Annotated in this window: 67 protein-coding genes, 1 tRNA gene and 1 pseudogene; 39 read left to right on the forward strand and 30 right to left on the reverse strand. The window is 63.1% G+C overall.

What is annotated here, in order from left to right:
• The 6 genes and pseudogenes from AC1DZ8_RS30840 to AC1DZ8_RS30865 form a co-directional block, all read left to right on the forward strand.
• A pseudogene (locus AC1DZ8_RS30840) lies at nt 1-272 on the forward strand (ISAs1 family transposase); the annotation flags it as partial.
• A 461-nt stretch (nt 273-733) separates the two neighbouring features.
• The gene (locus AC1DZ8_RS30845; protein WP_477311085.1) at nt 734-1,966 is read left to right on the forward strand and encodes a thiamine pyrophosphate-dependent enzyme; all 1,233 of its coding nucleotides are present in this window, start codon (nt 734-736) and stop codon (nt 1,964-1,966) included.
• A gap of 2 nt (nt 1,967-1,968) precedes the next feature.
• Entirely contained in the window at nt 1,969-2,982 is a 1,014-nt protein-coding gene (locus tag AC1DZ8_RS30850) for an alpha-ketoacid dehydrogenase subunit beta (protein ID WP_477311083.1), read from the forward strand.
• 1 nt (nt 2,983) lies between these two features.
• Nucleotides 2,984-4,291: a dihydrolipoamide acetyltransferase family protein gene (locus AC1DZ8_RS30855; protein WP_477311081.1), complete on the forward strand. Its 1,308-nt coding sequence runs from the start codon at nt 2,984-2,986 to the stop codon at nt 4,289-4,291.
• 232 nt (nt 4,292-4,523) lie between these two features.
• Nucleotides 4,524-5,912: a dihydrolipoyl dehydrogenase gene (gene lpdA / locus AC1DZ8_RS30860; RefSeq protein ID WP_477402183.1), complete on the forward strand. Its 1,389-nt coding sequence runs from the start codon at nt 4,524-4,526 to the stop codon at nt 5,910-5,912.
• A gap of 332 nt (nt 5,913-6,244) precedes the next feature.
• A complete protein-coding gene (locus tag AC1DZ8_RS30865; RefSeq protein ID WP_477402185.1) occupies nt 6,245-7,111 on the forward strand; it encodes a glycosyltransferase in 867 nt (288 codons plus the stop codon).
• Nucleotides 7,112-7,316: 205 nt separating this feature from the next.
• Here AC1DZ8_RS30865 and AC1DZ8_RS30870 read toward each other — a convergent pair whose 3' ends face one another.
• Nucleotides 7,317-8,420, reverse strand: coding sequence for a saccharopine dehydrogenase family protein (locus AC1DZ8_RS30870; RefSeq protein WP_477402186.1), 1,104 nt, complete (start codon nt 8,418-8,420; stop codon nt 7,317-7,319).
• Between the two features lie 149 nt (nt 8,421-8,569).
• Between AC1DZ8_RS30870 and AC1DZ8_RS30875 the strand changes: the two genes are divergently transcribed.
• Nucleotides 8,570-8,998 (forward strand): Lrp/AsnC family transcriptional regulator, encoded by a 429-nt coding sequence (locus AC1DZ8_RS30875; RefSeq protein ID WP_112560245.1) that lies wholly within the window; start codon nt 8,570-8,572, stop codon nt 8,996-8,998.
• Nucleotides 8,999-9,209: 211 nt separating this feature from the next.
• On the opposite strand, the gene AC1DZ8_RS30880 is transcribed toward AC1DZ8_RS30875, so the two are convergent.
• The 5 genes from AC1DZ8_RS30880 to AC1DZ8_RS30900 all read right to left on the reverse strand — a co-directional run bounded on the left by AC1DZ8_RS30880 (nt 9,210) and on the right by AC1DZ8_RS30900 (nt 15,617).
• Nucleotides 9,210-11,240 carry an aldo/keto reductase gene (locus AC1DZ8_RS30880; RefSeq protein ID WP_477311145.1) on the reverse strand — a complete coding sequence of 677 codons (2,031 nt, stop codon included), beginning with the start codon at nt 11,238-11,240 and terminating at the stop codon, nt 9,210-9,212.
• 29 nt (nt 11,241-11,269) lie between these two features.
• A complete protein-coding gene (locus AC1DZ8_RS30885) occupies nt 11,270-12,349 on the reverse strand; it encodes an ABC transporter ATP-binding protein (RefSeq protein ID WP_477402188.1) in 1,080 nt (359 codons plus the stop codon).
• A 13-nt stretch (nt 12,350-12,362) separates the two neighbouring features.
• A complete protein-coding gene (locus tag AC1DZ8_RS30890) occupies nt 12,363-13,199 on the reverse strand; it encodes a carbohydrate ABC transporter permease (RefSeq protein ID WP_477310589.1) in 837 nt (278 codons plus the stop codon).
• A gap of 13 nt (nt 13,200-13,212) precedes the next feature.
• On the reverse strand, nt 13,213-14,073 hold the full coding sequence (locus tag AC1DZ8_RS30895; protein WP_477310587.1) for a carbohydrate ABC transporter permease: 861 nt from the start codon (nt 14,071-14,073) through the stop codon (nt 13,213-13,215).
• A 275-nt stretch (nt 14,074-14,348) separates the two neighbouring features.
• Entirely contained in the window at nt 14,349-15,617 is a 1,269-nt protein-coding gene (locus tag AC1DZ8_RS30900; protein ID WP_477310585.1) for an ABC transporter substrate-binding protein, read from the reverse strand.
• Between the two features lie 106 nt (nt 15,618-15,723).
• On the opposite strand from AC1DZ8_RS30900, the gene AC1DZ8_RS30905 reads away from it, so the two are divergent.
• The gene (locus tag AC1DZ8_RS30905; protein ID WP_477310583.1) at nt 15,724-16,593 is read left to right on the forward strand and encodes a helix-turn-helix domain-containing protein; all 870 of its coding nucleotides are present in this window, start codon (nt 15,724-15,726) and stop codon (nt 16,591-16,593) included.
• A gap of 189 nt (nt 16,594-16,782) precedes the next feature.
• Here the strand turns inward: AC1DZ8_RS30905 and AC1DZ8_RS30910 are convergent, their stop codons facing one another.
• From AC1DZ8_RS30910 to AC1DZ8_RS30925, 4 genes are all read right to left on the reverse strand, one after another.
• Nucleotides 16,783-17,091: a DUF1236 domain-containing protein gene (locus tag AC1DZ8_RS30910; protein WP_477287866.1), complete on the reverse strand. Its 309-nt coding sequence runs from the start codon at nt 17,089-17,091 to the stop codon at nt 16,783-16,785.
• Nucleotides 17,092-17,817: 726 nt separating this feature from the next.
• On the reverse strand, nt 17,818-19,197 hold the full coding sequence (locus tag AC1DZ8_RS30915) for a HAMP domain-containing sensor histidine kinase (RefSeq protein WP_477310581.1): 1,380 nt from the start codon (nt 19,195-19,197) through the stop codon (nt 17,818-17,820).
• Between the two features lie 4 nt (nt 19,198-19,201).
• A complete protein-coding gene (locus tag AC1DZ8_RS30920) occupies nt 19,202-19,582 on the reverse strand; it encodes a YkvA family protein (RefSeq protein ID WP_477310579.1) in 381 nt (126 codons plus the stop codon).
• A 57-nt stretch (nt 19,583-19,639) separates the two neighbouring features.
• Entirely contained in the window at nt 19,640-20,317 is a 678-nt protein-coding gene (locus tag AC1DZ8_RS30925; protein ID WP_477310577.1) for a winged helix-turn-helix domain-containing protein, read from the reverse strand.
• 309 nt (nt 20,318-20,626) lie between these two features.
• Here AC1DZ8_RS30925 and AC1DZ8_RS30930 point away from each other — a divergent pair, with 309 nt between their 5' ends.
• Entirely contained in the window at nt 20,627-21,259 is a 633-nt protein-coding gene (locus AC1DZ8_RS30930; RefSeq protein ID WP_477310575.1) for a methyltransferase family protein, read from the forward strand.
• On the opposite strand, the gene AC1DZ8_RS30935 is transcribed toward AC1DZ8_RS30930, so the two are convergent.
• The 4 genes from AC1DZ8_RS30935 to AC1DZ8_RS30950 all read right to left on the reverse strand — a co-directional run bounded on the left by AC1DZ8_RS30935 (nt 21,253) and on the right by AC1DZ8_RS30950 (nt 23,446).
• Nucleotides 21,253-21,468 carry a hypothetical protein gene (locus AC1DZ8_RS30935; RefSeq protein WP_477310573.1) on the reverse strand — a complete coding sequence of 72 codons (216 nt, stop codon included), beginning with the start codon at nt 21,466-21,468 and terminating at the stop codon, nt 21,253-21,255. The two genes, AC1DZ8_RS30930 and AC1DZ8_RS30935, sit on opposite strands and share 7 nt — an antisense overlap.
• Nucleotides 21,465-22,214, reverse strand: coding sequence for a COG4280 domain-containing protein (locus AC1DZ8_RS30940; protein ID WP_477310571.1), 750 nt, complete (start codon nt 22,212-22,214; stop codon nt 21,465-21,467). Before AC1DZ8_RS30940 ends, AC1DZ8_RS30935 begins: the two co-directional genes overlap by 4 nt.
• A 177-nt stretch (nt 22,215-22,391) precedes the next feature.
• Entirely contained in the window at nt 22,392-23,018 is a 627-nt protein-coding gene (locus AC1DZ8_RS30945) for a class I SAM-dependent methyltransferase (protein ID WP_477310569.1), read from the reverse strand.
• 2 nt (nt 23,019-23,020) lie between these two features.
• Nucleotides 23,021-23,446, reverse strand: coding sequence for a MerR family transcriptional regulator (locus tag AC1DZ8_RS30950; RefSeq protein ID WP_477310567.1), 426 nt, complete (start codon nt 23,444-23,446; stop codon nt 23,021-23,023).
• Nucleotides 23,447-23,509: 63 nt separating this feature from the next.
• Between AC1DZ8_RS30950 and AC1DZ8_RS30955 the strand changes: the two genes are divergently transcribed.
• The 5 genes from AC1DZ8_RS30955 to AC1DZ8_RS30975 all read left to right on the forward strand — a co-directional run bounded on the left by AC1DZ8_RS30955 (nt 23,510) and on the right by AC1DZ8_RS30975 (nt 29,111).
• Nucleotides 23,510-24,250: a cation efflux transmembrane domain-containing protein gene (locus AC1DZ8_RS30955; protein ID WP_477310565.1), complete on the forward strand. Its 741-nt coding sequence runs from the start codon at nt 23,510-23,512 to the stop codon at nt 24,248-24,250.
• A 226-nt stretch (nt 24,251-24,476) separates the two neighbouring features.
• Nucleotides 24,477-25,385 (forward strand): substrate-binding domain-containing protein, encoded by a 909-nt coding sequence (locus AC1DZ8_RS30960; RefSeq protein ID WP_477287975.1) that lies wholly within the window; start codon nt 24,477-24,479, stop codon nt 25,383-25,385.
• A gap of 200 nt (nt 25,386-25,585) precedes the next feature.
• Nucleotides 25,586-27,085, forward strand: coding sequence for a sugar ABC transporter ATP-binding protein (locus AC1DZ8_RS30965; RefSeq protein WP_477402193.1), 1,500 nt, complete (start codon nt 25,586-25,588; stop codon nt 27,083-27,085).
• Nucleotides 27,082-28,098: an ABC transporter permease gene (locus AC1DZ8_RS30970; RefSeq protein ID WP_477287882.1), complete on the forward strand. Its 1,017-nt coding sequence runs from the start codon at nt 27,082-27,084 to the stop codon at nt 28,096-28,098. Before AC1DZ8_RS30965 ends, AC1DZ8_RS30970 begins: the two co-directional genes overlap by 4 nt.
• Nucleotides 28,099-28,109: 11 nt before the next feature.
• Nucleotides 28,110-29,111: a LacI family DNA-binding transcriptional regulator gene (locus AC1DZ8_RS30975; RefSeq protein ID WP_477402195.1), complete on the forward strand. Its 1,002-nt coding sequence runs from the start codon at nt 28,110-28,112 to the stop codon at nt 29,109-29,111.
• Nucleotides 29,112-29,411: 300 nt separating this feature from the next.
• On the opposite strand, the gene AC1DZ8_RS30980 is transcribed toward AC1DZ8_RS30975, so the two are convergent.
• Nucleotides 29,412-30,470 carry an ornithine cyclodeaminase gene (locus AC1DZ8_RS30980; protein WP_477309331.1) on the reverse strand — a complete coding sequence of 353 codons (1,059 nt, stop codon included), beginning with the start codon at nt 30,468-30,470 and terminating at the stop codon, nt 29,412-29,414.
• Entirely contained in the window at nt 30,467-31,402 is a 936-nt protein-coding gene (gene rocF, locus AC1DZ8_RS30985; RefSeq protein WP_477309330.1) for an arginase, read from the reverse strand. The genes AC1DZ8_RS30980 and rocF overlap by 4 nt, the downstream gene beginning before the upstream one ends.
• A gap of 133 nt (nt 31,403-31,535) precedes the next feature.
• On the opposite strand from rocF, the gene AC1DZ8_RS30990 reads away from it, so the two are divergent.
• Entirely contained in the window at nt 31,536-31,976 is a 441-nt protein-coding gene (locus AC1DZ8_RS30990) for an Lrp/AsnC family transcriptional regulator (RefSeq protein ID WP_477309329.1), read from the forward strand.
• 37 nt (nt 31,977-32,013) lie between these two features.
• Here the strand turns inward: AC1DZ8_RS30990 and AC1DZ8_RS30995 are convergent, their stop codons facing one another.
• Both AC1DZ8_RS30995 and AC1DZ8_RS31000 read right to left on the reverse strand, forming a co-directional pair.
• A complete protein-coding gene (locus tag AC1DZ8_RS30995; protein WP_477309328.1) occupies nt 32,014-33,294 on the reverse strand; it encodes a M15 family metallopeptidase in 1,281 nt (426 codons plus the stop codon).
• Nucleotides 33,295-33,575: 281 nt separating this feature from the next.
• Entirely contained in the window at nt 33,576-34,376 is an 801-nt protein-coding gene (locus tag AC1DZ8_RS31000; protein WP_477309327.1) for an NYN domain-containing protein, read from the reverse strand.
• 538 nt (nt 34,377-34,914) lie between these two features.
• Here AC1DZ8_RS31000 and AC1DZ8_RS31005 point away from each other — a divergent pair.
• The 3 genes from AC1DZ8_RS31005 to AC1DZ8_RS31015 are packed head-to-tail and all read left to right on the forward strand — an operon-like array spanning nt 34,915 to nt 38,523.
• Nucleotides 34,915-36,129, forward strand: coding sequence for a glycosyltransferase family protein (locus AC1DZ8_RS31005; RefSeq protein WP_477402198.1), 1,215 nt, complete (start codon nt 34,915-34,917; stop codon nt 36,127-36,129).
• Between the two features lies 1 nt (nt 36,130).
• A complete protein-coding gene (locus AC1DZ8_RS31010) occupies nt 36,131-37,375 on the forward strand; it encodes a glycosyltransferase family 4 protein (protein WP_477309325.1) in 1,245 nt (414 codons plus the stop codon).
• Nucleotides 37,372-38,523 carry a glycosyltransferase family protein gene (locus AC1DZ8_RS31015; RefSeq protein WP_477309324.1) on the forward strand — a complete coding sequence of 384 codons (1,152 nt, stop codon included), beginning with the start codon at nt 37,372-37,374 and terminating at the stop codon, nt 38,521-38,523. The genes AC1DZ8_RS31010 and AC1DZ8_RS31015 overlap by 4 nt, the downstream gene beginning before the upstream one ends.
• 36 nt (nt 38,524-38,559) lie before the next feature.
• On the opposite strand, the gene AC1DZ8_RS31020 is transcribed toward AC1DZ8_RS31015, so the two are convergent.
• Nucleotides 38,560-39,246, reverse strand: a complete 687-nt coding sequence (locus AC1DZ8_RS31020) for a class I SAM-dependent methyltransferase (protein WP_477309323.1) — start codon at nt 39,244-39,246, stop codon at nt 38,560-38,562.
• Nucleotides 39,247-39,518: 272 nt separating this feature from the next.
• On the opposite strand from AC1DZ8_RS31020, the gene AC1DZ8_RS31025 reads away from it, so the two are divergent.
• Genes AC1DZ8_RS31025 through AC1DZ8_RS31035 form a run of 3 tightly spaced genes read left to right on the forward strand, consistent with a single transcriptional unit; the run spans nt 39,519 to nt 43,583 of the window.
• The gene (locus AC1DZ8_RS31025) at nt 39,519-42,233 is read left to right on the forward strand and encodes an ABC transporter transmembrane domain-containing protein (RefSeq protein ID WP_477309322.1); all 2,715 of its coding nucleotides are present in this window, start codon (nt 39,519-39,521) and stop codon (nt 42,231-42,233) included.
• A 34-nt stretch (nt 42,234-42,267) separates the two neighbouring features.
• Complete coding sequence (locus AC1DZ8_RS31030) at nt 42,268-42,714, forward strand: cyclic nucleotide-binding domain-containing protein (protein WP_477309321.1); 447 nt, start codon at nt 42,268-42,270, stop codon at nt 42,712-42,714.
• Between the two features lie 23 nt (nt 42,715-42,737).
• Nucleotides 42,738-43,583, forward strand: a complete 846-nt coding sequence (locus AC1DZ8_RS31035; protein ID WP_477309320.1) for an MBL fold metallo-hydrolase — start codon at nt 42,738-42,740, stop codon at nt 43,581-43,583.
• 1 nt (nt 43,584) lies between these two features.
• On the opposite strand, the gene AC1DZ8_RS31040 is transcribed toward AC1DZ8_RS31035, so the two are convergent.
• Complete coding sequence (locus AC1DZ8_RS31040; RefSeq protein WP_477309319.1) at nt 43,585-44,364, reverse strand: polysaccharide deacetylase family protein; 780 nt, start codon at nt 44,362-44,364, stop codon at nt 43,585-43,587.
• Nucleotides 44,361-45,449 carry a glycosyltransferase family 4 protein gene (locus AC1DZ8_RS31045; RefSeq protein ID WP_477309318.1) on the reverse strand — a complete coding sequence of 363 codons (1,089 nt, stop codon included), beginning with the start codon at nt 45,447-45,449 and terminating at the stop codon, nt 44,361-44,363. The genes AC1DZ8_RS31040 and AC1DZ8_RS31045 overlap by 4 nt, the downstream gene beginning before the upstream one ends.
• Before the next feature lie 74 nt (nt 45,450-45,523).
• On the opposite strand from AC1DZ8_RS31045, the gene AC1DZ8_RS31050 reads away from it, so the two are divergent.
• The 8 genes from AC1DZ8_RS31050 to AC1DZ8_RS31085 all read left to right on the forward strand — a co-directional run bounded on the left by AC1DZ8_RS31050 (nt 45,524) and on the right by AC1DZ8_RS31085 (nt 56,498).
• The gene (locus AC1DZ8_RS31050) at nt 45,524-46,702 is read left to right on the forward strand and encodes a DUF3095 domain-containing protein (RefSeq protein WP_477309317.1); all 1,179 of its coding nucleotides are present in this window, start codon (nt 45,524-45,526) and stop codon (nt 46,700-46,702) included.
• 113 nt (nt 46,703-46,815) lie between these two features.
• Nucleotides 46,816-48,159 (forward strand): nucleotide sugar dehydrogenase, encoded by a 1,344-nt coding sequence (locus tag AC1DZ8_RS31055; protein ID WP_477402203.1) that lies wholly within the window; start codon nt 46,816-46,818, stop codon nt 48,157-48,159.
• Nucleotides 48,160-48,391: 232 nt separating this feature from the next.
• Nucleotides 48,392-49,732: an adenylate/guanylate cyclase domain-containing protein gene (locus tag AC1DZ8_RS31060; RefSeq protein WP_477309315.1), complete on the forward strand. Its 1,341-nt coding sequence runs from the start codon at nt 48,392-48,394 to the stop codon at nt 49,730-49,732.
• Nucleotides 49,733-49,889: 157 nt separating this feature from the next.
• Complete coding sequence (locus AC1DZ8_RS31065; RefSeq protein WP_477402205.1) at nt 49,890-51,785, forward strand: ABC transporter ATP-binding protein; 1,896 nt, start codon at nt 49,890-49,892, stop codon at nt 51,783-51,785.
• Nucleotides 51,782-53,680: an ABC transporter substrate-binding protein gene (locus AC1DZ8_RS31070; protein ID WP_477402207.1), complete on the forward strand. Its 1,899-nt coding sequence runs from the start codon at nt 51,782-51,784 to the stop codon at nt 53,678-53,680. Before AC1DZ8_RS31065 ends, AC1DZ8_RS31070 begins: the two co-directional genes overlap by 4 nt.
• Before the next feature lie 2 nt (nt 53,681-53,682).
• Nucleotides 53,683-54,681 (forward strand): ABC transporter permease, encoded by a 999-nt coding sequence (locus AC1DZ8_RS31075; RefSeq protein WP_477287922.1) that lies wholly within the window; start codon nt 53,683-53,685, stop codon nt 54,679-54,681.
• An 8-nt stretch (nt 54,682-54,689) separates the two neighbouring features.
• Entirely contained in the window at nt 54,690-55,871 is a 1,182-nt protein-coding gene (locus tag AC1DZ8_RS31080) for an ABC transporter permease (RefSeq protein ID WP_477309334.1), read from the forward strand.
• Between the two features lie 147 nt (nt 55,872-56,018).
• Nucleotides 56,019-56,498: a class I SAM-dependent methyltransferase gene (locus tag AC1DZ8_RS31085; protein WP_477309312.1), complete on the forward strand. Its 480-nt coding sequence runs from the start codon at nt 56,019-56,021 to the stop codon at nt 56,496-56,498.
• A gap of 115 nt (nt 56,499-56,613) precedes the next feature.
• On the opposite strand, the gene AC1DZ8_RS31090 is transcribed toward AC1DZ8_RS31085, so the two are convergent.
• Complete coding sequence (locus AC1DZ8_RS31090; RefSeq protein ID WP_477309311.1) at nt 56,614-58,029, reverse strand: DUF5939 domain-containing protein; 1,416 nt, start codon at nt 58,027-58,029, stop codon at nt 56,614-56,616.
• 205 nt (nt 58,030-58,234) lie between these two features.
• Between AC1DZ8_RS31090 and AC1DZ8_RS31095 the strand changes: the two genes are divergently transcribed.
• The 3 genes from AC1DZ8_RS31095 to AC1DZ8_RS31105 all read left to right on the forward strand — a co-directional run bounded on the left by AC1DZ8_RS31095 (nt 58,235) and on the right by AC1DZ8_RS31105 (nt 61,031).
• Nucleotides 58,235-59,059, forward strand: a complete 825-nt coding sequence (locus tag AC1DZ8_RS31095) for a hypothetical protein (RefSeq protein ID WP_477309310.1) — start codon at nt 58,235-58,237, stop codon at nt 59,057-59,059.
• A gap of 74 nt (nt 59,060-59,133) precedes the next feature.
• Nucleotides 59,134-59,652 carry a GNAT family N-acetyltransferase gene (locus AC1DZ8_RS31100; protein ID WP_477402209.1) on the forward strand — a complete coding sequence of 173 codons (519 nt, stop codon included), beginning with the start codon at nt 59,134-59,136 and terminating at the stop codon, nt 59,650-59,652.
• A complete protein-coding gene (locus AC1DZ8_RS31105; RefSeq protein WP_477402211.1) occupies nt 59,652-61,031 on the forward strand; it encodes a hypothetical protein in 1,380 nt (459 codons plus the stop codon). The genes AC1DZ8_RS31100 and AC1DZ8_RS31105 overlap by 1 nt, the downstream gene beginning before the upstream one ends.
• Before the next feature lie 16 nt (nt 61,032-61,047).
• Here the strand turns inward: AC1DZ8_RS31105 and AC1DZ8_RS31110 are convergent, their stop codons facing one another.
• On the reverse strand, nt 61,048-62,820 hold the full coding sequence (locus AC1DZ8_RS31110) for an adenylate/guanylate cyclase domain-containing protein (RefSeq protein WP_477402213.1): 1,773 nt from the start codon (nt 62,818-62,820) through the stop codon (nt 61,048-61,050).
• A 309-nt stretch (nt 62,821-63,129) separates the two neighbouring features.
• Between AC1DZ8_RS31110 and AC1DZ8_RS31115 the strand changes: the two genes are divergently transcribed.
• Together AC1DZ8_RS31115 and AC1DZ8_RS31120 are read left to right on the forward strand one after the other, a co-directional pair.
• Nucleotides 63,130-66,408, forward strand: a complete 3,279-nt coding sequence (locus AC1DZ8_RS31115) for an adenylate/guanylate cyclase domain-containing protein (RefSeq protein WP_477310361.1) — start codon at nt 63,130-63,132, stop codon at nt 66,406-66,408.
• Nucleotides 66,409-66,427: 19 nt separating this feature from the next.
• The gene (locus tag AC1DZ8_RS31120) at nt 66,428-67,108 is read left to right on the forward strand and encodes a peroxiredoxin-like family protein (protein WP_477310359.1); all 681 of its coding nucleotides are present in this window, start codon (nt 66,428-66,430) and stop codon (nt 67,106-67,108) included.
• A gap of 13 nt (nt 67,109-67,121) precedes the next feature.
• Here AC1DZ8_RS31120 and AC1DZ8_RS31125 read toward each other — a convergent pair whose 3' ends face one another.
• On the reverse strand, nt 67,122-69,290 hold the full coding sequence (locus tag AC1DZ8_RS31125; RefSeq protein ID WP_477310357.1) for an SAM-dependent methyltransferase: 2,169 nt from the start codon (nt 69,288-69,290) through the stop codon (nt 67,122-67,124).
• Between the two features lie 549 nt (nt 69,291-69,839).
• Nucleotides 69,840-69,914: transfer RNA gene (locus AC1DZ8_RS31130), tRNA-Gly, on the reverse strand.
• A 211-nt stretch (nt 69,915-70,125) separates the two neighbouring features.
• Here AC1DZ8_RS31130 and AC1DZ8_RS31135 point away from each other — a divergent pair.
• The 4 genes from AC1DZ8_RS31135 to AC1DZ8_RS31150 all read left to right on the forward strand — a co-directional run bounded on the left by AC1DZ8_RS31135 (nt 70,126) and on the right by AC1DZ8_RS31150 (nt 72,899).
• Entirely contained in the window at nt 70,126-70,623 is a 498-nt protein-coding gene (locus tag AC1DZ8_RS31135) for a prolyl-tRNA synthetase associated domain-containing protein (protein ID WP_477402216.1), read from the forward strand.
• 86 nt (nt 70,624-70,709) lie between these two features.
• The gene (trxA, locus tag AC1DZ8_RS31140) at nt 70,710-71,705 is read left to right on the forward strand and encodes a thioredoxin (protein WP_477310353.1); all 996 of its coding nucleotides are present in this window, start codon (nt 70,710-70,712) and stop codon (nt 71,703-71,705) included.
• 237 nt (nt 71,706-71,942) lie between these two features.
• On the forward strand, nt 71,943-72,614 hold the full coding sequence (locus AC1DZ8_RS31145; RefSeq protein WP_477310351.1) for an LON peptidase substrate-binding domain-containing protein: 672 nt from the start codon (nt 71,943-71,945) through the stop codon (nt 72,612-72,614).
• 30 nt (nt 72,615-72,644) lie between these two features.
• Entirely contained in the window at nt 72,645-72,899 is a 255-nt protein-coding gene (locus AC1DZ8_RS31150; protein ID WP_477310349.1) for a Trm112 family protein, read from the forward strand.
• Nucleotides 72,900-73,203: 304 nt separating this feature from the next.
• On the opposite strand, the gene AC1DZ8_RS31155 is transcribed toward AC1DZ8_RS31150, so the two are convergent.
• From AC1DZ8_RS31155 to AC1DZ8_RS31165, 3 genes are read right to left on the reverse strand one after another with little or no spacing between them, the layout of a single operon-like run.
• Nucleotides 73,204-76,482, reverse strand: coding sequence for an error-prone DNA polymerase (locus AC1DZ8_RS31155; protein WP_477402218.1), 3,279 nt, complete (start codon nt 76,480-76,482; stop codon nt 73,204-73,206).
• Nucleotides 76,479-77,957, reverse strand: a complete 1,479-nt coding sequence (locus AC1DZ8_RS31160; protein ID WP_477310345.1) for a DUF6504 family protein — start codon at nt 77,955-77,957, stop codon at nt 76,479-76,481. Before AC1DZ8_RS31160 ends, AC1DZ8_RS31155 begins: the two co-directional genes overlap by 4 nt.
• Nucleotides 77,899-78,939 carry an ImuA family protein gene (locus AC1DZ8_RS31165; protein WP_477402220.1) on the reverse strand — a complete coding sequence of 347 codons (1,041 nt, stop codon included), beginning with the start codon at nt 78,937-78,939 and terminating at the stop codon, nt 77,899-77,901. The genes AC1DZ8_RS31160 and AC1DZ8_RS31165 overlap by 59 nt, the downstream gene beginning before the upstream one ends.
• A gap of 178 nt (nt 78,940-79,117) precedes the next feature.
• Between AC1DZ8_RS31165 and AC1DZ8_RS31170 the strand changes: the two genes are divergently transcribed.
• On the forward strand, nt 79,118-79,540 hold the full coding sequence (locus AC1DZ8_RS31170) for a metallopeptidase family protein (RefSeq protein WP_112560156.1): 423 nt from the start codon (nt 79,118-79,120) through the stop codon (nt 79,538-79,540).
• A gap of 163 nt (nt 79,541-79,703) precedes the next feature.
• Here AC1DZ8_RS31170 and AC1DZ8_RS31175 read toward each other — a convergent pair whose 3' ends face one another.
• Together AC1DZ8_RS31175 and AC1DZ8_RS31180 are read right to left on the reverse strand one after the other, a co-directional pair.
• Nucleotides 79,704-79,910, reverse strand: a complete 207-nt coding sequence (locus tag AC1DZ8_RS31175; RefSeq protein WP_023699283.1) for a DUF1737 domain-containing protein — start codon at nt 79,908-79,910, stop codon at nt 79,704-79,706.
• Nucleotides 79,911-79,974: 64 nt separating this feature from the next.
• Nucleotides 79,975-80,871 (reverse strand): HpcH/HpaI aldolase/citrate lyase family protein, encoded by an 897-nt coding sequence (locus AC1DZ8_RS31180; RefSeq protein WP_477311213.1) that lies wholly within the window; start codon nt 80,869-80,871, stop codon nt 79,975-79,977.
• Between the last annotated feature and the right edge of the window lie 163 nt (nt 80,872-81,034).

Consider the following 81,034-nt stretch of genomic DNA (forward strand, 5'->3'; position numbering starts at 1 on the left):
TGACCTCACCAGAGCCCATTGGCAGATCTGACCTCACCAGAGCCCATTGGCAGATCGAGAACGGCCTGCATTGGATGCTCGATGTTCATCTGGATGAGGACCTCAGCCGCGCCCGCAAAGACAACGCCCCTGCCAACACCGCGCTCCTAAACCGTCTCGCCAGGAACATCCTCCAACTCGCCGATGCAGACAAAGTCCCCATCAGCCATCGCATCAAGAAATGCGCTTGGAATGACGACTATCTCATCAACGCTCTAAGCCATATGCGATAGCCCTGGGAGGGGGGGAGAGGTGGCGCTGCGAAGCAGCGACGGAGTGGGAAACCACCTGGCAATCGCCGCGAACGGACGTAGGAAGGGCACTGGGCGCAAGCATCGCCTCGCCTTGCCAAGGGTCGACCCCCAACTCCGTCGACCTTCGCTCGACACCTCTCCCCCGATCGACGGGCGAGGAAGGGCGCGAGTTCGCCGACTTCCCTCCCTCACGGAGGGCGGCAAAGTGCGTTATGTACCGGAAACCCTGCAAAACCTTCCGCCTAATTGCGCGCCACTGCAAAACATCGACAAGAAATTTCGTCGTCATATCTGCATCTTGGCGCCGCGTGCCGCGTCGGTGCTGAACAGGCCGATGACCGGGAGGATGGGTGCGCGTTCTGGCCCTCACGAAATCGCACTGGTCTGGCGGCGCAGATGTGTTGATATACGCGACCGGGCAACATTGGAGGATGAAGGTCATGGCCGATGCTGGGATGTTGCGGTTTCATGTGCCGGAGCCGGAGGTGCGGCCGGGCGGGACGCCTGACTTTTCCAACGTACCCATCCCTAAGGCCGGTTCGGCGCCGCGACCGGAGATCGATGTCGATCCGCGCACCATCCGCGACATGGCGTTCTCGATTATTCGCGTGCTGAACCGCGACGGCGAGGCGGTCGGACCGTGGGCCGGGCTGCTCTCCGACGAGGAACTGCTCGAAGGCCTCCGTCACATGATGACGCTGCGGAGTTTCGACGCGCGCATGCAAATGGCGCAGCGCCAGGGCAAGACCTCGTTCTACATGCAGCACCTCGGCGAAGAGGCGGTGAGCTGCGCCTTCCGCAAGGCGCTGGCGCCAGGCGACATGAATTTCCCGACCTATCGGCAAGCCGGCCTGCTCATCGCCGACGGCTATCCGATGGTGACGATGATGAATCAGATCTATTCCAACGAAGCCGACCCGCTGAAGGGGCGGCAGCTGCCGATCATGTATTCATCGAAGGAGCACGGCTTCTTTTCGATCTCCGGCAATCTGGCGACGCAGTACATCCAGGCGGTCGGCTGGGCGATGGCCTCGGCGATCTCCAACGATTCGAAAATCGCCGCGGCGTGGATCGGCGACGGCTCGACCGCCGAATCCGATTTTCATTCCGCCCTTGTCTTCGCCTCGACCTACAAGGCGCCAGTCATCCTCAACGTCGTCAACAATCAGTGGGCGATCTCGACGTTCCAGGGCATTGCCCGCGGCGGCTCCGGCACGTTTGCCGCGCGCGGCCTTGGCTTCGGCATTCCGGCGCTGCGCGTCGACGGCAACGACTATCTCGCTGTCCATGCGGTGGCCAAATGGGCGGCGGAGCGGGCGCGGCAGAATCTCGGGCCGACGCTGATCGAATATGTCACCTACCGCGCCGGCGCGCATTCGAGCTCGGACGATCCGTCGGCCTATCGGCCGAAGACGGAATCTGACGCCTGGCCGCTCGGCGACCCGGTCGTGCGGCTGAAGAACCATCTGATCCAACGCGGCGTCTGGTCGGACGAGCGTCACGCCCAGGCTGAGGCCGAAATTCTGGAGACGGTGATCGCAGCGCAGAAGGAGGCCGAAAGCAACGGCACGCTGCATGCCGGCGGCAAGCCGTCGACGCGCGAAATGTTCGAAGGCGTGTTTGCCGAGATGCCGCCGCATCTGCGGCGCCAGCGCCAGCAGGCGGGAGTCTGACCATGCCGAGACGAACCATGATCGAGGCCATCCGCGACGCCATGGATGTGGCGATGGCGCGCGACGAACGCGTCATCGTCTATGGCGAGGATGTCGGCTTTTTCGGCGGCGTTTTTCGTGTCACCCACGGCCTGCAGGCCAAATACGGCAAGAGCCGCTGCTTCGATGCGCCGATCAACGAATCCGGCATTGTCGGCTCGGCCATCGGCATGGCCGCCTATGGGTTGAAGCCCTGTGTCGAAATTCAGTTTGCCGACTACATGTACCCGGCCTACGATCAGCTGACCCAGGAAGCGGCACGGCTGCGATACCGCTCGAACGGCGATTTCACTTGTCCGATCGTGGTGCGCATGCCGACCGGCGGCGGCATCTTTGGCGGCCAGACGCACAGCCAGAGCCCGGAGGCTTTGTTCACGCATGTCTCCGGGCTGAAGACGGTGGTGCCGTCCAACCCGCATGACGCCAAGGGGCTTTTGATCGCGGCGATCGAGGATCCCGATCCGGTGATCTTTCTCGAGCCGAAGCGGCTTTATAACGGCCCGTTCGACGGCCATCACGACCGGCCGGTGACGCCATGGTCGAAGCATGAGCTGGGCGAAGTCGCCGACGGGCACTACACCGTGCCGCTCGGCAAGGCGGCAATCCGCCGTGCGGGCTCCGCCGTCACCGTGCTCGCCTACGGCACCATGGTCTATGTCGCGCAGGCGGCCGTGGAAGAAACCGGCATCGATGCCGAGATCATCGATTTGCGCACGCTGCTGCCGCTCGACCTCGACACCATCGTTGCCTCGGTGAAGAAGACCGGGCGCTGCGTCGTCGTGCACGAGGCGACGCTGACCTCCGGCTTCGGCGCCGAGCTTTCGGCGCTGGTGCAGGAGAATTGTTTCTATCACCTCGAAGCGCCGGTCGCCCGCGTCACCGGCTGGGACACGCCCTATCCGCATGCGCAGGAATGGGAGTACTTCCCCGGACCGGCCCGTGTCGGCCGCGCGCTTCTCGAAACCATGGGAGCTTAAGATGGGCGAACACATCATCAAGCTGCCCGATGTCGGCGAAGGCGTCGCCGAGGCCGAGCTGGTGGAATGGCATGTCAAGGTCGGTGATCTCGTGCGCGAGGATTCGGTGCTTGCCGCCGTGATGACCGACAAGGCGACGGTCGAGATTCCCTCGCCGGTCGATGGCGAGATCCTGTGGCTGGGTGCGGAGATCGGCGACACGGTGGCGATCGGCTCGCCGATCGTGCGGCTGAAAGTGGCCGGTGAAGGCAATGTGAAGCCGGATGCGGCCGGGCCCTCGGCGAAAGCCGAAGCGCCGGCGAAGCCGGCCGAGGCCAAGCCCGAAGCTCCGCCTGCGGCCAAACCCAAGCCGGCAGAGCCGGCGGCGAAAGCCGCGCCTGTTGCGGTCGCGCCAAAAGCCGCCGAGCGGGTCTCCGGCGCGCCGCGTCCGGAGGGGGAAAAGCCGCTGGCATCGCCTGCCATCCGGCTCAGGGCGAAAGAGGCCGGCATCGATCTGCGCCAGGTGTCGGGTTCCGGTCCGGCCGGCCGCATCAGCCACGAAGACATCGAGGCGTTCCTGGCACGCGGGCAGCAGGTGGCGAAGGCGTCGGGTCTTGCCCGCAACGACCGCGTCGAGGACATCAAGGTCATTGGTCTGCGGCGCAAGATCGCCGAAAAAATGTCGCTGGCAAAATCGCGCATTCCGCACATCACCTATGTCGAGGAGATCGACGTTACAGCGCTCGAGGAGTTGCGCACCGCGCTCAACAAGGAGAAGCGCAAAGGCGTTGAGCGGCCGAAGCTGACGCTGCTGCCGTTCCTGATGCGGGCGATGGTCAAGGCGATCGCCGACCAGCCCAACATCAATGCGCTCTTCGACGACGAGGCCGGCATCGTCCACCAGCATGGCGGCGTCCATATCGGCATTGCCGCGCAGACGCCGTCGGGGCTGGTGGTGCCGGTGGTCAAGCATGCCGAGGCGCGCGACCTCTGGGATTGCGCGGCCGAACTCAACCGGCTCGCCGAAGCGGCGAAGTCGGGCACGGCGAGCCGCGATGAGCTGTCGGGGTCGACCATCACCATCACCTCGCTCGGTGCCATGGGCGGCGTGGCGACGACGCCGGTCATCAATCACCCGGAAGTGGCGATCGTCGGCGTCAACAAGATGATGGTGCGGCCGGTGTGGGACGGCACCCAGTTCATCCCGCGCAAGATGATGAACCTGTCGTCGAGCTTCGACCACCGGGTGGTCGATGGCTGGGACGCGGCGGTGTTCATCCAGCGCATCAAGGCGCTGCTGGAAACGCCGGCGCTGATATTTGTGGATTGAGGGTGATGGAGTTGATCGTAAGGCGCGAGCCGCAGGGTTCCAGGCTCCCCCTTCTCCCCTTGTGGGAGAAGGTGTCGCCGAAGGCGACGGATGAGGGGTGTTCCAGCGCAGTGAGGCGTTGGCGTTCTATGGAACACCCCTCATCCGTCTCGGCGCTGTCGCGCCGATCCACCTTCTCCCACAAGGGGAGAAGGAGAACGCGCGTTGCGGCCTTCGCCGAAAGGAAGCAGTCATGAAAGAAATCTCCTGCAAACTTCTGGTCATCGGTGCCGGGCCTGGCGGTTATGTCTGCGCCATCCGCGCCGGCCAGCTCGGTGTCGATACGGTGATCGTCGAAGCCGGCAAACCGGGCGGCACGTGCCTCAATGTCGGCTGCATCCCGTCCAAGGCGCTGATCCATGCGGCGGAAGAGTTCGAGAAGGTCGCGGATATTGCCGGCGGCAGCAGCCCGCTTGGCATTTCGGTCGCAGCACCGGTGCTCGATCTCGGCAAGACCGTCACGTGGAAAGACGGCATCGTGAGCCGGCTGACCAGTGGCGTCGCCGGGCTGCTGAAGAAGGCCAAGGTGAAGACCGTCTATGGCTGGGCGACGTTTCGCGATGGCAAGACCGTCGCGGTCGAGACCGAGACCGGCACGCAGATCATCCGCGCCGAGACAGTGGTGATCGCCACCGGTTCGGCGTCGGTCGAGTTGCCGTTCCTGCCGTTTGGCGGGCCAGTGATTTCATCGACGGAAGCGCTCGCTCTCAGCGAGGTGCCGAAGAAGCTCGCCGTGGTCGGCGGCGGCTATATCGGGCTGGAGCTCGGTATGGCCTTTGCCAAAATGGGTGCCGCGGTGACCGTGGTCGAAGCCCTGCCGCGCGTTCTGTCGCAGTATGACGCGGAATTGACCCGGCCGGTGGTCAAGCGACTCACCCAGCTCGGCGTCGAAGTCATGGTCGGCGCCAAGGCCAAGGGCGTGAAGGGCGACGCGCTGCTGGTCGAGACTTCGGACGGCAAAAGCGCCAAAATCGCCGCCGACAAGATCCTGGTGACGGTCGGCCGCAAGCCGGTGACCGAAGGCTGGGGCCTCGACCAGATCGACCTCGACATGGCAGGAAAATTCATCAAGATCGACGACCAGTGCCGCACCTCGATGCGCGGCATCTATGCCATTGGCGACGTCACCGGCGAGCCGATGCTGGCGCATCGGGCGATGGCGCAAGGCGAAATGGTGGCCGAGATCGTCGCCGGCCACAAGCGCAGCTGGGACAAGCGCTCGATCCCCGCCGTCTGCTTCACCGATCCGGAGCTGGTCACCGCCGGGCTGACGCCGGAAGAGGCGAAAGCGCTGGGCGAAATCAAGATCGGCCAGTTCCCCTTCGCCGCCAATGGCCGGGCGATGACCAAGCTCGGCGAAGACGGGTTCGTGCGGGTTGTCGCCCGCGCGGACAATCATCTGGTGCTGGGCATCCAGGCGGTCGGGCAAGGCGTGTCGGAACTGGCGGCGGCGTTCGGCCTGGCGCTGGAGATGGGCGCGCGGCTGGAGGATATCGCCGGGACGATACACGCCCATCCGACGCAAGGCGAAGGCTTCCAGGAAGCCGCGCTCAAGGCGCTGGGGCACGCGCTGCATATTTGAGGGCGATGTAATCTCCCCCTTGAGGGCAGGGCAATCGCATATGGACTCTTTCGAGGAATCGAACGGCGAACAAATCGGAATCGCGTCGAGAACAAACGTCGCGAGATTCCATCTTTGTTCCGCATATGCGATTCCCCTGCCCAAGTGGGGGAGATGGCCGGCAGGCCAGAGGGGGTCGGTTCGACGGGATGCGACCTTCTTGCGACAGATGGAGGTGGGCGCTTCATGCGCTGCGACCCCCTCTGTCGCCTTTCGGCGACATCTCCCCCTCAAGGGGGGAGATCATCCCGCTCGGTTGTCGCAAATCGGCAGAATGTATTAAGTGTCAGCCCATGGGAACCGGGCTGAAGAAATACATCGCCATACGCTACAACATCACCGCGCGCTTCAAGCCGAGCCAGTGGGATGGGAAGGGCCGCGCCAATCTCGACCCGGTGTGGCTGGTCGAACGGCTGGCCTTGTTCGACACCTATTGCGCGCCATCCCTTGAAGCGCAATCGCTGAAGGATTTTACCGTCCTGCTCGCGTTCGACGCCGATACGCACGAGAACTATATCAGGACCGTGTGCGATTGCGTGGCCGGTGTCGATGTCAGGCCGATCCTCGTCGAGGCCGGCGCGGATCACAATGATCGCTTCAATGCGTTCGTCCAGGCCGATAGCGATGCCGAGTATGTTTCGCTGACGCGGCTCGACAGCGATGACGCGCTGGCGCCGACCTTCATGGAGCGGGCCGACCACTACGCCCGCACGGAGATCGCCAAAGGCACGGTGGATACGCAACCTCTGTATATCGCCTTTCCGCATGGCCACAATTTCCACGTGGCGACCAATTGGTACACGGACCACGACTACGTGACGTCGGCTTTCGGCACGCTGGTCGAAAAGAGATCGCCGTCGATGAGCGGCATCTACAGTGCGCACCACGCGAAGATGGCGACAATCCACAACACCGTCGTGGCGGCGTCGAAGGGTGCGCAATGGTGCATCGTCATCCACGACAACAACGCCGCCAATGTGTTGAAGGGCAAGCCGGTCGCAAAGCCGTCGTTCACCGTGGGACGGCCGGGTGCCGGAGCCAAGGCGCCAGTGCGAAGGGAAAGTGCGGCGCGACAGGGGGCGCAGGCGACCATGGCGCCACGAACCGCGGACAATTTCATCCGGTTCCTGCTCGGGCGACCGATGCTGCTGCGGAAGTAGGGAGGCAAGGCTAAAGGCGCTGGGAGGCGCCGCCCTTGGAGCGCGTGATCTCCCCCCTTGAGGGGGAGATGGCCGGCAGGCCAGAAGGGGTCGGTTCGACTGGACGCGATCTTCTTGCGACCGATGGAGGTTGGCGCTTCACGCGCGGCGACCCCCCTCTGTCGCCTTCGGCGACATCTCCCCCTCAAGGGGGGAGATTAGCAGCTCAGCTCGCGAGCCGGCTCACCATCTCGTGCTGGGCATAGGCACGCCCGAAGCGGTTGGCCAGGAATGCGTCCAGCGCGATGTCTTCCTGCTTGACGAAACCCGTGGCCGGCAGGCTGCCGTCGGCCAGCATGTCGAGCACGGCGCAGATGCCGGACGCGGTGGTGATCTGGATGGCGCTGCGGACCTGGTCGCCGACGCGCTGCGAATAGATCTTGTTGGCGTAGGTTTCCTGCAGCAGGCGGCCGTTGCGGCGGCCCGACACCGTGACGAAGACGATGACCACGTCCTGCAGCGTTGCCGGCAAGGCGCTCTCAAAAATGTCCTTCAGCACGTCGCGGCGGTGGCGGAGCCCAAGGTCGTTAAGCAGCGCCTTCATGATCGCGGCATGGCCGGGGTAGCGGATGGTGCGGTAGTTCAGCGTGCGCACCTTGCCCTTCAGCGTCTCGGCCAAGGTGCCGAGACCGCCGGAGGTGTTGAAGGCCTCGTAAGTGACGCCGTCGAGCGAAAACTCCTCCCGCTCCTCCAGCGGCGGCACTTCGATCAGCTCGCCCTCGACGATCGCCTCGCACGGCTCGCAATATTCGTTGATGACGCCGTCGGTGCTCCAGGTCAGATTGTAGTTCAGCGCATTCGACGGATATTGCGGCAGCGCGCCGACGCGCATGCGCACGCTTTCCAGGGAGTCGAAACGGCTGGCGAGGTCGTTGGCGACGATCGAGATGAAGCCCGGCGCCAGGCCGCATTGCGGAATGAAGGCGCTCTTGCCAGATTTGGCCAGCTCCTTGACGCGACGGGTCGAGACGACATCCTCGGTCAGATCGAGATAATGGACGCCAGTGGCGGCGGCCGCTTCGGCGATGCGGGTGGTCAGATGGAAGGGCGCGGCGCTCAGCACAGCGAAGGCGCCGGCAAGGGCTGCTTCCAATGCGCCGGGAGCGGTGATGTCGAGTTCCAGCGCCTCGACGCCGGCGGGAAGTTCGGCCGCGGCAAGCTGTGAGGCCGCGCGGTCGACGACGGTGACATGATAGTCGCCGGTGTCGGCGAGCATGCCTGCAATGGTGGAGCCGATCTTGCCGGCGCCGACGACGATGATTTTCTTCATGATTCGATCCCTCACAAAAGCCTTTGGCCCGAACCGCTGCGCGGTGGGCGACATGGGCTTGAGAATCGCAGCTTGCCTGGCGAAAGGAAGCGTGGAATTGTTCGAAACGAACCCTCTCTTTGTGCGATAAGACGACAAGGATCGTCGAAATGCTCAGCGACGCCGAACAAAAACTGCTTTCCCTGCTGCGCGCCAATGCGCGGGCGTCGACCGCCGAACTGGCGCGCCAGCTCGGGGTGTCGCGCACCACGGTGCAGAGCCGGATCGAGCGGCTGGAGCAGCGCGGCATCATCACCGGCTATGGCGTGCGGCTAGCGCCAGACTATGAGCAGGGGCTGGTGCGGGCGCATGTGCTGCTCACCGTCACGCCCAAACTCGCCGACAAGGTGGTGCGCGCTTTGCAGGCGCTGCCGCCGGTCAGGACGCTGCATTCGGTGAGCGGCAATTTCGACATGATCGTCATCGTCGACGCGCCCTCGATCCGGGATCTCGACGCGCTGCTGGATGAGATCGGGGCGATGGACGGGGTCGAGCGGACGTCGTCGTCGATTATTTTGTCGACAAGGATTGATCGCTAGCAACGAAGCGTCGGCGGGGCAGCACCCCCCTCTGGCCTGCCGGCCATCTCCCCCTCAAGGGGGGAGATTAGCAGTTTCGGCGCTCCACCTCATCTTGCAGCGTTCGAGATTGGCGAAAGCCTGCGTGAGTTCTGATCTCCCCCCTTGAGGGGGAGATGCCTGGCAAGGCAGAGGGGGGCGTGAAGGAACGCGACCTCTATAGATTGTCGGTCTAAGCCCTGCGCCGCTCCGGCCCATTATCCAGCCACGCCACATCCTCCTGCGACAGCGCAATATCCAGCGCCTTCAAACTGTCCTCCAACTCGTCCAGCGTGCGCGGGCCGATCAGCGGGACGGACGGAAAAGGCTGCGCCAGCACGTAAGCCAGCGCGACATGGATCGGGCTTTTACCGAGCCGCTGCGCCAGCTCGATGGCACGATCGCGGCGCCCAAAATTCTTCTCGGAATACCAGACCCGCACCAGCTCCTCATTGTCCTTTCTGTCGCGGCCGGCGCGATCGGTGAAGAAGCCGCGGCCCTGGCTCGACCAGGCGAAGTTCGGCATCTGACGCCTCGTCAGCCAGGCTTTCCAGTCGTCGGTGGAGGAGGTGATGCAGCCGGCCCAGATCGGCTCCAGCATTTCGGCCAGCGAGAAATTGTTGGAGAGCGCGCCCGGCTTCTGCTTGCCGTTCTTTTCGGCGTAGGCGATCGCTTCGTCCATGCGCGCCATCGTCCAGTTCGAGCCGCCGAACGGACCGCGGATGCGGCCGGCCTTCGCCTCGGCGTCCATCGCATCGACGAACTCGCCGACCGGCACATCGGGGTTGTCGCGGTGCATGAAATAGATGTCGACATGGTCGGTCTGCAGACGGTCCAGCGACTGGGCGAGCTGCTTGCCGATGACATCGGGGTAGCAGAGCGGCGAGTGCGCGCCCTTGGCGATGATCACCGACTGCTCGCGCACGCCGCGGGTTTTCAGCCACTGGCCGAGCAGCGTCTCGGTATAGCCGGCGCCGTAGACATAGCCGGTGTCGAACAGATTGCCGCCGGCCTCGAAGAAGGCGTCGAGCAGGATCGAACCCGAGGAGAAGGTGCGGAAATCCTCAAAGCCGAGCGCCACCACGGAGGCGGGTTTGGCCAGGCCCGGTATCCTCCGCTTGGCGATGGCGGTGCCATCGGTGCGCAGCGGCCGGCCGGAGATGGTGTTGATGCGCTTAGCCGGCTTTTCTATATCGTATTCGAGCCCGACGGCAGCGCGCCATTTGTCGAGCACGCGCAGCGTGCCGAGGCTGTCGGCCCAGGACATGCCCGGCCAGGCGAATTCCTGACGCCCGGCGAGGATCGCCTCGCCGGCGGCGTCGACCTCGAAGGAATAGAGATGGCGGCTCTCGTTGACGCTGATGGTTTCGCGTTTGCCATCCGACCCGATCACGTCGATCTTGCCGAGGCCGACATCGCGATTTCCGCCGGCGAACCAGAAATCCGGCACTTCGATGCGGCCCTTGGTGCCGAGAATGCGGAGCACGTTGTCCTGGTTGAGCGAGATGCTGCAAGACACCTCGGCGACGACGCCTCCGGCGAAATGCAGCAGCGCCGAGGCCCATTCGTCGACGCCGGACTGGCCGAGATGGGCGGCACCGACGACCTTGTCCGGATCGGCAAAGGGTTTTCCCACTGCCGCCCCGGCGATCAGCCGCGCCATCGAGACAGGATAGCCGCCGACATCGAGAATGCCGCCGCCGGCGAGATCATTGGCGTAGAGCCGATGCTGCGGCATGAAGCCGGGCATTGCGAAGCCGAAGCTCGACTTGATCATCCTGATCTCACCGATGATGCCGGACTTGATCAGCTCGACCAGCTTCAGCGTCTGCGGATGCAGCCGGTACATGAAGGCTTCGCCGAGGAAGGTGCCGGCCTTGCGCGCCGCATGGATCATGGCGTCGGCGTCGAAAGCGGTCAGCGCCAGCGGCTTTTCGCACAGCACATGTTTTCCCGCTTCGGCTGCCTTGATCGCCCATTCGGCATGGCCGGGATGCGGGATGGCGATGTAGACGGCGTCGACATCGGGCTCGTCGAGCAGCGCCTGATAGCCGTCGAGAATGCGGGCGCCGGGAAACGTCTGGGCTAAGCCTGCCTTGCCGGGGTTGCGGGCGCCGAGCGCGACGATCGTGCCGGTGCGCGATCCTGCCACGCCGCCGGCAAAGGCCTTGGCGATATCGCCCGGCCCGAGGATCCCCCAGCGGATGGGCGCGGTTGAAGTCATGGTCATTCTCCTTGGAAAGGTTGGAAGGCTCAGCGCAGCCGCTGGCCGTTTTCGTCGAACAGATAGGATTTGCGGATGGATACGGTGATCTCTGAGGTGTCAGGCACCTTTGCCGCGTCGCGCTGGATCACCAGGTCCTCGCCGTGGGCGGTCCGGGCATAGATGAAGCTGGTGCCGCCGAGATGCTCGACCACGTCGATGCCAACGGTCACGTCGGCATCGCCCTCGCCTGCATTGCCGAAATGTTCGGGCCGCACGCCGACAATCACCTTGGCTCCGGTTTCCGGAACGGCGCCGCCCAGCGGCTGCATGATGCGGGCCTTTTCCTCGCCCACCAGCTCGACGGTGACGCTGCGCGTGTTGCGCCCGACGACGCGGCCCTTGATAAAATTCATCTTCGGCGAGCCGACGAAACCGGCGACGAACTGGTTGTCGGGATTGTCGTAGAGATCGAGCGGACGGCCGATCTGCTCGACATGGCCGCCGCGCAGCACGACGATCCGGTCGGCCAGCGTCATCGCTTCGGTCTGATCGTGGGTGACGTAGATCATCGTCGTGCCGAGCTCCTTGTGCAGGCGCGAGATTTCGACCCGCATCTGGACGCGCAACTCGGCGTCGAGATTGGAGAGTGGCTCGTCGAACAGGAACACTTGCGGTTCGCGCACGATGGCGCGGCCGATGGCGACGCGCTGGCGCTGGCCGCCGGAGAGTTGCTTGGGCCGCCGCGCCATCAACTCGCTGATGCGCAGGATCTCGGAGGCACGCTTCACCCGCCGTTCGGTGTCCTCCTTCGGGTTGCCGGTCATTCTGAGACCAAAACTCAGATTCTGCTCCACCGTCATGTGCGGGTAGAGCGCGTAGGACTGGAACACCATGGCGATGCCGCGCTCGGCCGGCTCGACATCGTTCATCACCTTGCCGCCAATGGCGATCTCGCCGCCGCTGATGTCCTCCAGCCCGGCGATCATCCGCAGCAACGTCGACTTGCCGCAGCCGGACGGGCCGACAAAGACGACGAACTCGCCATCGGCGATGTCGATGTTGGCGCCATGGATGATCTCATAGACGCCGAAGCGCTTGATGACATTGGTAAGGGTGACTGCCGCCATGTCGCTGTTGTCCCTACTTGACGGCGCCGGCGGCGATGCCGGCGATGAAATGACGCTGCAGCAGCACGAAAACGACGAGCATCGGCACGGTCAGCATGACGGCGCCGGCCATGATGCCGCCCCAGGAGACCTTGGTGAGACCGATCAGCGTGCCAAGCGCCACCGGTGCGGTCATCGCGCCGGGCTGGCTGTTGATCAGAAGCGGCCAGAGGTAATTGTTCCACGAGGCGAGGAACAGGATGATGGCCAGCGCTGCCAGCATCGGCCGCGCCAAAGGCAGGGCGACGAACAGGAAGATGCGCCATTCCTTGACGCCCTCGACGCGGGCCGCGTCGAACAGATCGTGCGGCATCATCGAGAAGGCCTGGCGCATGAACAGCACGCCGAGCGAATTGAACAAAGGCGGCACGATCAGCGCCACCCAGGTGTTGGCGAGCTGGAAGTCGCGCGCCACCATGATGAATTGCGGGATCAGCACCACCGCGTAGGGCAGCGTGATGGTGCCGAGGATGATCGCCACCACCGCGCCCTTGCCGAAGAACTGGTAGCGAGCGAGCGCCCAGCCGGCCATCGAAGTCAGCAGCACCGAGAAGAAGGTGTAGGTCACCGCTACCGCCACCGAAATGCCGATGGCGCCGACGAAATTGGTGTCGCGCTGCAGATTGTTGAAATTGTCGACGAAATTGCCGTGCGGCAGCAGCTCGATGCCGGGGCTGAAGATGCCGTTGTCGGGCATGGTCGAGAAGACGATCATCATCCACAGCGGGAACAGCCAGACCAGCGCCAGCGGCGTCAGGGCCAGATGCAGCAGGACGCTGCGGCCGAGCCGGCGTTGCGAGAGCGAACTCATGTCGGCTGCCCTCTCATTTCGGCTCTCTCGTTAGCCACAGCTGCACCAAAGTGATGGCGATGGCCAGGCCCGCCATGGTGTAGGCAACGGCCGAGGCGTAGCCGAAATTGAGGGAGCGGAACCCCTGGCGATAGAGCAAAAGGCCGAGCGTCTCAGTGCCGCCGCCCGGGCCGCCGCGTTCGGTGATCAGGAACGGTTCGGTGAACAATTGCATGGTGCCGATGATCGACAGCACGGCGCAAAAGACGATGACGGGTTTGAGCAGTGGCAAGGTGATGTAGAAGAACTGTTTGACCTTGCTGACACGGTCGAGCGTCGCCGCCTCATAAACGTCCTCGGGGATCGACTGCAGCCCGGCGAGCAGGATGATGGCGTTGTAGCCGGCCCAGCGCCAGGTCACCGCGATCATGATCAGCGCCATCGCCGGGGTGACGTTGGAGAACCAGTCGATCTTGGCCAGGCCAACGCCGGCGAGCAGCTTGTTGATGATGCCGAAATCGAGATTGAACATCAGCCGGAACACCGCGGAATAGGCGACTTCGCCGACCACCACCGGCGCGAAGAAGGCAAAGCGATAGAGGCCGCGCGCTTTCAGCAGCGGCGAGTTAAGCAACACCGCCATGACGATCGCCAGCGAGATCATCACCGGCACCTGGATGACGAGGATGAGCAGCGTGTTCTTCAGCGCGCTAAAGAAGGCGGGGTCGCCGATCAGCCGACCCCAGTTGAAGGTGGGGGCAAAGCGCCACGGCACGGTGCGCGTCGCCTGGAAGGAGATCATGAACGAGGAAATGATCGGCCACACCCAGAAGATGGCGAAGATCAGCAGGTAAGGCGTGAGGAAGCGATACGCGGTGGCGTTCTGGGTGCGCATGGGTTCCTCCTTCCTTTTCTTTTTGCCTTCTCCCCTTGTGGGGTGAGAAGCGGTTCGCGTTAGCGAACGAAAAGCCAATTGCTTGGCTTTTCGAGTTTCGAACGCCCTGAGCCTGCGAAGGGCCGGGCGTGGTGGCCGATCCACCCTGCCGGGTCCCCGCTGCTCCGCAGCGTCCCGGCGTTCGCTGGCCTTTCATCGTGCCACTGGCACGATGAATTCGCCTTCGGCGAACCGGCCGCTCACCCCACAAGGGGAGAAGGTAAAGCGCGCTCTTTCTACTTCACCGGCAGTCCAGTCGCCGACGCGATCTGGTTGGCGGCGTCGTCAAGCGCTGCCTTGGCATCCGGATAACCGCCGCCGAGATATTTGGTCTGCACCGCGCGCATGATGATCTCGGCGTCGCTCTGGAACTGGGTGCCGCGGCTCGGCACCACCTTGGGCAAGGTAGCCAGAATATCCTTCCACACCGCCTGGCCGCCCCAATAGGGCAGGCCTTGCGAGACATAGGGATCGTCGAGCGCCGAGATCAGCGACGGCACCAGGCCGAAATCCTTCAGCATGGTGATCTGGCCTTCGTTCGTCTCCAGCGTGTATTTCAGATAGGCGTAGGCCGCTTCCTTGTTCTTGGAGGCCGAAGTGATGGCCAGCGAGGAACCGCCGAGATTGGCGGCGCGCGGGCCGTCGGCGGTCAGGCTCGGCATCAGATAGACGCCCCATTTGCCGTTTTCGCCGGCCGATTCGGTGCGGATGGTGCCCTCATACCAGCCGCCATAGATCTGGGTGGCGACGGTGCCGGCGGTGTTGTTGGTGATCTTGGTGCCCCAGTCGGCCGACGACATGATGCCGGCGTCCTTCATCTCCTTGATCTTGGTCAGCGTATCGACGCATTTCGGCTGGTTGACGGTAATCGACTGCCCGTCCTCGGCGAAATAGCCGCAGCCCTGTTCGTTGGAGATCATGCGGAAGAATTCGGTGTCGCCGTTGAAATCGGCGTTGGTCATGGTGACGCCGGGATTGGCGGCCTGGATCTTCTTGCCGGCGGCGATGAAATCGTCCCAGGTCTTGATCGAGGCCGGATCGACGCCCGCTTTCTCGTAGAAATCGCGACGGTAGAAGGCGGCGACCGGGCCGGAATCCCACGGCATGGCATAGGCCTTGTCGCCCACTTCCAGTTCGGTGCGCTTGAAATCGGGGAATTTCTTCTGGTCTTCCGCGGTGTAGCCCAGCGTGTGCAAATCGACGAAGCAGTCGGGGAACTGGCTCCAGTAATTCTCGGCCTCGCCGTTTTCGATCGAGACGATGTCGGGCAGGCCGACGCCGCCGGCGGCACAGCCGGCAATCGATTTGTCGTAGGTCGGCTGGTTGCCGAGATCTTGAACGGTGACCTTGACGTCGGGGAACTGCTTGTTGAAGCCGGCGATCGTCGACTTCAGCGACGAGGCGGCGATGTTCCAGCTCCAGATCGTGATTTCGCCAGACTGCGCCAAAGCCGGGCCTGAGCCCAAGCCAAGCGCCAGCGCGGCACAGATCAGTGTCGTGCGCATTGAAATCCTCCCATTTCATTTGCTCTCTCTTCGCGAGCATGGCTAAACTAAGCAGCGCGGAAGGCTTGTCCCTGATAACGGGAATAAAGAATGGGCGGAAAGTAAGATGCCGGAACGGCCGTTTTACCAGCCTGGCGCCAGCAGCGTCGAAGGCCTGCCGATGGCCTTGCAGATGTTTCACAACCATCCGCTGGTGATGCTCAAACCGCACTGGCATGCCCAGGTCGAGGTCAATTTCATCGTCCGCGGCAATGTGCATTACCGCATGGCCGAGCATGAGATTTCGCTGTCGGCGGGCGAGATGTGCCTGTTCTGGGGCGGGCTGCCGCACCAGATGGACGATCTCTCGGACGACGCGGTCTACTCCGGCGCGCATCTGCCGCTGGTGCATTTCTTCCGCCTGCATCTGCCGACCGATGTCCGCCACCGGTTGATGACCGGCGCCACACTGGTGACATCGGCGACCGATGAGGCCGACCATCATAATTTCGAGCGCTGGAACCGCTATTTCCGCTCCGGCGATCCGGCCACGACCGAGCATGCGGTGAACGAGTTGCTGCTGCGACTGGAGCGGATACGCTTCGACCCCTACCGGCTGGTGCCCGAAACGGCCGCCGGTGCGGAGACGGGCGGCCCGTTCGACCAGCAATGGCTGCGCAATGTCGGGCGCATGTGTGATTTCATCGCCGAGAACTTCCTTTACGACATAGACTGCGTCGACATTGCCGCGGCCGCCGACATCCATCCGAAATACGCGATGAACATCTTCAAGAAGTCGACCGGCATGACGCTCAACGAATATATGAACCTGCTGCGGCTGAGCTACGCGCAGGCGCTGCTGATGCATGAAGACGCCAATGTGCTGCGCGTCGCCATGGATTCGGGCTTCGGGTCGCTCAGCGCCTTCAACAAATCGTTCCGCAAGCTGGCCGGCATGTCGCCTTCGGATTTTCGCCGGGGCGCTGTGGGCCGATAAAAGCGCGTTGAACGGCGGCGATCATCGATTTGGAAAAAAGTTGTCAGCTGCGGCGTATTTGAGGACCGGGTCGACCTGTCGCGCCGGCGTCGGCAAGGGCTATCAAACGCGAAAAAACCCGCTTCCAAAGAACAACTCTGGAAGCGGGCCGTCAGCGGCCGGACGTTGAGGGACATCCGGCCGAAGTTGCTACTCGATGATCTGAACGATCTTGCGCGTATCCGGGTCAACGAGGACTGCATGGTCTCCGACGACCGTGTACTTGTACTTGACGTCGGGCACGTCGATTGCATGAAGCTCGACCGTATCCGGCAGAGCAGTGCCGACGTTGAGCTCCACACCGAGCAGGCTGACGGATGCGAGCTTCTGCTTGTGGATGTATTCGCGGACCACCGTCTGCTGCTCAGGCTTGAGAACGACGACAGTGTCCGCCACGGCTGCGCCAATTCCGGCAACCAGTACAAGACCTGCGGCGATAGTGACAAGGTACTTTTTCATGACGAGCCTTTCTATGTTAAGGGCTGATTTCAAACCTATGTATTGAATGCCCAAACATCAAACTCCGTCAGGTATCTATCGTTCCGTAAGTTTGCTGATTATTGACGCTGTTCTCTCGTGGCTAACCGGATCGGTTGATACATCTGCGCGCCTGATGGCTCGCCGAGCATCTTTACACAGTCGATCGGGCGGCGGAGCCTCGCCGGCTGGCCAGTCACGTAAGCCAGAAACCGGCGAAAAGGACCGTCAATATAAGCGAGGCGGGCACGGCAAGAAGCCACCGAGCTTCCATAATGCTGGTGTTTCGATCGTCCATTGCCTTCGCTCCTTGTTAGCCGGATTCACTGCAGGCAGAACGGCGCCCCGGTGCGATCGTTCCGCCCGTGGACCACGGTCGCAGGAGACATCGGACTGAAGTCCTAACATCGGAGGCAGAGGGCCGGGCGCGGCAACAAAGTCCCTGCCAAGACATTGGTGGTCAGCCGCCGGGCAAGTCCCTTCATCGGCGGTTACCGGGTGCTCGCTGTTGTCCCCCATCAGCGGCACCCGTTTTGGCGTCCGCAGCAGCGGCAAGCGGCGATGACAAGGATTGCGCCGCCGTCGCCCCGAAGGACCAACGCTTCGTTCAGCCGCCCTTCACGCCGAAGTGGGACGCCGGGTGTGACGTTCAGGATCTGGGCGGTCGACGACACTCTGCTCTGCCAACCCCGGTAGCCAAATCGGCTCTCAGCCCGGCGATACGTTTGCTGCAGGGAAACCGACCACCACCGCCAGCCCAGGCTGGCGATCCTCCAGGGTGATCGTTGCGCCATGCAGATCGGCGATCGCCCGCACCAGGCTGAGGCCAAGGCCGCTGCCGGGCGTGGTGCGGCTGGAGTCCAGCCGGTAGAGCCGCTGGAACACCTTTTCGCGCTCCTGCGCCGGAATGCCCGGTCCGTTGTCGGCAATCTCGGCGACGATGCGGTCGCCTTGCCTAGACACCGACAGCTTGATGATTGTGCCGCGCGGGCAATGGCGCAGCGCGTTCTCGACCAGATTGGCGAACAGCTGGGTCAGCAAATCGCGATCGCCGTGGACCAGGCAGTGCGTGCTTTGGACAATCTCCGCCGACAGCGACTTGCTGTCATCCTCGGCGACGCCGGCATAGATCTCGGCGATGGCTTCGACGACGCCGTTGAGGTCGAGATCGACAAAGCGCGCCTTGCGGGCGCCGGCCTCGATCTGGGCAATGCGCAACAGCGCATCGAAGGTCTCATTGATCTGCAGGCTCTCGCCGCGCGCCTCCGCCAGCTCGTCGGCAACGGCCTCGCCCCGCGCGGTCTTGTCGGCGGCCGCCTCCAAAATCATCTGCAGCCGGTTGAGCGGCGTCTTCAAATCATGCGCGATGTCGGCGCTGACCTGGCGCATGCCGTCGACAAGGGATGCCAGCCGTTCCAGCGCGGCGTTGACTTGGCGCGACACGCCGTCAATGTCGTCGCCATTGCCAAGCAGCGGAATGCGGGCGTCGAGCCGGCCGTTGGAGACATCGTCCATGGTGGCGGCGATGCCATCGAGGCGGCGTTGCACGCGCGAAGCCAGAAGCGCGCCGCCGGCCACACCAAGGCCCGAAATGATCAGGGTTGCCCAGCCGAAGCTCATCAGCACGATGCTCTCCAGCTCCTTGATCTCCGACAGCGAGAAAGCGACGGTCAGGCTGTCGGGGCCGACCGAACCGGACCAGGCGCGATACATAGTGTCGGGCGGCACGCCCGGCAGGGACGCGGCAAAATCCGAAAAGCCGTCGGGCAGGTCGGCGGCGGTGAAATTCCCGGCCAGATGGTTGCCGGCGGCATCGGTCAGTGAGAACAGCTGTTCCTTGCTCGGGCTGAGCGCGGCGTGGCTGTCGACCGCCGAGACCAGATCCTCCTGGTCGTTGCCGGCATAGGTCACCGCCACGACCGAATAGGTTTCCTTGACCGACTGGTCGAGCTGCTCGGCAAGATCGGCGCTCATCAGCTGGTAGACGATGGCGCCGGACAGGATGAAGGCGAGCACGAACAGCAAGGCGAAGGTCAAAGCCAGCCGGAACGGCGTGCTGCGCAGCAGGCTGGCGCTCGTTTCCTTCATCGCGTTAGGCGGACTTCGGCCAGAACAGCCATAGCAGCGCCAGCGCCCCCAATATCCAGACAGCAATCATGAAGACCAGTCCGGCCTTGCCGACCGGCCTGGCGCGGCGCTCGGCCGCATCACGGAATTCCTGCATGAGAGCTGGTGGCACCAGCTTGACCGCAAGCATGATGCCGAGAGGGACGATCAGCAGATCATCCAGATAGCCGATGACCGGGATAAAGTCAGGAATGAGGTCGACAGGGCTAAGAGCATAAGCCGCAACCGCTCCGGCAGCGGCCTTTGCGTACCAAGGCACACGAGGATCGCGGGCGGCAAGCCACAATGCCACCGTGTCGCGCGTGATGCCGCGCGCCCATCGCCTTGCAGAGTCCAGCATCGACATATCGCTTATATACGTACAGCCAGTTGGACGTGTGAGATGCGATCGAGCATGGCCCATTCAGCTCGGCGCGTGCAAGCTGTAGCCGGTATTGCGCACGGTGTGGATCAACGCGGTTTCGAACGGCCGGTCGATCTTGGCCCGCAGCCGGCTGATATGGGTTTCGACGACGCTGGTCTTGGGGTCGAAATGAAAATCCCAGACGCGCTCCAGAAGCATGGTGCGGGTGATGACGCGGCCTTCGCCGCGCATCAGCACTTCGAGCAGGCTGAATTCGCGCGGTTGCAGGTCGATCGCCTGGCCCTGCCTGGTGACCCGGCGCTGGATCAGGTCCATTTCGAGGTCGGCGATTCGCAGCGTCGTCTTCTGCTCCTGCGCCGCCGGGCGGCGGCCGAGCGCGTTTATGCGGGCGAGCAGTTCGGAGAAGGCGAAAGGTTTTACCAGATAGTCGTCGCCGCCGGCCTCGAGCCCCTCGACGCGGTCGTCGACGCCGCCGACCGAGGTCAGAAAGATCGCCGGCGTGCGCACGCCGGCCGCGCGCACCGCCTTGATCATCGACAGGCCGTCGAGGCCGGGCAGCATGCGGTCGGCGACGATCACGTCATAGGCATCGCGTGTCGCGGCAAACAGCCCGTCACGGCCATCGCGCAGCAGGTCGCAAACGTGGCCCGCCTCGCTCAGGCCCTTGACGACATAGTCGGCGGTCCGGGGGTCATCTTCGACAAGCAGAAGTCGCATCGTTGTTCCGATCGCTGGTTGACCGCCCCTGGCGCTCCTGTAGTGCCCTGCTTTGGCGCAATTCCGGCCGAAAAGCGGCTTCAAACTTTTTCCTGGAATAGTCGGTTCCGCGCAGCCATGCCGGACCATCAGGTTTTACGAGCCGAAAAAGCCCAGCAGCGGTTCCATGGCCTCGCCGCCTGTCCGCCAGCTTACAAATTCGTAAGAATGGCCAAAATCCCTGCCGGTTGCCTCGCCATCGCCGCACGGAAGCGCTAGTGGGTGGCAGGACACCGGCGCGATGGGCCCTGCCGGAGAGCAGGAACGACGATGAGCTACGCTCCCCCCAAGCCGGCGGCGACGGCGTTCGACCAGCACAAGCGGCTGATCGTCGTCCAGGTGGGCGCAATCCTCGCCATTGCGCCGCTGCTGTTCGCCAAGCCTTTTTTCGTCGAAGGCTCGGACGGGCACGAATACATCGAAACGCTGGGCATCGCCTTCGTACTGGTCTGCTTCCTCGGCCGTCTGTGGAGCATTCTCTATGTCGGCGGCAGGAAGAACGACGAGCTGGTCACCATCGGGCCGTTCTCGATGAGCCGGAACCCGCTCTATTTCTTTTCCACGGTCGGCGCCGCGGGCATCGGGTTGATGTATGGCTCGGTGCTGGTGGCGGCGGCGCTCGCTCTGGCGAGCTACCTGGTGTTCCGGGTGACGGCGCGCAAGGAAGCCGAGTTCCTGTTTGGAAAGTTCGGCCCCGCCTACATCGCCTATGCCGAGCGCACGCCGCCATTCTGGCCAAACCTGCTGCTGTTTCACGACCAGGCCGAACGCCAATTCTCGACCAAGGCGTTGCGGCGGACTTTTCTCGACGGGCTCTATTTCCTGGCGCTGTTCCCGGCCATCGAGACGGTCGAGCTGTTGCGGAACAGCGGCGTGCTGCCGGTGTTTTTCACCCTCTACTGACCGAAGCGCCGCGCCGCGCGGCGCACGCTGTAGAGCAGAATGACGAGGCAGCCGAGCAGAAGCAGGACGCCGCCGGCTAGGGGCGGCAGCGCCAGCAGCTTCACCGCCGCGGTGATCGCCACGATCAGCAGCAGCGCCAGCGTCGCCAGACTGCCGTCGTCGATGAACATGCCGACGAGCTCCTTCAGGATGAGGCGGATGATGGTCATCGGGCAGCTCCGTGTGCAGCCTTGGGGTCGCGCAACCAGCGCACGATGGCGAAGGACGCGACGGCAATGATGACGAAGATGGCCAGCAGCGCCAGATCGGCGCCCGGCCAGTCGGCGCCAAGGCCTTCGCCGGTCCAAAAAATGCCGAAGCTGGTCAACATCAGGCCGACGGCGAATTTGAGCGCATTTTCCGGCACCCGCGCCAGCGGCCTGTGCACAGCCAGGCCGATGATCGTTACCAGGATGAAGGCGGCCAGCGCGCCAAGGCTGGCATAGAAGGTCTGCGCATGCGCAGCGCCCACGGCAATGACGATGAACACCACTTCGACACCTTCGAGCAGCACCGCCTTGAAAGCCGCGAGCCCGGCGAGGTAATCGGCGCGACGGTCATTGGCCTGCTGCTGCAAGGCGGCGGTTTCCTTGGAAAAGGCGGCGTCCTCGTCATGCAGGGCGATGACGCTGACACTGCGCAAAATGGCTTTGCGCAGCCAGCGCATGCCAAACAGGATCAGCAGCACGCCGACAACGAACTGCAGCACGGTGATGGGAACCAGCGCCAGCAGCGGTCCGAAGGCCAGCACCAAAGCCGCCAGCAGCGCCAGCGCCAGCGCCGTGCCCGTCAGCGCCGGCCGCCAGCCGCGGGTGACGCCGACCGCCAGCACGATGGTGAAGGCCTCGACCACTTCGACGAAGGAGGCGAGGAACGAGGCGGTCACTGTGGAAAGTATGGGTGTCAGGTTGTGCATGAACGCATTGGCCCGGTGCGGAATAGCTTGCCGTCAATAGACGCGTGATCGACGACCGAAACAATGCGCGGTCATGGTTTCGTGCAGAAAAGTGAATGCCCGTGGCCGTGGCAAAACCTCACGCGGTTGCGGCGCTGCCGCCAGCGCAATCGCGAAGGCCCGTCGGCTATTGACCGGTTACGGCGAGATACGCTCAAGCACGCTGAACTGGAATGCCTGCGTCGATCCCCACGGCGTCGTGTGCGTGTGGTGCCGGTGGTCGACGAGCCGAAAAGCCGGCCCGACGGCCTTGGCCAGCGTTGCCGGGTCGTATCGGATGACCGGCAGGCCGCTGCAGCGCTCGGGCCCGTCCGGCGCGAAGGTGGCGATGATGGCGTGACCTCGCGGCCTCACCGCGACATGAAGGCACTCGATATATGCCGCGCGATCATCTGGTTCGGTCAGGAAATGGAAGGCTGCGCGGTCGTGCCAGAAGTCGTAGGTGCGCGCCGGATGCCACGCTGTCATGTCCGCAGCGATCCATTCGATGTCATCGGCAGCCGCGCCAAGCCTTGCCTTGGCGGCTTCGAGGGCAGAGACCGATAGATCGAGCACGGCAATGTCGCGCATCCCCTTGTCCAGCAACGCATCGACCAGACGCGATGCGCCACCGCCAATGTCGATGAGGCTGGATTGGGCGATCTCGGCCCTTTGCCCGATAAGATCGAGCGACAACGCCGGTGAATCCTCGAACCAGCTTACGCCCGTTTCGCCCTTGGTCGTGTAGGCACTGTCCCAATGGGTCCGCCGGCTGTCGTTGGGCATGGTCAACCTGCGCTTAAAGTTCCGTGTATATGACTGCGATCGGCGAGCGTTTCGATGACGCGACATTGGCCCACTCGTCCGCAGGCACATTGCTCGATCATCTCGCGCAATTCCGTGCGCAGCGCGTTGAGGCTGGCGATACGCTTCTCCACCTCCAAGAGCCGCGCCTGCGCGATCTCGTCTGCGCGCGCGCATGACTGGTCCGGATCGTCCTGCAGCGAAAGCAGTGCGCGGATAGCATCGACCTCAAAGCCAAGCTCGCGCGCGTGGCGAATGAAGGCAAGCCGCATCACGGCCTCGCCGCCATAACGCCGCTGCATGCCTTGGGTGCGGTCCGTCTCCGGCATCAGGCCGATCTGCTCGTAGTAGCGGATCGTCGGCACCTTCACCTCGGCGCGGCGCGCCAGCTCGCCAATCGATAGGGGCATGAAAAAAGACCTTGAACCTCTAGTCGCTAGAGCGATTACCCTGTTTCCATCAAGGAGTCACCGATGTCTGAAGCCTGTTGCAATCACGAAACCGAAAGGTGCGCCGGACCGCCGCCATTGGTCCTGCCGGCATCGCCCCACAACCATGCAAAGGAAGTGAAGGCCGCATGCTGTTCGGGCGGCGTGCCGGTCTTCGACGGCATGGACCCGCGCTACAAGCGCGTGCTGTGGACGGTCATCGCCGTCAATGGCGCCTTGTTCCTGACGGAAATGGTCGCCGGCTCGCTTGCCGGCTCTCAGGCATTGAAGGCCGATGCGCTGGATTTCCTTGCCGACACCGTCACCTACGGGCTGAGCCTTGCCGTCATCGGCGCCAGTCTCAAGGCCCGCGCGGCGGCCGCGCTGTTCAAGGGCCTGTCGCTCTGCCTGATGGCCGTCTGGGTCTTCGGCTCGACGCTTTACCACACGCTCGTCCTCGGCCTGCCCAGCGCCCAGGTCATGGGCATCATCGGGTTTTTGGCGCTCGTCGCCAATCTCGCTTCCGTCGGTCTCTTGATGCCCTACAGGGATGGCGACGCAAATGTCCGTTCGGTCTGGCTTTGCTCGCGCAACGATGCCATCGGCAATCTGGTGGTGATGGCTGCTGCTTTTGGGGTCTGGGGGACGTCGAGCGCGTGGCCCGACCTGGCCGTTGCCGCGCTGATGGCGGGTCTCTTCCTGACGTCGTCGGTACAAATCCTGCGGCGGGCCTGGGCCGACTATCGCGAAGGCGCATCCGGCCGGGAGGCAGTGCCTGCCGAATAGCTATCCGCAATGTGGCGGAAGCAAATGCTCCCGCTTGCAGATCACATTCGCCCTGCCGAGCTATGGCCGGCACGCGCTCGTGGGATATTGACACTTGGCAAAGCCAAGCACTAACCTGTGACGTAATCGGTTACGTAACCGATTACCAGGGATCACAGAGGAGGAAATCATGAGCAAGAAAACAAATACGGACGGGCTCGGCCCGTTCTCGCGCCGCCAGTTCCTGATGACCGGCGCCATGGCCGCGGGCGCACTCGCGCTGCCGCTTGGGCCGGTCTTTGCCGCCGACAAGCCGAAGGTCGGGCTGGTCATGAAGTCGCTCGCCAACGAGTTCTTCAAGCAGATGCAGGCCGGCGCCGAGGAGTATGCGGCCAAGAACAAGGACAAGTTCGACTTCGCCGCCGTCGGCATGAAGGACGAGCGCGACTTCGCCGCGCAGGTCGACGCCATCGAGAACTTCATCACCCAGAACTACAACATCATCGTCGTCGCGCCGGCCGATTCGAAAGCCATGGTGACGCCGATCTCCAAGGCGCTGCAGGCCGGCATCAAGGTCATCAATATCGACGTCGCGCTCGACACCGAAGCCAAGAAGAAGGCCGGCATCGACCTTGCCTTCTTCGGCCCGGACAATCGCGGCGGCGCCAAGCTTGCCGGCGATGCGCTGGGCAAGGCGCTCGGCAAGGGCGGCAAGGTGGTCATCCTGGAAGGCAATCCGGAAGCCGACAACGCCAAGGAGCGCAAGCTCGGCTTCGACGATGCGGTCAAGGAGAACGGCCTCGAGCTGCTCGATTCCAAGACGGCGCATTGGGAGACCGAGGAAGCCAACACGCTGATGACCAACTTCCTCACCCAGTACCAGGACATACAGGGTGTGATGGCGGCCAATGATTCGATGGCGCTCGGTGTCGTCAAGGCGCTCGACGCGGCCGGCAAGTCGGGCCAGATCAAGGTCGTCGGCTTCGACAACATCCCGGCCGTCGGCCCGTTGCTCAAGGCAGGCAAGATGCTCGCCACCGTCGAGCAGTATGGCGCGCAGATGGCCGCCATGGGCATCGACTACGGCCTGCGCGAAATGGCCGGCGAGAAATTCTCCGGCTGGGTCAAGACCGACATCAAGCTGATCACCGGCTGAGGCGAGCGGTAGCGCCGGTACTCCCTCCGGCGTTTCCGCTTGTCTCATCACCGCCGCCGGCAAACTGTCGGCGGCGGTGACGACGCGCCCGCGCCGCTATCGCGGGCTCTAACTATTTGTTTTTACGCAATTCCAGACCGAAAACCGCTGCGCACTTTTCCTGGAATTGCTTGAGAGCGCAGTTTAGGATTCCGCCGCCCATGGATGCGATTCTCTCCCTTGAAGGGGTCGGAAAGATTTTTCCCGGCGCCGTCGCGCTCAGCGACGTGTCGCTGTCGATCGCGCGCGGCGAAACCCACATCATCCTGGGCGAGAACGGCGCCGGCAAATCGACGCTGATCAAGCTCTTGGCCAGCATCTACCAGCCGGACACCGGTTCGATCGCCTTCAACGGCCAGCCCTACCGGCCGAAGACGCCGCACGATGCGCAGCTCAGCGGTATCCGCATCGTGCATCAGGAACTCAACCTTCTGCCCTATCTCAGCATCGCCGAGAATCTGATGCTGGAGAAGCTGCCGCGCCGCGCCTTCGGCATCGTCGACGGCAAGGCGCTCAACAGCCGCGCCGTGGCGCTGCTGAAAGAGGTCGGCCTCGACATCGACCCGCGCACCCGCGTCGAGGCGCTCGGCGTGGCGCAGATGCAGCTGGTCGAGATCGCCAAGGCGCTGAGCAATGATTCAAAACTGCTTGTCCTCGACGAACCGACGGCGACGCTGACGCCGCCGGAGATCGAGCGGCTGTTTGCCATCATCAAAAAGCTGAAGGCCAAGGGCGTCACCATCATCTACATCTCGCACCGGCTGCACGAGGTGTTCGAGATCGGCGACCGGGTGACGGTGCTGCGCAATGGCAGGCTGGTTGAGACCCGCGACCTCAAAGGCCTCGCCGTGCCAGACCTGGTGCGCATGATGATCGGCCGCGACATTGCCGACGAGTACGGTTTCGACGCTTCCATCGTGCCGGGCACGGTTGCGCTCAGCGTCGCCAATCTCAAACGCAGCACCGAGACGCCGCCGATTTCCTTCGCCGTCCGCCATGGCGAAATCCTCGGCGTCGCCGGGCTGGTCGGCAGCGGCCGCACCGAAGCCATGCGGGCGCTGTTCGGCGCCGATCCGAAACTCGACGGCGTGGTCGAGATCGACGGCAAGCCGGTGGCGATCGCGGCGCCCAAGGATGCCGTGCGGCACGGCTTGAGCCTGCTCACCGAAGACCGCAAGGGCCAGGGCCTGCTGCTCGACATGGCGGTCGACAAGAACATCACCATCACCGATCTGGGCAAAGTCTCGCGCAACGGGCTCATCAACCGTCGGGCCGAGGCTGCCGCCGCCAACGATCTCGTCGGCCAGCTGCGCGTCAAGGCAAGCTCGATCGAGCAGGCGGTGCGCAATCTCTCGGGCGGCAACCAGCAAAAGGTGGTGCTGGCGAAGTGGCTGTTCCGGGGCACCTCGACGCTGATCCTCGACGAGCCGACGCGTGGAGTCGACATCGGCGCGCGGCGGGAGATCTACCAGCTGCTGTGGATGCTCGCGGCGGCGAAAAAGGGCATCATCATGGTGTCGTCCGACCTGCCCGAGCTGATGGGCATGTGCCACCGCATCATCGTCTTTTCCAAAAACAAGATTGTCGGCGACGTGCCGCGCGCCGCGTTCGACCAGGAGCACATCCTGTCGCTCGCCTATCAGGAGTATGTGCGACCATGAGCGAGACGTCGCAAGTGACTATTTCGGCGCCCGTTTCGCCGGGCCGGGCGAAATTCATCCGCTTTCTGGTGCGCGATGCCGGCGTGCTTCTGGCGCTGGTGCTGATCACGGTGTTCTTCTCGGCGACGGCGCCGTATTTCGCCACATCAGGCAACGCGCTGAAGATCTTCGTGCAGATCGCCATCAACACGGTGCTGGCCGCCGGCATGACCTTCGTCATCCTCACCGGCGGCATCGACCTTTCTGTGGGATCGGTGCTGGCGCTGTGCACGGTGGTCGGCGCCACCGTCATGATCGATGAAAGCCTGTCGCCGGGGGTGGCGATCCTGCTGGCGCTGCTGGCCTGCATGGCCACGGGTGCGGTCTGCGGCTTCCTCAATGGCTGGATTTCGACACGCTGGAAGATACCGTCCTTCATTGTCACGCTCGGCATGCTCAACATGGCGGCGGGCGCGGCCCGCGTGGTCAGCGACAATTCGACCATCACCGGCCTGCCGCAGAGCTTCGTCGATTTCGGCAACCTCATCATCGGCGGCTTCCTGCCATCGATCTTCCTGATCGCCGTGCTGGTGATCGCCGCCGGCTGGTTCGTGCTGCGCTTCACCGTCTTCGGCCGCATGATCTTCGCCGTCGGCACCAATGACGAGGCGGTGCGGCTCTCCGGCCACAATCCGGATTTCTACAAGGTCGCCGCCTTCACCATCAGCGGCCTGACCGCCGGCATCGCCGCGATGGTCTATCTGTTGCGCCTCAACATCGGCAGCCCGATCGCCGGCGTCGGCTACGAGCTCAACGCGATTGCCGCCGTCATCATCGGCGGCACCAGCCTCAGCGGCGGCAAGGGCTCGATCATCGGCACGCTGGTCGGCGCCTGCATTTTGCAGGTGCTGTCGACCGGGCTGCAGCTGCTCGGCGTCGGCGACAATTTCAAGCCGATCGTGATAGGCCTTGTCATTGTGCTCGCTGTCATCCTAGACGCCTACAGGGAGCGGTTGCTGAGGGTCATCCGTTAAGGGGACAGACGATGACGACGATTGCCGATGTCGCGCGCCATGCCGGAGTGTCGGTCGCAACCGTCTCGCATGTGATGAACCGGACGCGCCATGTCGAGCCGGAGACGGCCGAGCGCGTGCGTTCGGCCATCGCCGCCCTGCGCTACAGCCCCAACACGCTGGCGCGCAGCCTGAGGCGCGGCGAGACCAAGACCATCGGCCTGCTCCTGCCGGACAATTCCAACCCGTTCTTCGCCAGCGTGGCGCGCCAGATCGAGGATGCCGGCTTCCTCGCCGGCTATACGGTGATCCTGTGCAACTCCGACGGCAGCGCCGAGAAGGAGGAGCGCTACCTCCAGGTGCTGATGGCCAAGCAGATCGACGGGCTGATCTTCGCCGGCTCATCCGACCATGCGCGGGTGTTCGCCAGTGTGCTGCCCGGCGTGCCGGCGGTGCTGCTCGACCGCGAGATCCATTCGGTCAATGTCGATTCCGTGCTGGTCGATCACGATCATGGCGGCTATCTCGCCGGCCGCTATCTGGTCGGGCTCGGCCACGAGAAGATCGGCGTCATCGGCGGCCCGCGCGATTCCGGCTCAAGCCCGGCCCGCCTGCGCGGCTTCGCCAGGGCGCTGCAGGAAGCCGGCCTCGACCTGCCGGCGAATGCCGTCGTCGATTCCGACTATCACTTCGCCGGCGGCCGCACGGCGATGGAACGGCTGATGGCGCAGGCGCCCGGTATCACGGCGCTGTTTGCCTGCAACGATCTGATGGCCATGGGTGCGCTGACGGTGCTGCKGGCACGCGGATTGCGGGTTCCCGACGACATGTCGATGATYGGCTTCGACGACATACCCTATGCCGTCACCACCTGGCCGCCGCTGACGACGATCGCGCAGCCGGTCGAGAAGATCGGCACAAGGGCCGTGAGCCTGCTGCTCGCCCGCGTCGCCGAGCCGGCGGCGCATTCGCGCCGGGAAGTGCTCACGCCGGTGCTGGTCGAACGAGAAAGCTGCGCACCATTGCGCGGGTAGGTGCTGACAATCACCGACGCCGGCGCCGCCCCTTTAATGTAGCGCTGGTCGACCCCCACTCCGTCTCGGCTTCGCCGAGACACCTCTCCCCCGATCGACGGGGTAGAGGAAAGGCGCCAAGCTTTTTGCCGTCAACGCTCGTCCAGCAAGGCTCCCTTCCTTTCCCTCCGGAGGGGGGAAAGGTGGCGCTGCAAAGCAGCGACGGATTGGGGGAACCACCTAGCAATCAAGCCTTCGGCCGATCAGTCACACCAATCACAGAAGATGTGTGCATGGCGTTTCAGGGGGAGAAGGAAAAGCTCAAGCCGCCGTTTCCAAACCTGCCCTCAGCAGCATGCCGAACAGGTCGCGCGGCTCGTCGGGATCGGCGAGCAGGTCGAGCTCTTCATAGAGGCCGGTGGCCTGGAGCTGGTCGCGGACATAGCGCAGTGCTGAGAAATCTTCCGTGGCGAAGCCGACGGAATCGAACAGCGTGATCTGCTTGGCTGACGTACGACCCTCGGCCTGGCCGGTCATCACCTGCCACAGCTCGGTCACCGGATGGTCGGCGTCGAGCTGCTGGATCTCGCCTTCGATGCGCGTCTGCGGCGGAAACTCGACGAAGATGTCGGAGCGCAAAAGGATATCGCGATGCAGCTCGGTCTTGCCGGGGCAGTCGCCGCCGACCGCGTTGATATGAACGCCGGAGCCGACCATGTTGTCGGTGAGGATGGTGGCGTACTGCTTGTCGGCGGTCACCGTGGTGATGATGTCGGCGCCCTCCACCGCATCCTGACCGGTCGTGCAAATGGTGATGTCAAAACCCTTGCCGGCGAGGTTGCGGGCGCATTTTTCCGAAGCGGAGCGGTCGATGTCGTAGAGCCGCAGCCGGTCGACGCCGAGCAGCGCCTTGAAGGCGACGGCCTGGAATTCGGACTGGGCGCCGTTGCCGATGATGGCCATCGAGCGCGAACCCTTGGGCGCCAGGTATTTGGCGGCGACGGCCGAGGTCGCCGCGGTGCGCAGCGCCGTCAGGATCGTCATTTCGGTGAGCAGCATCGGATAGCCGGAGCCGACATCGGCGAGCACGCCGAAGGCTGTGACGGTCTGGCGGCCCTCGCGCATGTTTTTCGGATGGCCGTTGACATATTTGAAGCCGTACATCTTGCCGTCGCTGGTCGGCATCAGCTCGATCACGCCGTCATGGCTGTGCGAGGCGATGCGCGGCGTCTTGTCGAACAGCTCCCAGCGGCGAAAATCCTCCTCGATATAGGCGGCGAGCTCGGTGAGAAACCGCTCGACGCCGATGGTCAGCACCAGCTTCATCATGCGGTCGACGCTGACGAAGGGAACGATGGCAAGGCGGGAAGGCTGGGTCATGCAATGCTCCCGGAATGGCTGCGCGTCGGGCGGTCCATGATGCGGCGGCCCATCAGGCTGGCGGCGAGGTCGACCATCAGCGTGGCGGTGCGGCCGCGCTCGTCGAGGAACGGGTTGAGCTCGACCAGGTCGAGGCTGGAGACAAGGCCGCTGTCGGACAGCATCTCCATCACCAGATGCGCCTCGCGGAAGGTGGCGCCGCCGGGCACGGTGGTGCCGACGGCGGGCGCGATCGAGGGGTCGAGGAAGTCGACGTCGAGGCTGACATGCAGCAGGCCGTTCTCCTTCTCCACGTTAGCCAAAAAGGCGCGCAGCAGCGAGGCTATGCCATGCTCGTCGATGGAGCGCATGTCGTGCACGGTCACTCCTGCTTCGTTCAGCGCGCGGCGCTCGGCCGGATCGACGCTGCGCAGGCCCATGGCACATATGCGGCGGGGATCGACCGCGACGTCCAAATCGGGGAAATAGCCTTCGAAGCCCGACCGGCCGCTGGCATAGGCGAGCGGCACGCCATGCAGATTGCCGCTTGCGGTGGTGTCGAGCGTGTGGAAATCCGGATGCGCGTCGAGCCACAGCACAAAGAGCGGCCGACCGCGTTCAGCCGCGCGGCGCGCAACGCCGGACACGGTGCCGGCGGAGATCGAATGGTCGCCGCCGAGAAAGACCGGCATGGCGTCCTTCGACGCCGCATAGGCGGTCTCGGCGATCGCTGCCGTCCAGGCGGAAATCTCCGGCAGCGCCTTCAGCGCCAAATTGCCGTGGACGATGGCGCGCACCGCAGCCGGCTGCACCGCACCCCAGTCCTCGACCTCATGGCCGAGTTCCGACAGCACCGAGACAAGCCCTGCCGTGCGCAGCGCGCTCGGCCCCATCTCGCATCCCATTCTGCCCGCGCCGTCCTGCACCGGCGCGCCAACGATCCTGCAGCGCATGATTCTTTAAGTCCTCACGATTGATGCGCGGAATGAACCACTCCGGCCCGGCAGTTTGAACAGACGAAATTGGCATTTCGAGAAGATTGATTTATCATTGCGATAACTCACTTTGATCAAAGTGGATAAAATCATGGACGCGCTCGACGAAAGGCTGGTCACACTGCTCAGGCACGATGCCCGGCGCAGCATCTCCGATCTCGCGGTCGATCTCGGGGTGTCGCGCGCCACGGTCAGGGCGCGCATGGAGCGGCTGGAAAAGACGGGTGAGATCATCGGCTACACCGTGGTGCTGCGCGCCGACGCAGTCGACCAGCGGATACGCGGCGTGATGATGATCGAGATCGAGGGCCATGCCGCCGATCGTGTGGTGCGGGCGCTCGGCGGTCTCGCCGAGGTCTCGACCATTCACACCACCAATGGCCGCTGGGACCTGGTGGTCGAGCTCGGCACGGCCTCGCTCACCGATTTCGACGCCGTGCTGCGCCGCATCCGGCTCATCTCCGGCATAACCGGCAGCGAGACCAGCCTGCTGCTGGCGACGCCGAGGACGACAAGGGCGCGGCTGGCGTAGTCAGGCCGGCGTATTCCCGCGAAGCGGGTCCAGCCTATCAGAACAGCTTCGGCTGATCGGCGGCGGCAAGCTCGAAGTGCATGTAGTCCTTGGTGCCAGTAGACGCGCCCAGCCAGCGCAGGCTGCCGCCGTCGCTGGCGGCGAGGCCGGCGGCGACTTCCGGCGCCAGGTTGAAGAAGCCGAAGCGTGTCACCGAGGCGTCGGTGCCGATGATCTTGGGCGCTCCGACCTTGGCGGCCCGGCGGGAGAGGTCGGCGGCATCGGCCAGCAGCTTCGCGGTCGACTTGGCCTTGGCCGGCGTGGCGCCGGCACCTTGCAGGAGCGTGGCGAGATCGGTTTGCTTGGCTGGCACGGCGGTTGCCAGCGCATGGGCATTGGCGAGCTTCGCCGCCGGCAATGTCACGCCGGCCAGCCGTGTTATGGCGTTGCCCATGGCGGCCTTGAGGCCATCGGCATTGGCGAATGCGGCAACGACAGCGGCGTTGGCCTTCGACAGCACAATAGCGGCCGGCAGCAGCGTGTCATAAGGCCCGCCGGCGCGCAGCGTGGCGCTCTCGGCACCGTAGAGGTCGACGCCGGTGAAGGCGGCGATGATGGTCAGCGGCAAGACTGTCTTCTTGACGTTGGGGTTGATCGCCGGATCGATGTCCACCGCCCAGCCGAAGGAATGATTGCTGAGCTGGGTGGGCGAGTTGACATTGGGCCTTATGTTGAAGCCGCCGACACTCTTGATCGGGTCCAGTGCTGCCAGCGCGTTCTTGGCGGTAAGCAGCGTGACGGTTTTGGCCAACCTGGTCTTGAGTGCGGGGTGCACCGGCGACTTGAAGCTCGCCTTGGGGAAGCCGGCGCCCGAGAGCTGGCTGTAATAGGCGTTGACGCGGTCGATCGCCTTGGCCGGATTGCTGGGCGCGCCGAACTGGGTATAGAGCCGGGTACGAATGTTCTGAAATCCGGAAAAGCCATCGCTGATGTTGTTTCTGACGAAGGCCGAAAGCTTGTTCCATTCCGCCAGTATGTCGGCAGCACTTGTGGACCCGGCGGCCTCGAGCGGGTTGATCCGGTCCAGCGCCGTCAGCAGCGCCAGCCTCAGCGTGGCGGAGAGTTCGCGCCGGTTGAGCGCCTGCGGCAGCGCCGTCACGGCCGGCGCCTCAAATCCGGGAAACAATGTCGTCTGCAGATGGCCGTCATAGGACGTCAGCTGCTCTTCGAGCCGCGGCCACAGCCAGATCAGCGCCTCACGGTCCGTGACCCGCGCCGTGATCGCCGCAACGATCGCCTCGACGCCGTCTTTGGAAATCCGATCGACATTGGCGGTCACGGCAAATCCTCCCCCTTGAAGACATGGCGCGAGGCAGACTGAAAGGCCGCGGGATCGCGGGCTTCCAGTCTTATCATCCAGCGCTTGAAAGAAGACGTATCCACTGCACCCCCCGGTCAAGCAGTCGCAAACATCTGATGGGATAGTATCGTATCCGCCCGCTAGCGTCGACCTGGCGGAATTCGGGGAACAGTGAGTTCCTATGTGGCTTGCCAGGCCCCGGAATCGGTCGGGATGGCGCGCAATCAGCCGCGAAACGTCCGATCCCTGTCCCCGCTGGGTCAGCTTGGCTTCAGTCGGACTACGAAGACCTTCTGGTCACCGACACGCTCTACGTCGAGAATACCAGAAGCGAGCGCTAGATCGCCTAATCGCGCAAAGCCGTAGTTTCTGGCGTCGAAGTCTGGAGACTGTTTTGACAGATGAGCGCCCACGCGGGCGAGGTTTGCGCGGCCGTCCTCACCCGCCGACGCCTCCACTGCCTTTTGGAGCATGCCGAGAGCGGCCTCGTCCAGCTTGCCGCTCGCTGCTCCACCGCGCGCTGGACGACTTTGTTCCGATTCGATTTTGACGGGTACGGTGGCAGCCTTCGCTGGCTTTGCTACGGCCTTCTTTGGGGTGACTAGGGTTGCCTGCGGCTCTGCTGCCGCGCCGCCGAGCACATCGAAATATATGAACTTGTCGCAGGCAGTGATGAACGGTCGAGGCGTCTTGCGTTCGCCGAACCCGTAAACGGTAATGCCCTGTTCGCGGATGCGTGACGCGAGCCTTGCGAAATCGCTGTCGCTCGAGACGATGCAGAAGCCGGAAAACCGCCCGGTGTAGAGCAGGTCCATCGCGTCGATGATCATCGCACCGTCGGTCGCATTCTTGCCCGTCGTGTAGGCGAACTGCTGTACAGGTTGAATGGAATGCTTAAGCAGGCACTCCTTCCAGCCATTGAGGTTTGGCTTCGTCCAGTCACCGTAGATTCGCTTGACGCTTGCTGTGCCATAGTTGGCGATCTCCGCGAGAAGCCCCGAAATGATCTTCGGGGAGGCGTTGTCGCCGTCGATCAAAAGCGCAAGTGGATCGCTCGTCATTCCGCAAACTACCGTATCCACCCGCCGGCGTCGACCTGACGGAATTGCGGGAAAAGCACGCGCTTCCCCTAAGGGAATTGCCTCAAACTCAGCCATAGACAGGCGCAGGGACCGGGCGCTTGCCACCGGCCTAAGCTGATGGCAGGATAAAAGGCCGCAACGTGCGGCCTCTGGCGGTCGTTGCGTTCCAATGGATTATGAAGCATTTTCCCAAGGTGCGGGGTTCTCCTCACAATGTGCGGCAACCTCGTTTCCCCTTGTCGCCCTCAACTTTTCGCAATATGCGCTCTGCCTGCCTCAGGCCGCAGGCCGGTAATTCCACGGGGTCAAGCCTCATGACAGAGATTTGTGCTCGAGCCGTATGTCGTCGACGAAGACAAGGCATGGCGTCACATCAGCGCCCCTTGGCATTCGTTTCCAGGTGAAGAACGCCGTTGCGTACCCCCTCATGCCTCAAAACAGGCCGGCAGATCCGCGGATGATTTTGAAGCTTGCGGGGTTGCCGACGGTCCGGCGAGAATTCTAAAAGACGCTCAACATGACACAGCACGCAAAAGACGCCCGAATTCTTATGTACAGCCACGACACGTTCGGGCTCGGCCACCTGCAGCGGTGCCGAACGATCGCGCATTCGCTGGTGGGGGATTTCCGCGGACTGCAGGTGCTTATCATTTCGGGTGCTACCATCGCCGGCGCCTTCGACTACCGCGCCCGTGTCGACTTCGTGAAGATCCCCAGCGTCATCAAGCTGCGCAACGGCGAATACACCTCGCTGGAAAAGGATATCGATCTGCACGAGACGCTCAGGATGCGGCAGTCGATCATCCGCCACACCGCCGAGAGCTTCCGGCCGGATATCTTCATCGTCGACAAGGAACCGCTCGGCCTGCGCGGTGAGATCGAGGACACGCTGTCCTACCTCAAGACGCGGGGAACCACGCTCGTGCTTGGCCTGCGCGAGGTGATGGATGCGCCGCATCTGCTCGAAGCGGAATGGGCGCGCAGGGATGTGATGCGCAAGATCGGCCTGTTCTACGACAAGGTCTGGGTCTATGGCCCGCCGGATTTCTACGACCCGTTGACAGGCCTGGATGTGCCGCCTGCGGTCAGGGCAAAGATGAAGTTCGTCGGCTTCCTGCAACGGAGCCTGCAGCAGAACGAGTTGCCCGGCCATCGGCCCGAGGGCGACTATATTCTGGTCACCACCGGTGGCGGCGGTGACGGCGCCGACCTGATCCACAACGTCATCGAAGCCTATCAGCAGGACCCGCGATTGCAGCACAGGGCGCTGATTGTGCTTGGGCCCTACATGCCGGCGCGCAAGCGCAACAAGCTGGTCAGGAAGGGGGCCAGGATCCCCTATATCAAGATCATCGAGTTCGACAACCGCATGGAAGAGCTGATTGCCGGCGCCAAGGCGGTGGTGGCGATGGGCGGCTACAACACCTATTGCGAGATATTGTCCTTCGACAAGCCGGCGCTGATCGTGCCGCGCGTCACGCCGCGCGAGGAACAGCTGATCCGCGCCCGGCGCGCAGCCGAACTCGGCCTTATCGAGATGCTTTTGCCGGAAGAAGCCGAGGATTCCCAACGGTTTGCCGACGCACTGAAGGTGCTGTCGGACCGGCCTCGCCCCTCGCAGAGCAATCCGCATCTGACGCTGGAAGGACTGCCTCATATTTCCGAAATCGTCGCGGAACTGCTCGACCGGCGGGCCGGCCATTACCTTTCGGTCATCGAAGGCATGAACTGAGTTGCAAAACCGCAAGATCGTCGTGGTTCTGAAGGGCTATCCGCGGCTGTCGGAAACTTTTATCGCGCAGGAACTGCTCGGTTTGGAGCGCGCGGGGTTCGACCTCATACTTTTCGCGCTCAGGCGGCCGACCGACGCAAAACGCCACCCCGTTCATGACGAGATCAAAGCGCCAGTCCACTATCTGCCGGAATATCTGCATAGGGAGCCGCTGCGGGTGGTTCGCTCGCTGTTTGCCTGTCTGCCGCGGCCGGGCTTCTGGCGCGCGCTCAAATCGCTGGCTGCCGATATCCCCCGCGACTTTACGCGCAACCGCGTGCGCCGCTTCGGGCAAGCGCTCGTGCTGGCTGCCGAATGGCCGCAGGACGCGGGCTGGCTGCACGCCCATTTCGCGCACACACCGGCATCGGTGACGCGCTACGCCAGCCAGATTCGTGGCCTGCCCTGGAGCTGCTCGGCCCATGCCAAGGACATCTGGACGTCTGCGGACTGGGATCTGGCCGGCAAGCTTTCCTCGGCCCGCTGGACGGTCACCTGCACCAGAACCGGCTTCGACCACCTGAAAAAACTCGCCAACGGCAACTCGTCCGTGCATCTGAGCTATCATGGGCTCGACCTCGATCGCTTCGGCAGTTTCGACGCGGCGCGAAAGCAGCACGACGGCTCGGCGCCGGACGAACCGGTCATCGTTCTGAGTGTCGGGCGCGCCGTTGCAAAGAAGGGCTACGACACTTTGCTGGAGGCCCTTGCCCTCCTGCCTGGCGATCTGGCGTGGCGTTTCGAGCATATTGGCGGCGGCGAGGAACTGGAGCGGCTCAAGGCGCTGGCGCGAAAGCTCGGACTGGAGGGTCGCATCTCCTGGAAAGGCGCGCTGGCGCAGAAAGAAGTGCTTGAGCACTACCGCAGCGCCGACATCTTCGCTTTGGCCTGCAGAATCACCGCGGATGGCGACCGGGACGGCCTGCCGAATGTCCTGGTGGAGGCGGCCAGCCAGCGGCTTGCCTGCGTGTCGACCGATATTTCCGGCGTGCCGGAGCTTTTGTCGTCGGGTGAAACCGGGCTGCTGGTGCCGACGGAAAATCCCATTGCCCTGGCACAGGCGCTGGAGTGTCTGATCCGCGATCCAGCGCTGCGCGCTCGCCTCGGCGACGCCGCGGAGCGGCGCGTGCGCGGCAATTTCGATCACATGGCAAGCATTGGGCAGCTCAAGGACCTGTTCGAGCGGGAGTGGCGGGCCGCCGAATGAAACGGCTCAGCGTTTTCTTCTATGTCCAGCACCTGCTCGGCATCGGCCATCTGGCGCGCGCCAGCCGCATTGCGGCGGCTCTGGCCGAAGACGGGTTTGATGTCACCGTCGTGACCGGCGGAGCGCCGATCGCGGGCTTTCCGGGTCCGGGCGTAAACTCCGTCACCCTGCCACCCGTCACCTCCGGCGATGAAGGATTTTCCGGACTTGTCGACCTGCAGGGCAAACCGATCGACGATGATTTCAAGAAATTGCGTTCCGAGATGCTGCTGCAGGCGTTCCGGGACTGCCGGCCTGATATCGTTATAATCGAGGCGTTTCCGTTTGGACGCCGGCAGATGCGTTTCGAACTCCTGCCGCTGCTCGAGGCCATCGAAGCGACGTCGCCCAGACCGCTTTTGGCGACGTCCGTGCGCGATATCCTTCAGGAGCGCGTCAAGCCGGGCAGAAACGAGGAGACGGTCGATCTCGTCAACAGGCATTTCGACCTTGTCATGGTCCATGGCGATCCGGCTTTCGCAACCATCGACAAGACATTTCCACTGGCCGCGGCGATCAGGGCCGAGGTCGCCTACACAGGGCTCGTTGCCGCGCCGCCGGCGCCCGCGGCTTCCGAGCGCTTCGACGTTCTGGTGTCGGTTGGCGGCGGTGCCGCCGGAAAGAGCCTCGTCCGATCCACCATCGCGGCCGCGCGCAATGCCAACAACGCCTGGAAATGGTGTTTGATCACCGGCCCAAACCTGCCGAAGGACGAGTTCGACGCGATTTCAGGCGATGCCACGCCGGGCCTGTCCATCTTCCGGTTTCGCGAGGATTTCGCCAGCCTGCTGACCGGCGCCCGGCTGTCAGTCTCGCAGGCCGGCTACAACACGGTCTGCGATGTTTTGCGCGCGGGGTGTCGCTCGTTGCTTGTTCCCTTTGCCGCCGGCGGCGAAACCGAACAGACGCTTCGCGCCCTGATGCTCGAAGAGCTCGGCCTGGCAACGGTGCTGACGGAAAACGAGCTGACGCCTGAAGGCCTGGGGCAAGCGATCGAGCAGGCGCTTGCGGGACCGGCGCCGGCCGCACATCGTCTCGATCTGGAAGGCGCGCGCCGCTCGGCGCATATCCTGCGCGAGCAGTATCGAAGCTGGTCCCTGAAAACGTAGAGCGGGTCGTGTCTGGGTGGATTGGCGCAACGCGCTTCAAACAGTCCCGATCAGCATGAAGCGCGTATATTTTTTTGTCGGCAGTTCGCCGGAGAACCTGATCTCCCGTAGCGCCGCCATGGCTTCGAAGGCTGCCAGCGAAGCCACGCAGTTGATGTGCGTCGGCTCGCTGAAATAATCGTTCGATTGCAGCAGCACAGTCGTGCCCCGCGGAAGCAGGGAAAGCCAGGCGGGCAGATCGGCTATGTGTTCGCAGCTCGTATTGACGATCAGGTCGGCCCCTCCGGCCGCATAGTCGAGTGCATACATGTCGTCCGTCAGCGCCTGGAACCGGTCGCCGGCTTCCCGGTTGAGGGTCCGGGCGACCGCTCCGACGTCGGGATCGATGTCGATGCTGTCGACCGCCGCGATGTCGAAACGGGCGTCGTTGAAAAGCATAGCCGGCAACACGCCGTACCATCCGCCCAGAACCCATATGCGCTCGAACCGGCCGCCGCAGCTTTCGAACAGCCTGTCGAGCGCCCACATCTTGCAGGCGACCTGCTTGTGGTTGAAGGCGTTGGCGATATCGGCCTGCGGATGCTTGGCGATGACGCGCGCCAGCCCGGTCACGAGAGGATTGTTGATATAGGCCGCAATTCCCCGCGTGAGGTCCAGGGCTTGCTCGTGCCCCTCCAGGCTGGCATTGGCCAAACCGGCATTGCGTGGTTGCGTGACATCCATCATATTCTTCTTCTATGTTGGGATTTCGGGCGACACAACGCTATCTTGGCTCCGGCAAGGCTGTTTGGTTCGCGGACATGATTGTGCCGCGAGCCTTTTCGCTATTGCCCGGTGCCGGAGAAAGGCTGTTGCATCTGTCCGGATCATCGGTGTCCATCAGCCAGGCTCGCAGCTGCAGTTTCGAGCTTGCCGTTGGCGGCGAAGACATAACCGATGCACCATTTGCCAGCAGGTGCTTTCACATCCTGCATCCTTCAACCTGACAGTCGCATATGGAACCCAGCCTAGCCCGCTATATCTGGAGGCACACCAGGAAGCAGCAGATCTGGATATTGGCGATCGTCTTGCTTTCGATGATCCCGTATTTCATGTCCTTCGATCTGCCGAAGCTGATCGTCAACGGCCCGATCCAGGGCAAGGGCTTCGAGCAGCCGGGCGCGACCCTGCCCTTCATGCGGCTGCACTATAATTTGCCATTCATTGGCGAGGTCCAGTTCTTCTCCGGGTTTCAGCTCGACCGCAAGGAGACGCTGCTTGCGCTCAGCTTCGTGTTCCTGTTGCTGGTCGTCATCAACGGCCTGTTCAAACTCTATATCAACACCTACAAGGGCCGCCTCGGCGAACGCATGCTGCGGCGTATCCGCTTCGATCTGATCGATCGCGTGCTGCGGTTTCCGCCGATTTACTTCAAGCGGGTGAAATCGGCCGAAGTGGCGACCATGGTGAAGGACGAGGTGGAGCCGCTGGGCGGCTTCATCGGCGATGCCTTCCTGCAGCCGGTGCTGCTCGGCGGCCAGGCGCTGACGGCCATGCTGTTCATCATGGTCCAGAACGTCTGGCTCGGAATGATAGCGCTCGTGATCGTGGTGATCCAGATCGTGCTCATCCCGCGCATGCGGCGGCGGCTGCTCGTGCTGGGGCGCCAACGGCAGTTGACGGCGCGCGCGCTTTCGGGCCGGGTTGGTGAAATCGTCGACGGCATCGGCACGGTTCACGTCCACGACACGTCAAATTACGAGCGCGCCGATATAGCGGCCCGGCTCGGGCTCATCTTCAAGATCCGCTTCGATCTTTACCAATGGAAATTCATGGTAAAGTTCCTCAACAATTTTCTCGCGCAGCTCACGCCCTTCCTGTTCTACATGATCGGCGGCTATCTGGTCATCGCGGGGCGCCTTGACGTCGGCCAGTTGGTGGCCGTCATCGGCGCCTACAAGGACCTGCCCGGACCGATGAAGGAACTGATCGACTGGGATCAGGATCGGCAGGACGTCCAGGTCAAATATCAGCAGGTCGTCGAACAGTTCAGCGCCGAGGATATCATTGCGCCTGATATCGGGGCATTGACGATCGACGATCCCGCGCCGATGACCAACCCGCTGTCGGCGATCGGTCTGTCGATAGCAGACGATGGCGGCGCAATGCTCCTCAACCGTATCTCCATGCAGGTCAAGCCGGGCGAGACGGTGGCGCTGGTCAGTACCGCGACAGGTGGGGCGGAGGCTCTTGCGGAAGCCTTCGCGCGGCTGAACTGGCCGGACAGCGGCAAGGTCGCTTCGGGCGCCGACGACCTGCTTGACCTCCCTGAAGCGGTGACCGGCCGGCGCATGTCCTACGCCTCGTCGGATGTTTTCCTGTTCCAGGCAAGCCTGCGCGACAACCTGCTCTACGGGTTGAAGCACGCGCCGTTGACAGAGGTGAACTATGAAGGTGCGGCGGCAGACCAGCGCCGCTGGAACATCACCGAGGCACAACGGTCGGGCAATCCGGATCTCGATATCCACAGCGACTGGATCAATTATGCTTCGGCCGGCGCTACCGGCCCGCATGACCTCTTTGAAGCCGTCCGCCGGGTGCTCGACGCGGTTCTTCTGTCGAGCGACATTCTGGATCTTGGCTTGCGCTCTTCGGCCGACCTCACCCGTCATACGAAGCTTGCCGGGAGGATCGTCGAACTGCGCGCGGCGCTGCGAACCCGGCTGGAACAGGAAAAGCTGACCGAACTGGTGGTTCCTTTCGAACCGGGCGCCTACAACAAGGAAGCGACGATCGGCCAGAACCTGCTCTTCGGTGCCGCCGCCGGCCCCGAACTGGCCGACAAGGCTCTGGCCGCCAATCCCTATTTTGCTTCCGTGCTGAAGCAAGCCGGCCTCGACCGCACGTTCTACGAAATGGGCATGGAGATCGCCGAACAGGCGATCGAGCTTTTTGCCGACCTGCCGCCCGATCACCAGTTCTTCCAGCAGCTCGCCTTCATGAGCGCCGAGGAGATACCCGCCTACGAAAGCTTGCTGCAGCGGCTCAAGAACCGTCCCTACGAGACGGTTTCGGAGGCCGACCGCGCCATGATCGTCACCTTGAGCTTTGCCTATATCGAGCCCCGGCACCGCTTCGGCCTGCTGACCGACGAGCTGATGAGCAAGATCGTGGCTGCGCGCAACCAGTTCTATGAAAACCTGCCGCCCGAGCTGCAGAACGCGATCGAACGGTATGATCCCGCCAAATACATTGCCGCGGCCACCGTCATGGACAATGTCCTGTTCGGGCGCGTGGGCAACAACCATCCCGACGCGCCGGACCGCATACGCTCCATCGTCTACGACATTCTTGACGAACTGGGGCTTTATGCCGAGCTTCTGGACGTCGGCCTGGACTTCAACGTCGGCGCCTCCGGCAGGCGGCTGACCGGAGGACAGCGACAGAAGCTCGATGTTGCCCGGGCCCTGCTCAAGCGTCCCGATTTTCTCATCCTCAACCGGCCGCTGTCGGCGATCGACCAGCGCGTGCAGGACAAGGTGCTGCGAAACGTGCTCGAGGAAGCCAGACGCGACGACCATTCGCCGGCAATTGTGTGGGTGGTGACCAGCCCGGCGATGGCGATGATGTTCGACCGCGTTATCGTCTTCGACTCGGGTCAATTGGTGGAAGACGGAACACACGAGACACTTCTGGCAGGAAACGGTATCTTCAAGGAACTTCTGTCATAGTCTGGCAGACGCGAATTTAGGAAGGTTTGCGACAATGCTGCTCAAGGATGAAGTTGGAATGCTGCAACGCGTTCCCTTGTTCTCTGGCATTGAGCCGGCAAAGCTCAAGTTGCTCGCGTTCACATCCGATCGTGTGAACTACAACGCCGGCCAGATACTTTTCCGGCAGGGTGACGAAGCGGACGCCGCCTATGTCATCCTTTCAGGCAAGGCGGATATTCTGGTCGATTCGGACAACGGACCGATAACAGTTGCCGAGTTGTTGCCAAATTCGATCGTCGGCGAGATCGCCATATTGTGCAACAGCTCCCGCACTGCCACCGTCAGAGCGGCAACTGATCTGGAGGCCTTGAGAATCCGCAAGGACCATTTCCTGAGGCTTATGAAGGAGTTTCCGGAAATGACCATCGAGATATTGCGGGTTCTTGCCGATCGGCTAAGCCATACGACCGCGGATCTGATCGATGCACGAAACGCCTGAAGTTACGGTAGGCAAAAGGTAGCATGGACGACGATTTCCTGGTCCGATTTTGGGGCGTGCGCGGCAGCATTGCGGTATCCGGGCCAGAATTCGCTCGCTATGGCGGCAACACAATCTGCATTGAGATGCGATGCGGCAAGCATACGCTTCTGTTCGATGCGGGCTCCGGCCTGAGGCCTGCCGGCAAGGCGCTTCGGGCGTCGGGCGTCACCGATTTCGATCTGTTTTTCAGCCATTGCCACTACGATCACATCATCGGGCTGCCGGCTTTCAAGCCTATCTACGAACGGGGAATCAAGCTTACGCTTTGGTCCGGGCATCTCGCTGGACGCATGACGACCCGGCAGATGGTCGACGCGTTCATTCAACCGCCGTGGTTTCCGGTCAAACTGGATATCTGCAAAGCAAACCTCGACTACCGCGATTTTGTATCCGGAGACGTGCTGCGGCCGCGCGACGGGGTTGTTGTGCGAACCGGCAGCCTTACCCATCCGGGCGGCTGCATAGGCTACCGGGTCGAATGGGGCGGCCGCGTTGTGGCGGTGATCACGGACACCGAGCACGAGCCGGGCAAACTCGATCATGCGGTGCTCGACCTGATCAGAGATGCCGACCTCGTCATCTACGATTGCACCTACACCGAGGCGGAAATGGAGCGCTACCGCGGCAACGGGCACTCGACATGGCAACAGGGCGTCAAGCTCTGCGAGGCCGCCGGCGCGCGCGGGCTTGCGCTGTTTCACCACGATCCGTCGCGCACCGACGATGACCTGGATGAGATGGAGAAACTGGCCAAGGACAGATTTGCCGGCGCTTTTGCCGCGCGGGATGGCCAGACGCTCAAATTCCCAGTGCACAAAAAGCGCTGAGCTATTTTCCTCTGGAGCTCACTCCGGTGGAACTGCGTCGCCCGATCAATGTCCTGATCGGAAGCCATGCGCTGGCTTCGGCCCGTGCGGTGACCGCGAACAGCCGTTCGAGGAACAGCCAGGCCGATTCATCATGGACGAGATGGTGGGTGAGCAGGCCGACCGGTTCGCCGCCGTCGAATGCACGCTGCAATTGCGCGATGATGGCCTGAATCAACAGGCCATGGTCGCGGCAGCCGCGGGTGCCATGCCAATCCATGATGTCGACATTGCTGTTGATGACCGCCAGGGGAGCCGGCTTCGGTGGCCCGAAGACCGACAATGCCACAAATCCTATCGATCCAAGGTCGGATATCAGGCCGGGGTCGATCCGGTTCCACGGCGGCACCAGGATCGGAACGGCACGTGCGCCGTGCAGGCGGGTTACGTGCGACAGCCCGCGGGCCAGTTCGTCGAGCACCGCTTCGCGTGGCCGATGTGCGCCAAGCTCCTGCTTTTTCTGGTCGCCGGGGGCATGATTTCGGTGCGCCCAGCCATGGATGGCGACCGTGGCATGCGGCGCCTCGTCAAGCCGGACGGCAAGCTTGCCGTCGGTCTTGGCCGGAATGACGGCTAGCGTGACCGGAACCGCGAATTCACCGGTGAGATCGAGCAGCCGATCAAGCGCAGACGTCGGATCCACGGCGTCATCGTCGCGCAGCCAGAACTCTGCCTTGCGGCCCGCCTGTTGCCAGCGCGCCAGCTCTTCCACCAGGGGCTGCCAGTTCGGATCGGATGTCATGGAACAGGGATCTTGTTCAGAAGTTCAGCCAGACGCGCCGCCGCACCACCCAGCGAACGCTCTTCGAGGACGAAACGCCTGGCTTCTGCGGCCATGGTGGTTCTTTCGTCGTTGTCGGCCAGAAGCCTTGCAATGGCGGCAGCGAACGCCGCCACATCGCCCGGCGGGGTGAGAAACCCGGTCTGGCCATCCCGCACGACCTCCGGCACGCCGGCAATGTGCTGAGCCACCACCGGCAGGCCGGCGGCCTGTGCTTCCAGATAGGCAACGCCATAGGCCTCGCCGTAACCCGGCCAGACGTAAATTCCCCCGCCATAAAGGACATCCGGCACAGCGGCCGGCTCGACCTCACCAAGCCATTCGATACGGTCGGCGGGCAAGCCGGCGAACTGCGCCTTGACCTCGTCACGGGCGGGGCCGTCGCCGACGACAGACATGGTCCAGGGCAGGTGGCCGATCGAACCGAGCGCTTGCGCCAGCATGCGATAGCTATCGAGCTTGTCGCCCGGGCGCATCATGGCGACGGTGACGAGGCGCGTCGGACAAGCCCGTGCCGGCATTTCACTGAATGCCGATGTGTCGATGAAGGGCGACAGCATGCCGAAAGCGGCGTCGGGGATCGCATCCGCCAGTCCTTCCCGATCCCTTTGCGTGAAGCAGATGTTCAGCGCCGCCTTTTCGATGGCTCGCGCCACCAGCGCCTGGCTATCGGCCCACAAGCCGGTGTTGCGCCGACCGGAATAGGAGGCTTCCGCCGTCACGTAGGGGACAGCAAAGGCCGACGCCAGCTCGAACCCGATCAGGTCGGGCGCCTTGTAATAGGGATGATAGCAGAGCCAGAGATCGGGCTTGCCGTCGCGGTCCCAAAGCCTTGTCAGCCGCGCCGCTTCCTCCCGGGCCTCGATCTTGAGCGCATCGAAACTTTTCGGCTCCGGCTGGCGTAGATACAAGCGCAACTCCGATGCCAGTTCGACGCTATGCCCGCCATGCTGCAGCGCCTTGACCAGCATCCGTGCCATCTGGCGGTCGCCGGAGACAACGGGATGATTGGGCGACTTCAGCGGCGCGTAGAAGGCAATTCGCATCGCGCGATCCTATCATCGCAAAGCCTGCTCAAGTCAATTTCGACGCATCATCGACCTCACCTTCAAGCGCTGGAATGTGCTATCAGATGCTCATGGAAACAGCTGTCTTGTCCGACCCGTTTGTCGCTTCTTTGCCAGTCTTCGCAAAGTTCGAAAGCGTTGCCGATATCGACAACTATCGGCCTCTGCCCGATGGCTGGGCGCTGGCCACCGCCGACATTGTCGGCTCGACCAAGGCGATCGGCGCCGGGCGCTATAAAACCGTCAATATGGCCGGCGCCAGCGTCATTTCGGCGCTGCTCAATGCGCTGGGTCGGCAAGATCTTCCCTATGTCTTCGGCGGCGACGGCGCCCTGGTGGCGTTTCCCGGCTCGGCACTGGAGATCGCCCGCAACGCGCTGGCTTCCGTCCAGAGATGGGTGGCGGACGAACTGGACCTGACCTTGCGTGCGGCAATCGTGCCGATAAAGGACATAAGAGCGCAAGGCCTCGACGTTCGCGTGGCGCGGTTCCAGGCCTCCGAAGCGGCCTTCTATGCCATGTTCGCCGGTGGCGGCGGCAGCTGGGCGGAGGCCGAGATGAAAGCGGGGCGCTACCGCATCGAACCCGCGCCGGCCGGCGCGCGGCCGGATCTGACCGGCCTCTCCTGCCGCTGGAACCCGATCGAGGCCCGGCACGGCGAAATCGTCTCGATCATCGCCATACCAGGGGTGTCGCGAGACCTGCGCGGTTTTCAGTTTCTGGCTTCCGACATTATTGCCCTTGCCGGCAGGCAGGAACGCGATGGCCACCCGGTGCCGGTGGACGGGCCGGGCTACAGTCTGCTGCCAGCCGGCCTCGATGTCGAGGCGCGGGCCACGGCGCCGCCAGGGCGGCGGTGGCGGGTGAAACTGTGGGTGATGTTCCTGATGACGTTGACGGCTGTCACCGACAAATTTGGCTGGACGATCGGCCGTTTCGATCCGAAGGTCTATAAACGCGAGGTGGCCAGCAATTCGGATTTCCGCAAGTTCGACGACGGCTTGAAGATGACCATCGATGTCGACGCGGATGTCTTGCAACGGATCGAGGCCAGGCTGAAACAGGCGGAGGAAGCGGGCATCTGCAGCTATGGCCTGCACCGCCAGAAATCGGCCTTGATGACATGCCTCGTCATCTCGCCGCTGCAGCCCGATCACGTTCATTTCATCGATGGCGCCGACGGCGGCTATGCGATGGCTGCGGCAAGCCTGAAGGCGAAGGCGGCGGCCTGATGATGGCTTGCGGAAATCGGTTTTCCGCAATATGCCTCGGCCACGGTTCTCGGGACCAGGTGAGCCTCGCCATGGAGCGGATAGTCTGTCCGAATTGACGGGAAAGCAGATTTTTGGACGCCTCACGATCGACATATGACCGCCTTCTCAACCGGATTTCGACGCGCGCCGCGCAAGTCGGGGTGATCGGACTGGGCTATGTCGGGTTGCCGCTGTCGGTAGCGATCGCACGCGCGGGCTTCCCGGTTTTCGGCTTCGACATCGAAGTGGGGAAGGTCGAGAGCCTGAACAATGGCCAATCCTACATCGAGGCGGTGACGTCGACGGCCCTTGCCGGCCATGTCGCGAGCGGACATTTTCGCGCCACCGCGGATTTTTCCGAACTGGCCGTCTGCGATGTCATCATCATCTGCGTTCCGACGCCGCTGACGAAACACCGTGAGCCGGACCTCTCCTTTGTCAGGAACACGGCAGGCACCATCGCCAGGCATCTGCGTCTCGGCCAGCTGATCGTACTGGAATCGACCACCTATCCCGGCACCACCGACGATGTGATCAAGCCCATACTGGAAGAAACCGGCTTGCAGTCGAAGACGGACTTCTTCCTCGGCTTCTCACCCGAACGCGAGGATCCCGGCAATCGCAGCTTTGAAGTCGCGACGATCCCCAAGGTCGTGGCAGGCGATGGCGTTGAAGCAGCTGATCTCGTGCGGGCTTTCTACCAGAGCGTGGTCAAGACCGTCGTTCCGGTTTCCAGTCCGGCGACCGCCGAGGCGGTCAAGCTGACGGAAAACATCTTCCGCTCGGTCAACATAGCCCTCGTCAACGAGTTGAAGGTCGTGCTCGGTGCAATGGGCATCGACATCTGGGAGGTGATCGAGGCGGCGAAGAGCAAGCCCTTCGGCTACATGCCTTTCTATCCTGGCCCCGGACTTGGCGGGCACTGCGTTCCGATCGATCCCTTCTACCTGACGTGGAAGGCGCGCGAATACGAACTGCCGACCCGCTTCATCGAGCTGGCGGCGGAAATCAACACGGCGATGCCGCGTCATGTGGTCGATGAACTGGCGAAGGCGCTGGACCGGCGCTGCGGCAAGGCGCTCAGCCGCTCGCGCATTCTCATCATCGGGCTCGCCTACAAGAAGAACGTGCCCGACATCCGCGAAAGCCCCTCATTGCGGCTCATTGAACTCATCGAGGAATGGGGCGGCAAGGCGGAATTCCACGATCCGCATGTTGCCGAGATTCCGACCACACGCGAGCATATGGCGATCAAGGGGCGTCGCTCGGTCAAATTGACCGAGGCGGCCTTGAAGGATTTCGATGCCGTCGTCATTGCAACCGACCACGACGCGATCGACTATCAGGCGATCGCTGATCACGCGCTTCTGATTGTCGACACACGCAATGTTTTTGGCCGCCTCGGGCTCGCCCGGGAGACGGTGGTGAAGGCCTGATGGCGGCCTAGCCGGCGAATTTTTTGCCCGATGTCAGGATTGGGATTGCACTCCGACGGCAGCCTCGCCACATAGTGTTTCGCGAGTAAACGCAGTTACGCCTGTTTCCTTCCAGCAGGGACAGCCATTCGGGAAATTCTTCACCGGCTTTTGCTCCCGAAGCCGGGTTCATTGACTTCAAGGATTTGACGGACCAAGGAGATGGCTCGTCTTCGACGGGTCTCGAGACAGCATGAGCACAACGCAAGCAGAAATTTCCAACATTCTCATGGACAAGGTCGCCGATTGGCTGACCCAATCGGCGCTGGCGGGCGATGACCTGGAGACATTGGTAAAGGGCTTTTGTGAGCGGCTGGCTGCTGCCGGCCTGCCGCTGAAGCGGGTGCATCTGAGCTTCTCGATGCTGCATCCGCTTTATGACGCGCTTGGCTTCACCTGGCTTCGCGGCCAAGGCCTGGAAGTGGAAGGCTTCCGCAGTGAGAACGGCGTCCACTCCGACAGATTCCTGACCAGCCCGTACTACCATCTGCTCAGCAACAAGCTTGACCATCTGCGGCGCCGGCTCGACCCGTCGGTGCCGTCGGAATTTCCTGTTTTCGATGACCTGAGGCTTATGGGTGTCACCGATTACATGGCTTTCATCCATCCCTTCAACGGCGATACCAGTCAGGGCATGATGGGGTCCTGGTCCACCGACAGTGCCTCAGGCTTCAGCGACAGCATGATTTCGGCGTTGCTGCGCGTCCAGAACCATCTCGCCATCGCCGCCAAGATGGCGGTGCTCACCAAGCTCGCCGACAACATGATGACGACCTATCTCGGCGGCGACGCCGGCCGGCGCGTGCTGGATGGCCAGATCAAGCGCGGCGAGGGCGACACAATCCGGGCCGCACTGGTCATGGGCGATATGCGCGGGTCGACCAGGCTTGCCGAGACCTCCGGTCGCGAGCTCTATATCGACACGTTGAACCAGTTTTTCGATGCCATTGCTGCACCCTTCAATCGCAGAGGCGGGCAGATCATGAGTTTCCTCGGGGATGGCTTCATTGCCGTCTACCCCTGCGAAAGACACCGCGCACAGTCGGAGATCGCCTGCCAGGCTGCGCTGTCGGCAGCGCACGAGGCCAGCGCGCGCATGATGGAGCTCAATCTGCGTAGAAACAAGCAGGGGTTGGGCGACATAAAATTCGGTATCGGCTTGCATGTCGGGAATGTGATGTTCGGCAATGTCGGACTTACCGACCGGCTCACATTCTCTGTCTTCGGCTCGGCTGTAAACGAGGTCCAGCGCCTGCAGACCCTGACCAAGAAATATCCGCACAGCGTTCTCGCCAGCAAGGACTTCGCCGGCTATTGCGGCACCAGCAGCTGGCTGACGCTCGGCAAGGAGGAACTGGCGGGTATCAAGCAGAAGCTGACGGTGCTTTCCCCCGATCTGTCGGGTGCTCTCGCACTCGATGAGGATGCTGCGCTGGAGCCTTTCCACGACCGGAGATCCGACGCCGAGCAGGTCATGCTGCTTCATCGCGATGCGGCGCGGCTGTTGGCGGGCGACCGCAGGAAGCTCCAGTAACCGTCACGATCTGATCCGAAGGCCTTGGGTCGGCAGTTCGGTCGCCGTCCGCCGGCGAACTTCGTTTCGAATCCAAGTTGCTCTAGGCTGACAATGCGCTAGTCTTGCCTTCTTGGGCAGGCCGGGAGGGCCGCCAGAGTGGGGCTGGTGTGTGGGAATGAGTGCAGGCGTTGATCTGCTGCGGATCGAGGATGTTGGCATCTCTTTTGCCATTGTCGGGGGACCGCTGCATGCCGTCAGGCGTGCAAATCTTCGCGTCCTGCCCGGCAAGGTTACCGCGCTTGTGGGCGAGTCCGGTTCTGGAAAATCGGTTCTCAGCCAGGCAGTGATGGGCATTTTGCCGAACACAGCCCGTGTTCGCGGCCGTATCCTGTTTTCCGATCCGGAAAAGCCCGGCACGACGCAGGATATCCTGCAGATGTCGCGTGATGGCCCCGAGATCCGGGCCTTGAGAGGCAGCCGCATCGGCAAGATCTTTCAGGAGCCGATGACATCGCTGTCGCCGCTGCACACGATCGGCAATCAGGTCAGCGAATCGCTGCAGATTCATACGCCCATGGCTCGAGCGGAGCGCAAGGCGCGGACCGAGGAAATGCTCAGCCTTGTCGGTTTTCCCAATCCCAAGCGCGCCTATGACATGTATCCGTTTGAACTTTCGGGAGGATTGCGGCAACGCGCCATGATCGCCATGGCGCTTATCTGCCGGCCCGCTCTGTTGATCGCCGACGAGCCGACGACGGCGTTGGACGTGACCATCCAGGCGCAAATCCTGCAATTGCTGCGCGGGCTTCAGACCAAGCTGAACATGGCGATGCTTTTGATCACGCACGACCTCGGCGTGGTCGCCAATGTCGCCGACGAGGTGGTGGTCATGTACCATGGCGAGATCATGGAAGCTGGACCTGTGGAGGCGATATTCCGCCGGCCAGGCCACCCTTACCTGAAGGGCCTGATGGCAGCCGTTCCGCATTTCGACCTGAAGCCGGGCGAAAGGCTGAAGGCGCTCCGGGAGGTGCCGGTGAATGTCGAGAACCTGCTGGGCAAGCAGACGGCGCCGGTATCGAAAGGGGCGGACGACATCCTGCTGTCGGTCAGGGATCTGAAAAAGGTCTACACCACCCGCAACTCCGGATGGTTCGGCGGCAGCAAGCAAACGTCTGTTCGCGCCGTGGACGGCGTGAGCTTCGATATCAGGCGGGGTGAGTGCCTGGGTCTGGTCGGCGAAAGCGGCTGCGGCAAAACCACCGTCAGCAAGATCCTGATGCGGGCTGTCACCCCCAACGGCGGCTCCGTGGTCTTCAACGGCCGCGAAGGACCGATCGACGTCCTGGACGCCGAGGGAGACGCCCTGCGGTTGCTGCGCGCGAAAATCCAGATGGTCTTCCAGGATCCGGTTTCGTCGCTCTCCCCTCGCATGACGGTGGAGAACATCCTGAGCGAGCCGCTGGAAATCCATCAGCGTGGCAATTCCGCGTCCCGGCTGGCCACCGTCAAGAGCCTGATGCAGGCAATCGGGCTCGATCCGCGCTTCATCAAGCGCTATCCCCACAGTTTCTCCGGCGGGCAGCGTCAGCGTATCGGCATTGCGCGCGCCTTGGCCCTGGGGCCCGAGCTGCTGATCTGCGACGAGCCGGTTTCGGCGCTCGATGTGTCTGTCCAGGCGCAGATCCTGAACCTTCTGAAGGACCTGCAGAAGGAACTGGGTCTGACCTACCTGTTCATATCCCACAATCTGGCGGTGGTGGACTACATGGCGGACCGCATCGCGGTGATGTGCGGCGGGCGTATCGTCGAGCTTGCGCCGCGCGAAATTCTGCTCAGGAAACCGATCCATCCCTACACGCGCTCACTGGTCGCCGCAGTCCCCTTCCCGGATCTCGACAGGCCGATGGATTTCAAGACGCTGAAGCTCGGCGGCGCCTCCGACACCAGCGCATGGGGACCGCAGTTCCGCGACGAGGGCGAAGAGGATACGCTGTCGCCGCTTGATCTTGGCGGCGGCCACCTGGTGCTCGCCCGACGTTCGGCCGATGTCAGCGAGTTGCGCCATTGATCAACCGTCGCACCGTCCTTGGGCTCATGGCATCGGCATTTCTGCCGGGCACGTCGCGCGCCGGCGATCTGGAGCCGGATTTTCTTCAGCCGCGGCTGGCGGCCAAGACGCTGCCGGCACTCGCCGAGCGTCTGCCCAAGAGCCCGCGGGCCGTTAATCTCGCGGCGATGGGCCGGCAGCCCGGCCAGTATGGCGGCACGCTGCGGACTATCATCGGCAGTCAGAAAGATATCCGGATGATGACGATCTACGGATATTCCCGGCTGGTCGGCTATGACGAAAAACTTAACCTGCAAGCCGACATTCTCGAAAGTTTCGACGTCGCGGACGATCGCGTCTTCACCTTCAAGATACGCGAAGGACACAAATGGTCCGACGGCAGCCTGCTGACGCCGGAGGATTTCCGCTATTGCTGGGAAGATGTCTGGCTGAACGATGAGCTTTCGCAGGGCGGGCTCGCCCCGTCCCTGATGGCGGACGGCAAGCCGCCACGCTTCGAGATCGTCGATCCGTTGACGGTGCGCTACAGTTGGGATGCGCCCAATCCCGACTTCCTGCCCAAGCTCGCTGCCGCTGCGCCGCTATCGCTCGTTCTGCCGGCCGCCTATCTCAAGCAGTTCCACAAGAAATACCAGGACCCATTCCGGCTCGCCGGCCTGATGAAGGAGAACCGGGCCAAGAAATGGACGCTCCTGCATATCCGCATGTCGCGGCAGTATCGCCCGGAGAACCCGGATCTGCCGACGCTCGATCCCTGGCAGAACCGGACCAAGCCGCCGGCCGAGCAGTTCATCTTCGAACGCAACCCATTCTTTCATCGAACAGACGAGAATGGCCGGCAACTGCCCTATGTCGACCAGTTTGTCCTGAATGTCAGCTCGTCGGCGATCATCTCTGCCAAGACCGGTGCGGGCGAGAGCGACCTGCAGGGCATGGGGATTGACTTCACGGATTACGCTTTCCTGAAGGACGCTGAGAAGCGCTACCCGGTGAAGATGCATCTGTGGAAACGCACTCAGGGTTCGCGGCTGGCGCTGCTGCCCAATCTGAACTGTGCCGACCCGGTGTGGCGCGGCCTTCTTCGTGACGTGCGCGTGCGCCGTGCCCTTTCGCTCGCCGTGGACAGGCGCGAGATCAATTTGGCCGTCTTCTACGGATTGGCGCAGGAAAGCGCCGATACGGTCCTTCCGGAGAGCCCGCTCTACCGGCCGGAATTCGCGAAAGCGTGGGTCGCCCATGATCCCGACCAGGCCAATGCCCTGCTTGACGACGTCGGTCTTCAGGCCCGTGACGATGAAGGCCTGCGGATGCTTCCCGATGGACGCTCTGCGAAGATCATCGTGGAAACGGCCGGCGAAAGCACGCTGGAAACCGATGCGCTCGAACTCATCACCGATCACTGGCGCAAGATCGGCATCGCTTTGTTCATCCGGACGTCGCAGCGCGACATCTTCCGCAGCCGCGCGCTTGGCGGCCAGATCATGATGTCGATGTGGTCGGGCATCGACAATGGCGTGGCGACCGCCGACATGAACCCCTACCAGCTGGCTCCCACCATCGACGATCAGCTGCAATGGCCGCTCTGGGGTGCTCACTACCTGTCTCATGGCAAGATGGGTGAGGCGCCCGATCTTCCCGAAGTGATCGAGCTGATGGCTTTGCTCAAACGCTGGAACGCATCGACCGCAACCACGGAACGCGCCGAAATCTGGAATTCGATGCTGTCGATCTACACCGATCAGGTGTTTTCGATCGGCACAGTGAACGGAACGCATCAGCCCGTTCTTGTGTCCTCTCGGCTGCGCAACCTGCCTGACAAGGCGCTCTACGGCTACGACCCGACCGCCTATTTCGGTGTCTACATGCCGGATACATTCTGGCTTGGAGGCTCCTGAGCGTGCTTCGATATCTTGTCTGGCGCATCGCCGTGATGGTTCCAACCCTGCTGGTCATATCGGCGCTGGTGTTCACCATCATCGAACTTCCACCGGGCGACTATTTCGACAGCTATGTCGCCGAGCTTCGGGCCCAGGGCGAAGCGGTGGATTCCGATCGCATCGAGATGATGCGGAAGGAATATGGTTTCGACCAACCGCCGGTCATTCGCTACTTCTACTGGGTCGGCGGGATGCTGCACGGCGATTTCGGCTATTCCTTCGAATATGAGCTGCCGGTTCGCGACGTCGTCGGCGACCGAATGTGGCTGACCGTGCTGGTTTCCTTCGTCACGATCATGTTCACCTGGCTTATCGCCTTTCCAATCGGCATGTACTCCGCCACACATCAGTACAGCTGGGGCGACTACGGCCTGACTTTCGTCGGCCTTCTCGGCCTTGCCATTCCGAATTTCATGCTGGCGCTGATCCTGATGTATTTCGCAAATATCTGGTTCGGCACGTCCATCGGCCATCTCATGGACCAGCAATATCTCGGCGAGGCGATGAGCTGGGCCAAGGCGAAGTCGATCCTCGCCCATCTCTGGATCCCGGTTTTGATCATCGGCACCGGGGGCACGGCAAGCATGATCCGGCGGCTGCGCGCCAATCTGCTCGATGAGTTGCACAAGCAATATGTCGTGACGGCGCGTGCCAAAGGCCTTCATCCGTTCAAGGCACTGGTCAAATATCCAATGCGCATGGCGCTCAATTTCTTCATTTCCGATATCGGCTCGATCCTGCCGGCCATCATCTCCGGCGCCGAAATCACGGCGATCGTGCTGTCTTTGGAAACGACCGGGCCGATGCTGATCAAGGCGCTGCAAAGCCAGGACATGTATCTGGCGGGGTCGTTCCTGATGTTCCTCGCCTTCCTGACGGTCATCGGCGTGCTGATTTCCGACCTGGCGCTGGCGCTGCTTGATCCACGAATTCGTTTGCAGGGCGGCAGCACCAAATGAACGACCAAATGAACCCGGATTCGCCGCTGCCCGCTCCGGGTGCTCCACTGCAACACTACGTTTCCAACGCGCCCTTTGACCTGCAGTCGGTCGAGGCGATGACGCCGGAGCAGTCGAAAGTCTTTCAGGCGTCGCAGTTGCGGCTGATGTGGTGGAAATTCCGCAAGCACCGGCTTGCGCTTGTATCCGGCATATTCCTGGCAGTGCTCTATTTCTGCATACTGATCTGCGAGTTCCTGGCGCCCTACAATCTGCACACGCGCAACATGGACTACATCTATGCGCCGCCGCAGCAGGTGCACCTGTTCCACAATGGCGAGTTCATCGGGCCGTTCGTCTATGGCCGCAAGATGATGCTGGATATGGACACGCTCAAGCGGAACTACGTCGACAAACAGGATGATGTTCAGCGGCTCCGGTTCTTCTGCAAGGCCGACAGTTACCAGTTCTGGGGCCTGATCGAAGGTGACAGGCATTTTGTCTGCCCTGCCGAAAACGGCCAGCTCTTTCTGGCCGGTACCGACAGGCTGGGGCGCGACGTGCTGTCGCGCATGATCTACGGCGCACGCATTTCACTGACAATCGGCCTCGTCGGCATCAGTTTCAGCTTCCTGCTCGGCATCTTCATCGGCGGGCTGGCCGGCTATCACGGCGGTATCTTCGACCTGGTCGTTCAACGAATAATCGAAGTTCTGCAATCGATTCCCAGCATTCCGCTATGGCTGGCCCTGGCGGCGATCATGCCGATAACCTGGAGTCCGATCCTGATCTATTTCGGCATCACCGTCATCCTCGGGCTGCTCGACTGGACCGGACTGGCGCGGGCCGTGCGGTCAAAGCTTCTGGCCTTGCGCGAGGAGGATTACGTTCTGGCGGCGCAGTTGATGGGCGCCGGGAGCAGCCGCATCATCAGGCGGCATCTCATTCCCGGCTTCATGTCGCATCTGATCGCGACGGCGACGCTCTCCATACCCGGCATGATCCTGGGCGAGACGGCGCTGAGCTTCCTCGGGCTCGGCCTGAGGGCGCCGATCACCAGCTGGGGCATCCTGCTCACCGAGGCGCGCAGCGTCAGCGTGATCGCGTTCTATCCGTGGCTGCTTTTGCCTATGCTGCCGGTCATTCTCGTCATCATGGCGTTCAACTTCCTCGGCGACGGCTTGCGGGACGCAGCGGATCCCTACAAGTGACACCACAGTTGCGCGGCGGCCGGCCGCCGATTTCGACCGGTATATGATCCTTGTCGGCAGCCTGTGCGGTTGTTGCAGGGTTCGTCATTCGCCTCTATATGCGGCAAGCCTCGATCGGGGCTGCTGGTTCAGGACATACAATCGCATATGAGTCGCCTCGATAATTTCATCAGCAGGATGACCGCACAGCGCGACATTCTCAATCAAATCTGCCCCGAAGTGGCGAAGATGGAGGGGCTTGTGCTCGAGCTCGGGCTCGGCAATGGCCGGACGTTCCACCATCTGCGCGAGCGCCTGCCCGGACGCCGGATCGTGGTGTTCGACCGCGAAGTTGGCGCACACACCAGCTCAATTCCCGAAGCTGAAAACCTCGTGCTCGGCGATATACGCGAGACGGCGAGGAGGTTCATCGGCATCGAAGCCGCTCTTGTCCATGCCGACATCGGCACCGGTTATGACGATCGCGATGCAGTGACGGCCACCTGGCTTCCCGATTTGATTGCGGGCATGCTCCGCGTCGGTGGGTACGCGGTGAGCGGCACGCCGCTCGATCACCCCCAACTGCAACGCCTGCAGGCGCCGACTTCGGAGCCCGCCGATCGTTATTTTCTCTGCAGGCGCGTTTGAGGGTGGAGACGGGTCTATCTCTTTGTTTTTACGCAATTCCCAAGGGAAAGCGCTTCGCGCTTTTCCCGGGAAAACCGCTCACACTTTTCCTGGAATTGCTGTAGGGACCAAGTCTTCAAGGGATCGCATACACTGCCATCTCCCGCTCGATGCCGCGCAGCGATACGTCGTGGGGTACGGGCGTCAGCGCGTTCCTGTGCAACAGCTCGGCGGTGAGATTGTCTTCGACCACCGCACGCGTGGCGAAAATCGCCTGTGCCTTGGCAAGGTTCTGGACCCGTGACGCAATGTTGACCGTCTGGCCGAAATAGTCCTGCCGCTCGTTCATGGACACGGCGATGCAGGGACCGGCATGGACGCCGATCTTGAGCAGAAGGTCTTCGCGCCCGCTCTTGTCGTTGAGCGCACGCATGGCATCGCGCATTCTGAGGGCCGCGGCAATCGCCCGATCTGGCGTCGCGAAGGTCGCCATCACCGCATCGCCGATCGTCTTCACCACTGCGCCTGCTTCCGCCGCAACGATCTCGTGCAGCACCTGGAAGTGCTCGCGCACGAGATCGAAGGCCTGGAGGTCGCCTACCCGCTCGTAAAGCTCGGTCGATCCGCGCAAGTCGGTGAATAGGAAGGTCAGGCTGGTGATCTTCAGGCGCTGGTTGATGTCAAGCGTATCCGTGCGATAGAGATCGCGGAATGTCTGGTTGGTGAGCAGGCGCTTGGCGGTGAGGAAGGGCCGGCGCTTGCCCAGGAAATCATGCAATGCATGGCCGGCGATGAAGACCGCCGGAAGCACGCGGGTGTCGGTCCTGTTTTCCAGCGAAATGCGCAACGGGCCGGGTTGCATCTCCAGCGTCTGGTTCTGGACATGGTCGCGGTCGAAGACCAGAGAGAGGTTTCGTCGCTCTGTCACCGGCTCCCCCTTCACGTCGATGAACTGCGCCGAATGGGTGACCGCCTCGAAGACGATGACGAATTGGGACGGAAGCTGTATGTGCAGAACCGCCTTTTCACCGGGCGCAAGCTCGAGGTCCTCCAGCGAGAACGATTCTATCTGTTTGGCCAGATCGTCTTCCGGAAGATCGGCGCCGGATCCCCAGTAGATCTGCCGGTAGTATTCCACCAACGGCAGTTCGTGTGGATTGTGGGCGGCAATCCTGCGCACGCGGGGACTGATGGTGAATGTCACCTCGACCATTTCGTCGAGGGTCGGCGAATAGTCCTGGGAGCACAGCGCGCAGGTGTATTCGTCCCTCTGCATCGTTTTCAGCGTGGCGTTGGTGTCGAGCACGCCGCCACAGCCGGGACACAGGACATTCCAGGACATGTCGAAGATGCCTACCCGCGCCGCATGGAGAAAGGCGCTGATGGCGCGTTCCTCGTCGAGGCCATGCTTGCTGGCGAAGGCCAGCGCGTTGATGCGGCAAAGTTCGCGGTCCTTGCCCTCGGCGATGGTTTGCCGGATCGCGTCGATTGCCTGCGGATCGACATCGGTCGATTGCCGCAGAAGCGAGAACAGATCCTGAGCTTCGTTCATCGTGCAGGCTCCGGAAAATGCGCCACCCGAGGCGGGTTGACCGGACCGCTCCTTGGTCCGAGTCTGTCATTTTACGTCGAAACGGGCCGTACGGCCATTCGAATAGACGAGACTGGTGACAGTTCATTTCCCTTCCGCCGATTTTCACCGGCCGCAAGCGGCCCTATGATGGTACATTGGGCATTCATCTTTGGGGCGTTCTCCCATGCCGAGATCCGACAACCCGCCATTTCCGGCGGCTCTGCGCCTTTTCTCCGCAGGGGTTATCATCGTCCTGATCGTAGGCGCCGGCCTGTTTTTCGCGCCGGCACTGGTCAAGCCGCGCTGGCCCTGGCCTGTCACGCCGTTCAGTGCCCGCTTCCTCGGCGGCTTCTACACCGCCGAAATGGCGGTGATGGCGGCGCTCCTGGTCTGGAATCGCTGGTCGCCCGGCCGGCTGGTGCTCGTGATGGCCTTCATCTTCACCGTCATCGTGTCGGCGGTCTCGTTGATCAATCTCGGCTATTTCAACTTCGGCCGCAAAGCGGCCTGGCTCTGGTTCCTGGTCTATCTTGCCTCGGCCGCCGTATCTGGGCTGTTCCTGTGGCGGGCCAGGGGCCGTCCTTCCGCAAAAGGCGTGACCCTGAACCCCACATGGCGCGGCTACATGTTGGCGGAAACGGCGATCCTCGGGCTCTATGGCGTCGGCATGTTGCTGTTTCCCCTAGTGGTCAGCAGCAGCTGGCCATGGCCGGTCGATCCCTTCCACGCCCAGGTCTACAGCGCCATCTTCCTCGCCGGCGCTGGCGGCACCTATCTCGTCTGGAAAAGCGCGCCGCGCGAGGAACTGCTGGTGCTCGGCCTGGCGCAGTTTCTGGTTGGCCTGCTTGCCGTCCTTGGCCTCGTGATCACCGACGCCCAAGTGCACAAGATCGACTGGGCGGCGACGAAGACATTGTGCTGGCTCGCCCTTTTCGGCTGGATCGGCATCAGCGGTGCCTTCAAACTCACCGCCGCCTCCCGCCATTTCAGCGCGCAATCGGCATCCTAGGCTGCAAAGACGGCTGGATTTTCAGGTGACGTCCGGTGCATCGTGCCGTGCCGATTGCATTCGCCAGAGACGCCATGACCAGCACGACCTCCTCCGAAAAAATCCAGCCGCAGCTCCGCGCCGTCCGGCCAAGCGATGCCGAGGCGCTTTGCGCTATCTTCAACATGCCGGGCTTTCGCTGGGGCACGCTCAGGATGCCGTTCGAGATGGTGGAGCAGGTGGAACGGCGCATCGCCAAGTCCGGCTCGGAAACCACCTGGATCGTTGCCGAGCTGGACGGCAAGGTGGTCGGCCATGGCAGCCTGGTCGTACAGGGTTCGCCGCGCCGCTCGCATATAGGCGAGATCAATATCGGCCTTGACGATGGCTTTGTCGGCAAAGGCATCGGCTCTGCCATACTGGGCGCGCTGCTCGACGTGGCCGACAACTGGCGCGCCCTGAAGCGGGTCGAATTGAGCGTCTATGCAGACAACGAACCGGCCATCCGCCTCTACACCAGCCACGGCTTCGAGGTCGAAGGCCGGCATGTGAAGGCCGGTTTTACCGACGGCCAGTACCACGACCTCCTGACCATGGCCCGGCTGCGGTTCTGATGACCGCCGCCTTTGATCCAGCCCCCACGCCTCCGGTGGAAATTCTGGCTGTGCTGTCGCTGCTCTGCCCGGAAGTCGTTCGCGACATCGAGCAGAACTGGAATGCACCGGCTTCCGATTATGCCCGCCATCTGTGGCGGCCGGTAGCAAGGCCTGCATCGGGCCCGTCGATCGCTGCCCGCTCGATTCTGCGCGACGCTCTGCAGCAGCGCCTTGCTGCGATCATGCAGCCCGAAGAGATCGGCAAGGCCCTCGACGAATTCGAGCACAGGCCGGTGATCCAGTCCGGCCTGCACTGCCTGCTGCTGATGGACCGGATCACCTTCGATGCCTTCCTGCTTGCCTGGCTCGGCGCCGTCGAAACCGGGCTATCGGCCGTCGTCGGCTTCATGGGAACGACGATGACCATGGAGACCGTCGGCCAGGAGGGGCCGGGATGGCTCGATGTCGGCGACGACAAGGTCAATTTGTTTGGCATGGGGCGGCACAAACTGTGCCGCAAAAGCGTCTGCGCGGCCGGTCCCGTCTCCCTCAACAAGCGCGCGCTTCAAGCGGTGGGCAATGAGACGGATGCCAGAAGCTGGCTGGGTACACTGCTCGCCAGCCAGGACAAGGTGTTTGCAACCGCCGCCGATGCGCTGACAGAACTCAACGAGGATCTGGTTGCCGATTGGGATCGTTCGGGCACGGCCCGGCCGGTCTTCATCGATGATCGGCTCGCCGCTGCCGCCATGGCGCGGCATCTGGACGATGAGGGCAGCCTGCTATCCAGGCTGCTCATGGAGCCCACAAGGCGCCAGCGTCTCGACCGTGCCCTGCAAGAGGCCGCATCAGGCCCATTCGGCAGATTCCTGCCCAATGCCACGGCCTATTTCTGGGGCATCCGCGAACAGCGCGCGCGCAAGCTCGTCCTTGAGAACGGGCAGCTGATCGAGCCTGACCGGCCGCATGGTCTCTCCATCCCGTTCGAGCGGCAGCATCTCAGGCAGGCGCTGCTGGACGGCCTGCTTTTGCCAAACTTGTTCCTGATGTTCCTTGTGCTCGCCATATTGCCGCGGGTGCGGGTTGTGGGCGGCCTTAGACAGATTGGCTATGTCGCTCTTTTCCATCAGATCCTGCTCAATGCGCTGGACGAAACCGCACTGGGCGAGCGCGATTTGGCTGCGGAGCTTCAGGTTCAGGAAAATGCCTGGGGCATGCGGGTCATCGATGAAAAGATCTCGGTCCGCGAGCAGCTTGCCGCCCTGCCAGCAGGGGCGCTCTTCCAGGACCTGCTTCAGCAATACCGGTTGCGGACATTTGCCGAGACGACTGGGGACCTGAAACTGGTTCGCGAAAACGCCCGATGGCGCAAGATCGGCCGGGCCTTTGGCGTCTGAGCAGGCCGCTACCTGATCACTGCACCACGCCGGCCTTGCGGAGCCCGTCGACCATGAGTTCGAAATCGGCCGGGTTCTTGTAGGGCAAGACCTTGCGACGGTATTCCAGCGAAAAGTCGGGATTGACGCGAAGCACCTCCTGCCATGTCGCGCGAGCCTCCTCCAAACGGCCCAGATGGCCGTAGCTGGCGGCGAGAAGCGCGCGCGAGACGTCGGTGACAGCGTTGCGAGCCAGCCGTTGCAGCAAGAGGTCAACGGCCTCGTCGAACCTTCCCAGTTGAAACAACGCCAAAGCCTGGAAGTGCAGAAGCACATCCGGAAAGTAGGGGTTCAAGGTCTTTCCCCGGGCGAAACTCTCAAGTGCCTCCTCGGGTCTGCCCGAATAGTACAGCGTCTCGCCGCGGCAGACATGGGCTTCCGCGAAGTTCGGATTGAGGACCAGTGCGCGCTCGACCTCGTCGATGGCCTCATCGTGCTGTCGTGTGTACAGCTTGGCTATCGCCAGCGCCCAGTGCGCCCAGGGATCCTGGTCATCCAGCGCTACCGCTCGCGTTGCGGCCGCTTCGGCTTGCGCCATCGATTCCGGAGGCGACGCACCCCACCTGTTCAGGTAATCGATGCCGTGCGTGAGGCCAAGGAAAGCGTAGGCAGAGGCAAAGTTCGGGTCCAGTTCGGTGGCACGTTGCAAGAGGTCGCGGGCCGCGGTGTTCGCCTCCTTCGTCAGCCGGTGCCACAGCTCCCGGCCGCGCAGGAAATAGTCATACGCCTCCGTGTTGCGCGGGCGCTCGGGCGCCAGCCGCTGACGGGCATCCTCGGTCAGGTTGAGCGCCAGCGCACCGACGATCTGCTGCGTCACGTCGTCCTGCACGGCGAATATGTCGGTCAGGTCGCGATCGAACCGCTCCGCCCAAAGATGGCCGCCCGTGGTTGCATCGATGAGCTGCGCGGTGATGCGCACCCTGTTGCCCGACTTGCGTACGCTGCCCTCAAGCACATGCCGCACGCCGAGCTTCGTGCTGACGTCCTGCACATGGACGTTCTTGCCCTTGAAGGTGAACGACGAATTGCGTGCAATGACGAAGAGCTGCGACAGTTTGGACAGCGCCGTGATGATGTCTTCAGAGATGCCGTCGGCGAAGTAGTCCTGTTCGGCGTCACCGCTCATGTTGGCGAACGGCAGCACGGCTATCGACAGCTTCGGCGGCGCTGCCGCAGCCGGTCGGCTCGTGTCGGTTACCGGGGTCGCGGACGCCTTGGTCCCGGCGCTGCCGACTTGCAGCGAGTAGACCCGGATCGGCTCGGCGATGTTCTTGAGCTGCGTGCTGCCGAGATCGCTGACCGAGAGGTCGAGCCTCGCCTTGACCTGGCGATAGGCATCCTCCGACAGGCAGATGGCGCCGGGCGCAGCGACGCCCTCCAGACGCGAGGCGATGTTGACGCCGTCGCCCATCAGGTCGCCGTCGCTTTCTTCGACCACATCGCCCAGATGGATGCCGATCCTGAACTCGATGCGGCGGTCCTGCGGCACGCCGGCATTGCGCTCAGCCATGCCGTTCTGAACCTCAACGGCGCAGCGCACGGCATCCACCACACTGCGGAACTCAACCAGCGCCCCATCCCCGGTGCGCTTGATCACCCGCCCGTTGTGCACCGCGATGGTTGGATCGATCAGGTCGCTGCGCAGTGCCCGCAACCTCGCCAAGGTACGATCTTCATCCGCACTCGCGAGCCGGCTGTATCCGACCACATCTGCGGCCAGGATTGCGGCCAGCTTACGGTTCTCGCTCATGGGTCCGCCTCCTCATCTCCACGATAGCAGGAAGACGGGGTGAGAGGGAATTTTTGCAGACGACGGCCAGCCGCCCGTATTGGCAGCGCTCGGCCGCCGAACGCACACGGATGCCCCATTTGCACCGCCGCTTGCCGGTTGACGGCTATCGGTTCATCCTTGTGCATACCCAGGCCGTGAAATGCATGGCGGATCACGCCATCATGGCCCCAGGGCAAAGAGATTGAGCATGATGTCTGGACAAACGGTTCCCGTTTGTCCGAGAAAACCGCTTCACACTTTTCGGCATCATGCTCGGGTGAGGTGTCCATGGACTGCTCGGGCTGCGGTTTCGAGATCGAGGGCGGTTACGCCTTCTGTCCGAAGTGTGGCAGGCGCCAGCCCGTGCCGTGCGCCAGCTGCGGCTACGCCTGCGAACCTGATTTCAAGTTCTGTCCGAAATGCGGGGCAAGCGTCGGTGCGTCCGCAAAAGCCGCCGAACGGCCTGCTCCGGCACTAAGCCGGACCATTATGCCGCCTTCCCAGGCTCCGTTGCCAAACATCGAAAGCGAAGAAGGGCCGCATCCCGTCTCTGACGCCGATCGACGGACGGTAACGGTCCTGTTCGCCGACCTCTGCGGCTTCACGACACTCAGCGAGCAGCTTGACCCCGAAGTCATGCAAGCGCTGCAGAACGAATTGTTCAAGGAATTGACGGCGGCCGTGCGAAACTTTGGCGGTTTCGTCGACAAGTTCATCGGCGATGCATTGCTCGCCTTGTTCGGTGCGCCGGTCGCGCATGAGGACGATCCGGAACGCGCGCTTCGCGCCGCTCTCGACATGATCGCCCGGATGGCTCGGCTCGGTCAAAGCGCCGCCCATTCCGGTGCGCCTCTGTTGCTTCACATCGGCATAAACACCGGTCCGGTCGTTACCGGCGGATTGGGTTTCGGCACCGCCAAATCCTATTCGGTGACCGGCGACACGGTGAATACGGCGCAACGCCTGCAATCGCTGGCCGCCCCTGGTGAGGTGCTGGTGGGCGAGCTCACGCACAGGCTGACCCGGCATGCCTTCTCTTACGACTCGCTAGGCGACGTCGTGCTTCGCGGCAAGGCCGGCAGTGTGCTCGTCCATCGACTGGATGCACCGCTTGCCGCGCCGCGGGCAGCGCGTGGGCTTGAGGCGCTCGGCCTCAGTGCGCCGGTAATAGGCCGGGATGCGGAGCTCAACAGAATGCTGGCGAGCCTTGACCTGGCGTGCGGCGGCTCGGCCCAGCTTGTCCGCCTCGTCGGCGAAGCCGGTATCGGCAAATCGCGGCTGGTGAAGGAGTTCGTCGCCCGTGTCGGCGACGACGATCGTTTTCGCAACGTCGCGGTGCGGCAGGCCACGTGCTCACCGCTGGGCGAACAGTCATTCGGCGCGCTGGGCGCAGTGGTTCGCAGCGCTGCCGGGATGATGCAAAGCGACAATGGGGACGAAATGCGGGGCAAGCTCGCGGCCTTGCTTGCCGATCTCGGCCTGCAGGGCGACGAGGCGAAGCGGCTGATGCCTTTGCTCTACCATGTGCTTGGCCTTGGCGACCCCGACGCCACCTTGCAGCATGTCGAGCCCGAGCAACTGCGGCGGCAAATTCTCTACGCAGTCCGCACCATCATCGAACGGCGGCTTGCGTTGTCGCCGCTGTTGATTGTCGTCGAAGACCTTCACTGGGCCGACGCCGTGTCGCTCGAGGCACTGCGTTTCGTCATGGACAGGCTGGAGCGCACGCGGCTGATGCTGCTGGTCACGCATCGTCCGGCGCCGGACAACGACCAGCTCGACTCAAGCCGGGTCAGCCACACAGCGCTTCGGCTTTCGCCGCTCAACAGCGATGACGGACGCAGCCTGGTGGCGGCGCTTTTCAGCGAGAGCTGGGTAAACGCCGCGGGAGGGCTTCTCGACCAGATCCTCGAGCGCGCGGGCGGTAACCCGCTTTTTATCGAGGAGATCGTTCGCGGCCTTATCGATCGCGGTGTACTGGTGCGCGAGGGTCAGCAATGGAGGACCGTGGCAGGCGAAGGCGCAACCGGCATCCCCGCCACGATCCAGGCAATGTTGCTCGCTCGCGTCGACCGGCTGCCCCAGGAGGTGCGCCGGCTGGCCCAGGAAGCCGCGGTAATCGGCCCGCGCTTCGATGCCATGCTTCTGAAGACCGTGACGGCCGACCCCAGCCGACTGGAAGCCGGCTGCGAGCTGCTTTGCGATTCTGAAATCATCGAGGAAGTTGCCGGATCGGGCTCGGTTTCGTCGCAAAGCTACCGCTTTACGCAAACATTGCTGCAGGACGTGATCTACCAGAATCTGCTCCTGCAACGCCGGACCGATATCCACGGCCGGGTTGGTGCTGCCCTGGAGAAGCTGTGCGGCGACAAGCCGGAACGGCTCGAGGATTTGGCCGTGCTCGGCCATCATTTCGCACAGAGCGCCGAGCGGGAGAAGGGCGCGCATTACCTGCAGGCGGCAGGCGATCGCGCGCGCATGATATACGCCAATGACGACGCCCTTCGTTTCTACGAGCGAGCACTGGCTGCGTTGGGCGCGATCGGGCAAATACCGCTCAAACTGGCTATTGCAGAGCGCATTGCCGATTTGAGCGGCTCGGCAGGCCGCCGCGAGATCGCGCACCGCCACTACGAGACGGTGTTGCAGGCCTACCGCGAGTCAGCCGATCGTGTCGCCTCGGCGCGCGTTTTGCGCAAGATTGGCCGGCTGCTGTGGGACGTGGGCAAGCGGGACGACGCAGAATCCCGCTATGTTGAGGCGGCAGCGCTCCTTGATGGAGCGGATGCCCCGATCGAGCAGGCGCATCTTTGGCAAGAACGTGGCCGACAGGCGTTCCGCAGCGGAGATCACGCGCTCGCGGCAAAATGGGCGGACGCGGCGCTGGATTGCCTGAGCACTCTGACAACTGTCTCCGAGGATGCCACTCTTGTGACCTCCGAGGCACTCAATACCAAGGCCGTTGCGCTGGCTCGCCTTGGCCGAAACCATGAAGCCGTGCGGGAGGTTGAGCGCAGCATTGAACTGGCCGAAGCCGCCGGCCTGCTGGGCGCGGCCTGCCGGGGCTACACCAATCTCGGCGTGCTTTACACGACCATCGATCCGGCCCGGGCGATGGAGGTCTGCCGGCGCGGTCTTGAAGTGGCACGCCGTATTGGCGATTTGGGTTTCCAGGCGCGCCTCCTCGCCAATCTGGCCGTGGCTTGTTGTACTTTCACGGATCGCTGTCCAACGGAGGGCGTGCCTGCTGCCGAGAAGGCCATCGAGATCGACCGGGCGCTCGACCAGCGCGAGCACCTGCCGGTGCCGTTGATCGTGCTTGGGCAGATCCACCAGTGCAACGGCCGTCCGGAACTGGCGGTCGGCCTGTTCCACGAAGCGCTGGACGTCGCCCGCGAAACGGGCGAGCCCCAACTCTTGTTTCCGTGCTATGATGGCCTCGCAACGCTTAATCTCGACCTCGACAATCTGGCCGAGGCCGAACGCTACTTTTCCCTGGCGCAGGGCATATGCGCCCAGCACGGGCTCGACCCGGAAGGGCTTGTGGTGCTGCCGTTTCTCGACTAGCCGGGGTTGGAGGTTGGAAATGTCCGCGCGTGTTGACTTGTTGCCGCTTCAGCCGGGCGACCGTGCGCCGAACGTGGTCCTCGACGCCATTACCCAGGAAGGCAAGATCGCGCTTGACGACTTTCGCGGCCAAAAGCCGGTGCTGGTCGGCCTGTTTCGAGGTCTGCATTGTGCGTTTTGCCGGCGCCACATCGCCGCCCAGGCGCGGCTCGATCCGGAGCTTCGCGAAAGGGGCGTGGAGAGCCTGACGGTGGTCAACACGCCGATCGAACGGGCGCGCCTCTATTTCCGCTACCATCCGATGCCTAACCTGCTGGCGGCCTCGGACCCGGAACGCGCTTCACATCGTGCTTTTGGGCTGCCCAATCTCGAATTCACCGAGAACGAGACGAACTGGCCCTACAAGGTCGCGATGGCAGTGGCAAAGGATATGCGGGTCGACATACCTGGCGAATTGCCCGGTCCCATGGATCCTATGACGGCCGGCGCAATCCTCGACAAGAAGGACAATTACGAACTGACCGAAGCCGACGAACAGATGATGGCAACGGGACATGGACAACTGGTCGGTCAGTTCCTGCTCGACCGGCAGGGGATTGTCCGCTGGAGCTTCACCGAGGTCCCGGAGGGTGGGCGATACATGTTTGGCGCGCCAAACCCGAAGGAGCTGATGTCAGCCGTGTCCCAGGTCGCCCAATAATGACCTGACACGTTCAGCGTTCATCGAGCACGGCCTCGACAGTGGCAACAAAGTCATCGAGCGAGCGGTCGCCGCGAATTTCGATGCGCGGAAGGTCGATGGGATCGCCATCGAGGTCCGCCGGCCCGTGTTTGCGGCCGAAGCCCACTCGATAGCCGCACTCCCTTGCCAGCCGGCCGAGTCGCCGGTCGGTGACAGAAAAGGGCGCCGCGAACGCGGTGGTTGGCCGGCCGGTCCACCGTTCGATGAACAGACGAGAGCGCAGCAGTTCGGCGGCCAGGCCAGCGCTCGACAGACCATCGATGGCGCGATGCGTGGCCATATGGCTGCCGAAGAATGCGCCTTCGGTGGCGAGGCGTCGGACCGTCCCGGCGTCCATAAGCTGCGCCGGCGGACCGTTGTAGGCGTCCCATCGCGCCGTTTCCCCCACCAGGTCCGTCACCAGAAACACTTCCGCCGTCAGGTCGTTGGCACGCAAGATCGGCCAGGCATGGTCGGCAAAGTTCTGGAAGCCGTCATCGAAAGTGATGAGCACCGGACGGCCCGCGAAAGGCTGACGGTTGGCGATGAACCCTTCCAGCTGCTTGGACCCGATCGCGTGAAAGCCATTGGCGCGCAGCCATGCCATCTGGCTGGCGAATGCGGCGGGCGTCAGCCGAAACCGGGCGAGCGCGGACGGACCTTCATCGGCGACGCCGTGATACATGAGAACAGGGATGCGTTGGCGTCGCTCGCTGCGCGCGACGTCGCGGCGCAGGGCCCGCGCCCCGCCCCAGACGATATTTCGCGCCACCCCGATGTCGATGGGCGCGCGGATCGGCACATGATCGATCACCGGTTCGGTCGCCACTTCGTCCGGCGACAGGCGGCGGAAGCGGTCTATGCGGTAGAGCTCGGTCTGAATCGATTGCTCGAGCACGAGGCTTTCGGTCGCTGCCAGCGTCTCGGAGATCGCTTGGGCACCGAATGTGTTCCAGTCGAAGCCCGTCTTTTCGACATTGTCACGCAGCACGAATGCGTGTGCGCTGATGAAACTGCCGCCAGGCGCCAGCGCCGCAGCGAATTTCTTGGCGATTCGCCGCAACTCGGCGAGATCGTCCAGATAGTAGAGCACCTCCGAACAGAAGATCAGATCCATCTCACCCGGCAACGTGTGGGCGGCGAAATCCAGTACACCGAACGCAATGTTCGGCTGATCGCTGCATCGAGCACGAGCCCGCTCGATGGCTATGGCGGAGATGTCGGTTGCGGTCAGATGGCCCACGCGCGGCGCCAGCTGCCGCGTGAAATGGCCCTCCGCACAGGCGAGCTCAAGCGCCCGGCCGATGGGACCGGTAGGCAGGATCTCGAGCTGCCGCTCATATTTTTCCTGCTCATAGAGCGAACTGTAGTTCCAGGGATCCTCGGTCGCGAAATAGCTGTTCCAGAACGCCGTGCGATCATTCCTGTCCGCGGTCCGTGACCGGCGCGGCGCTGAGGGAGGCTGTGCGGGTTCGGCGCTCGAGCGAACCAGCTCCTGCGCTTCCGCCGCCAATTGCGCGAGTTTGCCGAAGTGGCTGTGAGGATCGGAGCGGCCTTCCGCACTGGTCGACAATGCCTCGGCTGCAAGGCCAAGCCGCCCAGCCGGCACGATAGTCTGGATCAATTCAATCCAATGATCCCTTGTCACAGTCCCGAGCACACCGAACTGCGCGACGGCTTCGATCCGGCCATCGACCGTCAGGTGGGCGTAGATCCGATCGATGCCTTCGGGCAGTTCGGTTGCGGCCGGGTTGCGAGCGTCGACGCGAATTCCAAGCGTCCGCGCCAGAATGCGCGGCGCGGCAAGATCGTCGGCGTCGAGAAGCATCTGCTCCAGCTGATACTGGATGCGGCGAGCCGCGCCGGGATTGTCCCAGATCTTGCCGAGTTCGATGATCAACTGGGTGATGGCGCCGCCGAACCTGTCCCATCCGGCAGCCAATTGCGCCGGCGCCGACAGGCTTCCTGCCACAAGGCCATCGACGATCACCCTGGCGGTCTCACCCGCCCACTTGCGTCCTGCCGGGAGCGCGCGCAGGGGCTGTAGGTCGATCGAGCGCAAACCTGAGCCGCAATCCGACGCGGTGTTCCGCAGCGCGAGCCACGCGCGTGCTTCGGCAGCGGTGCCGCCGTTCGTCGAACTGGAGGGATTATGCGCCACGCCGTCTTACCCGCGCCTGGTGAAGCGATTCGAACGCTCGACCAAAACCTTGGCAAGCCCCAAACCCGTGGCAAGCCATTGAGTCCACGACACGTCTCGTAGCAAGCCGTAACCTGTTCAGCCAGAAAATGATTGTCCAGCGCCCGGGGAGCGGAACGCTCTGTCCTGCTGAGTTCCGTCGAAAGCGCGCCTTACGGCCCCTCGGAAGCCCGGTGGACGATTCACTCATTAAACCCGAACGCGCGGGGGAGCAAATGGCGACGACAACCAAGAAGCGACCGACGAACCAGGACCTTGAATGCATGACGCCGCCCAAGACGGGGCGACGTGGAGGCCCCCGATATGCTGCCGATACCTCTTTGTTTTGCGCAATTCCCAAGGGAAAGCGCCCCTACATTCAAAATATAACATACGAATACGTTGGGTAGAATTGGCGGCAGGAATCGTCTTGCGAGCCGAGGCGCTGTTCCCCTTGGCGCTCCCCGGCGCCAGACAGCAAAAAGGCCCGGTTTCCCGGGCCCTTTTTGCTTTTCAAATCTAAAGAAGATTTGGAGCGGGTGAAGCGATTCGAACGCTCGACCCCAACCTTGGCAAGGTTGTGCTCTACCCCTGAGCTACACCCGCTCACACGGCCTTGGGCCGCAAGCCGGGCCTATATGGCTGAAGAGCGCGGCGATTGCAACAGGGAAATGACGGGCTTTTTGGTCGCGGCAAATTGCCTGGCCGAACCTCGTCGGCAACGCTGGCGGCTGACTTCCCGCATGACGGTCTTGTCTAGGCGGCATCATTGGCCGTAAACGGCTTTGCCCCGCGCCAAGATAAGGGAAGACCACCAATGCCGAAGACCGAAGCCGAGCTTTTCGCCTTTCTTGCCGACCTCGGCATAGCGGTGTCGACCGTGCGCCATCCGCCGCTCTACACGGTCGCCGATTCGCAGTCGCTGCGCGGCGAGATTTCAGGCGGCCACACGAAAAACCTGTTCCTCAAGGACAAGAAGGACAATTTCTTCCTGGTCAGCGTAGGCGAGGATGCAGCCGTCGACCTGAAGCAGATCCACACGATCATCGGCGCCGCCAGCCGGGTCTCCTTCGGCAAACCGGAGATGCTGATGGAGCTGCTCGGCGTCATTCCGGGCGCGGTAACGGTGTTCGGGCTGATCAACGACACCGAAAGACGGGTCAAGGTGGTGCTTGACCAGGATCTGATGGCGCACGACGTCATCAATGCACATCCGCTGACCAATGAGGCGACGACCTCGATCGCATCCGCCGACCTCATCAGATTCGTCGAGGCAACCGGACACGATGCTGCTATCTTGAAAGTCTCGGCTTGATCGCCACATGGATGGCGAAAACTGACCTCTAGCATGGATGTCGCGCCTGCTCCGCTGGCGAGGGGCGCGACCGGAAGGGCGACGACATGAGCGACAACAACAATCCGTTTGGCGGCCAATTCGGCGGCAATTCCGGCCAGTACACCACCTCCGTGCAGTATGGCGGCGCCGAGCCCGCCAAGCCGGCATTGGGCGCCGCACCAGCCGCCGCCGATCTGATCAAGGATACCACGACGGCTGCTTTTGCCGCCGACGTCATCCAGGAATCGCGCAAACAGCCGGTGCTGGTCGATTTCTGGGCGCCGTGGTGCGGCCCCTGCAAGCAGCTCACACCGCAGCTGGAAAAGGCGGTCAAGGCCGCCGGCGGCAAGGTCAAGCTGGTCAAGATGAACATCGACGATCATCCCTCGATCGCCGGCCAGCTCGGCATCCAGTCGATCCCGGCGGTCATCGCCTTCAAGGACGGCCAACCGGTCGACGGTTTCATGGGCGCCATCCCCGAGAGCCAGATCGGCGAATTCATCACCAAGGTCGGTGGCAAGGGCAATGGCGCGCCGCCGGTCGCCGAAGCGCTGGCCGCGGCAGCCGAAGCGCATGCGGCGGGCGATGCGCAGACCGCAGCCGACATCTATGACGCCATACTGGCGCAGGCGCCGGAAACGATCGAGGCGATCGCCGGGCTGGGCGAGCTTCTGTTCGAGGCCGGCGACGCACAAGGCGCCGAGGCGCTGCTGGCAACAGCACCCGAGGCCAAGAAGGATGCGCCCGCACTTGCCGCGCTGCGCGCCAAGATGACGCTGGCTGCGGAAGCGGCAGCGCTTGGCAATCCGGCCGAGTTCGAGCAGCGCCTGGCCGCCAATCCCGGCGACCATCAGGCGCGTTTCGATCTTGCCATGGTCCAGAATGCGCGAGGCGATCGCCATGCGGCGGCCGACAATCTGCTGGCCATCATCAAGGCGGACCGCACGTGGAACGAAGACGGCGCCAGGGCGCAGCTGTTGAAGCTGTTCGAGGCGTGGGGGATGACCGACGAGGCGACACTGGCGGCACGGCGGAAATTGTCGTCGCTGCTATTTTCTTAGTGCATGATCCCGAACCGAAGGACCGCGCTAGCGAAAAGTGGGGAACCGGGTTTCTCGGACAAAACGGGAAACGTTTTGTCCAGAGATCATGCACCAACAAATAGGTGTTCGCCGGCGAAATTGTTGGTGGAGCGGCTGTGGGGCCTTGCGGCCCGCGGCGGCTGCGCCAGATTAGGCCGATACAACGATGCCGGGCTGCGGCAGGCCGTATGCCGACGAAGCGATCGGAGGACTTAAGTGCAGGTCGGAAACGCACATTACCGGGTCGGCAAGGATCTGCCGGCGACCATCCCGGTGTTTCCGCTTGCCGGCGCGCTGCTGCTGCCGGGCGGCCGCATGCCACTCAACATTTTCGAGCTGCGCTATCTGCAGATGGTGGATGAGGCTATCGCCGGCTCGCGGCTGATCGGCATCATCCAGCCCAGCCTTGACGGCGCGCTGCGTGCCGATGGTGAGCCCGAACTGTGCAATGTCGGCTGCGCCGGGCGCATCATCTCGATGGCCGAGAGCGGCGACGGCCGCTATCTGATTTCGCTGCAGGGTGTGTGCCGGTTCCGCATCACGCATGAGCTGTCGGTGAAGACGCCGTTCCGGCAATGCAAGCTGGCGCCGTTCCTCACCGACCTCAGCGAAGACCAGGCGGCGAGCGAGGTCGACCGGCCGGCGCTGCTTAAAGCGTTTCGCGCCTATCTGCAGGCCAATGAGCTCGAGGCCGACTGGGAAAGCGTCAGCCGCGCTGAAAACGCCATGCTGGTCAACGCGCTGTCGATGATGGCGCCCTACGGCCCGGCCGAGAAACAGGCGCTGCTGGAAGCGCCCGACCTTAGGGCACGCGCGGAAACGCTGATCGCCATCACCGAAATGGCGCTGGCGCGCGAGAATGAGGATTTTGGCTCGAGTTTGCAGTAAAGGCTGAGCCGGTGGCTGAAAGGGGATCCGATGGCTGCGGACGGACGTGATAGCAAGACGGCCAGTGTCGATCCAAAACTGCTGGAGCTGCTGGCCTGCCCGCTGACCAAGAGGCCGCTGGCCTGGGATCCGGAACGCGGCGAGCTGATCTCGCGGGTTGCCAAGCTCGCCTATCCCGTACGCGACGGCATCCCGATCATGCTGCCCTCGGAGGCGCGGAGCATTTCGGCGGAAGATGTGTTGTCGCCGCCGCGGCTGAGTGGGCCGGCGCAGGCTGGCCGCTGATCGGCAGGTAGCCCGTGATCGCTCCTTTTTGGGGGGGGACATCGCAGACCTTGGAGATTGGCCGAAACGCTACTCCCTTCGTCATCCGAGGGCGGAGCAGCCGCAAAGCGGCGTCGCGGAGACCTAGGATCCATGCCGTGACCTTGATCGAAGGGTGCCACGGAGCAGAATTCTGCACCGTTTCAACGCCTTAACGTCATGGCATGGATCCCGGGGTCTGCGCCGCGTCGCTTCGCTCCTTGCTCCGCCCCAGGATGACGAAGCGATGGGTGTCTCGGCTAATCTCGAAGGGTGAGAAAGCGCCCTACTGAAAATTCCTTCCCTTGGGCATGACCCTCTCGGCCTTGTCCGACAGCGCCGCAATGTCGGGCCGGACCGGCACGGCCGGCGTCATCTCTTCCAGCAGCACCGCCAGCCAGGGCGTCAAATCCTCGATCTTCTCGGCGACGATGTGGATGACATCGGATTCCGACTGCAACTTGCCGGTGACCTTGACGAAGCGCGCGCCCATGACGATGGGGCGGAAGCGGGTAAAGGTTCTCTCCCAGAAAATGACATTGGCGACGGCCTTGTCGTCCTCCAGCGTCAGGAAGATCGCATTGCCCTTGCCGGGGCGCTGGCGCACCAGCACCAGGCCTGCGACGGAGACCCGCCTGCCGTCGCGAACCGAGCCAAGGTTGGCATTGGGGATGACGCCGGCGCGGCCGAGCCGCTCGCGCAGGAAGGCGACCGGATGCGCCTTCAAGGACAGGCCGAGCGCGCGGTAATCGTGGATGACATGTTCGCCGAGCGGCATTGTCGGCAGTTTCGTTTCGGGTTCAAGCTCGCGCAGCCGGATCGCCGGCTGGTCGAACAGCGGCAGTTTTTCGGCCGCACTCTTGCCGTCCAGCGCGCGCACCGCCCATAAGGCTTCACGACGGTCAAGGCCGAGCGAGCGGAAAGCATCGGCCTGCGCCAGCCTTTCGATATCGTCGACATCGAGGCCCGAACGCAGCCAGACATCCCTGACGCTTGAATAGCCGGCACCGCGCCGCGCGACGAAAGCCTCCATACGCTTCTCCGCCAGACCCTTGATCTGGCGGAAGCCAAGCCGGACTGCATACTGGGTTTTGATGACGCCGCGCATTTCGGCATGGCGCGGCAGGATGCGGCCCGGATCGAACTCATCTTCCTCAAGGGTGCAGTCCCAGACGGAGAAATTGACGTCGACCTCGCGAATGCCAACGCCATGGTCGAGCGCGTCGCGCACCAGCTGCGCCGGCTGGTAAAACCCCATCGGCTGCGAATTCAGGATCGCGGCGCAGAACACGTCGGGATAAAAGGTCTTGAACCAGCAGGAGGCATAGACGAGCAGCGCGAAGGAAGCGGCATGGCTTTCAGGAAAGCCATATTCGCCAAAGCCCTCGATCTGCTTGAAGCAGCGTATGGCAAACTCTTCCGTGTAGCCATTGCCAACCATGCCGACGATCATGCGCTGGCGATAATTGCCGATGGTGCCGGTGCGCTTGAAGGTGGCCATGGCGCGGCGCAGTTCGTCAGCCTCGCCCGGTTTGAAGCCGCCAGCGACGATAGCGATATTCATCGCCTGTTCCTGAAACAGCGGGACGCCCAACGTCTTGCCGAGGATCGCTTCCAGCTCCGGCTTTTGGTACTCAGCCGCTTCCTTGCCTTGCCGACGGCGCAGATAGGGATGGACCATATCGCCTTGGATCGGGCCGGGGCGTACGATCGCCACCTCAATTACGAGGTCATAAAATTTCTCTGGCTTGAGACGCGGCAGCATCGACATCTGCGCGCGTGACTCGATCTGGAAGACGCCAAGCGTGTCTGCCCTGCAGATCATCTTGTAGACCTGCCTGTCCTCTGCCGGCAGGGTAGCCAACACATAGGGTTGTCCATATGGGTCCCGGGCCTTCGGGTAGTGGTCAGTAAGCAGACTGAAGGCGCGCTGGAGACAGGTCAGCATGCCGAGCGCCAGCACATCCACCTTCAGGATCTTCACCGAGTCGAGATCGTCCTTATCCCACTCGACCATTTTGCGCTGGTCCATCGCTGTCTTGACGATGGGCACGATCTCATCGAGCCGATCCTTGGTGATGACGAAGCCGCCGACATGCTGCGTCAGATGGCGGGGGAAGCCCATGATTTCATTGGCAAGGTCGATCACATGCCGAGACACCGGGTCGGTGCGGTCGAGACCGCCGGCCCTTGCTTCCTTCTCGCCAAGCTCCGACGTTGACCAGCCCCAGATCGAGCTGGAAAGGGCCGCCCTGACGTCCTCCGACAGACCCATGGCCTTCGATACTTCGCGCAGCGCCGATCGGCCGCGATAGCTGATGACGGCAGCGGCAAGTGCCGTGCGCTTGCCGCTGTATTTCTCGTAGATGTACTGCATGACGGTTTCACGCTTTTCATGCTCGAAATCGACATCGATGTCGGGTGGCTCGTTCCTTTCCTCGGAAATGAAGCGCTCGAAAAGCGAATCGATTTTTTCTGGTCCCACCTCGGTGATGCCGATGCAGAAGCAGACGACCGAATTGGCGGCCGAACCGCGGCCCTGGCAGAGAATATCCTTGCTGCGAGCGAACTGGACGATGTCGTGAACCGTCAGGAAGTAACGAGCGTAGTTGAGGCGCTCGATCAGAGCGAGCTCTTCCTCGATGCGCTTGATCACGGATTCAGGCACACCCGCCGGATAGCGTCTCACGGCGCCCTCTCGTGCCAGCCTTTCCAACTCGGCCTGCGGTTCTAGACCTGATAATGTCGGCTCGTCCGGGTAATTGTACTGGAGGTCACTCAGCGAGAAGGTCAGCTCCTGCGCAAACCGCAGCGTTTCGGCCAGCGCCTGCGGATGGCGGCGAAACAGCCGTGCCATCTCCAGCGGCGGTTTTAGGTGGCGCTCGGCATTGGCTGCCAGTTGTAGCCCGACTTCGGCGACAGGTGTGTTGAGGCGGATCGCGGTGAGCACATCCTGCAAAGGGCGCCGCTCCACTGTGTGGTAGAGCACATCGTTGGTCGCCATCAACGGAATGCCGGCTGCTTCCGCCATGGCTGCCGCCTGCTCGATCCTGAACCGGTCATTGCCGGCATAGTCAGGCGAAACGGCCAGGCGGAGATTTCTTCCGAAACGATCCCTGAGCTGGCGAAGCAAAGCGAGACCATCCTGCGCGTCCGCCGTCAGGTCGGGCACGACCGCCAGCGACATCAGATCTCCCCATTCGAAAAGGTCGCTGCGTTCCAGCAGGGTCGCGCCCTTTTCCGTGTCTTCGCGCAGGTTGGCCTGGGTCAACATGCGGCACAGATGCCCCCAGCCTCTGCGGTCCTGCGGATAGGCGAGAATGTCCGGCGTGCCGTCGCCGAACACCAGGCGACAGCCGGGGTGATAGGAGAATGTTTCGGCCTTCGCCTGCTGCCATGCGCGGACCACGCCGGCGACCGTGTTGCGGTCGGCAAGCCCTATCGCCGAGAATCCCATCAGCTTGGCGGCCACCACCAGCTCCTCCGGTTTGGAGGCGCCACGCAGGAAGGAGAAGTTCGACTGGATGCCGAACTCGGCATAGGGGATGACGGTGAGCGCGTTCATGCGAACACCCCATGCATGAACCAGCGCGGCGGCACTTGCGGATTGCCGTAGAGGCCTTGCCGGTAGAGCCAGTAGCGGCGGCCGTCGGCATCCTCGATGCGGAAATAGTCGCGGGTGGAGGTGACCGGATCACTGACGGCTTCATGCCACCATTCGGCGGCGATGCGTTCGGGCCCCTCCACACGCGTGACCCGATAAAGCGCGCGGCGCCAGCGGAAATTCATCGGCGGCCCCTCCGGCATTTCGGTCGCCGGCACCTCGATCGGCTCGGGCGAACGGAACAACCGGATCGGCCGCTCCGGCGGGAAGATGGTTGCCGGCGGCGCGTCTTTCCGGTCGGGCTTTTTCGGCGGTGTGGTTCGTTGCGGCGCCTCGGAGAAAGGAATGGTGGCGACGGCGCGCTCCGGCAGATGGCTTTCGACGGCGACCGCTTTCAGCACAGCATTGTCGCCGAGCCGGGCGCGGATGCGGTCGGCAAACAGCGCGATGTCGGCGCCGTCATCCTCGGTTTCGCCGGTCAAATCGGCCTGCTGCATGTCGAAGGCGGCAGCCGCCAGCACCGAAAGCCGCACCAGGTCGAAACCGTAGCCGGCATCGATGTCCTGTTCGAGCGCGGCCAGCCGCTCGTGGAACAGGCGCTGGATCAGCTTCGGCTCGCGTAAGGGCCGTGACGTGCCGACAGCGATGCGGCTGACGGCGCCGTCGACGCGAAACAACAGCAGGGCCAGCATCCTGGCGCCTTCGCCGCGGCGCTCGAGGTCGACCTTCAGCGTTATCGCCAGCATTTCCACCAGCCGCTCGATCTCGGCGGTCAGCACGACCGGCTCGGCAAGGTGGCGCTCGACCGAAAGCGGCGCCACGGGGAGGCGCGGCGATACCGCCTCGTCGAGGCGGCCGAGCGCCTGGTCGAGACGCAACAGCAAGCTGGCGCCGAAGCGGCGGGCGAGCGGCGCGCGCGGTGCGGCCATGACCGCGCCCGCGGTGCGCAGGCCAACACTTTCCAGGCTGGCGCGGATATCCGGCTCGATGCGCAAAGCGGCCAGCGGCAAAGGGGCAAGCAGCGCTTCCTCCTCGCCGGAGGGAACGATGCGGTCGCCGCAAAAGCGCGCCGCCGCCCAGGCCGCGCCCGGCGTTGCGGCCAGCCCGGCGCGGACATCGAAACCCTGCTGGAGAAAGCGCGCAAGAATATCGTCCAGCATGGCGCGTTCGCCGCCGAACAGATGCGTGCAGCCGGTGACGTCGAGGTAAAGCCCGTCGGCGCCGTCAAGCGCCACCAGCGGCGTGTAGCGGTCGCACCAGTCGGCGAGGCCTTCGAGCAGTCGTCGGTCGGCCTCCGGATCGGCCTCGACAATGTCGATCGAGGGATGCATGGCGCGCGCGTCGGCGATGCCCATGCCGCGTTTCAGATGCAGCGCCTCAGCCCGCTCGTCGAGGGCCGATATGCGCTGGGCGTTGCGGTCGCGATGGCTGATCACCAAAGGCAAATGATCCGACGGCCGGGAACGCCACGACCGTCCCAGGCGCTGGCGCAGGATCCGCTCTGCCCCGAGATGCGGAAACCACAGCGACAGAATTCTCTGGCCGTTCTTCGCGCGGCCGTCTTTCTTCGAAACGGTGTTCATCGGGGTTCCACTCCAGTGTGAATTGTCCGGGCAGAGCGGTGCGGCTCTTGCCGATGCTGACGGTGAAGGCGGGGCGGCCGATCGAGCCGGCGAGCGGGCCGGCAATGGTCCGGCGGCTTGCCGCCGGCGCGGCCGACACGATGAGGCGCACCGGGGCGGCGGTCGGTTCGGCCTCGCCGGCCTGGCGCAGCAGGAACACCGGCCGGCCGGCGTTCTGGGCGCGGGCGTGCAGCCGGCGCGTTGCGGTGAGGTCGAGCCGCTGCGGGCTGCCGCGGATTTCGAGGATGACAGCGGCGAGCGCGGTCATCTTGGCGGCCTCCTCGGCCACCCACAGCGCATCGGTGAGTTTCGGCGCCTCGGAAAACAGCAATTGCTCCGGCGCGATGCCGAACATGTCCTGCAATCCCCTGGCATAGGGAAAGCCGGCCTCGCGAAAAATCTCCGACGTGCCGATCCACAGCACGGGCAGGTTCTGTCCTTTGAGGATCAGGCTGACCAGCGACAGCACAAAGCCGGCGACAGCCCCGGCATTGCGGGTCTCGAGGCCATGGATTTCGCTAAGCGCGGCTTTCGGCAGGCCGCCGCTCAGCGCTGCATCGAGGCGCTCTATGCCGGTGGGCAGGAAGGCATCCGGCGAAGCCACGGCAAGGCCACGCCGGATGATGGTGACATCCGGAGCGACATCGAGGTCGGGCGCGCCGACATAGCCGTCAGCACCCGCGCGAAGCCGCTCGCTGGCCGGCGCGGCCATGCGCTCGGGCAGCGTTCCCTCGATCTTCGCGATCTGGCGGCGCAGGGCAAAAACAGTCTCCCGCGCCACGGCTGAAGTCGCCATGACGGTCAATTTCTCGCACAATTGTTCCTGTTATGTTCCTATAGATTCCAGAGGGTGCCCCAAGAGTCAAGCGGAGTCAGAAGGAATTTATTCCTCTATGGTCATTGACGTCATGGAATTGCCGCTTCATTGCCGAGTCCGGTGCGAAAGCCTATATGCCGGGATCAAAGGACAAAGCATGGCCCGCATCTACAAGACCCGCACCTGGCACGACGAACTCTCGCCCTCGATCGAGGAAATGGAGTTTCTGGCGCTGGAGGCGTACGCACATCTGCCGGACGATTTTCGCAAGCTGACCGGCGAGATCGTCATCGTGATTGCCGAGTTCCCAACCGACGAGATCATGGACGATCTGTCGCTGGAAACGCCGTTCGACCTGCTTGGCCTGTTCGAAGGCCGCGGGATCGCCGAACGCTGGAACCCGCAGACCGGCGAGGGCCCGAACCGCATCACGCTCTACCGCCGCGCCATCCTCGACTACTGGGCCGAGAACGAAGAGACGCTGGGCGACATCGTCACCCACGTGCTGATCCACGAGATAGGCCACCATTTCGGCCTGTCGGACGATGATATGGAGAAGATCGAAGAGGCGGCCGAGTAGGTTGTGCCGATATTCAGGTGAGGCCGGCCTGCGAACGGCAGCCTCCTGCGCTTCCGGTGCTCACGTACCCAAAAGTACGCTCCGCCCCGTTCTCGGTATCATCAGCCATTCTCGGCTCGGCCTGACCTGAATCTCGACACAGCCTGCGTCGGTGCTTGCAAGCCTACCAGTCGCTCAGCTTGGTATCCGGCCCGTATTCCTGGCCGTCGATGTCCTTCACCACCGACTGGCCGCAGCGCATCGACTTGGTCTTCTTGTCGTAGGCGTAGGTCGGCGAGCCATAGAGGTGCCAGCCCTTGTTCAGCGCCGCCGTCACCTTGTGGCAAAAGGTGGAATCGTCGGGGGCGGATAAAAAGCGGTAAAGTCTCATGGGTCAGGTCCTGTCGTGAATTCTGTGTTGTCGGGCGTGATCTTTCCGAAGCCGGCTTAGCCAATCATGCGCTGATGGCGGCCGCCTTCGCCAGCAGTTTTTCGGCCTGCGCCAGATGCAGCCGCTCGACCATTCGGCCGTTCAGCGCAATCACGCCCTTGCCGGCATTTTCCGGCAAGGCGAAGGCATCTTTCACCGCGCGCGCCTCGGCCAATGCCTCGGATCCGGGCGCAAAGGCGCGGTTTGCGGCGTCGATCTGGGCCGGATGGATCAGCGTCTTGCCGTCGAACCCCATGGCGGCGGCCTCCGTGCACTCGCGCGCAAAAGCATCAGGGTCGCGAAAATCGTTGGAGACGCCGTCGAGCATGTCGATGCCGCCGGCGCGCGCCGCCAGCACCATCTGCATCAACCACGGCACGAGGTAGCGCCGGTCGGGCGTCGCCAGAACGCCGGTCTCCTTGACCAGATCGTTCGTTCCGGCAACGAAACAATTGAGGCGCGAGGCCGGGTCGCGGCCGAGTTCGGCGATGGCGCCGATGTTGAGCATGGCTTTCGGCGTCTCGATCATCGCCCATAGTTTCATGCTGTCGGGGGCAAAATTGTCGTCGAGCACATCGCCGACTTCAAGGATGTCGCGCGGCGTGGCGACCTTGGACAACAGGATGCCGTCGGGCTCGAATTTCGCCGCGGCCAGCAAATCGTCGGCGCCCCATTCGCTGGACAGTGCGTTGACGCGCACGATCATCTCGCAACGGCGCCCATAGTGGTTGGCAACTGGCCGGCGAGCGAAAATACCGGCCAGTTTCTCCCGCGCGGCGATCTTGTCAGCGGGCGCGACGGCGTCTTCGAGGTCGATGATCATGGAATCGCAGGCAAGCTGCGCGATCTTGACCAGCGCCTTGTCGTTGGAGGCCGGGACGTAGAGCACCGAACGGCGCGGGCGGTAGGGTTCGCTTGTCATGGCCGATCTATGCCGCGTGTGGTTGGTGGAGGCAAGCGCCCGACCGGCACCTGATACGAGCCAACCGCGAAAGCTCGCGCTGCCCCTTTGCCTGCCGTCCTCCTCCGCCGTTGCGAAAGGGGGGCCCTTCCTCTCCCCCGTCGATCGGGGGAGAGGTGTCGAG

The sequence above is a fragment of the Mesorhizobium sp. P2_F7 genome, from assembly GCF_056403695.1.

What these genes read in the sequence shown, in the direction of transcription:
- AC1DZ8_RS30845 (WP_477311085.1), top strand. Translation starts at nt 734, where the DNA reads ATGGCCGATGCTGGGATGTTGCGGTTTCATGTGCCGGAGCCGGAGGTG.
- AC1DZ8_RS30850 (WP_477311083.1), top strand. Translation starts at nt 1,969, where the DNA reads ATGCCGAGACGAACCATGATCGAGGCCATCCGCGACGCCATGGATGTG.
- AC1DZ8_RS30855 (WP_477311081.1), top strand. Translation starts at nt 2,984, where the DNA reads ATGGGCGAACACATCATCAAGCTGCCCGATGTCGGCGAAGGCGTCGCC.
- lpdA (WP_477402183.1), top strand. Translation starts at nt 4,524, where the DNA reads ATGAAAGAAATCTCCTGCAAACTTCTGGTCATCGGTGCCGGGCCTGGC.
- AC1DZ8_RS30865 (WP_477402185.1), top strand. Translation starts at nt 6,245, where the DNA reads ATGGGAACCGGGCTGAAGAAATACATCGCCATACGCTACAACATCACC.
- AC1DZ8_RS30870 (WP_477402186.1), bottom strand. Translation starts at nt 8,420, where the DNA reads ATGAAGAAAATCATCGTCGTCGGCGCCGGCAAGATCGGCTCCACCATT.
- AC1DZ8_RS30875 (WP_112560245.1), top strand. Translation starts at nt 8,570, where the DNA reads ATGCTCAGCGACGCCGAACAAAAACTGCTTTCCCTGCTGCGCGCCAAT.
- AC1DZ8_RS30880 (WP_477311145.1), bottom strand. Translation starts at nt 11,240, where the DNA reads ATGACTTCAACCGCGCCCATCCGCTGGGGGATCCTCGGGCCGGGCGAT.
- AC1DZ8_RS30885 (WP_477402188.1), bottom strand. Translation starts at nt 12,349, where the DNA reads ATGGCGGCAGTCACCCTTACCAATGTCATCAAGCGCTTCGGCGTCTAT.
- AC1DZ8_RS30890 (WP_477310589.1), bottom strand. Translation starts at nt 13,199, where the DNA reads ATGAGTTCGCTCTCGCAACGCCGGCTCGGCCGCAGCGTCCTGCTGCAT.
- AC1DZ8_RS30895 (WP_477310587.1), bottom strand. Translation starts at nt 14,073, where the DNA reads ATGCGCACCCAGAACGCCACCGCGTATCGCTTCCTCACGCCTTACCTG.
- AC1DZ8_RS30900 (WP_477310585.1), bottom strand. Translation starts at nt 15,617, where the DNA reads ATGCGCACGACACTGATCTGTGCCGCGCTGGCGCTTGGCTTGGGCTCA.
- AC1DZ8_RS30905 (WP_477310583.1), top strand. Translation starts at nt 15,724, where the DNA reads ATGCCGGAACGGCCGTTTTACCAGCCTGGCGCCAGCAGCGTCGAAGGC.
- AC1DZ8_RS30910 (WP_477287866.1), bottom strand. Translation starts at nt 17,091, where the DNA reads ATGAAAAAGTACCTTGTCACTATCGCCGCAGGTCTTGTACTGGTTGCC.
- AC1DZ8_RS30915 (WP_477310581.1), bottom strand. Translation starts at nt 19,197, where the DNA reads ATGAAGGAAACGAGCGCCAGCCTGCTGCGCAGCACGCCGTTCCGGCTG.
- AC1DZ8_RS30920 (WP_477310579.1), bottom strand. Translation starts at nt 19,582, where the DNA reads ATGTCGATGCTGGACTCTGCAAGGCGATGGGCGCGCGGCATCACGCGC.
- AC1DZ8_RS30925 (WP_477310577.1), bottom strand. Translation starts at nt 20,317, where the DNA reads ATGCGACTTCTGCTTGTCGAAGATGACCCCCGGACCGCCGACTATGTC.
- AC1DZ8_RS30930 (WP_477310575.1), top strand. Translation starts at nt 20,627, where the DNA reads ATGAGCTACGCTCCCCCCAAGCCGGCGGCGACGGCGTTCGACCAGCAC.
- AC1DZ8_RS30935 (WP_477310573.1), bottom strand. Translation starts at nt 21,468, where the DNA reads ATGACCATCATCCGCCTCATCCTGAAGGAGCTCGTCGGCATGTTCATC.
- AC1DZ8_RS30940 (WP_477310571.1), bottom strand. Translation starts at nt 22,214, where the DNA reads ATGCACAACCTGACACCCATACTTTCCACAGTGACCGCCTCGTTCCTC.
- AC1DZ8_RS30945 (WP_477310569.1), bottom strand. Translation starts at nt 23,018, where the DNA reads ATGCCCAACGACAGCCGGCGGACCCATTGGGACAGTGCCTACACGACC.
- AC1DZ8_RS30950 (WP_477310567.1), bottom strand. Translation starts at nt 23,446, where the DNA reads ATGCCCCTATCGATTGGCGAGCTGGCGCGCCGCGCCGAGGTGAAGGTG.
- AC1DZ8_RS30955 (WP_477310565.1), top strand. Translation starts at nt 23,510, where the DNA reads ATGTCTGAAGCCTGTTGCAATCACGAAACCGAAAGGTGCGCCGGACCG.
- AC1DZ8_RS30960 (WP_477287975.1), top strand. Translation starts at nt 24,477, where the DNA reads ATGACCGGCGCCATGGCCGCGGGCGCACTCGCGCTGCCGCTTGGGCCG.
- AC1DZ8_RS30965 (WP_477402193.1), top strand. Translation starts at nt 25,586, where the DNA reads ATGGATGCGATTCTCTCCCTTGAAGGGGTCGGAAAGATTTTTCCCGGC.
- AC1DZ8_RS30970 (WP_477287882.1), top strand. Translation starts at nt 27,082, where the DNA reads ATGAGCGAGACGTCGCAAGTGACTATTTCGGCGCCCGTTTCGCCGGGC.
- AC1DZ8_RS30980 (WP_477309331.1), bottom strand. Translation starts at nt 30,470, where the DNA reads ATGACCCAGCCTTCCCGCCTTGCCATCGTTCCCTTCGTCAGCGTCGAC.
- rocF (WP_477309330.1), bottom strand. Translation starts at nt 31,402, where the DNA reads ATGCGCTGCAGGATCGTTGGCGCGCCGGTGCAGGACGGCGCGGGCAGA.
- AC1DZ8_RS30990 (WP_477309329.1), top strand. Translation starts at nt 31,536, where the DNA reads ATGGACGCGCTCGACGAAAGGCTGGTCACACTGCTCAGGCACGATGCC.
- AC1DZ8_RS31000 (WP_477309327.1), bottom strand. Translation starts at nt 34,376, where the DNA reads ATGACGAGCGATCCACTTGCGCTTTTGATCGACGGCGACAACGCCTCC.
- AC1DZ8_RS31005 (WP_477402198.1), top strand. Translation starts at nt 34,915, where the DNA reads ATGACACAGCACGCAAAAGACGCCCGAATTCTTATGTACAGCCACGAC.
- AC1DZ8_RS31015 (WP_477309324.1), top strand. Translation starts at nt 37,372, where the DNA reads ATGAAACGGCTCAGCGTTTTCTTCTATGTCCAGCACCTGCTCGGCATC.
- AC1DZ8_RS31020 (WP_477309323.1), bottom strand. Translation starts at nt 39,246, where the DNA reads ATGGATGTCACGCAACCACGCAATGCCGGTTTGGCCAATGCCAGCCTG.
- AC1DZ8_RS31025 (WP_477309322.1), top strand. Translation starts at nt 39,519, where the DNA reads ATGGAACCCAGCCTAGCCCGCTATATCTGGAGGCACACCAGGAAGCAG.
- AC1DZ8_RS31030 (WP_477309321.1), top strand. Translation starts at nt 42,268, where the DNA reads ATGCTGCTCAAGGATGAAGTTGGAATGCTGCAACGCGTTCCCTTGTTC.
- AC1DZ8_RS31035 (WP_477309320.1), top strand. Translation starts at nt 42,738, where the DNA reads ATGGACGACGATTTCCTGGTCCGATTTTGGGGCGTGCGCGGCAGCATT.
- AC1DZ8_RS31040 (WP_477309319.1), bottom strand. Translation starts at nt 44,364, where the DNA reads ATGACATCCGATCCGAACTGGCAGCCCCTGGTGGAAGAGCTGGCGCGC.
- AC1DZ8_RS31045 (WP_477309318.1), bottom strand. Translation starts at nt 45,449, where the DNA reads ATGCGAATTGCCTTCTACGCGCCGCTGAAGTCGCCCAATCATCCCGTT.
- AC1DZ8_RS31050 (WP_477309317.1), top strand. Translation starts at nt 45,524, where the DNA reads ATGTGCTATCAGATGCTCATGGAAACAGCTGTCTTGTCCGACCCGTTT.
- AC1DZ8_RS31060 (WP_477309315.1), top strand. Translation starts at nt 48,392, where the DNA reads ATGAGCACAACGCAAGCAGAAATTTCCAACATTCTCATGGACAAGGTC.
- AC1DZ8_RS31065 (WP_477402205.1), top strand. Translation starts at nt 49,890, where the DNA reads ATGAGTGCAGGCGTTGATCTGCTGCGGATCGAGGATGTTGGCATCTCT.
- AC1DZ8_RS31080 (WP_477309334.1), top strand. Translation starts at nt 54,690, where the DNA reads ATGAACCCGGATTCGCCGCTGCCCGCTCCGGGTGCTCCACTGCAACAC.
- AC1DZ8_RS31085 (WP_477309312.1), top strand. Translation starts at nt 56,019, where the DNA reads ATGAGTCGCCTCGATAATTTCATCAGCAGGATGACCGCACAGCGCGAC.
- AC1DZ8_RS31090 (WP_477309311.1), bottom strand. Translation starts at nt 58,029, where the DNA reads ATGAACGAAGCTCAGGATCTGTTCTCGCTTCTGCGGCAATCGACCGAT.
- AC1DZ8_RS31095 (WP_477309310.1), top strand. Translation starts at nt 58,235, where the DNA reads ATGCCGAGATCCGACAACCCGCCATTTCCGGCGGCTCTGCGCCTTTTC.
- AC1DZ8_RS31100 (WP_477402209.1), top strand. Translation starts at nt 59,134, where the DNA reads ATGACCAGCACGACCTCCTCCGAAAAAATCCAGCCGCAGCTCCGCGCC.
- AC1DZ8_RS31105 (WP_477402211.1), top strand. Translation starts at nt 59,652, where the DNA reads ATGACCGCCGCCTTTGATCCAGCCCCCACGCCTCCGGTGGAAATTCTG.
- AC1DZ8_RS31110 (WP_477402213.1), bottom strand. Translation starts at nt 62,820, where the DNA reads ATGAGCGAGAACCGTAAGCTGGCCGCAATCCTGGCCGCAGATGTGGTC.
- AC1DZ8_RS31115 (WP_477310361.1), top strand. Translation starts at nt 63,130, where the DNA reads ATGGACTGCTCGGGCTGCGGTTTCGAGATCGAGGGCGGTTACGCCTTC.
- AC1DZ8_RS31120 (WP_477310359.1), top strand. Translation starts at nt 66,428, where the DNA reads ATGTCCGCGCGTGTTGACTTGTTGCCGCTTCAGCCGGGCGACCGTGCG.
- AC1DZ8_RS31135 (WP_477402216.1), top strand. Translation starts at nt 70,126, where the DNA reads ATGCCGAAGACCGAAGCCGAGCTTTTCGCCTTTCTTGCCGACCTCGGC.
- trxA (WP_477310353.1), top strand. Translation starts at nt 70,710, where the DNA reads ATGAGCGACAACAACAATCCGTTTGGCGGCCAATTCGGCGGCAATTCC.
- AC1DZ8_RS31150 (WP_477310349.1), top strand. Translation starts at nt 72,645, where the DNA reads ATGGCTGCGGACGGACGTGATAGCAAGACGGCCAGTGTCGATCCAAAA.
- AC1DZ8_RS31155 (WP_477402218.1), bottom strand. Translation starts at nt 76,482, where the DNA reads ATGAACGCGCTCACCGTCATCCCCTATGCCGAGTTCGGCATCCAGTCG.
- AC1DZ8_RS31165 (WP_477402220.1), bottom strand. Translation starts at nt 78,939, where the DNA reads ATGGCGACTTCAGCCGTGGCGCGGGAGACTGTTTTTGCCCTGCGCCGC.
- AC1DZ8_RS31170 (WP_112560156.1), top strand. Translation starts at nt 79,118, where the DNA reads ATGGCCCGCATCTACAAGACCCGCACCTGGCACGACGAACTCTCGCCC.
- AC1DZ8_RS31175 (WP_023699283.1), bottom strand. Translation starts at nt 79,910, where the DNA reads ATGAGACTTTACCGCTTTTTATCCGCCCCCGACGATTCCACCTTTTGC.
- AC1DZ8_RS31180 (WP_477311213.1), bottom strand. Translation starts at nt 80,871, where the DNA reads ATGACAAGCGAACCCTACCGCCCGCGCCGTTCGGTGCTCTACGTCCCG.